The 106,321-nt window shown below is 73.0% G+C and carries 100 protein-coding genes and 1 pseudogene (1 of these 101 running past the window's edge); 37 read left to right on the forward strand and 64 right to left on the reverse strand.

Going from position 1 to position 106,321, the window contains the following annotated elements; genetic code table 11:
• Positions 1 to 564: the 5' portion of an alpha/beta hydrolase-fold protein gene (locus Sco07f_RS19360; RefSeq protein ID WP_108988572.1), read on the reverse strand. 543 nt of this gene lie to the left of the window's left edge; 564 of the gene's 1,107 nt are visible here — the first part of the coding sequence; its start codon is at positions 562 to 564; the stop codon falls past the left edge of the window.
• Between the two features lie 115 nt (positions 565 to 679).
• Here Sco07f_RS19360 and Sco07f_RS19365 point away from each other — a divergent pair, with 115 nt between their 5' ends.
• Positions 680 to 892, forward strand: coding sequence for an MbtH family protein (locus tag Sco07f_RS19365; RefSeq protein ID WP_007389609.1), 213 nt, complete (start codon positions 680 to 682; stop codon positions 890 to 892).
• A gap of 44 nt (positions 893 to 936) precedes the next feature.
• Here Sco07f_RS19365 and Sco07f_RS19370 read toward each other — a convergent pair whose 3' ends face one another.
• A complete protein-coding gene (locus Sco07f_RS19370) occupies positions 937 to 4,242 on the reverse strand; it encodes a family 78 glycoside hydrolase catalytic domain (protein ID WP_167468143.1) in 3,306 nt (1,101 codons plus the stop codon).
• A 439-nt stretch (positions 4,243 to 4,681) separates the two neighbouring features.
• Here Sco07f_RS19370 and Sco07f_RS19375 point away from each other — a divergent pair, with 439 nt between their 5' ends.
• From Sco07f_RS19375 to Sco07f_RS19385, 3 genes are all read left to right on the forward strand, one after another.
• A complete protein-coding gene (locus Sco07f_RS19375) occupies positions 4,682 to 5,884 on the forward strand; it encodes a S1 family peptidase (protein ID WP_054101053.1) in 1,203 nt (400 codons plus the stop codon).
• Between the two features lie 160 nt (positions 5,885 to 6,044).
• Positions 6,045 to 7,055 (forward strand): DISARM anti-phage system protein DrmE domain-containing protein, encoded by a 1,011-nt coding sequence (locus Sco07f_RS19380; RefSeq protein ID WP_108988574.1) that lies wholly within the window; start codon positions 6,045 to 6,047, stop codon positions 7,053 to 7,055.
• A gap of 47 nt (positions 7,056 to 7,102) precedes the next feature.
• Positions 7,103 to 7,633, forward strand: a complete 531-nt coding sequence (locus Sco07f_RS19385) for an ATP-binding protein (protein WP_108988575.1) — start codon at positions 7,103 to 7,105, stop codon at positions 7,631 to 7,633.
• Between the two features lie 41 nt (positions 7,634 to 7,674).
• On the opposite strand, the gene Sco07f_RS19390 is transcribed toward Sco07f_RS19385, so the two are convergent.
• Positions 7,675 to 8,247 (reverse strand): TetR/AcrR family transcriptional regulator, encoded by a 573-nt coding sequence (locus tag Sco07f_RS19390; protein WP_108988576.1) that lies wholly within the window; start codon positions 8,245 to 8,247, stop codon positions 7,675 to 7,677.
• 147 nt (positions 8,248 to 8,394) lie between these two features.
• On the opposite strand from Sco07f_RS19390, the gene Sco07f_RS19395 reads away from it, so the two are divergent.
• Positions 8,395 to 9,537 (forward strand): FAD-dependent oxidoreductase, encoded by a 1,143-nt coding sequence (locus Sco07f_RS19395; RefSeq protein WP_108988577.1) that lies wholly within the window; start codon positions 8,395 to 8,397, stop codon positions 9,535 to 9,537.
• On the opposite strand, the gene Sco07f_RS19400 is transcribed toward Sco07f_RS19395, so the two are convergent.
• Positions 9,527 to 10,279 carry a chitinase gene (locus Sco07f_RS19400; protein ID WP_108988578.1) on the reverse strand — a complete coding sequence of 251 codons (753 nt, stop codon included), beginning with the start codon at positions 10,277 to 10,279 and terminating at the stop codon, positions 9,527 to 9,529. The two genes, Sco07f_RS19395 and Sco07f_RS19400, sit on opposite strands and share 11 nt — an antisense overlap.
• Before the next feature lie 117 nt (positions 10,280 to 10,396).
• Positions 10,397 to 10,915: a lytic polysaccharide monooxygenase auxiliary activity family 9 protein gene (locus Sco07f_RS19405; RefSeq protein ID WP_007389633.1), complete on the reverse strand. Its 519-nt coding sequence runs from the start codon at positions 10,913 to 10,915 to the stop codon at positions 10,397 to 10,399.
• A gap of 305 nt (positions 10,916 to 11,220) precedes the next feature.
• Here Sco07f_RS19405 and Sco07f_RS19410 point away from each other — a divergent pair, with 305 nt between their 5' ends.
• Complete coding sequence (locus Sco07f_RS19410) at positions 11,221 to 12,039, forward strand: inositol monophosphatase family protein (protein WP_108988579.1); 819 nt, start codon at positions 11,221 to 11,223, stop codon at positions 12,037 to 12,039.
• Between the two features lie 195 nt (positions 12,040 to 12,234).
• Entirely contained in the window at positions 12,235 to 13,314 is a 1,080-nt protein-coding gene (locus tag Sco07f_RS19415) for a ferritin-like domain-containing protein (RefSeq protein WP_164139961.1), read from the forward strand.
• Positions 13,315 to 13,349: 35 nt separating this feature from the next.
• On the opposite strand, the gene Sco07f_RS19420 is transcribed toward Sco07f_RS19415, so the two are convergent.
• On the reverse strand, positions 13,350 to 14,855 hold the full coding sequence (locus Sco07f_RS19420; protein ID WP_108988580.1) for a SulP family inorganic anion transporter: 1,506 nt from the start codon (positions 14,853 to 14,855) through the stop codon (positions 13,350 to 13,352).
• Between the two features lie 429 nt (positions 14,856 to 15,284).
• Here Sco07f_RS19420 and Sco07f_RS19425 point away from each other — a divergent pair, with 429 nt between their 5' ends.
• On the forward strand, positions 15,285 to 15,677 hold the full coding sequence (locus tag Sco07f_RS19425) for a MerR family transcriptional regulator (RefSeq protein ID WP_007389645.1): 393 nt from the start codon (positions 15,285 to 15,287) through the stop codon (positions 15,675 to 15,677).
• Positions 15,678 to 15,707: 30 nt separating this feature from the next.
• Here the strand turns inward: Sco07f_RS19425 and Sco07f_RS19430 are convergent, their stop codons facing one another.
• The 4 genes from Sco07f_RS19430 to Sco07f_RS19445 form a co-directional block, all read right to left on the reverse strand.
• Complete coding sequence (locus Sco07f_RS19430) at positions 15,708 to 16,100, reverse strand: VOC family protein (RefSeq protein WP_108988581.1); 393 nt, start codon at positions 16,098 to 16,100, stop codon at positions 15,708 to 15,710.
• Between the two features lie 88 nt (positions 16,101 to 16,188).
• Positions 16,189 to 17,265: a P1 family peptidase gene (locus Sco07f_RS19435; protein ID WP_108988582.1), complete on the reverse strand. Its 1,077-nt coding sequence runs from the start codon at positions 17,263 to 17,265 to the stop codon at positions 16,189 to 16,191.
• A gap of 212 nt (positions 17,266 to 17,477) precedes the next feature.
• Positions 17,478 to 18,392: a helix-turn-helix domain-containing protein gene (locus Sco07f_RS19440; protein ID WP_108988583.1), complete on the reverse strand. Its 915-nt coding sequence runs from the start codon at positions 18,390 to 18,392 to the stop codon at positions 17,478 to 17,480.
• A 9-nt stretch (positions 18,393 to 18,401) separates the two neighbouring features.
• Positions 18,402 to 19,238 (reverse strand): alpha/beta fold hydrolase, encoded by an 837-nt coding sequence (locus tag Sco07f_RS19445; protein ID WP_174855389.1) that lies wholly within the window; start codon positions 19,236 to 19,238, stop codon positions 18,402 to 18,404.
• Between the two features lie 110 nt (positions 19,239 to 19,348).
• Between Sco07f_RS19445 and Sco07f_RS19450 the strand changes: the two genes are divergently transcribed.
• Positions 19,349 to 19,945, forward strand: a complete 597-nt coding sequence (locus Sco07f_RS19450; RefSeq protein ID WP_054101043.1) for a TetR/AcrR family transcriptional regulator — start codon at positions 19,349 to 19,351, stop codon at positions 19,943 to 19,945.
• A gap of 12 nt (positions 19,946 to 19,957) precedes the next feature.
• On the opposite strand, the gene Sco07f_RS19455 is transcribed toward Sco07f_RS19450, so the two are convergent.
• Positions 19,958 to 20,980, reverse strand: a complete 1,023-nt coding sequence (locus tag Sco07f_RS19455; RefSeq protein WP_167468144.1) for an SMP-30/gluconolactonase/LRE family protein — start codon at positions 20,978 to 20,980, stop codon at positions 19,958 to 19,960.
• Positions 20,981 to 21,151: 171 nt separating this feature from the next.
• Here Sco07f_RS19455 and Sco07f_RS19460 point away from each other — a divergent pair, with 171 nt between their 5' ends.
• The gene (locus Sco07f_RS19460; protein WP_108988586.1) at positions 21,152 to 22,960 is read left to right on the forward strand and encodes a flavin-containing monooxygenase; all 1,809 of its coding nucleotides are present in this window, start codon (positions 21,152 to 21,154) and stop codon (positions 22,958 to 22,960) included.
• A 40-nt stretch (positions 22,961 to 23,000) separates the two neighbouring features.
• Here Sco07f_RS19460 and Sco07f_RS19465 read toward each other — a convergent pair whose 3' ends face one another.
• Positions 23,001 to 23,762: an SDR family NAD(P)-dependent oxidoreductase gene (locus Sco07f_RS19465; RefSeq protein ID WP_054101041.1), complete on the reverse strand. Its 762-nt coding sequence runs from the start codon at positions 23,760 to 23,762 to the stop codon at positions 23,001 to 23,003.
• 140 nt (positions 23,763 to 23,902) lie between these two features.
• Between Sco07f_RS19465 and Sco07f_RS19470 the strand changes: the two genes are divergently transcribed.
• Positions 23,903 to 24,529, forward strand: coding sequence for a TetR/AcrR family transcriptional regulator (locus tag Sco07f_RS19470; RefSeq protein WP_054101040.1), 627 nt, complete (start codon positions 23,903 to 23,905; stop codon positions 24,527 to 24,529).
• 82 nt (positions 24,530 to 24,611) lie between these two features.
• Here the strand turns inward: Sco07f_RS19470 and Sco07f_RS19475 are convergent, their stop codons facing one another.
• Positions 24,612 to 25,250 (reverse strand): HD domain-containing protein, encoded by a 639-nt coding sequence (locus tag Sco07f_RS19475; protein WP_087788272.1) that lies wholly within the window; start codon positions 25,248 to 25,250, stop codon positions 24,612 to 24,614.
• 100 nt (positions 25,251 to 25,350) lie between these two features.
• Positions 25,351 to 26,319 (reverse strand): GlxA family transcriptional regulator, encoded by a 969-nt coding sequence (locus tag Sco07f_RS19480; protein WP_087788271.1) that lies wholly within the window; start codon positions 26,317 to 26,319, stop codon positions 25,351 to 25,353.
• Positions 26,320 to 26,468: 149 nt separating this feature from the next.
• Between Sco07f_RS19480 and Sco07f_RS19485 the strand changes: the two genes are divergently transcribed.
• Positions 26,469 to 27,299, forward strand: a complete 831-nt coding sequence (locus Sco07f_RS19485; protein ID WP_087788270.1) for an alpha/beta fold hydrolase — start codon at positions 26,469 to 26,471, stop codon at positions 27,297 to 27,299.
• 11 nt (positions 27,300 to 27,310) lie between these two features.
• On the opposite strand, the gene Sco07f_RS19490 is transcribed toward Sco07f_RS19485, so the two are convergent.
• The gene (locus Sco07f_RS19490) at positions 27,311 to 27,922 is read right to left on the reverse strand and encodes a CGNR zinc finger domain-containing protein (protein WP_087788269.1); all 612 of its coding nucleotides are present in this window, start codon (positions 27,920 to 27,922) and stop codon (positions 27,311 to 27,313) included.
• Between the two features lie 50 nt (positions 27,923 to 27,972).
• Between Sco07f_RS19490 and Sco07f_RS19495 the strand changes: the two genes are divergently transcribed.
• Positions 27,973 to 28,902: a ketopantoate reductase family protein gene (locus tag Sco07f_RS19495; RefSeq protein ID WP_087788268.1), complete on the forward strand. Its 930-nt coding sequence runs from the start codon at positions 27,973 to 27,975 to the stop codon at positions 28,900 to 28,902.
• A 13-nt stretch (positions 28,903 to 28,915) separates the two neighbouring features.
• Here the strand turns inward: Sco07f_RS19495 and Sco07f_RS19500 are convergent, their stop codons facing one another.
• Positions 28,916 to 29,785 (reverse strand): alpha/beta fold hydrolase, encoded by an 870-nt coding sequence (locus tag Sco07f_RS19500; RefSeq protein WP_054101034.1) that lies wholly within the window; start codon positions 29,783 to 29,785, stop codon positions 28,916 to 28,918.
• 140 nt (positions 29,786 to 29,925) lie between these two features.
• On the opposite strand from Sco07f_RS19500, the gene Sco07f_RS19505 reads away from it, so the two are divergent.
• Positions 29,926 to 30,435 (forward strand): CGNR zinc finger domain-containing protein, encoded by a 510-nt coding sequence (locus Sco07f_RS19505; RefSeq protein WP_007389654.1) that lies wholly within the window; start codon positions 29,926 to 29,928, stop codon positions 30,433 to 30,435.
• Positions 30,436 to 30,450: 15 nt separating this feature from the next.
• Here the strand turns inward: Sco07f_RS19505 and Sco07f_RS19510 are convergent, their stop codons facing one another.
• From Sco07f_RS19510 to Sco07f_RS19545, 8 genes are all read right to left on the reverse strand, one after another.
• Complete coding sequence (locus tag Sco07f_RS19510; RefSeq protein ID WP_167468146.1) at positions 30,451 to 31,269, reverse strand: siderophore-interacting protein; 819 nt, start codon at positions 31,267 to 31,269, stop codon at positions 30,451 to 30,453.
• Positions 31,270 to 31,284: 15 nt separating this feature from the next.
• Entirely contained in the window at positions 31,285 to 33,573 is a 2,289-nt protein-coding gene (locus Sco07f_RS19515; protein WP_087788267.1) for a glycoside hydrolase family 3 N-terminal domain-containing protein, read from the reverse strand.
• Positions 33,570 to 35,504, reverse strand: coding sequence for a cellulase family glycosylhydrolase (locus Sco07f_RS19520; RefSeq protein WP_108988587.1), 1,935 nt, complete (start codon positions 35,502 to 35,504; stop codon positions 33,570 to 33,572). Before Sco07f_RS19520 ends, Sco07f_RS19515 begins: the two co-directional genes overlap by 4 nt.
• A gap of 68 nt (positions 35,505 to 35,572) precedes the next feature.
• Positions 35,573 to 36,616: a LacI family DNA-binding transcriptional regulator gene (locus Sco07f_RS19525; protein ID WP_054101029.1), complete on the reverse strand. Its 1,044-nt coding sequence runs from the start codon at positions 36,614 to 36,616 to the stop codon at positions 35,573 to 35,575.
• Positions 36,613 to 37,440 carry a carbohydrate ABC transporter permease gene (locus Sco07f_RS19530; protein ID WP_054101028.1) on the reverse strand — a complete coding sequence of 276 codons (828 nt, stop codon included), beginning with the start codon at positions 37,438 to 37,440 and terminating at the stop codon, positions 36,613 to 36,615. The genes Sco07f_RS19525 and Sco07f_RS19530 overlap by 4 nt, the downstream gene beginning before the upstream one ends.
• Positions 37,441 to 37,454: 14 nt before the next feature.
• Positions 37,455 to 38,396 (reverse strand): carbohydrate ABC transporter permease, encoded by a 942-nt coding sequence (locus Sco07f_RS19535; RefSeq protein ID WP_108988588.1) that lies wholly within the window; start codon positions 38,394 to 38,396, stop codon positions 37,455 to 37,457.
• Between the two features lie 76 nt (positions 38,397 to 38,472).
• Positions 38,473 to 39,762: an ABC transporter substrate-binding protein gene (locus Sco07f_RS19540; RefSeq protein WP_087788263.1), complete on the reverse strand. Its 1,290-nt coding sequence runs from the start codon at positions 39,760 to 39,762 to the stop codon at positions 38,473 to 38,475.
• Positions 39,763 to 39,905: 143 nt separating this feature from the next.
• Positions 39,906 to 40,805, reverse strand: a complete 900-nt coding sequence (locus tag Sco07f_RS19545; RefSeq protein ID WP_007389682.1) for an NAD-dependent protein deacetylase — start codon at positions 40,803 to 40,805, stop codon at positions 39,906 to 39,908.
• A gap of 157 nt (positions 40,806 to 40,962) precedes the next feature.
• Between Sco07f_RS19545 and Sco07f_RS19550 the strand changes: the two genes are divergently transcribed.
• On the forward strand, positions 40,963 to 41,793 hold the full coding sequence (locus Sco07f_RS19550) for a PP2C family protein-serine/threonine phosphatase (RefSeq protein ID WP_007389684.1): 831 nt from the start codon (positions 40,963 to 40,965) through the stop codon (positions 41,791 to 41,793).
• 50 nt (positions 41,794 to 41,843) lie between these two features.
• Positions 41,844 to 42,893, forward strand: a complete 1,050-nt coding sequence (locus tag Sco07f_RS19555) for an MASE1 domain-containing protein (protein WP_087788261.1) — start codon at positions 41,844 to 41,846, stop codon at positions 42,891 to 42,893.
• Here the strand turns inward: Sco07f_RS19555 and rhaS are convergent.
• Entirely contained in the window at positions 42,881 to 43,960 is a 1,080-nt protein-coding gene (rhaS, locus tag Sco07f_RS19560; RefSeq protein WP_087788260.1) for a rhamnose ABC transporter substrate-binding protein, read from the reverse strand. The genes Sco07f_RS19555 and rhaS overlap by 13 nt on opposite strands.
• A gap of 455 nt (positions 43,961 to 44,415) precedes the next feature.
• Between rhaS and Sco07f_RS19565 the strand changes: the two genes are divergently transcribed.
• Together Sco07f_RS19565 and Sco07f_RS19570 are read left to right on the forward strand one after the other, a co-directional pair.
• Positions 44,416 to 45,798, forward strand: a complete 1,383-nt coding sequence (locus Sco07f_RS19565) for an N-acetylmuramoyl-L-alanine amidase (RefSeq protein WP_054101024.1) — start codon at positions 44,416 to 44,418, stop codon at positions 45,796 to 45,798.
• Entirely contained in the window at positions 45,792 to 47,090 is a 1,299-nt protein-coding gene (locus Sco07f_RS19570) for a DUF8814 domain-containing protein (RefSeq protein WP_108988589.1), read from the forward strand. The genes Sco07f_RS19565 and Sco07f_RS19570 overlap by 7 nt, the downstream gene beginning before the upstream one ends.
• On the opposite strand, the gene Sco07f_RS19575 is transcribed toward Sco07f_RS19570, so the two are convergent.
• Complete coding sequence (locus tag Sco07f_RS19575; protein WP_108988590.1) at positions 47,027 to 48,082, reverse strand: helix-turn-helix domain-containing protein; 1,056 nt, start codon at positions 48,080 to 48,082, stop codon at positions 47,027 to 47,029. The two genes, Sco07f_RS19570 and Sco07f_RS19575, sit on opposite strands and share 64 nt — an antisense overlap.
• 153 nt (positions 48,083 to 48,235) lie before the next feature.
• Here Sco07f_RS19575 and Sco07f_RS19580 point away from each other — a divergent pair, with 153 nt between their 5' ends.
• Entirely contained in the window at positions 48,236 to 48,661 is a 426-nt protein-coding gene (locus Sco07f_RS19580) for a ribosomal maturation YjgA family protein (protein WP_244942075.1), read from the forward strand.
• On the opposite strand, the gene Sco07f_RS19585 is transcribed toward Sco07f_RS19580, so the two are convergent.
• The 3 genes and pseudogenes from Sco07f_RS19585 to Sco07f_RS19595 all read right to left on the reverse strand — a co-directional run bounded on the left by Sco07f_RS19585 (position 48,648) and on the right by Sco07f_RS19595 (position 51,087).
• On the reverse strand, positions 48,648 to 49,505 hold the full coding sequence (locus tag Sco07f_RS19585; RefSeq protein WP_087788257.1) for a 5-oxoprolinase subunit C family protein: 858 nt from the start codon (positions 49,503 to 49,505) through the stop codon (positions 48,648 to 48,650). The two genes, Sco07f_RS19580 and Sco07f_RS19585, sit on opposite strands and share 14 nt — an antisense overlap.
• A gap of 191 nt (positions 49,506 to 49,696) precedes the next feature.
• Positions 49,697 to 50,338: pseudogene (locus tag Sco07f_RS19590) on the reverse strand (5-oxoprolinase subunit B family protein); the annotation flags it as partial.
• Complete coding sequence (locus tag Sco07f_RS19595; protein ID WP_108988592.1) at positions 50,335 to 51,087, reverse strand: LamB/YcsF family protein; 753 nt, start codon at positions 51,085 to 51,087, stop codon at positions 50,335 to 50,337. The pseudogene Sco07f_RS19590 and the gene Sco07f_RS19595, both read right to left, overlap by 4 nt.
• 218 nt (positions 51,088 to 51,305) lie before the next feature.
• Here Sco07f_RS19595 and Sco07f_RS19600 point away from each other — a divergent pair, with 218 nt between their 5' ends.
• The 5 genes from Sco07f_RS19600 to Sco07f_RS19620 all read left to right on the forward strand — a co-directional run bounded on the left by Sco07f_RS19600 (position 51,306) and on the right by Sco07f_RS19620 (position 56,183).
• Positions 51,306 to 52,025 (forward strand): DUF969 domain-containing protein, encoded by a 720-nt coding sequence (locus Sco07f_RS19600; RefSeq protein WP_007389689.1) that lies wholly within the window; start codon positions 51,306 to 51,308, stop codon positions 52,023 to 52,025.
• Positions 52,022 to 52,996 carry a DUF979 domain-containing protein gene (locus tag Sco07f_RS19605; protein ID WP_007389690.1) on the forward strand — a complete coding sequence of 325 codons (975 nt, stop codon included), beginning with the start codon at positions 52,022 to 52,024 and terminating at the stop codon, positions 52,994 to 52,996. Before Sco07f_RS19600 ends, Sco07f_RS19605 begins: the two co-directional genes overlap by 4 nt.
• Before the next feature lie 35 nt (positions 52,997 to 53,031).
• The gene (gene pcp, locus Sco07f_RS19610) at positions 53,032 to 53,682 is read left to right on the forward strand and encodes a pyroglutamyl-peptidase I (protein ID WP_108988593.1); all 651 of its coding nucleotides are present in this window, start codon (positions 53,032 to 53,034) and stop codon (positions 53,680 to 53,682) included.
• A complete protein-coding gene (locus Sco07f_RS19615; protein ID WP_108988594.1) occupies positions 53,682 to 54,695 on the forward strand; it encodes a DUF2891 domain-containing protein in 1,014 nt (337 codons plus the stop codon). Before pcp ends, Sco07f_RS19615 begins: the two co-directional genes overlap by 1 nt.
• A 159-nt stretch (positions 54,696 to 54,854) precedes the next feature.
• Positions 54,855 to 56,183: an SGNH/GDSL hydrolase family protein gene (locus Sco07f_RS19620; RefSeq protein ID WP_108988595.1), complete on the forward strand. Its 1,329-nt coding sequence runs from the start codon at positions 54,855 to 54,857 to the stop codon at positions 56,181 to 56,183.
• Positions 56,184 to 56,197: 14 nt separating this feature from the next.
• Here the strand turns inward: Sco07f_RS19620 and Sco07f_RS19625 are convergent, their stop codons facing one another.
• A complete protein-coding gene (locus Sco07f_RS19625; protein ID WP_108988596.1) occupies positions 56,198 to 56,824 on the reverse strand; it encodes a TetR/AcrR family transcriptional regulator in 627 nt (208 codons plus the stop codon).
• Between the two features lie 84 nt (positions 56,825 to 56,908).
• On the opposite strand from Sco07f_RS19625, the gene Sco07f_RS19630 reads away from it, so the two are divergent.
• Positions 56,909 to 57,856 (forward strand): aldo/keto reductase, encoded by a 948-nt coding sequence (locus Sco07f_RS19630; protein ID WP_108988597.1) that lies wholly within the window; start codon positions 56,909 to 56,911, stop codon positions 57,854 to 57,856.
• 31 nt (positions 57,857 to 57,887) lie between these two features.
• Here the strand turns inward: Sco07f_RS19630 and Sco07f_RS19635 are convergent, their stop codons facing one another.
• From Sco07f_RS19635 to Sco07f_RS19645, 3 genes are all read right to left on the reverse strand, one after another.
• On the reverse strand, positions 57,888 to 58,421 hold the full coding sequence (locus tag Sco07f_RS19635) for a TetR/AcrR family transcriptional regulator (protein WP_007389698.1): 534 nt from the start codon (positions 58,419 to 58,421) through the stop codon (positions 57,888 to 57,890).
• A 22-nt stretch (positions 58,422 to 58,443) separates the two neighbouring features.
• Positions 58,444 to 59,280: an alpha/beta fold hydrolase gene (locus Sco07f_RS19640; protein WP_108988598.1), complete on the reverse strand. Its 837-nt coding sequence runs from the start codon at positions 59,278 to 59,280 to the stop codon at positions 58,444 to 58,446.
• 82 nt (positions 59,281 to 59,362) lie between these two features.
• Positions 59,363 to 59,593 (reverse strand): hypothetical protein, encoded by a 231-nt coding sequence (locus tag Sco07f_RS19645; RefSeq protein ID WP_007389700.1) that lies wholly within the window; start codon positions 59,591 to 59,593, stop codon positions 59,363 to 59,365.
• A gap of 228 nt (positions 59,594 to 59,821) precedes the next feature.
• On the opposite strand from Sco07f_RS19645, the gene Sco07f_RS19650 reads away from it, so the two are divergent.
• From Sco07f_RS19650 to Sco07f_RS19660, 3 genes are all read left to right on the forward strand, one after another.
• On the forward strand, positions 59,822 to 60,781 hold the full coding sequence (locus tag Sco07f_RS19650; protein WP_108988599.1) for a DUF6807 domain-containing protein: 960 nt from the start codon (positions 59,822 to 59,824) through the stop codon (positions 60,779 to 60,781).
• Positions 60,775 to 61,503, forward strand: a complete 729-nt coding sequence (locus Sco07f_RS19655) for a cupin domain-containing protein (RefSeq protein ID WP_108988600.1) — start codon at positions 60,775 to 60,777, stop codon at positions 61,501 to 61,503. Before Sco07f_RS19650 ends, Sco07f_RS19655 begins: the two co-directional genes overlap by 7 nt.
• A gap of 64 nt (positions 61,504 to 61,567) precedes the next feature.
• The gene (locus tag Sco07f_RS19660; RefSeq protein WP_108988601.1) at positions 61,568 to 62,602 is read left to right on the forward strand and encodes a homoserine dehydrogenase; all 1,035 of its coding nucleotides are present in this window, start codon (positions 61,568 to 61,570) and stop codon (positions 62,600 to 62,602) included.
• 33 nt (positions 62,603 to 62,635) lie between these two features.
• Here the strand turns inward: Sco07f_RS19660 and Sco07f_RS19665 are convergent, their stop codons facing one another.
• Positions 62,636 to 63,625: an NAD(P)-dependent alcohol dehydrogenase gene (locus tag Sco07f_RS19665; protein ID WP_108988602.1), complete on the reverse strand. Its 990-nt coding sequence runs from the start codon at positions 63,623 to 63,625 to the stop codon at positions 62,636 to 62,638.
• 108 nt (positions 63,626 to 63,733) lie between these two features.
• Positions 63,734 to 64,363 (reverse strand): dihydrofolate reductase family protein, encoded by a 630-nt coding sequence (locus tag Sco07f_RS19670; RefSeq protein ID WP_167468147.1) that lies wholly within the window; start codon positions 64,361 to 64,363, stop codon positions 63,734 to 63,736.
• A gap of 167 nt (positions 64,364 to 64,530) precedes the next feature.
• Here Sco07f_RS19670 and Sco07f_RS19675 point away from each other — a divergent pair, with 167 nt between their 5' ends.
• The 3 genes from Sco07f_RS19675 to Sco07f_RS19685 all read left to right on the forward strand — a co-directional run bounded on the left by Sco07f_RS19675 (position 64,531) and on the right by Sco07f_RS19685 (position 68,287).
• The gene (locus Sco07f_RS19675; RefSeq protein ID WP_108988604.1) at positions 64,531 to 66,753 is read left to right on the forward strand and encodes a bifunctional glycosyltransferase/CDP-glycerol:glycerophosphate glycerophosphotransferase; all 2,223 of its coding nucleotides are present in this window, start codon (positions 64,531 to 64,533) and stop codon (positions 66,751 to 66,753) included.
• A 104-nt stretch (positions 66,754 to 66,857) separates the two neighbouring features.
• Positions 66,858 to 67,604, forward strand: a complete 747-nt coding sequence (locus Sco07f_RS19680; protein WP_108988605.1) for a DUF1838 domain-containing protein — start codon at positions 66,858 to 66,860, stop codon at positions 67,602 to 67,604.
• Between the two features lie 92 nt (positions 67,605 to 67,696).
• Complete coding sequence (locus Sco07f_RS19685) at positions 67,697 to 68,287, forward strand: DUF998 domain-containing protein (protein ID WP_108988606.1); 591 nt, start codon at positions 67,697 to 67,699, stop codon at positions 68,285 to 68,287.
• Between the two features lie 21 nt (positions 68,288 to 68,308).
• On the opposite strand, the gene Sco07f_RS19690 is transcribed toward Sco07f_RS19685, so the two are convergent.
• Positions 68,309 to 68,671, reverse strand: a complete 363-nt coding sequence (locus Sco07f_RS19690) for a hypothetical protein (protein WP_108988607.1) — start codon at positions 68,669 to 68,671, stop codon at positions 68,309 to 68,311.
• A gap of 101 nt (positions 68,672 to 68,772) precedes the next feature.
• Between Sco07f_RS19690 and sigJ the strand changes: the two genes are divergently transcribed.
• Together sigJ and Sco07f_RS19700 are read left to right on the forward strand one after the other, a co-directional pair.
• Positions 68,773 to 69,669 (forward strand): RNA polymerase sigma factor SigJ, encoded by an 897-nt coding sequence (gene sigJ, locus Sco07f_RS19695; RefSeq protein ID WP_108988608.1) that lies wholly within the window; start codon positions 68,773 to 68,775, stop codon positions 69,667 to 69,669.
• A gap of 53 nt (positions 69,670 to 69,722) precedes the next feature.
• Positions 69,723 to 70,337: a GPP34 family phosphoprotein gene (locus Sco07f_RS19700; protein WP_087788239.1), complete on the forward strand. Its 615-nt coding sequence runs from the start codon at positions 69,723 to 69,725 to the stop codon at positions 70,335 to 70,337.
• 12 nt (positions 70,338 to 70,349) lie between these two features.
• Here the strand turns inward: Sco07f_RS19700 and Sco07f_RS19705 are convergent, their stop codons facing one another.
• Together Sco07f_RS19705 and Sco07f_RS19710 are read right to left on the reverse strand one after the other, a co-directional pair.
• Positions 70,350 to 70,733, reverse strand: coding sequence for a hypothetical protein (locus Sco07f_RS19705; RefSeq protein ID WP_007389721.1), 384 nt, complete (start codon positions 70,731 to 70,733; stop codon positions 70,350 to 70,352).
• Positions 70,733 to 70,972: a hypothetical protein gene (locus tag Sco07f_RS19710; RefSeq protein WP_164139148.1), complete on the reverse strand. Its 240-nt coding sequence runs from the start codon at positions 70,970 to 70,972 to the stop codon at positions 70,733 to 70,735. The genes Sco07f_RS19705 and Sco07f_RS19710 overlap by 1 nt, the downstream gene beginning before the upstream one ends.
• Before the next feature lie 149 nt (positions 70,973 to 71,121).
• On the opposite strand from Sco07f_RS19710, the gene Sco07f_RS19715 reads away from it, so the two are divergent.
• Entirely contained in the window at positions 71,122 to 72,210 is a 1,089-nt protein-coding gene (locus tag Sco07f_RS19715; RefSeq protein ID WP_108988609.1) for an NAD(+)/NADH kinase, read from the forward strand.
• Between the two features lie 114 nt (positions 72,211 to 72,324).
• On the forward strand, positions 72,325 to 72,789 hold the full coding sequence (locus tag Sco07f_RS19720; protein WP_087792720.1) for a spore-associated protein A: 465 nt from the start codon (positions 72,325 to 72,327) through the stop codon (positions 72,787 to 72,789).
• Between the two features lie 70 nt (positions 72,790 to 72,859).
• Here Sco07f_RS19720 and Sco07f_RS19725 read toward each other — a convergent pair whose 3' ends face one another.
• The 3 genes from Sco07f_RS19725 to Sco07f_RS19735 are packed head-to-tail and all read right to left on the reverse strand — an operon-like array spanning position 72,860 to position 75,343.
• Positions 72,860 to 73,606, reverse strand: a complete 747-nt coding sequence (locus Sco07f_RS19725) for a class I SAM-dependent DNA methyltransferase (protein ID WP_007389723.1) — start codon at positions 73,604 to 73,606, stop codon at positions 72,860 to 72,862.
• Between the two features lie 57 nt (positions 73,607 to 73,663).
• A complete protein-coding gene (locus Sco07f_RS19730; protein WP_108988610.1) occupies positions 73,664 to 74,668 on the reverse strand; it encodes a MerR family transcriptional regulator in 1,005 nt (334 codons plus the stop codon).
• Between the two features lie 3 nt (positions 74,669 to 74,671).
• Positions 74,672 to 75,343, reverse strand: a complete 672-nt coding sequence (locus tag Sco07f_RS19735; RefSeq protein WP_167468148.1) for a HEAT repeat domain-containing protein — start codon at positions 75,341 to 75,343, stop codon at positions 74,672 to 74,674.
• Between the two features lie 97 nt (positions 75,344 to 75,440).
• On the opposite strand from Sco07f_RS19735, the gene Sco07f_RS19740 reads away from it, so the two are divergent.
• Complete coding sequence (locus Sco07f_RS19740) at positions 75,441 to 76,259, forward strand: SAM-dependent methyltransferase (protein ID WP_108988611.1); 819 nt, start codon at positions 75,441 to 75,443, stop codon at positions 76,257 to 76,259.
• An 18-nt stretch (positions 76,260 to 76,277) separates the two neighbouring features.
• Here the strand turns inward: Sco07f_RS19740 and Sco07f_RS19745 are convergent, their stop codons facing one another.
• Positions 76,278 to 76,712, reverse strand: a complete 435-nt coding sequence (locus Sco07f_RS19745) for a VOC family protein (protein WP_108988612.1) — start codon at positions 76,710 to 76,712, stop codon at positions 76,278 to 76,280.
• 233 nt (positions 76,713 to 76,945) lie between these two features.
• On the opposite strand from Sco07f_RS19745, the gene Sco07f_RS19750 reads away from it, so the two are divergent.
• On the forward strand, positions 76,946 to 77,653 hold the full coding sequence (locus Sco07f_RS19750) for a phosphatase PAP2 family protein (RefSeq protein WP_108988613.1): 708 nt from the start codon (positions 76,946 to 76,948) through the stop codon (positions 77,651 to 77,653).
• Positions 77,654 to 77,726: 73 nt separating this feature from the next.
• Here Sco07f_RS19750 and Sco07f_RS19755 read toward each other — a convergent pair whose 3' ends face one another.
• The 22 genes from Sco07f_RS19755 to Sco07f_RS19860 form a co-directional block, all read right to left on the reverse strand.
• The gene (locus tag Sco07f_RS19755; protein WP_108988614.1) at positions 77,727 to 79,052 is read right to left on the reverse strand and encodes a glutamate-1-semialdehyde 2,1-aminomutase; all 1,326 of its coding nucleotides are present in this window, start codon (positions 79,050 to 79,052) and stop codon (positions 77,727 to 77,729) included.
• Between the two features lie 8 nt (positions 79,053 to 79,060).
• Complete coding sequence (rfbC, locus tag Sco07f_RS19760) at positions 79,061 to 79,612, reverse strand: dTDP-4-dehydrorhamnose 3,5-epimerase (protein ID WP_108988615.1); 552 nt, start codon at positions 79,610 to 79,612, stop codon at positions 79,061 to 79,063.
• Positions 79,609 to 80,838 carry a polysaccharide pyruvyl transferase family protein gene (locus tag Sco07f_RS19765; protein WP_007389729.1) on the reverse strand — a complete coding sequence of 410 codons (1,230 nt, stop codon included), beginning with the start codon at positions 80,836 to 80,838 and terminating at the stop codon, positions 79,609 to 79,611. The genes rfbC and Sco07f_RS19765 overlap by 4 nt, the downstream gene beginning before the upstream one ends.
• Entirely contained in the window at positions 80,835 to 81,785 is a 951-nt protein-coding gene (locus Sco07f_RS19770) for a glycosyltransferase family 2 protein (RefSeq protein WP_054101005.1), read from the reverse strand. Before Sco07f_RS19770 ends, Sco07f_RS19765 begins: the two co-directional genes overlap by 4 nt.
• Positions 81,782 to 83,071: an MATE family efflux transporter gene (locus Sco07f_RS19775; protein WP_007387351.1), complete on the reverse strand. Its 1,290-nt coding sequence runs from the start codon at positions 83,069 to 83,071 to the stop codon at positions 81,782 to 81,784. The genes Sco07f_RS19770 and Sco07f_RS19775 overlap by 4 nt, the downstream gene beginning before the upstream one ends.
• A 5-nt stretch (positions 83,072 to 83,076) precedes the next feature.
• Complete coding sequence (locus Sco07f_RS19780) at positions 83,077 to 84,360, reverse strand: DUF4910 domain-containing protein (RefSeq protein WP_164141095.1); 1,284 nt, start codon at positions 84,358 to 84,360, stop codon at positions 83,077 to 83,079.
• On the reverse strand, positions 84,348 to 85,373 hold the full coding sequence (locus Sco07f_RS19785) for an NAD-dependent epimerase/dehydratase family protein (RefSeq protein ID WP_108988616.1): 1,026 nt from the start codon (positions 85,371 to 85,373) through the stop codon (positions 84,348 to 84,350). The genes Sco07f_RS19780 and Sco07f_RS19785 overlap by 13 nt, the downstream gene beginning before the upstream one ends.
• 3 nt (positions 85,374 to 85,376) lie before the next feature.
• Positions 85,377 to 86,024: a PIG-L deacetylase family protein gene (locus Sco07f_RS19790; RefSeq protein WP_108988634.1), complete on the reverse strand. Its 648-nt coding sequence runs from the start codon at positions 86,022 to 86,024 to the stop codon at positions 85,377 to 85,379.
• On the reverse strand, positions 86,021 to 86,830 hold the full coding sequence (locus Sco07f_RS19795) for a glycosyltransferase family protein (protein WP_007387355.1): 810 nt from the start codon (positions 86,828 to 86,830) through the stop codon (positions 86,021 to 86,023). The genes Sco07f_RS19790 and Sco07f_RS19795 overlap by 4 nt, the downstream gene beginning before the upstream one ends.
• A complete protein-coding gene (locus Sco07f_RS19800) occupies positions 86,827 to 88,077 on the reverse strand; it encodes a class I SAM-dependent methyltransferase (protein ID WP_108988617.1) in 1,251 nt (416 codons plus the stop codon). Before Sco07f_RS19800 ends, Sco07f_RS19795 begins: the two co-directional genes overlap by 4 nt.
• Positions 88,074 to 89,315: a glycosyltransferase gene (locus Sco07f_RS19805; RefSeq protein WP_007387357.1), complete on the reverse strand. Its 1,242-nt coding sequence runs from the start codon at positions 89,313 to 89,315 to the stop codon at positions 88,074 to 88,076. Before Sco07f_RS19805 ends, Sco07f_RS19800 begins: the two co-directional genes overlap by 4 nt.
• A 2-nt stretch (positions 89,316 to 89,317) precedes the next feature.
• Positions 89,318 to 90,571: an O-antigen ligase domain-containing protein gene (locus tag Sco07f_RS19810; protein WP_167468149.1), complete on the reverse strand. Its 1,254-nt coding sequence runs from the start codon at positions 90,569 to 90,571 to the stop codon at positions 89,318 to 89,320.
• Positions 90,552 to 92,129 (reverse strand): right-handed parallel beta-helix repeat-containing protein, encoded by a 1,578-nt coding sequence (locus Sco07f_RS19815; protein ID WP_087788229.1) that lies wholly within the window; start codon positions 92,127 to 92,129, stop codon positions 90,552 to 90,554. Before Sco07f_RS19815 ends, Sco07f_RS19810 begins: the two co-directional genes overlap by 20 nt.
• A gap of 31 nt (positions 92,130 to 92,160) precedes the next feature.
• Positions 92,161 to 94,131, reverse strand: coding sequence for a heparinase II/III family protein (locus Sco07f_RS19820; RefSeq protein ID WP_167468150.1), 1,971 nt, complete (start codon positions 94,129 to 94,131; stop codon positions 92,161 to 92,163).
• The gene (locus Sco07f_RS19825) at positions 94,128 to 96,323 is read right to left on the reverse strand and encodes a bi-domain-containing oxidoreductase (protein WP_174855390.1); all 2,196 of its coding nucleotides are present in this window, start codon (positions 96,321 to 96,323) and stop codon (positions 94,128 to 94,130) included. Before Sco07f_RS19825 ends, Sco07f_RS19820 begins: the two co-directional genes overlap by 4 nt.
• Before the next feature lie 100 nt (positions 96,324 to 96,423).
• Positions 96,424 to 98,358, reverse strand: a complete 1,935-nt coding sequence (gene asnB / locus Sco07f_RS19830) for an asparagine synthase (glutamine-hydrolyzing) (RefSeq protein WP_108988618.1) — start codon at positions 98,356 to 98,358, stop codon at positions 96,424 to 96,426.
• A gap of 3 nt (positions 98,359 to 98,361) precedes the next feature.
• Positions 98,362 to 99,924 (reverse strand): Wzz/FepE/Etk N-terminal domain-containing protein, encoded by a 1,563-nt coding sequence (locus tag Sco07f_RS19835; protein ID WP_108988619.1) that lies wholly within the window; start codon positions 99,922 to 99,924, stop codon positions 98,362 to 98,364.
• Positions 99,921 to 101,288, reverse strand: coding sequence for a Wzz/FepE/Etk N-terminal domain-containing protein (locus Sco07f_RS19840; protein ID WP_108988620.1), 1,368 nt, complete (start codon positions 101,286 to 101,288; stop codon positions 99,921 to 99,923). Before Sco07f_RS19840 ends, Sco07f_RS19835 begins: the two co-directional genes overlap by 4 nt.
• Complete coding sequence (locus Sco07f_RS19845) at positions 101,285 to 102,574, reverse strand: glycosyltransferase family 4 protein (RefSeq protein ID WP_164141004.1); 1,290 nt, start codon at positions 102,572 to 102,574, stop codon at positions 101,285 to 101,287. Before Sco07f_RS19845 ends, Sco07f_RS19840 begins: the two co-directional genes overlap by 4 nt.
• Positions 102,564 to 103,880 (reverse strand): nucleotide sugar dehydrogenase, encoded by a 1,317-nt coding sequence (locus Sco07f_RS19850; protein ID WP_087788225.1) that lies wholly within the window; start codon positions 103,878 to 103,880, stop codon positions 102,564 to 102,566. Before Sco07f_RS19850 ends, Sco07f_RS19845 begins: the two co-directional genes overlap by 11 nt.
• 70 nt (positions 103,881 to 103,950) lie before the next feature.
• Positions 103,951 to 105,432 carry a sugar transferase gene (locus tag Sco07f_RS19855; RefSeq protein WP_007387376.1) on the reverse strand — a complete coding sequence of 494 codons (1,482 nt, stop codon included), beginning with the start codon at positions 105,430 to 105,432 and terminating at the stop codon, positions 103,951 to 103,953.
• 431 nt (positions 105,433 to 105,863) lie between these two features.
• Positions 105,864 to 106,321, reverse strand: a 458-nt coding sequence (locus Sco07f_RS19860) for an MmyB family transcriptional regulator (RefSeq protein ID WP_439959692.1), incomplete at its 5' end; no start/stop codon positions are given.

Genomic DNA, 106,321 nt, shown 5'->3' on the forward strand with positions numbered 1-106,321 from the left:
GCCGGCGACGGCCGAGTCGAACGCGGTCATGGCCGGGTGCAGGTACAGCCAGTCGTCCCCGTCGAGCAGCAGCACGACCGGTCCGCCCCCGCCCGCCGCGTGGACCCGCACGGTACGCCGCCCACCGAGCCGCTCGCTCGTCCAGCGCAGCCGGGTCCGGGGGAGGGGCAGGACGGCGTCGGCATCGACCGCGGGCCAGTGCGGCTGGGGCGGCGCGTCCGGCGTCGCGGCGACGGACCGGTCCCCGCCCGCGCCGGCCGGGTTGAGCGGGTCGGCGTACGCCGCGTCGCCCATCAGGAACCGATACGTCACCCGCAGTCGCGCCGGCATGCGCACCTCGGCGTACCAGCAGTCCGTGGCACCCCACCGGCGCAGCGGCACCGGATCCGACCAGCTCTCGAAAACGACGGTCGCCGCCTCGGACCCGCGCCGCAGGAACAGGGTCGCCCAGCCGTCGCCGTCCGGCACCGAAGCGGGCGTGCGCGCGGCGACCCAGAAGGCATCGGTGCCGGGAGCCCCGCTCAGTCCGAACCCGGCGAACGGCTCTTCCCCCGTCAACTGCATGAAGGTCTCCCGGTGAAGGTCCTCTGGTGAAGGTCTCCTTGTGGAGCGCGAAGCCCGAAGGCTAAGCTCGCCAGCATTAGGCGAGCCTAACCTAATTCCCCGGGAGGCTTCGGGCATGAGCACCAACCCGTTCGACGACGCCGACGGCCGTTTCCTCGTCCTCGTGAACCACGAGGGACAGCACTCGCTCTGGCCGTCCTTCGCGCAGGTGCCCGGCGGATGGACCGTCGCCCTCGAGGAGAACACCAGGGACGCCTGCCTGGAGTACGTCGAGACCAACTGGACGGACCTGCGCCCCCGTTCCCTGGCCGAGTCCGCCGACTCCTGACCCGCGCCGCCCGCGCCGACGCCCCTCGACGCGGGCGGCGCACCTCAGGCGGTCCCCGTGAACTCCCAGGTGCCGTGGGCGACCCGGTGGACGTCGAAGCCGGGCACCGACCGCAGGAACTCGGCCCCGCCCGGCGCCTCGGCACGTGACCCCTCGGCCACCGGGACGTGGACCTCGGCCCGCGACCCCACGGGCACCCGCACCGTCAGCCGCAGCCTGCCTCCCACCGCGGACCACGCCACCGACGCCTCCCCGCGCACGGTCCGCACCGAGGTCCGCGCCCAGTCGACGCCCGTGCGCGCGTCCGGGCGCACACTGAACGTGCGGTAGCCCGCGTCGCCCGGCCGCAGTCCGGCCACGTTCTCGTACAGCCACTGGACGACGGTGCCCTGGAAATAGTGGTCGCGCGAGCGGGAGTCCAGCGGCCACATCTCCCACATGGTGTCGGCGCCGTGCTCGTGCCAGTAGCCCCAACTCGGATACGTGCGCTGGGTGGCGACGGCGTGGGCGACGTCCGGGCGGCCGTGCGCGCACAGCACCCGCAGCAGCACGCTGGTGCCCAACGCGCCCGTGTTCAGGTGGTTGCCGCGCTCCTCGATGTCCGCCACCAGGCTGTCGAGGACGGTGCCCCGGGCGCCCGCCGGCACCAGCCCGAACGCCAGCGGTATCGCGTTGGACGTCTGCCGGTAGTCCGGGTCCTTGGCCGTGCGGTAGTGACCGTCCGGCCCGAGGAACGTCTCGTTGAACGCGCTCCGCAGCTCCTCGGCGGCGGCCCGGTAACGCTCCGGGACATCGTTGTCGCCCGGCAGTCCGGACAGCGCCTCACCCAGCTCCGCGGTGTGCAGCAGCGCCCGGTACAGATAGGCCGTCGCGGTCAGCCGGGTGTCCTCCGGCGGGTTGCCGCCGTACCCGGGGGCCAGATAGTCGCCGAGCGCGGTGACGGCCAGCCCGTCCCGCAGCCGGGCGAGTTCCCAGTCCAGGTAGCGGGTCAGGGTCTCCCAGTGCTCCCGGGCCGCCCGCTCGTCCCCGTACACCCGGTACAACTCGCGGACGACGAAGGGGTACACGGTCGTCCACTCCGGGGACGGGCCGAGATCCCCGTACCCCCAGCCCCCGCTGGGCACGATCACCGGCAACTGCCCCTCGCCGGTCTGGCTGTCGGCGAGGTCGCCGAGCCACTTGGACAGGAAGCGCTGCATCCCGAAGGCGTGGGTCATGACCGGCGTGCCGAGCTGGGCGTCCCCGGTCCAGCCGTTCTTCTCGTACATCGGCGTGTCGGTGGGGATGCCGTGCAGGTTGTTCAGCACCGTGCGCCGCATCGCCCGGTCCAGCCACTCGTAGAACGGCACCGAGCAGGAGAAGGAGCCGACCTCGTCCACGCGCGAGTGCACCAGCCGGCCCAGCACGTCCCCCGGCTCCGGCCGCGCGGGCAGCCCGTGGACCTCGACGTACCGGAAGCCCTTGTACGAGAAGGCGGGCTCCCACACCTCCTCGTCCCGGCCGGCGCACACGTACTCGTCGGTCTGGAAGCGGCCCGGCACGTGCCCCGTCTCGGCCTGCACACTGCCGTCGTCCTCGCGCTTCTCGCCGTGGACGAGCCGGACCACCGTGCCCCCGGCGGCCCCGCGCACGGTCAGCCGGGTCCAGCCGGCCATGGTGCGGCCCATGTCCACGACGTACACGCCGGGGCGCGGCTCCTCGATCGCCTTCGGGCGGACGGTGCCGACGACCTCGATCGGGTCGTGCGGCTGCGCGCGCAGCGTGCCGCCGGGCGCCTCGCGCACCCCGGCCGCCCTCCATCCCGAGTCGTCGAACCCGGGCCGGGACCAGCCGTCGGGCGCCCGTCGGGCGTCGTAGGTCTCCCCGGCGTACAGGGAGTTGGACAGGGTCGGTCCCTCGGTGATGCGCCATTCGCCGTCCGTGGCGACGGTGGTGCGGGTGCCGTCCGGGTGGTCCATCTCCAACTGCGCGAGCAGCCGGGGTTCGCCGTGCCAGGGAGCGCGGTGCCAGTTCCAGACGTTGGGGGTCGTCATGCCGTAGAAGCCGCGCCCGAGGGTGACGCCGATGGCGTTCTCGCCGCGCCGCAGCAGGTCGGTCACGTCGTGGACGGCGTACAGCACCGTCTCGTCGTAGTCGGTGAACCCGGGGTCGAGGACCTGGTCGCCGACGCGGCGGCCGTTGATCTCGGCCTCGTAGTAGGCGAGTCCGCTGATGTACAGGCGGGCGCGTGCGACGTGCCCCCGGACGGCGAAGGAGCGGCGCAGCAGCGGGGCGGGCGCCTCGGGAGCGGCGACCGTCACGCCGTCGCCCCAGGGGCCCTGGCCGTAGGGGGCCAGGACGGCGGCCGGCTGCCAGGCGCCGTCGTCGAACCCGGCCCGCTCCCAGCCCTCCTGCGCCGTTTCGGCGGTGCGCCAGCCCTCGCCGGTGCGGAGTTCGTGGGTGCGCCCGTCCTCGGTCTCGACGACGAGGCGGACGAGGAGGCCGCCGGGGTTCACATCGGCACCGGTCCGGTTGGTGGCGAGGGCGGCGACGACGACGCCGTCACCGGCCGAGCGGGCCGCCTCCGTGACGTCGGCGGTGCGCCCGGTGCGCCAGCCGTCGGTCTGCCGCGGCGCGTGGAGCACCTGCTGCCCGTCGACGAAGAGGGTGAAGTCGTCGTCGGCCGTGGCGCTCACCACGGCCCGCTTCACGACGGAACCCGCCGGCAGGGTGAGCACGGCGCGGAACCGGCGTTCGCCCTCCGGAGCGTCCGAGGAGGTCGCGCCGGGGGACCAGATCCAGGACGCGCCCTCCAGGGACGGCGGCGCGGGCGGCTCCTCGGCGCCGATCCAGCTCGCCCGCCAGCCGTCGGACGGCAGTGACGTCTCCCACCAGCGGGCCTCGCTCCAGCCGGAGCGCCGGCCGGCGGCGTCCCAGACCCGGACCTGCCAGTGGTAGCGGGTACGGGGGAGCAGCGCGGGACCGCCGTAGGGGACGCCGACACTGCGGTCGGAGGTGACCCTGCCCGAGTCCCAGACCGTGTGGGTGCGCCGGCCCCGGCCGACGGAGTCCCTGGTCACCCGGACGTGGTAGGCGCTCTGCCGGGCGCCGTGGCCCGGGGCGGCCAGCTCCCAGGACAGGCGCGGGCGTTCGACGTCCGTGCCCAGCAGGTTTCCGGTGTATTCGACACTGGTCCGGACGACATGGAGCCCGGTGCCCCGCTCCGGCCGGCCGTCGGCCGGAGCCGTACCGCCCGACGCGGCACCGGCCGCGAAGGCCGGTCCGCCGGCGGTCAGCGCCGTGACACCGGCGGCGCCCGCGGTCGCCACGGCGCCGCGAAGGAAGATTCTGCGGTCCCAGCCCTCGGTCATGTGTGTCCGCCTTTGCTCGTCGTGCCGACGCGGCGGGGAGGAACCGTGCGGGTGACTCGCGTCGGCTGCCTGAAACCGTGAATGAAACGATTCAATGAAGCGTCTCACGATCCTAGGCATGTCCTGTGGGGCGCGGCAAGGTGTCCGACGGCGGCCCTCGCCGTGGCGGGTGGTCCGGTCGAGGTGTCGGGAGTGGTTCGGTCCGTGCCGCCCATTCCCGCCCTTTTCCGCTTCCGTGGAATGCGTCTGACGGGGCGTCGGTGAATTGCCGGCGGAAACAGAAGTCCGCAGTTCTGTTAATTTTTGCGCCGCTCACCGATCTTGTCATGAGCGCGTCCGACTAGGAAGGTTCTCCGTGCGGACAGGGAGTTCTTCCCCGCCCCGATTCCGCACTTCCCCCACAAGCCGCCGCATGCGGCTGTCCGGAAATGGAGAAAAGATGCTTCGTCTACGCGCGATCATGGCTTCGGGTGTCGCGGCGGCGGCGCTGGTCGTGTCCTCGGGCGCGGTCTCGGCGCACGGCACCACCGGGGCGGACTCTCCCGCTCCCGGCGGGAGTTACCAGGCCCGGATGGTGCGGGCGCTCGGCGACTCCCTCGGGATCAGCGACGCGGCCGCCGCCCGGCGGCTCGACTCGCAGGCCCGTCAGCAGTCGGTGCTCGGCACCCTGCGTTCCTCCGGTGCCGACCCGCGCGGAGCCTTCTTCGACGAGGACGGCCGCCTGACGGTGAACGTCACCGACGCGAGCACGGCCCGCGTGGTCGAGGCCGCCGGGCTCGAGGCACGCACAGCACGGCACACCGCCGACGAACTGGACGCCGTCAAGGCGGCGCTGGACGAGGCCGCGAAGCGGGAACTGCCCACGGGCGTCCAGGGATGGGGCGTCGACCCGGTGACGAACAAGGTGGTCGTCCGGGTACGCGACACAGCGACGGCGGCCGACCGGGAGTTCCTGGACAAGGCCGCGTCCTACGGGTCCGCGGTCGCCGTGCAGGACAGCGACGGCAAGGCCGTCTCGATGGCCGGCACCGTCTACCCCGGCAGCCGGATGGACTACGGCAACCACTACTGCTCGGTCGGCTACGGCGCCCGGGACGCGTCGGGCCGGCAGGTCCTGGTCACCGCCGGACACTGTGTCGAGAACCTGCCCGACCTGTACTACGACGGCTCGCACTTCGCCAAGGGCACCACCACCCGGTTCCACCACGGGCGGAACAGCGTCGACATGGGCCTCGCCTCCGTCGACGCGGGCTGGACCGTCGCGCCCCTGGTCGGCACGTGGAACAACGGCGGCGACATCGCCGTCGAGGGCAGCCGGCGGGCCCCGGTCGGGTCCGACGTCTGCAAGTCCGGCGCCACCTCCGGCTGGACCTGCGGCTCCATCAAGGCCTACGACTACTCGGTGACGTACACCGACCCCGGGCAGCCGGCCACCCTGGTGACCAACCTCGGGCTGAGCAACGCCTGCGACCTGGGCGGGGACAGCGGCGGTCCCTGGATCTCCGGCAACCAGGGCCAGGGCATGACCTCCGGCGGCCAGACCGACAACCGGTGCAACGGCGTCTACGGCCAGGGCACCTCGTACTTCCAGCCGCTGGACGACACGCTGCGGTACTACGGACTGAGCCTGAACACCGCCTGACCGATCCGCAGGCCGTGCCCGGCGCGACGCTCTCCCCAGGCGCCGCGCCGGGCCGGTGGACCGCCCGTACCCTGTGGTGATCCACGACGGCAGGGCTGCCCCGCCCACCTGCGGCGGGAGCCCTGCCGGCCCCCCTGACAGAACCGTTCGGGAGCCGTCGATGAACCAGCGGGACGACCGGCCGGAGACAGACCCGCCCGAGAGGACGCGGCCCGAGGAGGCGTGGCGCGCGGACGGGGCCACCTTCGGGGAGGCCCTCCACCGGGCGCTGAAGGGGCGCGGACTGTCCTTGCAGCGTCTGCACCACCACCTCGGCGAACGCGGCATCTCGGTGAGTCCGGTGACGCTCAGCCACTGGCAGCGGGGCCGCAGTCAGCCCGAGCGCCGGCAGTCCCTGCGGGCGGTGGCGGAGATCGAGGTCATCCTGCACCTGGCGCCGGGAACGCTTCAGACCCTGCTGGCCCACCGGCGCCCGCGCGGCAGGGCGCTCGCCCCGACGAACCGGGTGCCGGAAGCCCTCTCCCGCGTCCTCGGCCCCGGCGCGCCCCTCGAGCGGGCCCTGGGAGCGGACGCCTACCGGTTCAACGAGAACCTCCTCACCCTGTCCGTGTCGGAGACCGTGCACCTCGACGACCACGGGTGCATCGAGCGGTACACGGTCAGCCACGTCGTGCGCGCCACCCGTGACGACGTACGGCACCTGACGGCCCACCACAACCTGGACGATCCCGGCACGCCCTCCGTGCAGGTGACCGTCAACTGCGGTCGCCTGGAGGCGCTGTATTTCCGGCAGGAAGTCAGTTCCGCGGTATTCGACATCGGATTCGGGCGCGCCCTCCGGCGCGGGGAAACCGCGATCATCGACTACACGCTCGACATCGGCCCGCGGTGGAAACCCTCCAACCACCACGAGCGCACCCTGCCCGTCCCGGTCCGGCAGTATCTCCTGCACATCTTCTTCCATCCCCGGCACCTTCCGTCCGCCGTGCACGGGTACTACCGCCACAACTCGGAAGCGGAGCGGGAGGAGATCCGCCCGCTCGGCCCGGACGCTTCCCACAGCGTCCACATACTGCCCGCGAAATGCCAGGCCGGCATTTACGGAATCGCCTGGGGCCGGCAGGAGGACCCCGGACCCCGCGAGCGGCCACCGCAGCACTCAGCCGACTGACGCACGCCGCCGACGACGACGGTGCGCGTCCCCGCCAGGAGACGACGATGCTTCGATCCCGCTTCACCGTGGAAGCCACCCCCGCCACCGTCCGCGCCGCGCGCAGGAGGATCGCCGCCACCGTGCGGTCGTGGGGCGCCCCGCTCTCCGAGGAACAGCGCGTACGTCTCGAACTGGTGGCCTCGGAACTGCTCACCAACGGGCTGCTGCACGCGGGGGGCCGGCTGGCCGTGGACATCGTCCTGGACGAGCACCTCGTCGTCGTCGAGGTGTCCGACGGGAACCCGTCCCTGCCCCGGCGGCGCCGTGCGGGCCCCGACGCCGAAGGGGGACGCGGGCTCACCGTTCTCGACGGACTCTGCCTGCTGCGGGGCGCGGAGGCCACCGAGACCGGGAAGCGCTGCTTCGCGGTGCTCGACCTGAACGCCCCCGTCCGGCACGGGGAGGAGGCGCCGCCGGGTGCCCTCGTCGCCGAGGACGCCGGTCACGAGCGGTGGTCGCTCACGCCGGCCGGGGGACGGCTGCTGGGTGCGCTGCTCCCGGCGCCGGAGCCGCCGGCCCGGTCGTGGACGTCGTAGGGCGGGGTCCGCCGGCCGCGCGGGCGTCGTGCTCGCGCGGCCTACCGCCACCCGTTCAGGAGCAGATCGAACACCGTCTCCACCGTCGCCCGCGGATCGTGCCGCCCCGCGGTCAGGGCGGGCACCTCGAGGACGAACCGGGCCAGGGCCGCACAGGCCGGGTCGTCCGGCTCCCGGCCGAGTTCCTCCGCGATCACCGTGCCCAGCGCGTCGGCGTGCCGCATCCACATGCGCTCCCCGTACTCCCGCAGCGCCGGAGTGCCGTTGACCAGTGCGGTGAAGCTCTCCCGGCGCGGATCGGTCACGATCGGCACCCAGGACTTCAGGGCGTGCGCACGGAGCGCCTCCACCACGCCCTGTCCCTCGGGCCGTTCACGGACGGCGGCGGCCAGCGCGGCGTCGACCTCCTCCTCACGGTCGAAGACCAGCGCCTCCTTGCTCGGGAAGTGCGCGAAGAGGGTCGTCGTCGAGACATCGGCCCGCTCGGCGACGTCGCGGACGCTGACGCGGTCGAAACCGTGCTCGAGGAAGAGCTCAAGGGCCGCGTCGGCGATGGCCTGCCTGGTCGCGGCCTTCTTGCGCTCGCGCCGGCCTGGGGTCGGAGAGTCGGGCATGGGATCACTCTACCGCACGACTGGAACGACACAGAAAGTGTTCATGGGCAGGGAACGGACTGAGTCACTAACTGGAACAGTTGCAGTTTCTTACTCGTTTCTGCTTTGGTGGTCGCACGGGGGACCCACCGACGGAAGGAACCCGCCATGAACTCTCCGGCACCCGCGAGCGCGCGGATCAGCATCATCGGCGCCGGCCCGGGAGGGCTCACCTGCGCACGTGTCCTGCGGCGGCACGGCATCGCGGCGACGGTGTACGACCGGGACCCGGACGCCGGCTCCCGTGATCAGGGAGGCTCGCTCGACCTGCACGAGGAGGACGGCCAGCTCGCACTCCGTGAGGCGGGCCTGCTCGAGGAGTTCTTCGCGCTCGCCAGGTGCGAGAGCCAGGAAGAGCGCCGCATCGACACCGCGGGGCGCCTCCTCGGCCACCGGCTGCCGACCGAGGGCGAGACGGCCCGCCCGGAGATCGACCGCGGTCAGCTGCGGGACCTCCTCCTGCGGTCGCTCGATGCCGGGACAGTGCGATGGGGGCACGCGCTGGAGTCGGTGGGCGGTCCGGCCGGCGGGCCGCGGGTCCTGACCTTCACCGACGGGAGCACCGTGGAGACGGACCTGGTCGTCGGAGCGGACGGTGCCTTCTCCCGCGTCCGCGCGGCGGTGTCCGGCGCCGTGCCGCGCTACACCGGGGTCGGCTTCCTCGAGGCCTGGTTCGACGAGGTGGACTCCGCGCACCCGGAGGCGGCCGCACTGGTCGGCCGGGGCAGCGCCCACGTGGCCGACGGGGAACGGGGGCTCTTCGCGCAGCGCGGCAGCGGCGGCCACATGCGCGTCTACCTCATGCGCCGGGTCCCCCTGGACTGGATGGCGGCGGCCGGCCTCCGTCCGGAGGACACCGAGGGCATCCGCGCGCGGCTCCTCGCCGAGTACGCGGGCTGGTCACCGCGGATACTCCGGTTGATCACCGACAACGACGGCGCCTACGTCGACCGCCCGCTCTTCGCCCTGCCGGTGCCGCACACCTGGCGGCCCACGCCCGGCGTGACCCTGCTGGGGGACGCCGCGCACCTGATGCCCCCGCTCGGGGTCGGCGTCAACCTCGCCATGCTCGACGCCGCCGAACTCGCCCTCGCCCTCGCCAACTCGGCCACCGTCGACGACGCCGTGCGCGCCTACGAGAAGACGATGCTCCCGCGCTCGGCCGAGATCGCCGGGATGCTGGAGGGAGGCGCCGGGTTCCTGCTGGAGGAACCCGACGCCGAGGAGCTCGCACGGCTCGCTAGCAGCTGAGGTTGCCGCCCGGCTCCACGCCGAGGAGCTGGGTGAAGCGCTCGTAGTTGTCGATGCGGCTCTGGACCTGCCCGGGATTGCCCCCGTCGCACTCCAGGCTGCCGTTGATGGCGCGGATGGTCTCCCCGAACCCGGCACCGTCGACCATGGCGTCGTGCGGGGTCATGGTGCCGGGCCCGGACTGGGTGTTCCAGTACCACAGGCCCGTCTTCCAGGCCACGGCCGAGTCGTTCTGGACCAGGTCCGGATTGTTGAGCAGATCGATGCCGAGGGCGTCCCCGGCGGCCTTGTAGTTGAAGTTCCAGCTCAGCTGGACGGGCCCGCGCCCGTAGTACTCGTCGTTGCCGGCCGGGCAGCCGTAGGGCTGGGAGGCGTCGCAGTAGTGGGGGTAGTTGGCGGTGTTCTGCTCGACGATGTGCACGAGGCCGCCGGTCTCGTGGCCGACGTTGGCGAGGAAGGCGGCGGCCTCCTGCTTCTTGACCGTGTCGCTGCCCGTGTTGGCGAAGCCCGGGTAGGCGCTGAGCGCGGCGGTGAGGCCGCTGTAGCTGTAGAAGGAGTTCCGGTTCGGGAACATCTGGTCGAACTGGCTCTCGCTGACCACGAATTCGGCGGCAGCGGTCCGGGCGGCGGGCTTCCCGGCCTCCTCCGCCTTCTCGGCGACGGCCGACGGGGCCATGGTCAGGGTGCACAGGGCGGCCGCCGCGCCGGTGGCGGCCAGCAGTGCGAGCTTGCGGTGCTGCACGGTATCGACTCCTGCTCGATGGCTCGATGGGAGGGACGGCGGGGGAGGACGGGGTGGGGGGAGCGGCGGCGGCCCCGGGAGGGACGCGGTCGCTCCCGGGGCCCCCGTCCGGCCCCGTCAGCCGCCGACGTTGACGTCGATGCAGGCGTAGAACGCGTTGTCGGTGTCGGCGACGTTCCACACGGCGAGCACCTTCTGCTGCCCGCTGAGTCCGCCGAAGTCGACCTGGTGGTTCACCACGGCGCCCGGCTTCGCGCCACCGTCGTCGAACAGCGCGATCCGCTGACCGCCGACGTAGTACTCCCAGGTGCTGGTGGCGTGCTGTGCGGTGAGCTGCCACGAGAACGTCGTGGTCTTCGACACCGGGGTGACCTGCCACCCCTTGCTGTCGTCGTCCAGCTCCGCGAACCGGCTGTTGCCGCCGCTGCAACTGGTCAGGCCCTTGGGGCCCTCGACGCTCTGCGGCTCGTACTTGATGTCGCCGCAGGACACCGTGCCCGCCGCGCACTGGGCCTGGCGGCTGGGCGGGTCGGAGATGTAGCCGTGGGCGCTCGCCGAGGAGGCGGGCAGACTCACGGCGACGACGGGGGCGAGAACCGCGCCGATCAGGGCAGCGGTCTTCCGGCGTGCGTGCATGGGGAACTCCTTCACATCCGGCCGTCCCGGGCCACGCGCGGTCATGTGTGGGGGTGACCGCGCGCACCGGGGTACGGCCTCTCGTGGGTGGGGCCAGGAGGCGCGAAGGTGCGCGTACTCGCCGTCCTCGCGGGGGAGTGGGACCCCGGCAAGGCTCAACTCCGCAAACGGAGCGGCGAGTTCTGTTGGACTAGACCATACAAGCGGCCGACATGACCGTGTCAAGGGTGTGTACGGCGAACCACGGCCCGGAGAGGCGCGGTTGGCCGGGGGCCGCGCCCGCTCCGGCCGTTACCCTGCCCGTCATGAGCAGCTCACTGGCGCGTCACGACGACACCGAGGTGGCCGTCGCCGCAGCCCTGGCCGGCGCGACGGCCGTCCGGACCCGGTACGGGCAGCGGCTGACCCGGATCGACAAGGGCGACGGGGACTTCGCCACCGACGCCGACGTGGCGGCGGAGGAGGCGATCCTCGACGTCCTGCGCTCCGCCCGGCCCTCGGACGCGATGCGCGGTGAGGAGGGCGGGCGGCGGGGCGCGGCCGACGCGGCGCGCGAGTGGCTGGTCGACCCCCTGTGCGGCACGCTCAACTACGCCGTCGGCACCGCGCTGGTGGCCGTCAACGTGGCGCTGCGCGACGGCCCCGCGGCGGTGGCGGACCCGTTCGGAGGCGAGGTCTTCCACACCGACGGCGAGACCGCCCGGGTCCGGCGCGACGGGCGGGACACACCACTGGCGCCCACCGCGTCCTCCCGGCTGGTCGAGGTGAACCTCGATCCGCCCTTCCCGGGCGCACCCGCGTTCCGAGCGGTGGACCTGCTCGCGCACCCCGGGTTCGGGCGGGTGTTCCGGCCCCGGGTCGTGTCGACGACGCTGGCACTGGCCTGGGTGGCCGCCGGGAAACGCGCCGCCTACGTCACCGACGGCACCGCCCTCACCGAGAGCGTGCACTTCGCCGCCGGCATCGCGCTGTGCCGGGCGGCCGGCTGCGTCGTCACCGGAGTCGACGGCGCCCCGGTCGGTCCGGCGGGACGGGGGCTGGTGGCGGCGGCCGACGCCGAGACCCATGGGCAGTTGCTGTCGCTGCTGCGTGAGCCACTCGGTTCCGGCACCGGCCGCCGGTAGGGCCGACCGGGTAGAGCATGCCCCGTTCCGTGCCGCCCGCCCGGGAAACGGCCTTGTCGCTGCTAGTTTCGCCAGCCGTCGGAGAAACGCGGACGTCTCGGTCGGAGACGGGCATCGCTTGCGGAGGGAGTACGGGTGACTGGTGTGCGCGAGGAGCCGTCGGGGACGGGCGCCCCGTTCGGGCGAAGGACCTTCATGGCGTCGGCCGTCCTGACGGCCGCGGCCGCTCCCGTCCAGGCCGCCGCACCCGCACGGGCGGCCGGGCGGCCGGAAGGTGCCGTGTCCGGCTGCCGGTCGGTGGCGCGGCTGCTCGCCGTCCCCCACGGCGGACGCGGTGTCGGCTGGCTGCGGGAGGCCCTTCAGGTCGCCGTGGCACTCGAACTCGCCACGATCCCGCCCTACCTGTGCGGCTGGTGGTCGGTGGGGGACCGCACCAGCCACGTCGCGCGCCTCGTCCGGCGCATCATCGGCGACGAGATGTACCACATGGGCGTCGTCTGCAACCTGCTGGTGGCGGTGGGCGGCCGGCCCCGGATCACGGACGCGGCCGTCGCCTACCCCGGTCCCCTCCCGGGCGGAGTGCGCGACGGCGTGAACGTCTACCTGTCGGGCCTCAACAGGCCCTTCGTGCACGACGTGATGATGGCGATCGAGGCGCCGGAAGAGCCCCTGGACCGCGGCGTCAGCAGCTCGCCCAGCATCGGCCATTTCTACGACGACCTCGTGCGCGCCTTCCGGACCACGGCGCCCGAACTGTCGGCCCACGGGCAGCTGTCCGAGCACATCGGCTCCGACGTCCTGGAACCCGTGACCGACCTCGACGGCGTCGAGCGGGCGATCGAGATCATCAAGGAACAGGGCGAGGGCACCGCCGGCTCCCCCGAGGACGCGTTCGGGGACGACCACCCGGCCCACTACTACGCCTTCGGCGAGATCTACCACGGACGGCAACTGCGCCGGGAGCAGGACGGCTGGCGGTTCACCGGCGCCCCCGTGCCCTTCCCCGACGCCCGCCCCATGGCCCGCGTTCCGGCCGGCGGATGGCCCGACCCGCCCCAGCGGGTCCAGGACCTCCTCGACCGCTTCGACACCGCCTACGCCAAGGTACTGAGCACCCTCGAGGCGGCCTGGGCCGACGGCGACGCGCGCACCCTGCGCTCGGCCGTCCGCACCATGGGCGCCCTGGAGTCCCCCGCGCTCGAGCTGATGGAGACCGCCGTCCCCGGCGCTCACGGCAGCACCTACGGACCCCAGTTCCGCCCGCCGGGCGCGTGAGCGGGCCGGCCCGCGCGTGACGGCGGCCGGGAGGGTCAGTGACCGCCGGTGAGGGCGCCGCCGATCCTTTCGCGCATCACGGTGCTGTGCTCGTTGAGCCCGACGATCTCGACCCGCTTGCCGCGCTGTGCGTACTTGGTCTCGATCGCGTCCAGCGCGGCGACGGACGAGGCGTCCCAGATGTGGGTGGCGGACAGGTCGATGACGACCTGGTCGGGGTCACCGGCGTAGTCGAAGCGCGAGACCAGGTCGTTGCTGGAGGCGAAGAACAGCTCGCCGGTGACGGAGTACACGACCTGGCCGCCGTCGGGGTCGGTCACCGAGGTGACGTCGGCCAGGTGGGCCACCCGCCTGGCGAAGATCACCATCGCGGTGACGGAGCCGACCACGACGCCGATGGCGAGGTTGGAGGTGGCGACGACGACGGCGACGGTGGCCACCATGACGAGGATCTCGCCGGCCGGCATCCGCTTGAGCGTCCTCGGCGTGACGGAGTGCCAGTCGAAGGTCGTGAACGACACCATCACCATCACCGCGACCAGGGCCGCCATCGGGATGTCGGACACGACCGGGCCGAAGACGATGCACAGCACCATCAGGAACGAGCCCGCCAGGAACGTGGACATGCGGGTACGTGCCCCGGACACCTTCACGTTGATCATCGTCTGGCCGATCATGGCGCACCCGCCCATGCCGCCGAAGAAGCCGGTGACGATGTTGGCGATGCCCTGACCGATCGACTCACGGGTCTTGTTGGAACGGGTGTCCGTGATGTCGTCCACGAGCTTCGCGGTCATCAGCGACTCCATGAGCCCGACCAGTGCCATGGCGAGTGCGTACGGGGCCACGGTCGTCAGCGTGTCCAGGGTGAACGGCACGTCGGGCAGCCCCGGCACCGGCAGCGCGTGGGGCAGCTCCCCCTTGTCACCGACGGTCGGCACGGCGATGCCGGCCGCCACGGTGATCACGGTCAGGACGACGATGGAGACCAGCGGCGCCGGGACCACCCGGGTGACCCGGGGGAAGAGCACCATCAGCACGAGCCCGCCGCCGACCAGCGGATAGACCGGCCAGGGCACGTCGGTCAGCTCCGGCACCTGGGCCATGAAGATGAGGATGGCCAGCGCGTTGACGAAACCGACCATCACCGAGCGCGGCACGAACCGCATCAGCCTGGCCACCCCGAGCGCGCCGAGGACCACCTGGAAGACACCGGCGAGGATGACCGCCGCGACCAGGTAACCGAGGCCGTGCTCACGGTTCAACGGCGCGATCACCAGGGCGACGGCACCGGTCGCCGCGGAGATCATCGCGCGGCGGCCGCCCACGATCGAGATGGTGACGGCCATGGTGAACGCCGCGAACAGACCGACCTCCGGGTCGACCCCGGCGATGATCGAGAACGAGATCGCCTCCGGGATCAGCGCCAGGGCGACGACGAGCCCGCCGAGGACCTCGGTGCGCCACACCTTCGGATCGGAGATCCAGTCGGGCTTGAGGGCGCGCAGGCGTGCGGCGGGGGAGAGCACGGGAGCAGACAAGAGAGACGTACCTGTCGTGGTCGGGCACGCCCGGCAGAGGGGGACGTGCGGAGGAGCGCGAGGGCCGGGCCGGTCCTGCGCGGGGACCGCGCGGTGGCGGACCGAAGACGGGAGGAGACGGTGTCCCGACGGGGACGGCCGCCGCTCAGGGGCGAGGCGTCACGGCGGACAGACGGCGGCGCGGGGCATCATGGACATGCGCTCGCTCTCCTGCCGGCGTCGGTCTTCGCCGGGGGCTTCCTCGGCCCCGGCAATGGCATGGTGGACCGGGTCTCCCGCACCGTGTCGGGTCTCCCGCACCATAGAGTGCCGAACGGCACAGCGGCCCGGCACCCGGGCAACTCTACCCTAACGTTACGGTAGAGATCCAAGCCGTCGCGATGGCGGCGGGACGGACGACGAGGAAGGCGCGGCGTGAGCGGCGGGCACATGCAGATCGGCGAGGTGGCGGCCAGGACCGAGTTGTCGCTGCGCACGATCCGGCACTACGAGGAGACCGGCCTGGTCGTCCCGTCCGCCCGCTCCCAGGGCGGCTTCCGCCTGTACACGGAGGCCGACGTCGCCCGCCTCATGGTCGTGCGCCGCATGAAGCCGCTCGGCTTCACCCTCGACGAGATGCGCGATCTCCTGGAGGCCACCGACCGCCTGGACCACGGCGACGGCCGGCTGCCGGCCGACGAGCGCGAGCGGCTTCTCGAGCGCGTACGCGTCTTCGAGCGGGCGGCCCGGCAGCGGGTCGCCGACCTGCGGACCCAGCTGGCGCGCGCGGAGGAGTTCGCCGCGACCCTGGCCGACCGCATCGAGAGCGCGACGGCTCCCTAGAGCGGGGCGCGCCGCCGGAGGCCCCCGCGGCTACTGGCCCTGCATGATCTGGATCAGGTTGCCGCAGGTGTCGTCCAGGACCGCCGTGGTGACCGGTCCCATCTCCGCAGGCTCCTGGGTGAAGCGCACCCCGAGTCCGCGCAGCCGCTCGTACTCCGCCCGCACGTCGTCGACGGCGAAGGAGGCGGCCGGGATGCCGTCCTGGGCCAGCGCCGCCCGGTACGGCCCCACCGCGGGGTGACCGGAGGGCTCGAGCAGCAGCTCGGTCCCGTCGGGCGCGTCCGGCGAGACCACGGTCAGCCACCGGTCCCCTCCCGCTCCCACGGGCACGTCGTGCTTCGTCACGAAGCCCAGCGTCTCGGTGTAGAAGCGCAGGGCATGGGCCTGGTCGTCGACGAAGACGCTGGTGAGGTTGATCTTCATGGCACTCTTCTCCGGTGTGTGGGGTTCCGGGCCGTCGGGTCGCGCGGTGCTCGGGCGGGCCGAAACCCTCCGGGACAACACCTGCCTATCAAGCGCCCGCGGGTCCGGCAACGGCCCGGACCCCGGCCAGGGCGTCCGCCGGGAGCGCGGGTACGGTACGGCCACCGAAGCCGGTCGTGGTGCTCGCCGCGAGCAGGGAGTTGAGCACCGCTTCCTCGACCCCGTCCAGCACGGCCTCGAACAACGGGCCGAGGTCGGCGTCGGCCACCGGGCGAGCGGCGTCCGGCCGGGTGCCGAAGGCGACGGCGTAGTCACCACTGCCGTGGCCGTAGGCCGCGCCGGTGCGGGCCAGCGCGAACACGGCACGCCGTGCGACCCGGGTGAGCTGCCGGGCGTCGACCGGCGCGTCGGTGGCCACCACGATCATGCAGGAACCGACCTCCGCGTCCGGCCCCGGGCCGCCCGGCCCCGTGCCCGGGGACCGCGGGACGAGGGTCCGGCCGAGCACCCGCAGCGTGCCGCCGAAGTTCGCCTGGACCAGCACGCCCACCGTGAAGCGCCGGCCGCCCACGTCCGGGGTGCGGGAGGCGGTGCCGATACCGGCCTTGAAGCCCAGCGCGACGGTGCCGGTCCCCGCGCCGACGCACCCTTCGGCCACCGGACCGTCCGAGGCCGTGTCGAGGGCCGCCCACACGTGCTCCTCGTGGACGGGCCGGGCCCGGATGTCGGACAGGTGGCCGTCGTTGCACTCGCCCACCACCGGGTTGAGACTCCGCACCTCCTCGCACCCGGGCTGCCGCAGCACCCAGCCGACCAGGGCGTCGGCCGCCCGGAACGCCGACAGGGTGGAGGTGAGCAGTACGGGGGTCTCCAGCGTGCCGAGCTCGGCGAGTTGGGTGGTGCCGACGAGCTTGCCGTAGCCGTTGCCGGTGAACACCCCGGCGGGGAGCGGCGTGCGGGGCCCGACGAGGTCGGGTACGACGGCGGTGACCCCGGTGTGCACGTCCGGCGGCCGGCGCACGGTGGTGTGCCCGACGCGGACGCCCGGCACGTCGGTGATCGCGTTCAGGGGCCCGGTGCCGCAGGACCCGATGACGACACCGAGGTCACGGGCCCGGCGCCGGGAGGCGCGGGGCGGGGAGTCGGGATGCTCCAGTGGTTCCATGCGCCGGACGTTACGCGCCCGCCCCGGAGACCGGACCCGGTACCGCGGACAGCGGCACCGGTCGGGCGCCCCCAGGACCGGGGCCGCCGGTCGTGTGTGGCGGCGTGCGTGCGGCGTGCCTTGTTCTTGCGGCACCGCTTCGAGGGCATGTGACGCCCTCTTCGGAAGGCGGCTGCTCAGTGCGTGTCCGTGCGGGCGGCCCACCCACGACTTCACGCACCCGTGGGCGGTGCCATTCGATGCGGTGCGGGCCGCCCCGCTCTCCCGGACGTGACCTGCGCGGGTGACGAGCCCGGCCATGCGACGTGGTCGACGGCGAGCCACGGTGCGCCGGCCACCGCCGTGGGAGTGAGCCCGGTGAACGCCTTCACCTCCCGGTGGAGGTGCGACTGGTCGGCGTAGCCGCTCTCGGAGGCGACGGTGGCCGGCGCGAGGCCGGCCGCGAGCAGGTGGGCGGCGTGGTCGAACCGCACCAGCCGGGCGGCCCGCTTGGGCGTGATGCCGAGCTGGGCGCGGAACCGGGCCGACAGCCGCTTGCGGCTCCAGCCGACCTCGTCGGCCAGACCGTCGACCCGCAAGCGCCCCCGGCTGCCGCACGTCGCCCGCCAGGTGTGCGCCACCTCCGGATCGACCGGTGGCCGGTCCGTCGCGCGGTGGCGGAGGAGGCGCGCCGCGACCGCGAACCGCTCGTCCCACGACCCGGCGGCGTGCAGCTCGTCCCGGACCCGCCCCGCACCGCGGCCCCAGACGTCCTCGAAGGACTCCACCCTGCCGCCGAGCCCGGCCGACGGGCCGAACACCGCGGCCGCCACGACCGGTTGCAGGCGGATCTGCAGGCACTCGCCCACCCGGCCCGCCGCCCTGAGGCATTCCGGCGCGAGCCCGACGACGAAGCTGCCGTACCCGTGCCGGTCCCGGGCGTCGTACAGGAGGCCGTCGCCCTCGCTCAGATCGATGAGCAGGGTGACGGAGGGATGCGCGACCATGGCCATGTCCACGAACGCGGGTGCCCGCCAGCTGAACCCGGCCATGCTGACGCCGGGCAGCCCGGCCGAGGGGCGCGGGACGGCGACACGCACGCGCGACCAGTCGGGCGGCGTCCCGTTCGGTGCCCCGGTGGACGACACGTCACCAGTCTAGGTCTCGGGGCCGGCGGCCGGGACGTCAACGCCCTTTGCGTCAAGGCCCAGGAGCAGACCGGCGGTCGCTTCCGGCGCCTCCAGCGGGGGCAGGTGACCGACCCCCGGCAGTATCTCGAGCCGTGCGTGCGGCACCGCTTCGTACCGGTGCGCGGACGACGGCTCCCAGCGCGGGTCCGAGGCACCGAAGACCACCAGCACCGGGACGGCGAGCGCGGCGAGACGCTCCGGCACGCCGCGCTCGGCGAGGTAGGCCGTGTTCCCGCGCAGCACCGTCCGGAAGGAGCGGTACGAGATGCCCCGCACGTCCTCGATCATGTCGGCCGGGACGTCCACGGGGCGGGCGGCCGTCGCGTCGATCCCCTTGCGGAGCATCGCGTCCGTACGCCGCGGCCACAGGAGCGGGCCGAACGGCGGGGCCAGCAGGAGCCGGAGGATCATCGGCTGCGGCAGCAGCGCGTCCAGCGCGGGGCCCGTGCTGACCAGCGCGATCGTACCCACGAGGTCGGGACGCCGCTCCGCGAGCGCCGTGGCGACGTACCCGCCGCTGGAGTGGCCGACCACGGTCACGGAACGGAGCCCGAGATCGTCCAGGAGCGCCGCCAGCCGCGCCGCCTGCCGCGGCACGTCGTACGACTCGGTGGCCGGGGACCTGCCGCAGCCCGGCAGGTCGACGCGCAGGACGTGCCGGTGCTCGGCCAGTGCCGGGACCACCGGCCCCCAGGATGCTCCCGAGGCGCCGGAGCCGTGGATGAGCAGGATGGGCGGCGCCTGTGGCGGGCCGTCGTGGACCACGTGCATGCCGTGCGAGAGATCGGTGTCGTACTGACTCATACCGGGAGGGTGCACCGGGGCAGGGCGGCGGGTCTTGTACAAAAGTCGCCCGAGGACCGGCTCGCCCGCGCGCCACGTCGGCCGCCCGACCCTCCGGGTACCCTCTCGGGATGACGCAGCACCGTCTTCCCGGGGAGCAGCGGCCCGCGAACGAGGGGCGGAGGGCCGCCGCCCGCAACCGGGCCGCCCTGGTCGCCGCCGCGCGGGAGATCTACTCGGAGCACGGCCTGGACGCCCCGCTGTCCGCGATCGCGCGTCGCGCCGGGGTCGGCCAGGGAGTCCTGTACCGGCACTTTCCCGACCGGGAGGCCGTGGCGAGCGCGGTGCTGGAGGAGAACGTCCTGGAGGTCGAGCAGGCGGCGGCGGCCGAGGAGGCGAACCTGTCCCGAGTACTCGGGGTCCTGACCTGGCACCTGACGGAGTCGGCGGCGTTCATCGGCATCCTGCACGCCGACGGCGCGGGCCGTCGTCCCGGCGGACCGCCCTCCTACGCCCACGCCCTGTCCGAGCGGGTCGAGCGTGCCCTGCGGGCGCATCTGCCGGACGGGCACCGGCTGGCCGCGGCGGACGACGACCTCATGATCGCCGTGGCCATGGTCTCCGGTGCCGTCACCGGGCACACCCGCGAGCAGCGGGAGCACCGGTCCCGTGCGGCGTGGCGGCTCCTCGGCGTCGAGGTGGGACCGGTGCGCGCCTTTCCCCGGTGAACGCGGCGGGTGTCAGCCGCCGTTGGACTGGCGGATACCCTCCGCCAGTGCCTCGAAGGCGAACAGGTAGCCTCCTCCGGGTCCGCTCACCGTCATGTACGCCCTGGTCCCGCCGGGCGTGATGGCCACGTTGGTCGCCGACTCGAGTCCTCGGGCGGCGCGGGCCGGCACCTCCACGGTCGCCAGGCGCTCGCCGTACTTGTCGTACACCGCCATGGCGGGGCGGCCGTGCAGCCCCTGGTACAGGTTGCCGTCCGCGTCCACGGCGATCGAGTCCGTCCGGGCGACACCGCCGTCGACCCGGACGGCGGTGTGCCGGGAGGCCGCTTCGCCCCCGCCGTCGAGGAGCAGGTACGAGATGCGGTTCCGGGTCAGCTCGCTGAACCACAGCCCGCGGTAGTCCGCGTCGAAGGAGATGCCGTTCGGCGACGCCAGCCCGTCCGCCAGGACGGTGGCCTTCTTCCCCGCACGGTCGATCCGCACCACGCGACCCCTCGACTCGCCCTCGGACATGCCGCGTGAGTCGCTGAGATACAGGTTGCCCTCCCGGTCGAAGGCGAGGTCGTCGGGGTTCATCCGGGATCCGTCGACCTCGCCGGAGAAGAAGGTCCGCGGATCGCCTCCGTCCGGGGCCAGGCTCACGATGTCGCCGTGGGAGAAGTCGGTCAGGTAGATCCGTCCGTCGTACGGGCTGAACTGGGCCGAGGTGTAGGTGCCCCGAGCGTCGGTGTGGAGCTGCTCCGACGTCTTCTTCCGGACATTCACGCGCAGTACCTTCGCCTCCCCGGCCGGGGCGGTGACGTCGACGACGAGCAGCCGGCCGTCCTCGTCGAAGACCGGGCCCTCCAGCAGGGTCATGCCCGTCTCCTCGTGCACCTGCGTCAGCCGCATGACCTGCCGCGCGCGGATGGTCCGGTCGTCACCGGAACCGCCGGGTCCCACCGGCGCGCCGGCCGTCTGCGTACCGCACCCGGAAAGGGCCAGCACGCCGATCGTGACGGCCGCGGCCAGGGACCGGATCGGGATTCCTCGCATGTGCATCACTCTTCCTGTCCGAAAGTATGCGGAAGCAACTCAGAGGCAACCGGACAGCGTTGTCCGGTTGTTGTTACCGTAGTGCACGGCTGCTCAAGCCCCGTGATTTCTCGCCCTGTTCATGGAAGGGCGACTCCCCGGCAGTGAAGCGGAAGGAACGAGGCCCCCCACATGGCACATGCACAGGAGTTGTCCCCCGAGGAGATCGCCGGGCTCAGGGCGCGTTACCGGGCCGAGCGGGAGCGCCGCGTGCGCCCCGACGGGACCCGGCAGTACCACGGCGCCGACGCCGAGTTCGGCTACTACGCGGCCGATCCGTACGCGCCGCGGACCACCGGGCGGGAGCCGGTGCGGGACCGGGTCGACGTCGCGGTCGTCGGCGGCGGGTTCGGCGGCATCCTCGCGGGGGCGCGGCTGCGCGAGCGGGGCATCGAGCGCGTCCGTGTGGTCGAGAAGGGGGGTGACTTCGGGGGGACCTGGTACTGGAACCGGTATCCGGGCATCCACTGCGACATCGAGTCGCACGTCTACCTGCCGCTGCTCGACGAGACCGGGTACGTGCCGGAGTGGAAGTACGCGCCCGGCGAGGAGATCCGCCGGCACGCGGTGCGCATCGCCGAGAAGTTCGGCCTCCGCGCGGACTCCCTGTTCTCCACCGAGGTCACCTCGCTGACGTGGGACGACACCGGCGAGACCTGGATCGTCACGACCGATCGGGGCGACCGGTTCCGGGCCACCCACGTCGTCACGGCCACCGGGACGCTCACCGAGCTCAAGCTCCCCGGCATCCCGGGCATCGAGACGTTCCGGGGCCACACCTTCCACACCTCGCGCTGGGACTACGGCTACACGGGCGGCACCCCGGACGGCGGGCTGACCGGGCTGGCGGACAAGCGCGTCGGTGTCGTGGGCACGGGCGCCACCGGGGTCCAGGTCGTCCCGAAGCTGGCCGAGGACGCGGGCCACCTCTACGTCTTCCAGCGCACCCCCTCCAGCGTGGACGTGCGCGCGAACCGCCGTACCTCCGCCCAGGACGTCGGCGCCGACCGCACGGGCTGGGCGCGTGAGCGCCGCGACAACTTCCTGCGCATCGTCTCCGGGGAGAGTGCCGAAGACGACCTCGTCGCCGACCGGTGGACGTCGTCGGCGGGGCTCCTCGAGAAGCTTCTGCCGAGCTTCCGCCGTCCGGCCGGCAGTGCCGGCTTCGAAGCGGCCTACGAGGTGGCGGACGCCGCCAAGATGAACGAGATCCGCGCCCGCGTCGAACGGGTCGTCACCGATCCGACGACGGCGGAGCGGCTCAAGCCCTGGTACCGGTACGCCTGCAAGCGCCCCACGTTCTCCGACACGTACCTCCAGGCGTTCAACCGCGACAACGTCACCCTGGTCGACACCGCGGACACCCACGGGATCGAGCGCGTGACCGAGCGCGGTGTCGTGGTGGGCGGTACCGAGTACGCGCTCGACTGCCTGGTCTTCGCCACCGGGTTCTCCGTCGGAGTCTCCGGCGTCCACTCCGGCCGGCTGCCCGTCCACGGCCGGGACGGCGTGCCCCTGTCGCGGGTGAGGGCGGAGCGGGGCCCGCGGTCCCTGCACGGATTCACCAGCAACGGCTTCCCGAACCTGATCCAGTTGGGCGCCTCGCAGAGCGCCGCCAGCGTCAACTTCACGCACGTGCTGGACGAGCACGCCGTTCACGCCGCCGCCCTCGTCGCGGCCGCCGAAGCCGCCAGCGCCCTCGTCGAACCGTCCCCGGACGCGGAGGACGCCTGGGTCGCCGCCCTCGGCGAAGGCGCCCCCGACCACGCCTGGTTCCACGCCGAGTGCACCCCCGGCTACTACAACGGCGAGGGACGCGGCCGGCCGAACGGCCCCACCGCCTACCCCCACGGCGCCTTCGCGTTCCACAACCTCTTGAGGAGGTGGCGCGAGGAGTCCATGGACGAGGTCCTGCGGCCCAGGGCGACCGCACGGGCGTAGGTGCCCGCCGCGGGACGCGCCCCGGGCGGCCGGCGCCGGTTCAGACCGCGGACCAGCCGTCGTCGACGGGCAGAATCGCACCGTTGATGTTGCTCGCGGCGTCCGAGGCGAGGAAGAGGATCGCCGCGGCCTGTTCCTCCGGCCGGGACACCCGGCCCAGGTTGGCGAAGTGCGGCCCGAGGGCCGCCGGACCGTGCGCCGTCCGGTCCGCGTCCACCACGATGGCGGTCGCGGTGCCGCCCGGGCAGACGGCGTTGGAACGAATGCCGTTCTTGCGGTACATCACCGCCAGCGACTTCGTCAGTCCCACCACGCCGTGCTTGGACGCCGTGTAGGCGGCCCCCGCCGCACTGCCGCGCAGGGCTGCCTCGGAGGCGGTGTTCACGATGACCCCGCGCCCCGCGGTCAGCATGTGCGGCAGTACGGCGCGGGCGAGGAGGAAGGGCGCGGTGAGATTGACCCTGAGGACCCGCTCCCACTCGGCGTCGCTGACATCGGCCAGTGCCGACATGCTGTCCATGATCCCGGCATTGTTCACTAGGACGTCCACCCCGCCGAACCGCTCCGCCGCCGTCGCGGTCACCAGGTCCACCACGGACTGTTCGCCGAGGTCGCCCGTGACGGCCACCGCGGTGCCGCCGGCCCGTTCTATCTCCTGGACGACGGTCCCGGCCCCCGCGACGTCGAGGTCCGCGACCAGGACCCGGTCGCCCTGAGCGGCGAACGCGAGCGCGGCAGCGCGTCCGATGCCCGATCCCGCTCCGGTGACGATCACACTGCGCCCGCGCAGATCCTCGGTCATCCCCTGCTCCGTTCCCTCGAGTACCGGTGCGGAGGACTGCCGCCGCACCGTGCTGCGATCCAGGACTTTGTGTCTCTGAGTGACATAAAGTCGTGGTGCAGAATATCCGGGACAGGGTTCGCCGCCGCCGGAGGGGCCAGATGACCGCAGTCCGCGGGCGGACGGGACGACCGCCGCTGACCGACGAACGCAAGGCCGCCGTCCGGCTGGAGATCGCTCGCGCCGCGGTGGACCTGTTCGTCGCCCAGGGCGTCGCCGCGACCACGGGGGAGCAGATCGGCCGGGCGGTCGGCGTCTCGGCGAGGACGGTCTGGCGCTACTTCCCGACCAAGGAGAGCTGCGTACGGCCGCTGTTCTCGACCGGTATCGACGCCGTCGCCGCCGCGCTCCGCCAGTGGCGCCCCGGCCGGCCCCTCCAGGAGGCCTTCGACGACGTGTGGATCGCCGACGAGGAGCCGGCCGGACCGGACGTGGGCGCCTTGCTGCGGCTGACCCGCACCGAACCGGGCCTGCGCGCGGTCTGGCTGCAGGCCCACGACGAGGCGGAGCCCGCCTTCGCCCGTGCTCTGGCCGAGCGCGCCGGCCTGCCCGACGACGACGTACGGCCGGCCGTCTGGGCCGCCATGCTCAACGCCGCCCTGCGTGCGGCCGTGGAGCAGCACGCCCACCGCCCGGTCGAGCCGGGTTCCGGCCCGGCGGCCCCGCGGGCCGGCCTCGCGGCCGCACTGCGGACCGCCGCGGGTCTCGTCGCGGCCGGACTCACCTGACCCGGGCGCCGGCCGCAGCCCCGCGGCACGCCGGCGCGGGCCGGGCGGCGCGTGGTCCGTGGCCGGCCCGCCGGGGGCGGGGTCACTCGGGCCAGGCGGAGTTCTGGATCACCTCGACGAAGTCCGTCCGCCGGAAACCGGGCACGAAGTGTGCGAGGACGTCCGCGTTCACCGTGCCGAAGGTGGTGTCCGGACGGTGCCTGAAGCCGTCCGTGAACGCCCGGAGGATCTCCTTCTTGAAGTCCGGACGCGGGTGCGCGGCCGTGACCGCGTCGATCTGTGCCCGGGTCAGGGCCGTGAGGTGGAGTCCGAGCACGTCCGTCTCGACGCCGGCGGTGGTCGCCGCGATCTCCGGCGCCAGCTTGTACGGGATTTCCGGGGTGGTGTGCAGTGCCACGGCCGTCCACACGGTGTCCGCGGCGGCCTCGGACGCGCCGTGGGCCAGCACGAACGCCCGTGCCTGGTCCGCGCCGTCCATCTCGAATCGCTGGTCCTCACCGCGGTAGGGCGGCACCAGTCCGGTGTCGTGGAAGAGCGCGGCGACGTACAGGAGTTCCGGGTCCGGCCGAAGGCCCCGGGCGGCGGCCTGGAGGCTGCCGAAGAGGTAGACGCGGCGTGAGTGGTGGAAGATCAGCGGCGGTGTGGTGTCGCGGACGAGTTCCGTCGCCTCGCGCGCGAGCGCGCTGTCGGGGATGCCGATGCCGGCGATGGTCTCTGTCATGGCGGTTCTCCCGGGGTGGTGCCTGCGGTGTCGGTCCCACCTTGCGCCGGACCGCCGGGCCGCGTCCGCTGCCGGATGGCCAGGAACCCCTCGGAACCGGTCATGAGTCCCGCGTGGTGGTGGCGAAGCGGTGCTGGTAGCGGATGGGGGACAGCCCCAGGCGGCGGGTGAAGGCCCGCCGCAGGCTCTCGTAGCTGGGAAAGCCCGACAGGGCGGCGGCCTCGGTGGCGTTGTGCCCGGCGTCGAGCAGGGCCTTGGCCATGTCGAAACGGATCAGCTCCACGTACTTCATCGGCGTCGTGTCCAGTTCGTCCCGGAACATGCGTGTCAGATGCCGCGGACTGACCCGCACCCGTGCGGCGAGGGCCGCCAGCCCGTGGTCCGCCGTCGGATCGCCCTGCACCGCCTCCTGGACCATACGCAGCACCGGGGTCCGGGGAGGCGGGCCCTGGAGCGAGGCGGAGAACTGCGACTGGCCGCCGGCCCGCTGCATGTACACCACCAGCGAGCGGGCGACCTGCCGGGCCAGGCCGGGGCCGTGGTCCTCCTCCAGCAGGGAGAGCGCGAGGTCGATGCCCGCGGTCACGCCGGCGGACGTGTAGGTGCTGCCGTCCTTCACGAACAGCGCGTCGGCCTCGACCCGTGTCGTGGGGCAGCGGCGGGCCAGCGCGGCGGTGTGCTGCCAGTGCGTCGTCGCGCGCCTGCCGTCCAGGAGGCCCGCCGCACCCAGGACGAAGGCGCCGGTGCACACCGACGCGACGCGCCCCGCACGCTCCGCCATGATCCTCGCGGCCGCGCGGAGGTCCGGAGCCACCGGGCCCTGCGGCAGAGCGTCGCCGCCGACCACGACGACCGTGTCGTAGGCCGTGGCGGTACGCGCGTCGGTGTCCGCCGGCACGCGCATGCCGATCGACGAGCGCACCGGCGACCCGCTCACCGAGACGATGCTCAGCCGGTAGTCGGCACCGAACCGGTTGGCCTCGCTGAAGACCTCCGCCGGTCCGGACAGGTCGAGCAGCTTCATCCCGTCGAAGACGAGCACGCCCACGCGGTGCGTTCCCGCTGTCATCGCTTCCTCCGCCGTCCGGTCCCACCGGGTCGTCGCTCGAGTGTCGGCCGGGTCATGGTAATTCAGTCATACGGGCGAAAAGTGAGGTATGTCGGTTCCCGGCGTAAGGTGGCTGGCGCGGGTCAGTCACCTACGCGGAAGGATCAGTCATGGGCACGGTCACCACCTCCGACGGCACGGACATCTTCTACAAGGACTGGGGTCCGCATGACGGCCGGCCGATCGTCTTCCATCACGGCTGGCCGCTCAGTGCCGACGACTGGGACAACCAGATGCTGTTCTTCCTCTCCCACGGCTACCGCGTCATCGCCCACGACCGTCGCGGCCACGGACGCTCGGGCCAGCCGTCCGGCGGTCACGACATGGACACCTACGCGGCCGACGTCGCGGCGCTGACCGACGCGCTCGACCTGCGGGACGCGGTGCACATCGGGCACTCCACCGGCGGTGGCGAGGTCGCGCGCTATGTGGCGCGCGCCGAGCCGGGCCGGGTCGCCAAGGCCGTACTCGTCAGCGCCGTCCCGCCGGTGATGGTGAAGTCCGAGACCAATCCCGGCGGTCTGCCGATGGAGGTCTTCGACGAGTTCCGCGCGGCGCTGGCCGCCAATCGCGCGCAGTTCTACATCGACGTGCCGTCCGGCCCCTTCTACGGCTTCAACCGGGAGGGCGCGACGGTTTCCCAGGGGCTGATCGACCGCTGGTGGCTCCAGGGGATGACGGGCGCGGCCAACGCCCACTACGAGTGCATCGCGGCGTTCTCCGAGACCGACTTCACCGACGACCTCAAGCGGATCGACGTGCCCGTCCTCGTCGCGCACGGCACGGACGACCAGGTCGTGCCCTACGAGGGCGCCGCACCGCGGTCGGTGGAACTCCTGCCGAACGGCACCCTGAAGTCGTACGAAGGACTTCCGCACGGCATGCTCTCGACCCATCCGGAAGTCCTCAACCCCGATCTCCTGGCCTTCGTGAAGTCGTAGTCCGGGCGACCTCAGGGGGCCGATTCCCGCAGACGGCGACCCGCCGCCTTGGCCTGGTTGCCGCAGCGGCGCATGGAGCACCACTTGCGCGGCCGGCCGCCGCCGGAGTCGAGGCAGAGCATCCGGCACGTCTCGGAGGCGCAGGCGGTCAGCCGGGACCGGCGCGCGTCGTCGGTCACGAGATCGATGAGGTCCCGTGCCACCAGCGACAGCAGGGCCTCCTCGGACAGCCTCCGGCTCCCCTTCGCCACCCACCCGCCGTCGGCGGTGAACTCCAGCCGCGGGGACGGAGGTTCGGCCTCGGCCAGGGAGTTGACCAAGTCCACCGACCGCTGCCGCGGCCGGTGGCCGTCGACGGCACCGGAGGCGATGTCGTGAGCGGCGTCGCGCAGTGCGTGCAGCGACCGCAGGACGTCATGGGGGTCGTACCCGGGCTCCAGTGACACCCCCACCCCCCGGCACCAGGCTTCGAGGCGTTCGGCGTCGCCCATGCGCTCGACGGGCGCCTCGGGCCTGCGGCCCACGGTGGCCACCAGGTCCAGGCACAGGGTCCCGGCGTCGAAACGCAGCTCCCGCAGCCGGGCGGTGACTCTCCTGCGCGGCCCGTGCTGCTCGGTGTCCATGGTTTTATAGTAACCGTTCAGATGGTTACCTAGGGAGTGGGGGCGGAGCCATGCGTATCGCGGTGATCGGGGCGGGCGGCGTCGGGGGCTACTTCGGGGCCCGGTTGGCCGCGGCGGGCAACGAGGTCACCTTCGTGGCCCGCGGCGGGCACCTCGAGGCCATGCGCCGGTCCGGACTGGTCGTCCACAGTCCCCTGGGCGAGCTGCGCACCCCGCCCGAATCCGTCGTGGGGAGCATCTCGGAGCTGGGCCCCACCGACCTGGTCCTGGTCGCCGTCAAACTGTGGGACACCGAGGCGGTGGCCGACCAACTGCGGTCCTCGGCGGCGCGCAACGCCCCGGTGCTGTCGCTGCAGAACGGCGTGCACAAGGACGCCGTCCTGCGCGACCGGCTGACCGAGGAGCAGGTTCTGGGCGGCGTCTGCTTCATCTCCGCCTTCATCGAGGAACCCGGAGTGGTCAGGCACAACAGCCCTTTGCAGAAGGTCGTGCTCGGCTCCTACGGGCCCGGTCCGACGGAGACCGGCCGCGCCGTGCTGGCCGCGTTCCGCGACGCCGGGATCGACGCGGAGGCCAGTGACGACATCGAGAGGGCGATCTGGGAGAAGTTCGTGTTCCTCGTGGGTCTGTCGGCGACCACGGCGACGGTCCGTCAGTCGATCGGCGTCGTCCGCGCCCACGAGCGGAGCCGAGCGCTCCTGTACGACGTCATGGCCGAGGCCGTGGCCGTGGCGCGGGCGTCGGGAGTGCGGCTGGACGGCGACTTCGCCCGGGACCGGCTCGACTTCTGCGACACGCTCCCCGCGGCCATGACCTCTTCCATGCACAACGACCTGGACAAGGGCAACCGACTCGAACTGCCCTGGCTCAGCGGGGGAGTGGTGGAACTCGCCGGCCGGCTGGACGTTCCCGTACCGCGCAACCGGACGGTGGCCGACATCCTCGCGCCGCACGTGCTCGGCCGGCCGGCCGGATCGTGACCGCCGAGGTGCCCTACTTCCCGACCCGGGCGAGGAAGTCCCGCATGTGACCGGTGATCTCCTCCAGGTGGGTCTCCAGGGCGAAGTGCCCGGTGTCCAGGAGGTGGATCTCGGCGTCCGGCAGGTCGCGCCGGAACGCGTGGGCGCCCTCGGGGCCGAAGATCTCGTCGTTGGCGCCCCACACGGCCAGCAGCGGAACCTGCGTGTCGCGGAAGTACTGGTGGAGCCGGGGGTAGAGGTCGACGTTGCTCGGGTAGTCGCGGAACAGCGTGAGCTGGACGGCGTCGTTGCCGGGCCGGTCCAGCAGGGCCTGGTCGAGGGCCCAGGTGTCGGGGCTGACCAGGCTCCGGTCGCGGACCCCGTTCAGGTACTGCCAGCGGATCATCTCCGGGGACAGCGCCGCCCGGGCGGGAGCCTCGGTCTCGGGGGTCGGGTCGTCGGTGTAGGTGAAGAGCCCGTCCCAGAACTCCTTGACGAAGCCGTCGGTGTAGCCGTTGCCGTTCTGCGTGACGATCGCGGTGACGCGGTGCGGGGTCCGGGTGGCGATCCGCCAGGCCACGGGCGCGCCGTAGTCCTGTACGTACACCGCGAAGCGCTCCGCGCCGAGCTGGTCCAGGAGGCCGACGGTCACGTCGGTGAGGGAGTCGAAACCGTAGTCGAACGCGTCGGTCGTGGGCATCGCCGAGTGCCCGAAACCGATCATGTCGGGTGCGATCACGTGGTACGTGTCCGCGAGCCCCGGGATCAGGCCGCGGAACATGTGGCTGCTCGTCGGGAATCCGTGCAGCAGCACGACGGTCGGCGCCTGCGGGTCACCGGCCTCCCGGTAGAAGACGTCCAGGCCGTCGACGGTGGCGGTCCTGTGGTGCACGGCGACGTTCATGGCAAACCCCTTCAATCGCGTTTAGTGGTTAGGTTGAGTCCAGCACTCCATGGTTAACCTGTCAAGTGAGGTTTAGGGGTTAGGTGAGGTGATACTGTTGTAACCTGCCAATGTCAGCGAAACGGTTAGGGGTGGGAGTGGTGACCGACAGGGCCGCGGAAGACGTCCTCCTGGAGCTGCTCAACACGACTCCCGTCGTGCAGGGCTCGGTGAGCGATGCCCTGGGCACGCCCGGCCGGGGCCGTGCATGGGCCCGCGGCCACGGAGGCGGCGGGTCGGACGCGGAGGTCGCCCTGCTGGTCGCCGTGCGCGACGCACTCCAGGAGGTCGTCCGGGGGCGCCGGGACCCCGCGTGCCTGGGCGAGTTCCTCCAGGGCGTCAGCAGGGTGCCGGTCATCGAGGGCGGTGGGCTGCGATGGGTGCTCGAGGTGCCCGAGGCGCACCGCCTGGCCGTCGAACTGGTGCTGACCTGGGCGCACGTCGAGGAGACCAGGCCCGGACGGCTCAAGCCGTGCGGCAACCCGGAGTGCCGGCGCTTCCTGCTGGACCGGAGCAAGCCCAACAGCGCCCGGTGGTGCTCCATGGCCGAGTGCGGGAACCGCATGAAGGCCCGGCGGCACTACCAGCGGGTCAAGGGCGCCCAGGCGTAAGGGGGCCGCCCGGCGTCAGGCCGCCGCCATCGCCTCGTGCTTCCAGAACCCCGAGAAGGTGATGCGCTCCTTCGGCAGGCCCAGGCGGTGCAGGTGCCTGCGTCCCTCGGTGGCCAGGGTCGACTCGCCCACGACGAAGGCGTACCCCGACGCGTCGGCGCGGGTCAGCCGGCGCAGCTCGTGCAGCGCGGCGGCGCCGGGGACCGAGGCGCCGTCCCGCCGGACGACCCAGGAGACGGTCACGCCGGCCGGGGCGTCCAGCTCGCGGCGGTCGCCGTCGGTGGGGATCTCCTGGATGAGCCGCCCCACGGTGCCCTCGGGCAGTGAGCGCATGATGCTCGCCGTGGCGGGCAGTCCGGTCTCGTCGGCCACCACCGTGACCTCGGAGGCGTCGTGCGGGCAGTCGAAGAGGACGCCCTGGTCGAGCAGGGCGAGGGTGTCCCCGGGGCCGGCGGCGCAGGCCCAGATCGCGGCCCGGCCCTCGATCTCCCCGGTGGGGCCGCGGTGGACGACGAAGTCGATGTCGAGCTCGGCGCTCTCCCTGCGGTAGTCGGCCACGGAGTAGTTGGCGCAGTGCGGCCGCTCCTCCTCCGGGATCGCGAGATACGGCTGCCACCACTGGGAGCCGGAGAACTCCGGGAGACGCAGGGCGCGTTGGTGGGGGAGCGGGAAGAACAGCCGGAACCAGTGGTCGTAACCCAGCCACGGGAAGCCGCCCAGCCCCGGCCCGGTGACCGTGACACGCTGCATGGAGGGGGTAACCCGCTCGGTCCGCACGACGCGGGCGCGGAACATCTCCGGGTGCTGGGGCGTGAGCCGCCGAACCTTCGCCATGAAGGGAAGGCTAGCCTAAGTTGCGTTCGATTCCGAGTCGGTGATCTCCAGTCGGACGCCCCGAGTCCGGTCGGACGCCGGCCCCGTCTCCAGCTCGACCACCCCCGGCTCCACGGCGAGGCGGAGGTCGCGCCCCACCGACGCCAGCGTGTCCGCGCCCACCTCGAAGACCGCCTCGGCCTCGGCGCCGGGCGCGATGCTCAGCCGGGCGAAACCGCGCAGCTCGCGCACGCGCGGCCAGGAACTGCCCCCGGACAGGCGGCGCACATAGAGCTGGACCGTCTCCTCGGCCTGCCGGGACCCCGTGTTGCGCACGGCGACCCGGCAGGTCAGACGCGGTGCGTCCGCGCCGACCCGGGAATGCGACAGCCGTGGCGCCCCGTACTCGACGCTCGCGTACGACAGACCGTGCCCGAAGGCGTGGCGCGGCCCGGCACTCTGGTCGACGTACCCCCGGTAGCGGTGGTCCTTGCCGTTGTAACAGACGGGCAGTTGGGCGGCCGACCGGGGCACCGAGACCGGCAGCCGGCCGCGCGGCTCGGCGTCCCCGAACAGCACCTCGGCCACGGCACGCCCGCCGCGCGGCCCCGGATACCAGGCGCTGAGCACCGCCGCCGCGGGCGTGTCCGTCCCGGGCAGGGCGTGGGGGCGCCCCTGGACCAGCACCACCACGACCGGGGTCCCGGTCGCCGACACCGCCGCCAGCAGGGCCCGCTGTCCGGGCGGCAGCGCCAGCTCCGCCAGGTCGACACCCTCGCCGCAGGTCATGCCGGACGGCGTTCCGGTACCGGTGACGGCCGCACCGTTCGCGTCGAAGACCGTGTCCGGGGAACGGGCGCTGGAGCCGCCCAGCACCAGCACGGCCACGTCCGAGCCGGCCGCCAGCGCCACGGCCGCCGGCACGTCCGACACGTCGTCACCCACCAGGCCGCACCCCCGGCCGTGCACCACCTCGGTCCCGGGCCGGACCGCCGCGCGGACGCCCTCCAGGACGGTGACGCCGGCGCCCGGCCGCTGCGGTGCCGTGTAGTCGCCGATCTGCTGCGCCAGGGAGTCCGCGTTCGGGCCGAGAACCGCGATCCGCCGCACCGCACGGGACAGGGGAAGCACCCCGCCCTCGTGGGAGAGCAGTGTCACCGAGGCGCGGGCGATGCGTTCGCCCAGCTCGGCGGGGTCCGGAAGGCCAACGGCCTTCGGTCCGGCCGGAGGCAGCGGCTCCTCGAACAGGCCCAGCCGGAACTTCAGCGTGAGGACCCGGGCCACCGCGGTGTCCAGCGCCGGCTCGGACACCAGACCGCGTTCCACCGCCTCGCCCAGCCGCGTGAAGGAGTCGTCCCACAGGCTCAGATCACACCCGGCGTCCAGGGCCAGCGCCCCGGCCGCCACCGGATCGCCGGTCAGCCGCACCAGCCGGTCCACCGCCGTGCCGTCCGCCATGACGACACCCTCGAAACCCCACTCCGCACGGAGCAGGTCGGTCAGCAGGTACCGGTTGGCGACGCAGGGCAGGCCGTCGAACTCGTTGTAGGCGGCCATCACCCCGGCAGCGCCCGCGGCCACCCCGGCGCGGGCCGCCGCCAGGTGCACCTCGTGCAGTTCACGCACGCCCAGTTCCGTCGCCGCGCTGTTGCGGCCGCCGATGGTGGCGCCCTGACCGGCGAAGTGCTTGAGGACCACGGCCACGCCCGCCCGCTGCGCGCCCTCGACCAGCGCCTCGGTCATCCGCGCGGCGAGGTAGGGATCCTCGGCGAAGCACTCCTCGCTGCGCCCCCAGCGCGGATCGCGCACCAGATCGAGGGCCGACACCAACGCGATGTGCGCCCCGCGCGCCCGCAGTTCGGCGGCCGCCCCGGCCACCGCGTCGGCGTACAGGTCCGGGTCCCAGGTGGCGCCGACCGCGAGGTTCACCGGGAGCACCGTCCCGTCCAGCGCCTGGTGGCCGTGCGGCATCTCCTCCACCAGCAGCGCGGGGATGCCGAGCCGGGTGCGGTCCACGAGGTACCGCTGCACGGCCGCCGCCGTCCGCGCCCCGTCCGTCGCGTCGAGACCGTCCGCGAAGCCGACACCGGACCAGGCGTCGGCCCGCTGCAACCCGTACAGCGCCCCCATGCCGTCGAAGGCGGCCACCTCCGAGCGGAAGGCTTCCGTGAGGCGGTGACCGTCCCCGGCGCGCTCGTAGGCGTCCCAGCCGTACATGCGCTGGTTGAGCTGACCGACCTTCTCCGCGAGGGTCATACGGCCCAGCAGGTCACGGACGCGGTCCGGCACCGGCGCGGCCGGATCGCGGTAGCGCGGGACGGTCATCGCAGCTCCAGCACCGCGACGCCGTACGCGTCGAGCGGCACGTCCTCGACCGGTGTGCCGTCGGCGAGGCCGTGCAGCTTGCCCTCGGTGGCGGGACGGACGACGAGCGGCTCGGGGCTCTGGCTGACCAGCCACACGAAACGGCGGCCGTCGGTGTGGTCGAGGACGTCCGCCGAGACGTGCGGATCGGCGACCGTGACGGGCCGCCGCACGCCCGCCACCTGGGCCAGCGCGGCGTAGAGACGGTGCGTGGCCTCGGGGTTGACGCGTGCCGTGCGGGCCGCCATGTGCTCCAGCGGATACGTGGCCAGCACCGTCCGGCCCGCCCCGGTGTCGTTCACGATCAGGGCCGGCCGTCCGTGGGCGTCCACCGCGACGACCCGGCCCGCGCGCGGTACGACCGGAAGGTAGGCCCGGCTGTCCTCGTTCCCGGCGACCGGGAAGCGCAGCACCTCCCCGGCGCGCAGGTCGCCGAGGTCCTCGGTGAACGTCATCTCCAGCACGGCGTCCCCGATCGGCTCGGCGACGCCGTAGGACAGCTGCGACTCGACGCCGAAGAGCCCGTCGAGGTCGTCGAACCAGGGGCCGCGCGTGGCCGGGTGCTCGCCGGAGCAGAACGACAGGTACACGGTGGCGCCCTCGGCGGCCCGGCGGGCCAGCTCCCTGCGGGTACGGGTGGTGAGCTGCCGGGTGGCGGGGAGCAGGTAGAGCGACGCCTCGCCCGGTAGCCCGTCCGCCTCGCGGGTGAGGGCCACCGGCAGGTCGGCGGCGCGCGCGGTGACGTAACCCTGGTGCAGGGACGTGAAGATGAGCGGCCGGTCGGCGGGGCGGCTGTAGGGGTAGCCCCGTTCGAGGAAGGCGGGGACGACCAGTGCGGCGTCGGCGTCCGAGCGGCCGCAGCGCGGGAAGTCCACCGCCTTCAGCACCCCGGCGAAGGCGGCCAGTTCCCGCAGCGGCTCCTTGGGCGCCCCGGTGGCGTCGGTGATGCCGAAGTGCATCTCGAAGGGGTGGTGGTCGTAGGGGGACTGGTCCCACAGGTCGTCGTAGTCGGTGTTGTTCCAGGCGAGCCAGCCGGTAGCGCCGCCCAGCAGCGAGTTGTGCAGGGTCTGCCGGTAGTACACGCCCGCGTTGGCGGCCGAGACGGTGTCCGTGGACAGCCCGAACTCCTCCAGCACGACGGGCTGTCCGGTCACCGAGGCCAGCTCGCACTCGAAGGCGGCCCGGTAGTGCTGGCGCGGCCGGTCGGTGTCCGAGCGGTACACGTGCGGTCCCACGAAGTCGACGTACTCGGCCGTCTCCCGCAGCGAGAAGCCGTTGTCGCGGCCGGTGACCTCGATGCCCCACGCGCCGTCGCCCAGCGACACCGGCTGCGTCGCGCCCGTCGCCCGCACCGCGTTGCACATGGCCTGGGCCCACGCGGTCACCACGTCCGAGGACGGCGGGTCGACCTGGTAGATGCGCCCGTACCCGGGCATCTCGTTGGTGATCAGCCAGCCCGTCACCGCCGGGTGGTCCTTGAAGCGCCGCGCCATGCGCGACACGAACCACGCCTGGCGGCCCACCATCCACACGTCCTCGTACAGGTCGCGGCCGCCGCGCCAGACGGGGTCCCAGTTCTCGCCGGACATGTGGCCGACGATGAACGTCGGTATGGTCCCCATGCCCGTCTCCACGTGGGCGTCGAGGAAGTCCTCGAACCGCGCGCACAGTTCGTCGTCGATCCGGTCGGGCTCCGGGTGGAAGTCCGGCCAGTAGAAGAAAGAACGGGTCGTGTTCAGGCCGTGGCCGGCGAGCACACGCAGTTCGTCACGGACGATCGCCGGGTCGTAGTTCCGCCACATCAGCGGGCCGCCGGTGCGGGACCAGAAGTTGGCGCCGAGCCAGGGCAGGACGTCGGGCTGGTGGGTGAGCTGGGCGCTGTGGCGTCGCATGGTCCTTCTCGGGTGGTGGGGGTGCGGATGGTGCGTGGCCGCGGCGGCGTGCCGCGGCCGGGTGGTGGTCAGGCGGGAGCGGGCCCCGTCGACTCGCGTACGACCAGGCGCGGCCGTTCGGCGAGGGCGGCGTCCTCGACCTCCTCGCCGCACAGGGCGAGCAGCATGCGGGCGGCGGCCGCGCCCACCCGCTGCACCTGCTGGTCGACCGTGGTCAGCCGGGGGTGGAGCCAGCTGCCGAGCGGCAGGTTGTCGTAGCCGACGACGGACACGTCCCGGGGCACGGTCAGTCCGGCGCGCTGCGCGGTGCCGATGCCGCAGACCGCCATCGAGTCGTTGGCGTACACGATCGCGGTGGGCCGGTCGGCCGAGCCGAGGAGCGCCTCGGTGGCTCCCACGGCGCGCCGCTCGCTGAAGTCGGTGGGCAGCACCGCGAACGGGCGCAGCCCCGCCTCGCGCAGGGCCCCCTCGAAGGCCGCCCTGCGCACACGGGTGTGCTGGAGCTCGGGCGGCCCGCTGACGTAGGCGACGCGCCGGTGGCCGAGGCTCAGCAGGTGCGCGACGGCCTCCGCGATTCCCGCGCCCTGGTCGCGCAGTCCGACGCGCGGCACGACGGCCGTGCCGTCGGGCGAACCGAGCAGCACCGCGGGAAGCCCGAGCCGGGCGAGCAGCGCGGGCCGGGCGTCGTCGTCACGGGCGTCGGTGAGCACGGCGCCGTCCACCCGGCCCTCGGCCGCGAGCCGCTCGTACAGCGCGTTCTCCTCGCGGTGACCGCTCACCAGGTGCAGCAGCAGGCCGTAGCCGCGCGGCGCCAACTCGCCCTCTATGCCGGTGATCAGCTCACTGAAGTGCGGGTCGGAGCCCAGCACGTCCGTGGGCCGCCGCACCACCAGGGCGAGGCTGCGGGTGCGGGCGTTGCGCAGCGCCGCGGCGGAGGCGCTCGGCGACCAGCCCAGCTCCAGCGCGGTGTCGAGGATCCGGCGGCGCGTCGCCTCGGACAGCCGGCCCTTGTTGTTGAAGGCCTGGGACACGGCGGCCGTCGACACCCCGGCCGCCGCCGCGACCGCCTTGATCGTGGGCCTGCGTCCGGCCCGCTCGGTGGAGACGCTCACATCTTCACCGCCCCGCTGACCAGGGCCTGCTGCATGCGCTTCTGGAGCAGGGTGTAGACGACCCACACCGGTACCAGCGTCAGCACCGTGCCCGCCGTCAGCACGCCGTAGTCCGTGCCGGTGATCGACTTCAGCGTGGGCAGGGCCACCTGGACCGTGCGCTGCGCCGGGTCGGGGCCGATGATGACCAGCGAGTACAGGTACTCGTTCCAGAAGGTCAGGAAGTTCAGCAGCAGCACGGTGGCGATGCCCGGCAGGCACATCGGCGTGTACACGTGCCGCAGCACCGCGAAGGTGGACGCCCCGTCCAGCCGGGCGGCCTCCTCCATCTCCGGCGGGATGGTGCGCATGAACTGCACCAGGATCACCACCGACAGCGGCAGCGCCGTCGCCGGCAGGAACAACACCATGAAGATCCGGGTGTGGAACAGCCCGGTGGCCGCCGCGAGCAGGAAGGTGGGGAAGAGTGCCGCGAACGTCGGGATCAGGAAGCCGAGCGAGAAGACCTTCTCGACGACACCCGCCAGCCGCCCGGTCGAACGCGCCAGCGCGAACGAGGCGGGGATCGCCAGCAGCAGGGTCAGCGCCAGCGAGAACACCGTCACCAGCGCCGAGTTAACGACCGCGAGCCCGAGGTCGGCGCTCTCGAAGGCCGTACGGAAGTTGCCGAACCCCAGGGAGGACGGCGGGGCGAAGGGGTGCGCGAAGATCTCGTCGTTCGACTTGAACGCCGAGGCGAGGAAGTAGTACAGCGGGACGACGAGCAGCACCGCGTACGTCCACACCAGGATGTGGGCCGGGAGCCAGCGCTTGCCGAGCTTCATCAGTGCTGCTCCGATCAGTAGTTCTGGCGGAAGACGCGGCGGATCGTCAGCAGCCCGACGAGTCCGGCGAGGAAGAGGAGGACGCCGACGGTCTGGCTGTAGCCGAGGTCGGCGGCGATGAACGCCTTCTGGTAGACGAGGAACGACAGCGTCGTCGACGACGTTCCGGGCCCGCCCTGCGTGAGCAGCAGTACGTGCTGCGCGGAGCCGAACAGCGTCCACAGGAACTGGAGCATCGTCACCACGCCCACGTAGTCGCGGATGACGGGGAAGTGGACCGACCACATCGTCCGCCAGTGCCCCGCCCCGTCCAGCTGCGCGGCCTCGCCCAGCTCGTCCGGCACACTGCCCAGCCGGGCGGCGAACAGTACGGCGGTGAACCCGATGCCGGCCCAGATGTCCAGGGCGATCAGACATGCCAGCGCCGTCGACGGCGAGGCCAGCCAGGCGTCGGCCAGGGAGCCGAGACCGATGCCCTCCAGCCCGCCGTTGACCAGGCCGTCCGGGGACAGGGCCGCGTAGAAGACCATCGCCTTCGCGGGCGTCGAGATCAGCCCCGGGATGAAGAGCAGATACCGGATGACCCGGTGGCCGGGCGGCCGCTGGGCGACGTAGTACCCCAGCATGAACGCGCAGACGATCATCACCGGGACGGCGACGGCCAGTTGCACGGCGGTGTTGCGGACCGCGTCCCAGAACACCGGGTCGTCCAGCACCACCCGGACGTTGTCCAGGCCGGCGAAGGACACCGGCTGGAGCATGCCCGGCCAGTGCAGGGCCGCGATCACGAAGATCGCGAGCAGCGGCCCGACCATGAAGACCAGGTACCACACCAGCGCGGGCACCGCGAGGACGGTGCCGCCCTGCCGGGGCCGGCGCGCGGCCGGGGCGGGGGAGGATGGCGGGGCGGAGCTCGGGGCCGCGCTCCCGCCCGGCGTCGTCGTGAGCGTCGTCATGCGGTGACTCCCGGAGAACGGGTGGGACGGGGGAGGGGGACGGAGGGGACAGCCGTACCGGAGGCGGACGGGCGGCTCATACGGACCGGTACGCGGACTCGAGGGCGGCGCGCACCCGGGCCGGGCTGGTGCCGCGGGTGAACGACGTGCTGGTCGCGGTGATCAGCGGTTGCGCGGCGGCGGGCGGCACGTACACGTCGGGCAGCAGCACCTGGCTCACCTCGGAGCCGAGCCGCTGGGCCGCCCCGACCAGCGGGAAGCCGGTGGAGACGGCGTCCGTGCGCAGGGCCATGTCCCGGCCGCTCTCGGTGACGAACCGGGCCACGACGTCCTCGCGGTACATGAACCGCAGGAACTTCTCGACCTGCTCGATCTTCCGGACGCCGTTGGGGCTGATCCAGAAGCCGATGAGGGTGTAGGCGCGGATGACGGTCGGACCGTCGTGCGCCGCCCCGTCCGCGAGTGGCCAGCCGCCGACCTCCGTGTGCCGGGCCACCTTCTCGGGCACCTTGGCCAGCGCGGAGGACATCGCCGACTGCACGGCCGCCTCCTCGGTGTTGAACTGCGTGGTCATCGAGTCGGAGGTGAGGCCCTGGGCCTTGTCCGCGAACACACCGGCGTCGCGCAGGTGCGTGAAGTACTCGATGCCCCGGCGTGCGCCGCGACCGCCGAAGTCCCCCGTGGAGTAGACGTGCCGGGCCTCGTCCTGGGACAGGAACGTCTGGATGATCTGCGCCAGCAGCTTCTGGCCGGTCCAGTCGTTGCCGCCCACGGTCACCGGGGCGATGCCCTTGGCGCGCAGCCTGCGGGCCGCGGCGATCAGCTCGTCCCCCGTGGTGGGGATGTCGCCGACCCCGGCCCGGTCCAGCAGGGCGCGGTTGAAGGCGACGGGCCAGTTGGTGGCGAAGTAGGGGAAGGCCCGGACGCGGCCCTCGTCGTCCGTCCAGTCGGCCAGCGCGGCGGGCAGGACGCGCCCGCGCAGCCCCCAGTCGTCGAGGTAGGGCTTGACGTCCACGGTCGCGCCGACGTCCGTCCAGGCCAGCGTCTTGTCGTACAGGTTGACCATCACGACGTCGGCCTCCTTGCGGGCCAGCCGTGAGGTCTCGTAGACCTGCGCGAGGTCGTCGCCGTTGATCAGGTTCTTGACCTTCACCCCCGGGTTCTCCTCGCGGAAGCGGTCCACGGCCGCGAGGTACGTGGGGGAGCCCGGCGCGGTGGTGCCGAGCTGGGTGTGGACGACGAGGGTGTCCGGGTCGGAGTCCGCCGACGCCAGCGACGAGCAGCCGGACAGAGCGGGCAGGGCAGCGGCCGCGGCCAGACCGGAACCAGCGGCGAGCAGGTCGCGCCGTGTCAGCGATGAGCGCACAGGGGTGGTCTCCAACCAAGCGGTTAACGATTGGTTAATCGATGTACCTCGTAAGGTGCGAGGACTGTATGGAGTGTCGGGACCACGGTCAAGGGGGTGGCGCGGGGAGATTTCCGACCCGTGCCCGCACGCGGACCGCCTGGTCAGGCCGTCGCCGCGTCCTCGACGGTCACGCCCAGTCCCTCGGCCACCCTCGTCAGGGCCGGCCCCAGCGGGAGCGCGATCCGGGTGACGGCCAGCCGGTCCCCGCGGGTGGCGTCCCGGTTGACGATCAGCACCGGCTTGCCCGCCCCGGCCGCCTGGCGGACGAAGCGGAGCCCGGACATCACCGTCAGCGAGGAGCCGAGGACCAGCAGCGAGGACGCTTCGCGCACCAGCTCGCGGCAGTGCTCGACGCGGCCCGGCGGCACGTTCTCGCCGAAGAACACCACGTCCGGCTTGAGGATGCCGCCGCAGACCGTGCAGGGCAGCACCCGGAAGTCCCCGACCTGCGCGTCGGTGAGGTCGGCGTCGCCGTCCGGATTGATGCCGGCGGCCACCGGCGAGAAGCCCGGGTTGGCCTCCTCCAGCCGCCGGGCGAGTTCGCGGCGCGCGCTGAGGACACCGCACGACAGACAGACGACCCGGTCCAGGCTGCCGTGGAGCTCCACGACGTCCTCGCTGCCCGCGGCCTGGTGCAGACCGTCGACGTTCTGCGTGATCACACCGGTGAGCAGGCCGTGCCGCGCGAACGCCGCGACCGACCGGTGCCCCGCGTTGGGCCGGGCGCGGCCGAAGGTGCGCCAGCCGAGGTGACTGCGCGCCCAGTACCGGCGGCGGGCCTCGGGGGAGCCGGTGAAGTCCTGGTAGGTCATCGGCGTGTGCCGGCTCAGGCTCCCGCCCTCGCCCCGGTAGTCGGGGATGCCCGACTCCGTGGATATGCCCGCCCCGCTCAGCACCAGGACGCCGCCCGTCCGCAGCGCGTCCGCGACCGGCTCCGGGTCCGTGGTGCCCGGCGGCAGGTCGGTTCCCGGGGTCCAGGTCAGAGTGGGCCGCATGCGCATGCGGCAAGGGTACGGAACGCGCCGCCGTCCCGGGCCCGGCGGGCTGCGGAACCCGGACGGCTCCGCATGACCTTTTCCGCCCCGGGTGACAGACTTGCACTGTCCAGGGGGCCGAGAGGCGTCTGCCGGGAGAGGCGGCCTGGCGGGGAGTGGTCCGATGTTCCGCAAGCGTCCCGCACCCGACGGTGAAGAGTTGCTCGACCGGCTGGCCTCGCTGACCACACAGGCGAGGGAGCTGGCCGAGCTGCGGCGGTCACAGGTGGAGCTGGCGATCGCCCTCCAGCGCGACATGCTCCCCGCGGACCTGCCCTCCGTACCCGGTATCCACCTGGCCGCCTGCTACTCGCCCGCGTACGCCGGACTCAACGTGGGCGGCGACTGGTACGACGCCTTCACCCTCCCCGACGGCCGTATCGGCCTCTCCGTCGGAGACGTGCAGGGGCACGCCATCGACGCGGCCGCCTTCATGGGCCAGGTGAGGGTCGGCCTGCGGGCGCTCGCCTCGGTCACCAGTGAACCCGGCGACCTCCTCGCCTGCACGAACGAACTGGTCCTCTCCCTCAACAAGGACCTGTTCGCCACCTGCACCTTCATGCGCTACGACCCGGCGACCGGCCTCCTGGAGAGCGCCCGGGCCGGCCACATCCCGTGCGTCCGGGCCACCGCGGACGGCAGGGCGGAGGTCTGCCGGGACGAGGGCGGACCGCCGCTGGGCGTCCTGGAGGGCGCCGACTATCCGGTGACCCGGTACCGGCTGGGCACGGGCGGGGTCTTCGTCCTGGTCACGGACGGCGTGGTGGAGGGCCCGTCACTCAGCGTCGACGAAGGTCTGGAACGGGTGGTGCGGCTGGCGAGCCTCGCCGCCGCCGTCGGCATGGAGGCACACGCGCTGGCCGCCGCCGTGCTCAAGAACGCCGCGCTGATCGGGCACGAGGACGACGCGGCCGTGCTCGTCGTCGGCCACGACGGGCGCTCCGTTACGCCGTAGGGCGGGACGGCCCGCCTCCCACCTCGCCGACCCGGCGGCGCCGGTGTCTGATGACTGCTGTGGTGGGTATCCGTGCATGGCCGCGACCGGTCCTCCTCGCCTGTGCGACGCTGCTGGTCGCCGGCTGCTACTACGCGGCCGGGCGGCTCGGACTGTCCCAGCAGCTGACCGCCGACGGGTCCGTCGTCACGCCCATCTGGCCGCCCACCGGCCTCGCGGTCGCCTGCCTGCTCCTGTTCGGGCCGTGGTGCGTGCCGGGCATCGCCCTGGGCGCGCTGCTGGTCATCCTCTCCCTGGGCGCTCCCGGGCCCGAGGCCGCCGGCATCGTGGCCGGCAACACCGCCGGCCCCGTCTGTGCCTGGCTGATGCTGCGCGCGGTGGGGTTCCGCGTGAGTCTGAGCCGCCTGCGGGACGGGCTGGCGCTCGTCTTCCTGGGGGCGCTGACCGCCATGCTGATCAGCTCCTGGGCGGGCGTCGGCATGCTCCTGCTGTCGGACGAGCTCCCCACCGACCATCTCGGGATCGTCTGGCTGGCCTGGTGGGTCGGAGACGCCATGGGGGTCGTCCTCGTCACCCCGCTGCTGCTCCTGCTGTACCGCGCCCGCCTGCCGCCCCCATCGGTGCGCTGGACCGAGGCCGTCGGGCTCACCGTCGTCGTGTGCGTCCTGATACCGCTGATCATGTACAGCTCGGTCAGCGTGCTGTTCCTGACGTATCCGATCCTCATCTGGTCGGCGCTGCGCTTCCAGCTGGCGGGCGGCATCCCGTGCGCCCTCTTCGCCTCCGTCCTGGCCACCGTCGTGGCCCGGCAGGAGGCCGGCTCGTTCGGCAAGCTGACCGAGATCGAGACGATGATGAAACTCCAGGCGTTCAACGGCACCCTCGGACTGACCGCTCTCCTGCTCTCCGCGGTGATCAGCGAACAGCTGAACACCAGACGGTCGGTGGAACGGGCCTGCCACGAACTGGTCGAGGCGCTTCAGCACCTGAACGCCGGCGGCCCGGGCGGCGGCTCCGGCAGCCCCGGGCCGCCCGGAGGAGACGGCGGTGACTCCGGCGGCGGGGGCACCGCCGCCGGAGGCGGACGTCAGAAGTCGTAGTCGTCGATGTTCCCGGCGTCGAAGACCGTCGGATCGCCGAGGGTGATGACGCCGTTCCCGCCGAGCTTGAACCAGCCCATGTCCCCGGCCAGGAACATCTGCCCCTCCCGGCCGGTGATCTGCCCGGAGGCGAGGGCCACCGCGGCGTGGCCGGCCAGCTCCCCGAGCTTGGCCGGGTCCCACAGCAGGAACGCCTCCACCGTGCCGTCCTCGATGTACGGACGCATGTCATTGGGTGCGCCGAGCCCGGTGAGCTTCACCTCGCCCTTGTGCGACGACTGGGAGAGGTACTTCGCGGCCGCCTTGATCCCGTTGGTGCTGGGAGAGATGATCCCCTTCAGGTTCCCGTGCTTCCGGAGCAGCTCCTCGGTCTTCCGGTACGACTTCTCCGCCTCGTCGTCTCCGTAGGCGACGTCGACCAGCCGCATGTCCTTGTACCGCGGGTCGTCCAGCTCCTTCCTGATGCTGCTGATCCAGGCGTTCTGGTTCGTCGCCGTCCGGGCGGCGGACAGGATCGCCACGTCACCCCGGTAGCCGATCTGCTCACCCAGCAGTTCCAGCTGGCGAACGGCGATGTCCTCGGCACTCGCGGGGGCGACGAAGGCGTAGCGGCACTCGGGCTTCGTGTCGGAGTCGTAGGTGACGACCTTGACGCCCTTGTCCATGGCCTGCTTCAGGGAGTCGCACAGCGCGTCGGGGTCCAGTGCCGAGACGGCGATCGCGTCGACCTCCTGTGCGGTGAGGTCGTTGATGTGGGAGACCTGCCCGGAGGCGTCGGCGCCCTGGTCCGTGCCCACTTCCCTGAAGGTCGAGCCCAGTGACTCGACGGCGCGCTCCCCGCCCTTGTCGGCGACCGAGAAGTAGGGCGTGTTGACCTGCTTGGGAAGGAAACCGACGGTCAGGCCCGTCCTGGTGGGCGCGTTGGGAGAGGCCTCGGCGTTCTTGGCGTTCGTCGCCGTGTCGCCGTCCGCCGGACCGTCGCCGTCGCCGCACGCGGCGGTGAGAAGACTGAGGGAGGACACGGCGGCGACGAGTACGGAGGCACGGCGTGCGGGGATCCTGTGCATGCGCTTCTTTCGCGTGGGGCCGCCCGAGCGTGGGGGCTGGGGCGCTGAAAGGATTCAATGAAGCTTGACCGGGACGTTAGGCAGAAAGCCCGTTGTGGTCAATGCGCGTGCGGGAAGCAGTTGTTGGGTCCGTCGTCCCTCGGGGCTGCCCCTGCGGGGGTTGCCCGGGCCGGTGCCCGTGTGCCCGCCCCTGCCGCCCGGCCGAGTGTGCGGTCGAAGAGGGTCGGCGCAAGCAGTGCGACTTCACCTGCGCCTGTCGCGAGGTCATTCGTTCAGGCTGCAATGACTTGCTCACGTCAAGCCGGGCGATCCATGATGCGACGACCGGCGTGCAGAACAACTCCCGTTGCTCACGGGCGGGTTCGGTCCACGCAGCCGGCCGGCCGCGCCCCCCGGTGCCCGTGCGGCCGCCACCCCACACCCCCATGGGCACCGGAGAGAGCGGAGCACCCCACATGTCCTCCGGACTCCCCGCAAGACGTGCGCGCACCGCGCTGTGCGCCGCGGCCGTCGCGGCGGCTCTGGCCCTGACCGGCCAGCCGTCCCCGGCCGCCGCGGCACCCGCGCCGCCCGCCCCGGCCGACGCCCCCGTCAACGCGGCGTTCGCCCGCGCTGCCGTAGCCCACGACGTCCCCCGGGACCTCCTGGTCGCCGTCGGCTACGGCGAGACCCGCCTCGACGGCCACGCCGGACAGCCCAGCCAGGACAACGGCTACGGCATGATGCACCTGGTCAGCAACCCCGAACGGCACACCCTGGAACGGGCCGCGCGGCTCACCGGCGCGAGCCTCGCCGACCTCAGGACGGACCCCGGCGCCAACATCGACGGCGCCGCCGCCGTGCTGCGCGCCCTGGCCGACGAGGCCGGTCTCGACGCCGCCGACCGCGACCGGCTCGGCGCCTGGTACCCCGTCACCGCCCGCTACGGCGCCCCCGGCGGCGAGGCCGCGGCCCGCCTGTACGCCGACGCCGTCTACGAGATCCTCGGCGAGGGCGTACGGACCCGTGCCGACGGTGGCGAACAGGTCGCCGTCGCCCCGCGCACCGTGCGGCCCGAACGCGGACCGTACGCGCAGACCGATGCCGACGCGGCGCTCGCGGCCGCCGCCGAATACCCCTCGGCGCTCTGGAACCCGGCCTACTCCGGCAACTACGCCGCGGGCCGCAGTTCGGCGATCACGACCGTCGTCGTGCACGTCACGCAGGGCTCGTACGCCGGGTCCATCAGCTGGTTCCAGAATCCGTCCGCCCAGGTCAGCGCCCACTACGTGGTGCGGTCCTCCGACGGGCAGATCACCCAGACCGTCCGCGAGGGCGACACCGCCTGGCACGCGCGCTCGGCGAACCCCTACTCCGTCGGCGTGGAGCACGAGGGCTACGTCGACGACCCCGCCTGGTTCACCGACGCGATGTACCGCTCGTCCGCGGCACTGACCCGCTACCTCGCCGACAAGTACGGCATCCCCAAGGACCGCGCGCACATCGTCGGACACAGCGAGGTCCCCGGCAACGACCACACCGACCCCGGCCCGAACTGGGACTGGGCCTACTACATGAGCCTGGTCCAGGGCGACGACGACGGCTCCACCGGCACCCCCTTCCCCACCTGGGGGACCGACGTGAGCATCCGTCAGCAGCCGACGACCGACTCCGCACGGGTGGCGAGTCTGCCCGGACCGACGTCCGTCCGCGTGGCCTGCCAGGTCCACGGCGGCCTCGTCGAGTACGACGGCTACAGCAACGACGCCTGGTCCTACCTGCCCGACCACGGCGGCTACGTCTCCAACATCTTCATCGACGTCGACGACGCCTGGCTCCCAGGAGTGCCCACATGCTGACACCTCCCCTCCGGCGCCGCGGCTGCGCCCCGCGCCGCAGACCCCGCGCCCGACGGGCCCTGAGCGGCACGGTGTGCCTGCTCGCCCTCGCCGGTACGGCCCTCGCCGCCGCGCCCGCCCCGGCCGCCGACGCCGCCGTACCGCCCGCCCCGGTGTCCTGGCGCGCGGACCTGACCCGGCCCGGCACCGACGACGTCAACGTCCGGTACGGCTCCGGCGCCCTGCGGGTGCGCGACGGCTCCGTCAGCCCCGCGTCCCTCGGCCGGGACCGCGGCTACGCCTCCGCCGTACTGGACACGCACCACGTGGACCGGCCCGTGAACCGGGTCGCCGTGGACCTCGACGCGACGGTGCCGGGCGCGGCGGGCGTCGAGGTCGACGTGCGCGGCCGCGCGGCCGACGGCACCTGGACCGAGTGGCGGCGGGCGGCGGCCGGCGCCCCGGCCGAGCTGCCCCGGTACGTCGTCGACGTCCAGGCCCGGCTCACCCTGTGGAACGCCAAGGGCGAACCCACCGCGGCCGTACGGGCGGTGACCCTGACGGCGGACGACGCGGGCACCGCCCCCGCCGAGCCCGCACCGGCGACCAGGGCCGCCGCGTTCTCCGCCCGGGTCTACGCCACCCGCGAGGGCCTCGTCGGGCACACCACCGCCAACGGGCACGTCATCCAGGCGAACGACCACTTCGTGGCGCTGCCCTCCCGCCGCGCCCTGTCTCCCAAGGGCAGCGGCCAGTACTCGGTGCAGGTGTGCGGGCCCGCCCGCTGCGAGACGGCGCCCGTGTGGGACGTCGGCCCGTGGAACACCCACGACGACCACTGGAACCCCTCGTCGGTGCGTGAGCAGTGGAAGGACCTCCCGCAGGGCCTGCCCGAGGCGCAGGCCGCGTACGAGGACGGCTACAACGGCGGACGCGACGAGTTCGGCCGCCAGGTCGCCAACCCGGCCGGCATCGACCTCGCCGACGGCACCTTCTACAACGTCGGCCTGAACGACAACGGCTGGGTGACCGTCACCTACCTGTGGACCGAGGGCGGCGGCGACACCACGTCCTTCCCGACCTGGGGCACCGACGTGAGCGTCCGGCAGCAGGCGACGACCGCGTCCACGCGCGTGGCGAGCCTGCCCGGGCCCACGACCGTGCGGGTGCGGTGCCAGGTCCACGGCCAGCTCGTGAACTACGACGGCTACAGCAACGACGCCTGGTCCTACCTGCCCGACTACGGCGGTTACGTCTCCAACATCTTCATCGACGTGGCCGACGCCTGGCTCCCGGGCGTGCCCACCTGCTGAGCCTCCAGGAGGGCGGACCCGAGCGCCGTGCGGCGGTGCAGCACCCGGTTGCCCTCGCGCCGGGTGCTCACCAGCCCCGCCTCGCGCAGCACGGCGGCGTGCCGGCTCGCCGTGGAGGGCGCCAGGCACAGCGCGGCGGCCAGGGCCGTCGTCGTCATCGGCGCCTCCAGGGACTCCAGCATCCACGCCCGGGAGGCGCCGATCAGTTGCGCGACGGACGGCCTGTCCACCCCGGCCCGCAGCCGCGGGAGCCAGCCGGGCTCCGGGTCCAGCGGGTGGACCAGTACGTGCGGCAGCGACTCGTCCACCAGGGCCAGCGGCGTGCGTACGCAGAAGAAGGCGGGCACCAGCGTCAGCGGGCGCCCGCCCAGCCGCAGCAGTCTGGGTTCGGGGTAGGGGGCGGCGAGCCGGGTGCCGTCGGGCCGCCGCCAGCCCGGCAGTTCCGCGTAGCCGGCCAGCAGCGCCTCCGCCCCGCCGGTGAGCGCCGCCTCGGCCCGGCGGGCACGGTCCTGGCCGGCCCGGGCGCGGATCACGGACAGGTACGGCGCCACCGCCACGGCGTGGTACCGCCGCAACGTGCCGCCGAGCCAGCGCAGTGCGGTCGACTCCCCGGTGGCGACCCACCGCACGCTGCGCGGCACCGGACCGTGCGACCGGGCGCACAACCGGGCCAGTTCGGCGACGAGCCGGCGCCGGGGCGTCGACTGCACCCGGTCCACGGCCTCCTCCAGCGCGAGGTCCCCGAGACCGGGCGTCAGGAAGTCCGGGAAGTAACCCTCGGCCGGGCACAGCGACATCAAGGCCCTGACGTCGTCGGCCAGCCCGGCCCGGTGCAGTGCCCGGCGCACCTCGCGCCGCCAGGGATCGTAGGTCAGGGGCTCCCGGCCGTCTTGGAGCAACTGGAGGCTCAGCACCGTCTCCCACAGGGCGTCGCTGCCGGGCGCCACCCGTAACCGGGCCAACGCGCCCCGGTCGAACTCGACTTCAAGCACTGACCCCACTCCACTCGCGTCCCGGCGGATTGCGGAAACTGACCAACGCAGTCGTGCGGTGCGAGACGATGGTGCCCGAGGTCTACGCGCGTCCGCCACAGCCCGCGGAGAATCGCGGCGAATCGGCGGCGGAACCGGCCGCACAATGGCCGTATGACTTCCCCCTCCACCCGGTTCGCCGTGCGGGACGACGACGCGACGCGCAGGCGCACACCCGCACCCACCCGTACGCGCCTCGCGGCCGCGGTGGCCGCGGTGGTGATCGTCGGCGCCGGACTGGCGCTCAGGGCCGTGGCGGTGGGCGAGGTGGCCAAGTACGGCGGAGACGCGCTGTACACCCTGCTGCTGTTCGCGCTCGTCCTGGTGGCGGCGCCGCGGACGGCGCCGGGGAGGGCCGCCGTGCTCGCCCTGGCGCTGAGTTGGGCGGTGGAGTTCCTCCAGCTCACCGACGGGCCGGCGTACCTCGCCGGGCAGAGCACGGTGGCCCGTCTGGTCCTCGGCTCCACCTTCAACGCACCGGACCTCTTCTGGTACGCGGTCGGGGCGGCGGCCGGTTGGCTGGCCGTCAGGCGGGCGTGAACCGCAGCGGTGTTCCGGCCGCGGCCTGGGCCGCCGCCGCGAGAGCCGGCTCCGGGACGACCGCGACGACGGGGTAGCCCCCGGTCGTCGGGTGGTCGTGCAGGAAGATCACCGGGCGTCCGTCCGGCGGGACCTGTACGGCGCCCAGGACCATGCCCTCACTGGGCAGTTCACCCGTCGACGCCCGCTCGAGCGGCGGCCCCTCGGTGCGCAGGCCGATGCGGTTGCTGTGCGGGGAGACGCGGTAGGCGGCCGAGGTGAGCGTGCGCAGCGCGGCCGGGGAGAACCAGTCGGTGCGCGGGCCCGGGCGCACCGGCAGGACCAGTTCGGCCGGCGGGCCGGGCCAGGGGGCGGCGACGGGCGGCGGCACCGGCCGCGGGGGAGGACCCACCGCCACGACGTCCCCGTCCCGCAGCGGGGCCGGGCCCAGCCCCGAGAGCAGATCCGTCGAGCGGCTGCCGAGGACGGGCTCGACGGCGACACCGCCCGCGACGGCCACGTACGAGCGGACCCCGGCGGTCACCGCCCCCACGTCCAGGACCGAGCCCGCCGGCACCCGCACCGGGGCGCCCCAGGCGACCGGCCCGGCGTCGACCGTCACCGGGCAGGGCGCCCCGCCGACCACGACGGTGACGTCCCGGTCCGGCCGCAGGGCGCAGCCCGTCAGGGTCGTCTCCAGGACGGCGGCGCCCGGGTCGTTGCCGAGGAGGCGGTTGGCGAGCCGCATCGCGGGCGCGTCCAGCGCACCGGACCGGGGGACGCCCAGATGGGCGTGGCCGGGCCGGCCCGCGTCCTGCACCGTCGTGAGCGCACCGGAACGCACCGTGGTCAGCTTGGCCGTCATGCCCCGGCCTCCGGGTGCACGCCGGCCGTGGTGGTGCGGCCGGTCCCGGCGTCTGTCGCCCTCGCGCCGCCCGCCGTGACACGACCGGGCCCGTTGGCCGCCGTCCCGGCGCCGGGCGCCGGGACACGACCGGCCGCCGTCCGCGCGGTGGCCGTCCCCGCGCCGGCCGCCGGGCTCGCGGTGGCCGTCCCCGCGCCGTCCGCTGTGACGAACCGCACCCGTGTCCCCGGCGTGAGCAGCGCCGCCCGCTCCCGCTCCGGGTCCCACAGCGGGCGCGGGTCGGGCATGGTGCCGATCAGCTGCCAGCCGCCCGGGGTGGCACGGGGGTAGACCGCGCTGTAGGGACCGGCGAGGGCGACCGCGCCGGCCGGCACCCGGGTCCTGGGCGTGGACCGCCGGGGGACGTGCAGCCGGGGCGGCAGCCCGGTGAGATAGCCGAAGCCGGGCGCGAAGCCGCAGAATGCGACCCGGTAGGTGTGCGCGCCGTGGAGGGCGCCGACCTCGTCCGGTGCGACCCCCCACAGGGCCGCCACGTCGGCCAGGTCCGGCCCGTCGTAGCGCACCGGGATCTCCACCGCGTCGCCCGTGTCGTCCGCGACCGGCGGCACCTCCCAGCCGACGACCCGGCGGGCCAGCGCCCCGGGGTCCGGCACCCCGTCCAGCAGGACGGTCCGCGCCCCCGGCACCACCTCGGTGACCGGCGGCAGCGTCCCGGCGGCGCGCCTGCGCAGCACCTCGGCGTGGAAGGCCGCGGTGCGCTCGGCGTCGGGCAACTCCACGAGGAGGGCGTGGCGACCGGCCGGACGCACACTGAGGGAGGGACCGCCGGTCATGCGAACGCCCCGATCCCGACCCCGGCCGTCTCCAGCGCCGTACGCACCCGGGCGGCGATCCGGGCGGCGTTCGGGGTGTCGCCGTGCACGCACAGCGAGCGGGCGGCGACCGCGACGGCCGTACCGTCCACGGCCTCGACGGAGCCCTCCACGGCGAACGCCACCGCACGGCGTACCACCGCGTCCCCGTCGGTCACCACCGCGTCCGGCTCGCGGCGGGGGACCAGGGTGCCCCGCGCGGTGTAGGCGCGGTCCGCGAAGGCCTCCGGGACGCCGGTGAGCCCCGCGTCGGCCGCGGCCGTGAGCAGTCGCGAGCCGGGCAGGCCGAGCACGGGCAGGGCGCCGCCCGCCAGACGTACCCCGGCCACGACGGCACGGGCCTGCCCGTCGTCGTGGACGGTGCGGTTGTAGAGCGCGCCGTGCGGCTTGACGTAGGCGACCACGGCCCCGGCGGCCTCGGCGAAGACCCGGAGCGCGCCGATCTGGTACGCCACCTCGGCCGCCAGCTCGTCGGCGGGCACGTCCATGGCACGCCGCCCGAAGCCCGCCAGGTCGCGGTAGGACACCTGCGCCCCGATCCGCACCCCGCGCTCGGCGGCGAGGTCGCAGACGCGGCGCATCACCGAGGGGTCGCCGGCGTGGAAGCCGCAGGCGACGTTGGCGCTGGTGACGACGGAGAGCAGGGCGTCGTCGTCGGTGAGGGTCCAGCGGCCGAAGCCTTCACCGAGATCTGCGTTGAGGTCGATCACACCCTGAACGTAGACGATTGTTGAACGATCCGACAAGAGGGTCGAGGTGTGTGCCCTCTCTGCGGGGATGAGGATTCACCTCTTGTTAGATCGTTGAACGATCGCTAGTGTCCGTGCATCTGCCACGCATCTGGAGCTATGGTCCCCGGGACCCATGAGTCACGTTCCGAAGCTCCGGATCCGTGCCCTGCCCCCTCATGCCTGAAGAAGGCCACCGAATGATCGTTCTCCTCGGTGTGGTCGTGGTGATCCTCGGATTCGTCACGCGCCGCAACCCCGTCCTCGTGGTGGGCGTCGCCGGTATCGTCACCGGACTGCTCGGCAGGATGAACCCGCTGGAGGTCCTCGCGGCCTTCGGCCGGTCCTTCGCCGACAGCCGCTCGGTCACCGTCTACGCCATCGTGCTCCCCGTGATCGGGCTGCTCGAGCGCTACGGCCTGCGCGAGCAGGCCCGCAATCTCATCGGCCGCCTGGGCAAGCTCAGTGCCGGCCGGTTCCTCACCGTCTACCTGCTGGTCCGGCAGGTCACCGCGGCCTTCGGCCTCAACAGCATCGGCGGTCCGGCACAGACCGTGCGGCCGCTGGTGGCCCCCATGGCCGAGGCCGCGGCCGAACGCTCCACCGGGGCCAGACTGCCGGACAAGCTGCGCGAGAAGGTCCGTTCCTACTCGGCCTCGGCCGACACCGTGGGCGTCTTCTTCGGCGAGGACTGCTTCATCGCGATCGGCTCCATCCTGCTGATCACCGGCTTCGTGAACTCGACGTACCACCAGGACATCGAGCCGACCCAGCTCGCCCTGTGGGCCATCCCGCTCGCCGTCTGCGCCTTCCTCATCCACGGCGCCCGGCTGCTGCTCATGGACAAGCAGCTCGAACGCGAGATGGCGCAGGCCGCCGCCGAACACGAGCTGCCGCTTCCCGAGGGGGCCGACAAGTGATCAAGGTCGAATGGCTGTACTGGCTGATAGGCCTCGTCTTCGTCGTCATGGCCGTGCAGATGGCCATGGACCGCAGCAACCCCAAGCGATGGACGTCCGCCGCGTTCTGGGGCCTGCTCGGGCTCACCTTCCCCTACGGCACCGGCGTCGCCAACGCCACCGCGGGCAACGGCGGCTGGACCCTGCCCGCCGAACCGCTCGGCGTCGCCGTCCTCGCCCTGATCGTGCTCGCCGGCTTCAACTTCCTCGGCAAGGGCGTCCCGGTCACCACCACCGGCGAGCAGCGCGAGGCCGCCGCCGCCCGGCTCGGCAGCAAGATCTTCATCCCCGCGCTGACCATCCCGCTCGTGGCCATCGTCTGCGCCTCCGTCCTCGACGAGTCCGGACTCTTCGAGTCGGGCAAGGCCACCCTGCTCGGGCTCGGCGTCGGCTGCATCGCCGCGCTCGTCGTCGGCATGCTCGTCACCGGCGAGAAGAAGGTCTCCGTCCCGATCCACTCCGGCCGCTCCATGCTGGAGGCGATGGGCGCCGCCCTGCTGCTGCCCCAGCTCCTGGCGGTGCTCGGCTCGATCTTCGCCGCCGCCGGGGTCGGCGACCAGGTCGGCGACATCATGAACAAGGTCCTGCCCGACGACTCGAAGTACTTCGCCGTCGTCGCCTACTGCGTGGGCATGTTCCTGTTCACCGTCATCATGGGCAACGCCTTCGCCGCCTTCCCGGTGATGACGGCGGCGATCGGCTGGCCGGTGCTCATCCAGCAGATGCACGGCAACGAGCCCGCCGTCCTCGCGATCGGCATGCTGGCCGGCTTCGCCGGCACCCTGTGCACCCCGATGGCCGCCAACTTCAACATCGTCCCGGCCACCCTGCTCGAACTGAAGGACCAGTACGGGCCCATCAAGGCCCAGCTCCCGACGGGCATCGCCCTGCTCGGCTGCTGCACCGTGATCATGGCGCTCTTCGCCTTCTGACCCCCACCACTCCACCCGCACGGCAAGGAGCGCCCATGACCCGTGTCCTCATCACCGGCTTCGCCCCCTTCGGCGGGGAGCGCGTGAACCCGTCCTGGCAGGCGGCCTCCCTGGTGGCCGCCGAACCGCCCGCCGGACTCACGGTCACCGCTGCCGAACTGCCCTGCGTCTTCGGCGAGGCCCTCGACGCCCTGCGCGACGCCATCCGGGCCGAGGCCCCCGACCTGGTGCTCTGCCTGGGCCAGGCGGGCGGCCGCCCGGGCGTCACCGTCGAACGCGTCGGCATCAACGTCGACGACGCGCGCATCCCCGACAACGCCGGTGGACAGCCCATCGACGAACCGGTGGTCCCGGACGGTCCCGCCGCCTACTTCTCCACCCTCCCCGTCAAGGCGTGCGTCGCCGCGATGCGTGAGGCAGGCGTCCCGGCCGCCGTCTCCAACACGGCCGGCACCTTCGTCTGCAACCACGTGGCGTACGGCCTCGGCCACCTCATCGCCACCGAGTTCCCGCACCTGCGCGGCGGGTTCGCGCACGTGCCCTGGGCGCCGGAGCAGGTGCCCGCCGGCACCGCGCCCGCCCTCCCGCCCGCCACCGTCGCCCACGGCCTGCGCGCCCTGCTGGCCGCCGCCGCCCGCACCCCCGCCGAGCAGGACCTGAAGGTCACCGAAGGAGCCACCCACTGATGCCGCTCAGCGCCCACGCGGCCACCTTCGCCCAGCTCGCCCTGGCGAACATCACCCGCGAGTACCCCAACTTCCCCGCCCACCTGATCACCTCCGCCGACGAGCGCCCCGAACCCCGCTCCCTGCACCCGGCCTTCTACGGCGCCTACGACTGGCACTCCTCGGTGCACATGCACTGGCTGCTCGTCCGGCTGCTCCGACGCCACGGCGGCACCCCCGCCTTGCCGGACACCGAGGCGGCCGTCGCCGTGCTCGACCGCCACCTCACCCCCGACCACCTCGCCACCGAGGCCGCCTACCTGCGCGACCGCCCGTCCTTCGAACGCCCCTACGGCTGGGCGTGGCTGCTCGCGCTCGCCGCCGAGTGCCGGGCGCACGGGGGCGCGGAGGGGGAGCGCTGGGCGCGGGCGCTGGGCCCGGCCGTGGACGCCGTCGACGGACTGCTGGCCGAGTGGCTGCCCAAGGCCACCTATCCCGTACGCCACGGCAACCACCCCAACAGCGCCTTCGCGCTGAGCCTCGCACTCGACTCGGGCGAGCTGTCGGCCGGCACCGAACGGGCCGTGCGGGAGCGCCTGCTGAGCTGGTTCGCCGACGACCACGACGCGCCCGCGCACTGGGAACCGTCGGGGCAGGATTTCCTGTCCCCGGCGCTCACCGAGGCCGACGCGATGCGCAGGGTCCTCGCGCCCGAGCGGCTCGCGGCGTGGCTCGACCGCTTCCTGCCCGGCCTCGCGACGGGTGCCCCCTGCGCGCTGCTGGAGGTGCCGGTGGTCTCCGACCACGCGGACCCGCAGATCGGCCACCTGCTCGGCCTGACCCTCAGCAGGGCGGCCGCGCTGCGTTCGCTCGCCGACGCCCTGCCCGAGGGTTCGGTCCGGGCCCGCCTGGACGAGGCGGCCGGGGCGCATCTCGCGGCGGGCCTGCCGGCGGTGGAGCGCGGCGACTTCACCACCGACCACTGGCTGGCGACCTTCGCCGCACTGGCGCTCGATCCGGTGGCTCCGCGCTGACACCGGGGCGCGCCGGGGGAGTGGGCCCCCGGCGCAGTGCCTCCGGACCCTGGGGAGCGATCTCGAGGCAACGTTGTCAGAAAGATGGCGTGAGCCGGGGGCCGGCCGGGGAGGATCCAGCCCTGCACGCGTCACGTCCCGTCGGAAAGGCAGGCACCGATGCACCGTCTCCTCGCCCGAACGCTCTCCTCCGCCCGGGCGCCCCTGGCCCGAGGCGTCGCGACCGCCCTCGCCCTCACCCTGGCGTCCTCCGTCCTCGCCGCGTCCACGAGCACCGCCGCGGCCCCCGACGGCACCGGGCCGGACCGTCGTCCCGGAGGGAACGCCTGGTTCACCTCCTGGGCCGCCTCGCAGCAGCGCCTCGCTCCCACCCCGCTGCGCGACCAGTCGATGCGCATGATCACCCACCTGAGCCAGGGCGGTGACGCGGTCCGGATACGCGTCCAGAACACCTTCGGCGAGACACCGCTCACCGTCGACGCGGCGACGGTGGCACACAGCGACGGCAAGGACGCCGCGACGGAGGGACGCCCGCGCCCCGTCACGTTCGACGGCCGGCGCCGGGTGGTCGTCCCACCCGGGGGCGAGGTGTGGAGCGACACCACCAGACTCCGCACCGCCGCCCAGGACGACGTCGCGGTGTCGCTCTCCGTCACCGGCACGGTGGCTCCGGGGCAGCACGACAGCGCCTTCCGCACCAACTACCTGACCCCGCCCGGCTCGGGCGACCACACCGCCGACCCGGCCGGCACCGCGTTCACCGAGACGACCGGCTCCACCCTCCTGGTCAGCGCGGTCGACGTGCGCAACCCCCGCCTGCGGGGAAGCCTCGTCGCCTACGGCAGCTCGGTCGTCGACGGAACCGGGTCGACGAACTGCGGGCCGGGCTGCAGCCGCCCGGGAGCCGACCTGCGGTGGACCGACGACCTCGCCCGGCGGATCACCTCCGAACTGCCTCCCGCCCGGCAGTTCGCCGTCGCCAACGCGGGCATCGGCGGCACCACCAGCGCCGCGACCTGCCCGGGCATCGGTGCGGGCGTCCGCGGCCTCGACGCCGCCGCCCGTCTGGAACGCGACGTCCTGGCCCTGCACGGGGTCACAGGGGTCCTCTACTACTACGGCACCAACGACCTCCCGGCCGGCTGCGACGCCGCGCAGATCGAGGCGAGCTACCGCGAGGTGTTCCAGCGACTGCGGGCCGCGGGCATCAAGGTGTACGTCACGCCCATCACCCCTCGCCCGGGCTACACCGACCAGCACAACCGCGACCGGCACGCCGTCGGCACCTTCGTCTCGAAGTGGAACAGCTGCGGCGGCACCTGTGACGGCATCCTCCCCTTCGACCAGGTGCTAGAGGACCCGGTGCGGCCGAACAGCATCTACCCGCCGTACGACACCGGCGACGGAGTCCACGCGAACATCGCCGGCCAGCAGGCCCTCGCCGACATCGTCTCGCTCCCGATGCTGGCGTCGTCGGCCCGCAGGTGACCCACCGGCCCGGGTCATGAACCCCTGGGCGCGCGAAGGGCGTCGACGACGAGGTCGAGCAGACGGTGCGTGCGCTCCGGCTCGTCGTCGGCGGCCGTCGAGAGGAACACGCCGAGCAGCATCGCCGTGACGTCGTCGGGCGCCACGTCCGCGCGGAGCGAGCCCGTCCTCGCCCCCTCCGTGAGTATCACGCCGATCGCGGCCGTGATGCGCTCGCGGGTGGCGGGCGTCGCGAGGCGCCCCGAGGCCCAGGCGCTGTGCAGGGTGTTGAGCATGGAGCGCTTCGTCGCGACGAACTCCGCGTAGCGCTCCATCCACGCGCGCAGGGCCCGCTCGGGCGGCAACCGGTCGAGCAGTGCGGATGCGCCGTCCGTCACGTCGTCCAGTTCGGCGGCGTAGACGGCCTCGACCAGGGCCTCGCGGGTGGGGAAATGGCGGTAGAGCGTGCCGATGCCGACCCCCGCCTCACGGGCGATGCCCTCCAGGGGGACGGTGTCGTCCGCGGCCGTGAACGCGGCCCGCGCGGCGGCGACGAGCTTCTCGCGGTTGCGTCGCGCGTGCGCGCGCAAGGGGCGGTCGGGGTGGGCCGGCGGCTCTGGCCGAGCGGCGGCGGCTGGGCTCGGTTCCTGGTCCGGACTCAAAGCGGAGGGTCCTCCGGTAGTGCTAAAGTCGTAGAAGCGGAGGGTCCTCCGCTTCTGTCATCTTCTCACGAGGACGGGCTTCCCATGACGTCAACCGGTACCTCCTCCTCTTCCCGTGCCGCCGATGCCGGCGCCCCGCGCCCCGGCGGGACCGGACCGCTCGCCGGCCGCACCGTCTCGCGGATCGGCTACGGCGCGATGCAGCTCGAGCGCCTGCGCTCCGACCGTGCCGCCGCCGTCGGACTGGTGCGCCGTGCGCTGGACCGCGGTGTGGACCACCTCGACACCGCCCAGTTCTACGGCGACGGATTCGTCAACGAGGTCATCCGCGAGGCGCTCCGCCCCACGGACGACATCGTCGTCGTGAGCAAGGTCGGGGCCGATCCCGACCCCGGCGGCCCCGTTCCGCTGCGTCCCGCACAGCGACCGGAGGAACTGCGGGCGAGTGTCGAGGACAACCTCAGGAGCCTCGGCACCGACCGGATCGCGGTCGTGAACCTGCGCCGCCTCGACACCGGCCCCGGCCTGCGCGCCGAGGGCGACCAGGTGGTGGACCTCGACGACCAGCTCGCCGTGCTGACCCGGATGCGCGACGAGGGCAAGATCGGCGCGATCGGTCTGAGCAGCGTGACCGAGGACGGACTGCGCCGGGCCCTCCCGGCGGACATCGTCTGCGTCCAGAACGCCTACAGCGTCGTGAGCCGCGACGACGAGGACATGCTCGGGCTGTGCCTCGCCGAGGGCATCGCCTGGGTGCCGTACTTCCCGCTCGGCGGCGCGTTCCCGGCCATGCCCAAGGTCGTGGACGAGCCCGCGGTGCACACCGTCGCACAGGCCCTCGGTGTCACACCGGTCCAGGTGGGCCTCGCCTGGCTGCTCCACCACGCCCCGAACGTGCTCCTCATCCCCGGCACCGCCGACCCCGATCATCTGGACGCCAACCTCGCCGTGGGCGCGATCACCCTGGACGAGTCGTCCCTCGCCGTGCTCGACGCCGTGGAAAGCCGCTCCGCGGACGTGCGCCTCGGCTGACGGTGTGCCGAAGGTGTGCGCGGCCCGCGAGTCACAGGGCGCGCAGGCCCCGGTCCGCGAAGGCGATGAGCCACTCGAAGCTCTCCTCGACGTCGGTGCTCCACTGGAAGCCGTCCGACGCCTGGAGTGTGGCGAAGCCGTGGAAGAGGCTGCGCAGCAGGCGCAGGGCGTGGTTCACGTCGCGGTCGTCGATGTCGTAGCCGCGCAGCACCGCGGTGAACGCGCCGAGCAGCCGCTGGCCCGCACCGGCCAGCGGGTCCTCGGGTCCGGACGGTTCCTGGCCGATCGTCGCGGCGTACCGGCCGGGGTGCTCCAGGACGAAGGCGCGGAAGGCCCGCGCCGCGGCGGCCAGGGCGTCGCGGCCCGCGTACCCCTGCACGGCGCCACCGACGGCGTCGGCCGCCTCCTCCAGGGCGAGCACCGCGATCCGCCGGTTGAGGTCGTCCTGGCCGCTCACGTGTTTGTACAGGGAGGGGGTGCGTACGCCGACGCGCCCGGCCAGCAGACCCATCGTCAGGTTGGCGAAGCCCACTTCGTCGGCCAGGGCGGCACCGGCCGCGACCACGGCCGCCGGATCCAGGCCCGCCCTAGGCACGGGCGGCGTCCGAGCGGAGGAAGGCGAGCACGAGCGAGACCACCTGGTCGGGGAACTGGTGGTGCGGGTAGTGACCGGCTCCCTCGATCATCTCCAGGCGGCCGAGGCCGGACGGCAGCGCGTCGACGACGGCCGCACCCTCCGCGTGCGGGTCCGCCCAGTCCGGATCGAGCGTGCCCATCACGACCAGCACCGGGCAGCGCACCTTGCCGAGCTGCGCGCCGGCGTCGGTCGGTGCGCTGCGGCCCATGTTCTGCATGGCCTTCATCCGGCCCGGCTCGCGCAGCAGGGACTCGATGCGGCCGAGCCGTTCGGCCCAGTCGGCGGGTTTCGCGCCCGGGTACGCCACGTCGAGGTACGAGCGCCACAGCCGCAGGCTGCCGAACAGGCCCGCGCCGAGCAGGCGCAGCATGCCCCGCCGGAACCGCCGCACCCGCAGGTCCCCGAGGCGCACCGACTGCTTGCGGGTGAACGGCGCCAGCTCGACGACCGACGTGACCAGCGAGGGCTCCCGTGCCGCGGCGATGGTGGCGGCACCGCCCGAGACCGAGTGCCCGACCAGTACGGCAGGGCCGCCCAGGTGACGGATCAGGGCGAGCAGATCGCCCGCGATGGCGGTGCGGCTCCACTCCGGCCAGTCGACGCCGGACTCGCCGCAGCCGCGCAGGTCCACCGCGGCGACCCGGTGACCTGCGGCCACCAGCTGCGGGACCACGGCACGGTACGCGGCGCGGCTGTCGCCCATGCCGTGCGCGAGCACGATCAGCGGCCCCGACCCCGTCACCTCGTACGCGATCGTGCCGCCGTCGACGGCAAGGTACTCGGTCATGTCCCACTCCCCAGTCGTGGCTAATGGCATTAACCAAAAGCTATTGCCATTAGCCACGACTGTCAAGGTGCGCGAGACGCGCTCAGTCGAGGGAGGTATGTCGTCCTGCCGCGCGCTGCACGGCCGACTCCACCTCGCGGTGCGGAACGCCGGTCTCGTCGGCGTAGGCGGCGATGCCCCGGGCGAGGGCGGCGGTGGCGTCGGACCAGACCGCCAGGGCGACCGTGGCGTTCTCGCCCCGGTTGCTGCGGTAGCGGTTGTCCGCGGCCTCGACGGCATGCCTGAGTTCGATGAGTCGTCTCGGGATTTCCATGGTCAAAAAGCCTAGGGCGGCACGGTGCGCGTGCCGGTGTCTCGCCGAGCGAGGCTGTCCTCGGCAAGGGCAATCGTCCTTGCCCCCGCCGGTGCCCCTGCGGCCCGGCGGTGCCGCGGGTCCGGCGCCGGGCCTTGGCCGGCGAGGGCTTGACCGTGCGGGCGCGTGCCGGTTAGAACGTGGGAACGTCAGGATAGTAAGCGGTTGCTACGAGGAAGAGGACCACGTATGACGCTCTCACTCACCCACGTCCCGGGCGACCGCGTCACCGTGACCCACGGGACGGCCGGAACCGAGCTGTTCTCCTACGTGTACCGGCCCGAAGCCGACTGGGAGGCGCCCAAGCCGTACCTCCACCCGGTCCGCACCCTGTCCGGCGCGCTCGTGACGGACTACCGGCCCAACGACCACCGCTGGCACAAGGGCCTCCAGCTGACCGCCTCCCACCTGTCCGGACAGAACCTGTGGGGCGGCAACACCTACGTCCACGGCGAGGGCTACCTCGCGCTGCCGGACAGGGTCGGGTCGATGGCCCACGTGGCCTTCACGGAGACGGCCGCCGAGGCGGACCGCGCCGTCATCGCCGAGCAGCTGACCTGGCACCCGCACGGTGGCGAACTGTGGGCCGAGGAGGAGCGCCGCATCGAGGTCCGCGACGTCGACCCGGACACCGGCAGCTGGTCGCTGACCTGGACGTCGGCGGTGACCAACCGGCGTACCGAACCACTGCGGTTCGGCAGCCCGACCACCCACGGGCGCCCCGCCGCCGGATACACCGGCCTGTTCTGGCGCGGCCCGCGCGCCTTCCGCGGCGGCCGCGTCCTCACCGCGGAAACCGACGGGTCCGCCGAGTCCGCCGAGTCCTCGGTGTCCCCCGACGGCGACCCCATGGGCTCCCAGTCCCCCTGGCTGGCCTACGTCGGCGAGCACGACGGACGGGACGGCCACGCCACACTCGTCTTCGAACACGCCCCCTCCAACGACCACTCGGGCGAGAAGGGCACCCACCCCGCGCACTGGTTCGTGCGCACCGACCCCTTCGCCGCCGTCGCACCGTCCTGGGCCTTCCACGAGGAACTGGTCCTGCCGCCCGGCGAGACCCTCGCCCGGACCTACCGCGTGGTCGTGGCCGACGGCGCCTGGGACCGTGCGCGGGTCGCCGCGCACCTGGAGGGACTGGCGTGGTGAGTCCGGCGTACCACGGATTCCCGGGCGCGGTGGGCGTGTCCCGGCTGACCGTGTACGACTGGCCGACGGTCGACGGACTGCCCGGCGGCGGCACACCCCACCTGCACCTCACGTGCAGCGAGGGGTACGTCGTCACGGCGGGCCGGGGCGCGGTGCAGACCCTCACCGCCTCGGGCTTCGAGGAGACGCCCCTGGAGCCGGGAACGGTCGCCTGGTTCAGACCCGGCACGATCCACCGCCTCGTCAACGACCGGGGCCTGGAGATCACCGTCGTGATGCAGAACAGCGGCCTGCCGGAGGCGGGCGACGCCGTCCTCACCCTGCCCCGGGACCTGCTCGACGACCCCGGCGCGTACGCCGACGCGGTCCGCCTGCCCGCCGGCGTGTCCGAGGCCCGGCAGGAAGAGGCCGCGCGCGTCCGCCGTGACCTGGCGACCGGGCGCTTCCTCGAGCTCCGCGAGGCCACCGAGAACGGCGATCCGGCACCGCTGGCGGCGTTCCTGCGGGCGGCGGCCGCTCTGGTGCGGCCCCGGCTGGACGCGTGGGAGCGGCGATGGCGCGAGGGCGCGTACGCCGCCACGGAGTCGACCCGGGCCGGACTCGAGGCACTGCGCGGCGGGGACGACGCACACCTGAGCGCCGCCGGGGTCTCCTCGACCGGGCCCGCGGCACGCGGACGCTTCGGCATGTGCGGCAGGCTGGACGTCTACCCGGGCATCTGACCAACGGCCCGTGGTCCACCAACGCCCTGGCCGGGGACGTCCGATGTGAGAGGATCCCGGGTCCATGGACGAAGCGACTGAAGCGACTGAAGCGGCCGAAGCGACTCGGCCCCCCGTGGTCCTCGCCGGGTACGGCCCGGTCGGGCAGGCGTTCGTCGACCGGTTGGGCCGGGACGGAGCGGCGCTCGCACGCCGTCACGGCGTACGGCCGCGGGTGGCCGCCGTACGCGCGAGCGCGGCCCAGTGCCGGCCGGGCGCCGACGGGGCGGTGCCGCCGCGCTCGGAGTGGGGCCCCGCGGAGCCGCTGGACGAGACGTTCGACCGCACCGGCGCGCGCGTCTTCGTCCAGGCCGTCCCCTCCTCGCCCGGACTGCGGCAGCGTGCGGCGGAGGAGGCCGTGACCGCGCTGCGCCGGGGAATCCACGTGGTGACGGCCACCAAGAGCCATCTGCTGACGCACTGGCGGGCGCTGGACGAGGCCGCCGGTGCGGGCGGCGGCATGATCAGGATCTCCGGGGCCACCGGTGCGGCGCTCCCGGCGGGGGACCTGGCGCGCGCCTCCCTGCGCGGCCTGGACTGCCGGACGATCCGAGCCTGCCCGAACGGCACCGCCACCTTCGTGCTCGACCGCCTCGCCGACGGCGGCACTCTGGACGACGCCATCCGTGCCGCCCGGCTCCGGGGCATCGCCGAGGCCGATCCCTCGGCCGACCTGTCGGGCGAGGACGCCGCCACCAAGGTGCGGCTGCTGGCCGCGCTGGCCTGGGGCTGGGACCCGTCGGAGGTACGCGTGCGGGCGGAGCCGGTCGACGAGGCCACCGCCGGCCGGGCACGGGACGCGGCCTCCCGGTCCCGCCGGCTGCGGGCGGTCGCCGGTGCGTCGGCGGACGAGCCCGGCGTCGTGCGCGTACGGCTCGAGGAGACGGAGCCGGGGGACCCGCTGCACGCGCTGACCGGGCCCGAGAAGGCCGTGGTCTTCGGCTGCCCCGACGCGGGCGACGTGACCGTGAGCGGCGGACGCTCGAGCCCGGTGGGAGCGGCACTGGCCCTGGTGAAGGACACCGTCGAGGTCACGGCCCCGCGCACGGGCTTTCGCTGAGGCGCGGATCCGCCGGCCCCGGGTCCGGGACGCTCAGGCCACGGTGATCACGGTCTTGCCGCGGGCGTGGCCCTCCTCGACGTGGCGTACCGCCTCCGCGGCGCCGGCCAGGGTGAAGGTGCGGCCGACCACGGGCCTGATCTGCCCGGCCCCGACGAGTGCGGTGACGGCGAGCAGGTCCTCGTGGGCCGGCCCGGCCGGGACCGCCGGGAGGATCGGACGAAGCCGGTGCCGCGTGACCGCGTTGACCGCCGCCACCTTCACCATGGCACCGGCCGCCCCGAACACGCGGCCCGGCGAGCCGCCGCCGTTGGCCACCAGGACACCGGCCGGGCCGAGCGCCCGGCGCAGCCGCCCCAGCGGGTGGTTGCCCACGTTGTCCAGGATGACGTCGTAGCGCTCGCGTCCGTCGGTGAAGTCCTCCCGGGCGTAGTCGAGGACGTGGGCGGCGCCCAGTGAACGCACCAGGCCGGTGTTGCGGGCACTGCACACGCCGGTGACCTCCGCGTCCAGCGCCGCCGCGATCTGCACGGCGAACGTGCCCACTCCGCCGCCCGCCCCGTTGACCAGCACCCGCTGCCCGGACCGCACCCGGCCCACGGTCCGGATGCCGCGCAGGGCGGTCACCGCGGCCACCGGCACCGCCGCGGCCTGCTCGAAGGTCAGGCCCGCGGGCCCGGGCACCAGCAGCCGTGCGTCGGTGCACGCGTACTCGGCGAAGGCGCCCGGGCAGAAACCCAGTACCGGATCGCCGGGAGTGAACCCCCGCACGTCCGGGCCGGCACACTCCACCACACCGGCCGCGTCGATCCCGGCCACCCGGTGCCTGGGCCGGACGAGCCCCATGCCCCCTGACAGCCGTGCCACGTACGGGTCCCCGCGCAGCATGTGCCAGTCGTAGGGATTCACCGCGGCGGCGCGCACGCGCACCAGCACCTGACCGGCACCGGCGCGGGGCCGGTCGACGTCGCACAGCCGCAGGCTGTCCGGCGGGCCGAACCTCTCCTGGACCACAGCCTTCATCCGGCCTGCCACCATCCCCCCGGGGCACCGGGACCCGTCGCGGGCCGCGCGGTGAGGGCACCGTAGGAGCACGGCCCCGTCCCGTCAATGGCCGAACCGGGGCACACCTCACCCGCTCGCGCCTCGGCCGACCTCGTATTCCAGATGCGTGGCGTTCGGCGTCGGCTTCGCGCTCCGGCGGACCAGTGCGCGCGGTGTCCCGCCGGTGAACAGCGGTGTCCCGGAGCCCAGTACGACCGGCGCGAGGTGCAGCGACAGCAGGTCCAGCAGCCCGGCGTCGAGCGCCGAACCGACCAGGGTGCCACCGCCCATCAGGACGACGTCGAGGTCCCTGCCGCGGTCCGCCGACGCCGCCTCGGCCCGCTCGCGCGCGACCGTGACGGCGTCGGCCAGGCCGGTCGTGACGAACGTCCAGTCGAGGCCGGTGAGCCGGACCGACTCCGGCTCCGCGCCCGTCACGACGACGAACGGGGGTTTGCCGACCTCCGCGGCGCCGTAACCGACGGTGTCGTCCCAGCCGCCCGGCCCGTCCACGATGTCGAAGAGCCGGCGACCGAGGACGACGGCCCCCGAGCGGGCGGTCGCCTCCCGCACGATCCGGCGCTCCTCGGGGTCGTCGGAGAACGCCCAGACGTGCAGGGCCTCGCCACCGGTGCCCAGACCGTTGCCCGGGCCGGGGTCGGGTCCGGTGACGTAGCCGTCCAGGGAGATCGAGATGTCCGCGACGATGTGGGTCATACAGGTTCGACCCGGCTTGCCGCCCGAACTCATCGCTCCGAGGCGTGACAGGTGCCGCCGGTTCCCGGCCGATCCAGACATTCACAGTTCACGTACAACGTTTCACAGGCATCGCGAGTCTCCCTGTTCAGCCACGCTCAATCCACGCTTCACCTGGAGTTGTCCGCATGCCTCGGTTCAGCATTGTCGTCCCCGTGTTCAAGGTGCAGGGGTACCTTCGCGAGTGTCTGGACTCGGTTCTGGGACAGTCCTGCCGGGACATCGAGGTGATCGCCGTGGACGACTGCTCACCGGACTCCTGCGGCGCGATCATCGACGAGTACGCCGCACGCGACTCCCGCGTCCAGGCCGTGCACCTGCCGGAGAACGTCGGCCTCGGGCGGGCGCGCAACGCCGGGCTCCAGCGAGCGCGGGGCGACTACGTCCTCTTCCTCGACAGCGACGACACCTACACCCCCGGCCTGCTGGAGGCACTGGCCGACCGGCTCGACGCCGTGGGGGACCTGGACATCCTCGTCTTCGACCACGTGCGTACCCACTGGTGGGGCACGGGCGGCCGCAGCCAGACCGCGGGCCTGTTCGAGAAGGCGGGCACGGACGTCTTCCGCCTCAAGGACCGGCCCGAGTACGTGGAGCTGTTCCTGGTGGCCTGGAACAAGGCGTTCCGCCGCGAGTTCTTCCTCGAGCACGGCTTCCAGTACGCACCCGGTCTGTACGAGGACGCGCCGGTCACCCACATGGCGATGGTCACGGCCGAGCGCATCGGCTGCCTGAACAGGGTCGGTGTCGAGTACCGCCAGCGCCGCCAGGGCGCGATCACGAAGACGCCGGGGCGCAAGCACTTCGACATCTTCGCGCAGTACGAGGGGCTGTTCGCCTTTCTCGCCGAGCGCCCCGAACTGGCCTGGGCCACGCCCATGCTGTTCGAACGGGCCGTGTTCCACATGCTGTTCGCGCTCAAGCGCCCCGAACGGGTGCGGGTCGCCGACCGCAAGGAGTTCTTCGACCGCACCGCGGACTTCTACGCGGCGCACGTCCCGGACGGCTTCACGATGCCCGACGGGCCGACCGGGGTCTACATGCGGGCCGTGGCCAAGCGTCTCTACCGCGCCTACCAGGCCACCCAGTTCGCGGCCCGGGCCAGGACGGCGGGGCCGAACAGGGTCCTCAAGGCCAAGAACAAGGTCGGCAGGCGCGCGTACGCGGGCCTCTACACCCTCCAGCGCAGGCGCTCCCCGGACCCCCGCCTCGCCGTCTACACCTCGTACTGGGACCGGCTGCCGTCCTGCAACCCGCTCGCCGTCCACGACAAGGCCAAGGAACTCGCCCCCGACGTGCACGGCGTCTGGGTGGTGCGCAAGGAACTGGCCGGCCGGGTCCCCGACGGCATCGACTACGTCGTGCGCGACTCGCGCCGCTACTGGGAGGTGATGGCCCGCGCACGCTACTTCGTCAACAACGTCAACTTCCCCGACCACATAGTCAAGCGCCCCGGACAGATCCACCTCCAGACCCACCACGGCACCCCGCTCAAGCGCATGGGCATGGACCAGCGGGCCTATCCCGCGGCCGCCAGGGGCATGGACTTCGAGCGCCTCCTCGACCGCGTGGACCGCTGGGACCTCAGCGTCTCCTCCAACCAGCACTCCACCAAGCAGTGGGAGCGCGCCTACCCCGGCTCCTACGAGTCCCTCGACGCGGGCTACCCGCGCAACGACCGCTACTACCGCGCCGGCGCCGCGGACGTCGCCGCCGTCCGCGCCCGGCTCGGCATAGCCCCGGGCAAGACCGCCCTGCTGTACGCGCCGACCCACCGCGACTACCGGACGGGCTGGACCCCCTCCTTCGACCTGGCCCGCCTGGCCAGGTCCCTGGGCGACGACTTCGTCCTGCTGGTCCGCACCCACTACTTCTACGACCTGAACCGGGGACTGAGCGACCTCGCCGCGCAGGGCGCCGTCATCGACGTGTCCCGCCACCCCTCCGTCGAGGACCTCTGCCTCGCGGCGGACGCGCTCGTCGCCGACTACTCGTCCATCACCTTCGACTACGCCAACCTCGACCGGCCCATCGTCATATACGCCGACGACTGGGAGATCTACTCCCAGGTCCGCGGCGTCACCTTCGACCTCCTCTCCGGCCGCCCCGGCGACACACCGGGAGCCGTCGCCACCACCGAGGACGAGCTCATCGACACCTTCCGCAGCGGCCGTTGGCGCGGCAGCGAGGCAGCCGGCCTGCGCGCGGCCTTCCGCGAACGCTTCTGCCAGTACGACGACGGACACGCCGCGGAACGCGTGGTGCGCCACTTCTTCCTCGGCCAGGAGGCCGGGCCGGAGATAGTCCCGCTCGCACAGCGCACCCCGGCTCCCTCACCGGCCCTGGTCTGACCGGGAACGCCTCCCATCCCCGGAACGGCTGCTTCCGGCCGTTTCCGGGGCGGGGCGCGGCGTTTCCCGCCCGGCGCGGGCGACCGCCGCGCAGAGTAGTGCCCATGACGACACCCGAGCAGTCGCTGCGCGCCCTCGCCCGCACCCGGGCCTCCCTCGACGGCGAGGAAGTCACGTACTGGTGGTCCGGAAGCGTGTACTCCTGGGCCCCCGACGAACCCTACGAGCGGCTCTTCGGCTTCGAGGGCGTCAACGTCGCCCGCCTGGTCCAGGACCCGGACGACGGGCCGGACGGCTACCGGCTGCTCAGCCGCGAGGCCGCCTTCTACCTCGACCCCGTCACCGGCGAGATCCTCAGGACCTGGCGGGACCTGCCGGTGGTGCACGTCTGGAACGATCCGGCGAACCAGCGATGGCGCCCCTTCCCCGTACCGACGACCGACCTCGACGGTCAGGTCTGCTTCAGTCTGGAGATCCCGCTCGCCTATCCCTCGCCCCTGCCGGTGGCCCAGTACCCCCGGCACTCGGCCGGTGACACCTACCGGGCACTGGAGCTCTTCCAGTTCTTCGCCCACCGGGCGGACCTGGCCGGCCCGGCCCCCAGTGTGCCCGCCACCATGTCGTGGACCCGGATGTCCCCGTGGGTCCCGTGGATGGCCCGCGGCCAGATGCCGGGCGGCCTCACCTACCACTGCCGGGGCCGCAAGCTCGGCGCGTACACCGAGGTCCCCGAGCGCACCCGTGCCCACATCGCCGACCACCATCCGGAGTTCGCCCGCGCCCCGGAGAAGTGGAGCGAGCCGAACGAGACGAGCTGGACGTACTTCCGCAGACTCGAGCCGCCCGCATGAGTCCTCCCGTCCGCCGGAGACGGACCGGGTGAGTGGCACGCGGGCGAGCTCCGCCGCCAGCGGCAGCCGGGCGGGCGCTTTATGGTGGTCCGATGCGATGTGTCCCCAGGTGGGTCCTGGTCTCGTCGGGATGCGCGCCGGTCCTGCTGATCGCGGGCTGGGCCGGCGCGGCGCGGTTCGAAGGGTCTTCCTACGACCCCGTCACCCAGACGATCAGCACGCTGGGATCCTACGGAGCCGCCGGGTTCTGGGTGATGACGGGCGGGTTCCTGGCCCTGGGCGTCTGTCACCTGCTGACCGCGTGGGGACTGCGGGCGGCCGCCACCGCCGGACGCGTCGCGCTGGGCGGAGGCGGACTCGCCGCGCTCGTCCTGGTGGCGCTTCCCGCGCCCGACAGCGGGGGCTCCCTGCGCCACGGCGCCGTGGTGGTGGTCGGCTTCACGCTCCTGGCACTGTGGCCGGTGCTGGCCGTCAACGGCGGACCGGCCGCTCCCTGGGCGCTGCGCATGGCACCCTCGCTCCTCGTGACGGCCCTGATGGCCGCCGGCGGCGTGTGGTTCCTGATCGAGATGCGGCGGCACGGCGACGCGGGCGTCGCCGAACGCGTCGTGACGACCTTCCAGTCGCTGTGGCCCTTCGTGGTGGCCGCCTCCTGCCTCCGCCACGCCCGGCAACGGGGCTGAGGGCCGTGTCGACGGGAACCCTCAGCGCCGCGCCAGCGCCAGCACGCTCAGCCCGAACATCAGGACGCCCAGCGGAAGATGGACCGACGGCACGTGCGCGATGCCCAGCACCACCTGGGCCGAGGCGAGGACGAGGAAGCCCGAGGCGTGCCACACGGGCGTGAGCGGGCCGCCACCCGGCTTCCACGCCAGCACCGCCGCGATCAGGTACAGCATCGACGCCCCGTACATCACCCGCGCCCCGGCACTGTGCAGCGTCTCCCCGTACGACGCGGTCAGCAGCAGTCCGACGGAGACCGCCTGGAGGAAGATGGTCAGTGTCTGCAGGGCTATCGCGATCCGCAGGAACGAGAATCGGCGCTGCGCCGTTGCCTGTACCGCCATGCCACGGTCCCCTTTTCCGCCCCCACGGGCAGTAGATCGATAGGCTCTCACCAGCCCGACGACGCGGGCCGGCGAAAGGTAAGGCGAGGGGGCGGTCGGGCATGGGCACGGCTGGGACGAGCACCGACGAGACGGTCGGCGAACGCCGCCGGCTGATCAACGTCGCCTACCGGCTGCTCGGTTCGCTGGCCGAGGCCGAGGACGCCGTGCAGGAGGCCTACGCGCGCTGGTACGCGCTGCCCCGGAGCCGGCAGGACGAGATCGTGTCCCCGGGCGCCTGGCTGACGACCGTGACCGGCCGTGTCTGCCTGGACGTGCTCGGCTCGGCGCGTGCCCGGCGCGAACGCTATGTCGGCGCGTGGCTGCCCGACCCGCTCCCCGACCGCGCCGAGTGGGGCCACGTCCCCGGCACCGATCCCGCCGACCAGCTGGTCCTGGACGAATCGGTGTCCATGGCCTTCCTCGTCGTCCTGGAGTCCATGACGCCCGCCGAGCGGGTCGCCTTCGTCCTGCACGACGTATTCCGCTACCCGTTCGCCGAGATCGCCGGCATCCTCCGGCGGACCCCCGCGGCCTGCAAGCAGCTCGCCGCATCGGCCCGGCGCCGGGTGCGGGCCGCGCGGGCTCCGGCGACGGCGGCGGCCGTGCGGGCCGACGTGGTGCGGCAGGTGAAGGAGGCGTGGGAGGCGAAGGACATCGCGGCCCTGGTCGACCTCCTCGACCCGGCCGCCGTCATGACCGCCGACGGCGGCGGCAACGCCGGCGCCGCTCCGCGCCCGGTCGAGGGCGGCGCGCGCATCGCCCAGTACATGGCCGCCATCGCCGGGAAGGCCCCGGGGCTCGAGCTCCTGGAGCGGTCGGTCAACGGAGCGCCGGGTCTCGTGGCCCGACACTGCGGCGCCGTGCTGACCGTGGCCGCGTTCGAGGTCGCCGAAGGCCGCGTCACCCGTATCTGGGCCGTCCGCAATCCAGAGAAACTGCGGCCGTGGATAGGCTGACCGGCACCGCGGTCGGCGTACCGCGGCAGCCGCGACAGATGTGGAGCCCCGCCATGACCACAGCGCACGATCTGACCATCGTCTCCCTCGACGTTCCCGCCGGCCACCCGGTCGAGCGTGGCGACCTGTCGCTGGCCCTGGCCGGAGCCGAACTGCTCGACCTCCTGGAAGCGGGGACGGTCGCGCTCGACGACGGTCTCCTGCTGCGGCCCGGGTCGCCGAGGCCGTCGGGGGACACGCTCCTCGACGCGGCGGCGTCCCTGGCCGTCCAGGAGCCGGCCGTGTCCGTGGCGGACTGGCTGTGGCGCCGGGGAGACGGCCTGGCGGCGCGGTACCTGGCCGCGGCGGGCGCGGACGACGGCGACGCCCGACGGCGCCCGCGATGGAACGTACGGCGTACCGCCGACCGGCCGGCCCCGGTCCCGGCCGACGCGCCGGAGCACCGGCGTGCCGCCGAACGCTGGTCCGGCGGCGATCCCGTGCTGGTGGCTCTCGCGGCCGCGGTGGGCATCCGGCACGAGGCGGCCGATCAGGTGGCGGACCCGGAGGACGACGGGGTCGCCGCCGTGCTCGCCGCCGTGAACGACGCCGTGGTGGAGCTCGCCGCCATCCGGCAGCGCCGCAGCATCGAGGAGGCGGCGTTCGACAACATCTGGCGCGGGATGTGACGGCCGCGTGGGTCAGATGCGCCAGGAGCGGAGGGCCTCGGCGACGTCGTAGATGCTCAGCCGGGTCTCACGGACCTTCCTGATCAGGTCGGACAGCGCCCCGTAGGGTGGGTCGATCCCCTCACCGGACTGATCCATGTACTGACCGGTCACGAAGGCCGCGAAGAGGCTGTTGCGGTGCGGCAGCGGCTCGAGACGCACGACGGTGTGCAGGAGGGCCGCCGCCCGCCAGGCGCTGTCCGGGTTGGACGCGGCCAGGGTCGGCATGCGGGTCTTGTGGCGGGCCACCGCCGCGACGAGGGCCGAGTAGTCCGTGACCGACACGTCCTCGTTGTCGAGGGCGGCGTCCTGGACGTCCAGGAGCCACGGGACGTCGACGTACAGGGGTTCGCTCATCAGGCGGCGTTGACTCCCTCGCCGCGCTGGGACGGCGGGATCTCGTCCGGGAACGCCTCGTCGAACTCGGCACGCAGCCGGTCCGCCCACGAGGCCGCGCCCGACACGAAGCGCTTGCGCTGCATCTCGCGGACACCGAGGTCGTGCATGTACTGCTTGAGGCTCTTGCCCTCCGCCGCGGCGGCGGCACGCACGCCTTCCATTTCTTCCTCGGTGAAGGTCACGTTGAGTGATGGCATACCGGCATGGTACCTACTCGGTACCTGATGCGCGACTCACCGGACGGCAGCGGCCGCCCGGCATGTCGGCGCCCGCACCGCCCCCACGGTCGGCGAGTATTTCGCCGATCGCGGTCCCCGGCGCGCGCCCCGGGAGCAGGGAGGCAGTGGTGACGATCGAACGGGTCGGACTCGTGGTCCACGGCGGTCGCGAAGGCGCCGCGCGAGCGGCACACCAAGTCCGGGAGTGGTGCGACGAGAACGCCGTGGTCTGCACGGACATCGACGTGTGGAGCGGTCAGGAGCGGCGCAGCGCCCGCGAGGAGGTGGACGCGGCGGGCGACCCGGACCTCGTCGTCACCCTGGGCGGTGACGGCACCTTCCTGCGCGGCGCACGGCTGGCGGCGGAGAACGACGCGCTGATCCTTGGGGTGGACCTGGGACGCGTCGGATTCCTGACCGAGGTCCCCGCGCCGGCGGTGCGCTCCGCCCTCGACGCCGTCCAGGGCGGTCACCTGGAACCGGAGAGCCGCATGCTGCTCACTCTGCGTGCCTCACGGCTGCTGGAGATCCCGGCGGAGATGGAGGAGCTCCTCCAGTACGGGCGCGGACCGCTGCTGCCGCCCCCGCGGGTGCGCACCGACTGCGAGCGCGGTGACGAATGGGGCGTCGCGCTGAACGTCACGGCCCTGAACGACGTGGTCCTCGAGAAGCTCTCCAGGGACCGGCAGATCTCGGTGGGCGCCTACATCGCCGGCCGGCTGCTCGCCTCGTACTCCGCCGACGCGCTGCTCGTGGCCACACCGACCGGCTCCACCGCCTACAGCTTCGCCGCGGGCGGCCCGGTCGTCTCGCCCCGCGCGGAGGCCCTCGTCCTCACGGCCGTGGCCCCGCACATGACGTTCGACCGCTCCGTGGTCACCGCACCGGACGAGCCGGTCGGACTGCGGATCCTCGAACGGTCGGGCCGGGCGGCCGTGAGCATCGACGGGCAACTGCGGGGCGTCCTCGATCCGGGCGACTGGCTCGGCGTCTACGCCGCTCCCCGCCGGCTGCGGGCGGTACGGCTGGGGCCCATGGACTTCTACGGCCGGCTGCGCGAACGCATGCGGCTGACGGACGCCCCCGCCGCGGTCGCCGACGGCACGCCCGCCCCGCTGTGGCCCGTCAGCACGCCCCCTCCGGGAGACCTCGCGCACCTGGCGATGCCGGCCCCGGCCGAAGGGGACCGAGGCGATCTTCTTCGCGAACGGCCGTAAACATCCGTCAACGGCGTACAACCCCCGAAGGGGCGCAAAGGTCTCACCCAGTGGCTTCAGCAAGACCATGGGGAGGCCAGTCCGTTCACGGATCGAGGTGCCATGAAGCGTTCCATGCAAGCGGTAGGGGCGACGTTGACCGCCGTCGGGGCCATCGGGGCGGGGCTGCTGGTGACGGCTCCCACCGCCGGCGCGGCGACCGCCGGCGCGACCGCGTCGTACAACGGGGTCTGCGGCTCCGGCTACAAGGTGGTGAACTCCATGCCGATCGGTGCCACCGGCACGGTGTACCTCACCTACAACTCGTCCACGGGCAAGAACTGCACCGTGACCATCCGCAACACGACGGGCTCACCGACGTACATGGTGGCCTACGTGCGCAACATCGACAGTGGCGAGGACCAGTACGACGAGGGCGACTACCGCTCGTACGCCGGGCCGGTGTACGTGTCCGCGCGCGGCGCCTGTGTGGAGTGGGGCGGCGTCATCGGCAACCTCCAGGCGTGGAACTACGGCTCCAACTGCGGCGCACTGGCGGCCGGGGCCCCGCAGAAGGACTGGTTCGCCGGCGAGCGGTGACGCGGCACCGGAGACCGGCCGGGGCCCCGCCGTGCGGCGGGGCCCCCTTGCGCCGTTCGGGCCGGGTCCCTCAGGCCGGCTTGCGCCACACGGAGACGTGCTTCGCGGAGTCCTCCGTGAACGGGCGGCCGTCCCAGTCCCCGACGCGGCGTTCCCGCTCGAGCCCGGCGATGCGTGCCATCAGGTCCAGCTCCGCGGGCCAGGCGTACCGGTGCCGGGAGTTGTCGCGGCGGTAGGTGCCGTCGTCGGGGTCGCGGGTGAAGTGGTTCGAGACGAGGACCTGTTCGACCAGGTCGAAGGTGTCGAAGCCCAGATGCCGCTCGGAGACGTCGAACGGCACCGCGACCTGTCCGGGCGGCAGGAACCGCAGCGGTGGCACCCCCAGCTCGACGACGAACCGGCCGCCCGGGCTCAGATGGCGTGCCGCGTTGCGGAAGCACTCGACCTGCTCGTCCTGGGTGAGCAGGTTCGAGATGGTGTTGTAGACGAGGTAGACCAGGGTGAACTCGCCGGGGACGACCGTCGTGGCCATGTCCCCGAGAGTCACCGGCAGCGTCTCCTCGTCGGTCTTGCGCCGCAGGACCGACGCCATGTGTTCGGACAGCTCGATGCCCACCACCGGCACGCCGCGTTCCCGCAGCGGGACGCCCACGCGCCCGGTTCCGATGGCGAACTCCAGCGCCCGGCCGTCCCCGGCGAGCTCGGCGAGGAAATCGAGGGTCGGTCCGAGTACGGCGGCGGAGGCCATCCCGGTCTCTGCCTCCTCGGCGTCGTAGCGGTCGGCGGTCTCGCGGGTCCACAGTTCGCTGCTCGTCACGGTCGGCGATTGTGCCCGGCGCCGGCGGGCGCTGTCGAAGCGTTTTCGGACGGGGCGTCACCGCCCGTCGCGCAGCCGCAGCAGATAGGTCGCGGTCAGCGCGACGGCGGGATCCCCGTCCCCGGACAGCTCCATCAGGGCACCGGACGCCCGTGCGCCGGGAATGCCCGCCAGTGCCTGGGTCAGCCGGCCCCGCGCGGGTGCGCCGGCCGCGTCGTGGGCGAGACGGCCGACGATCCCGGCCGCGATCCCGTCCGCCGTCGCGGTGTCGACCGCCAGCACGCTGAGCGCGTCGGCCGCGTCGGTGTCGTTGCGCCCCTCCACGACCATGTCGATGAGCGTCGGGACCGCGTCGCCCACGCCACGCGTCCCGAGCGCCAGCGCCGCGTGTCCGCGCACCACGGCGTCCGGGCTCTCCAGAGCCTGCCGCAGCCGCCCGGCGGCCTCGGCACCGGGCAGCTCGGCGAGGGCCTGGACGGCACGCCGACGCACCGCGGCCACCGGTGAGCCGAGACCCTCCGCCAGCAGCGCCGTGGAGTCGTCGCCCGCACGCGCGAGCGCCCAGCGAAGGGCTCCGGCGACGTTGGGGTCCGTCTCGCTCAGCGCCGCCTCGACCAGGGCCTCCACCGGCACCGCGGCCTCGTGGACCGAGGAGAGGGCCGCGCGCTGGCGGGCGCCCGCGCTCTCGGAACCCAGCGCCCGCAGGAGCGCGACGGCCTGGAGGACGTCCTCCCAGCCGGCCGGGCCGGTGGCATCGATCCGGCGCAGCCGGGTGAGCAACTCGGTCTCGGCCTCGATGCGTTCGCGGGTCCGCCTGACGAGGTCGTCGACGAGTGCCGAGGGCGCGAAGTCGGGTTCGTCGAGCGCGCGGCCGATCTCCCGCAGCGACAGCCCGAGCGACCGCAGGCTCTCGATGTGGAAGATCCGCCGGATGTCGTCCCGGGAGTACTCCCGGTAGCCGGAACCGGTACGGCCGGAGGGCCGCACCAGGCCGAGCGACTCGTAGTGCCTGAGCATGCGGGCACTTACCCCGGACCGTCGCGCCACCTCACCGATCAACACGTTCTATCGTCCCCCACTCTCCGGCCCGCCGAGGGCCACGACGCGCTTCGCCTCCTCGATCGCCGGTCCGAACCCGGAGTCGGGGTCGCGCAGCAGCTGTCGCGTGGCGAGGGCGTGCGCACGCACGAGTGGGACCGGATCGCTCGCCGCGGCCTCCACCACCGGCACGGCCGCCTCGTCCAGCGCGACCAGGGCCCGGCTGAGACTCAGCTGCGTCTCCCGGTCGCCGCGCCCCAGTTGCCCCGCCAGCGCCGAGGCCAGGGCGGCCTCCTCGCCGTCCGGGACGAGCACGACCGCGGCCCGCCAGGCACTGCGCGCCACCTCGTCGTCCGCGTCGGACAGTACCGCGGGTGTGATCGACGGCCACGCCCGCCGGTCCCCGATCTTGGACAGCGTGTGCAGCGCCTGACTCCGTGCCTGCGACCGCCTCGACCGGACTTCAGCCACCAGCCGGGGGAGCGTCAAGGACACCGGGTGACGGGTGAGCGCCCAGGTCAGCATGTCGCGGACGAAGAACTCCGTTTCGACGGCGGAGCGTTCGACGAGCTTGTCCACATAGCGCGGATCCGGTGCCGTGCCGACCGCCAGGGCCGTCCGCAGCCGCACCGACGCCCGCTCGTCCTCCAGACCCAGAAGTGCTCGCATCGGATCCGTGTCCTGTTCCGCCATGGTCATCCGGACCACCTCCTCGGCAGTCAGTGAAGACCTTGCCACCGTGTCAAGGTCAAGGAAGCGGTGGTCGGGACACCGGACCGCGGGGGAGGATGGGGCCATGACGGGAGAGAGTTCCTCGATCGACAGCACCAGGCCCAGCATCGCCCGCGTCTACGACTACCTGCTCGGTGGCAAGGACAACTACGCGGTGGACCGGGAGATCGGTGACGTGTTCAAACGCGACCTTCCCGGTTCGGTGGCGATCGCCTTCGCCAACCGGGCGGCGTTGACCCGGGCGGTGCGGGAGATCATGGCGACGACCGGGGTACGTCAGTTCATCGACCTGGGCAGCGGCCTCCCCACCGCCGACAACGTGCACCAGGTCGCGCAACGGCGGGCGCCTGAAGCGAGGGTGGTGTACGTCGACACCGACCCCCAGGTGCTGGTCCACGGGCGGGCGCTGCTGGAGGAGAACGACCGGACGCGGGTCGTACCCGTCGACGTACGCGATCCCGAGGGGATCAGGAACCACCCGGACACCCGGGAGCTGATCGACTTCGGCCGCCCCGTCGCCGTCATGTTCAGCGCCATCCTCCACCACGTCAACGACGACGAGGATCCCGCCGGGATCGTGCGCTACTGGCGCGAGCAGGTGCCGTCCGGGAGCCACTTCTTCGTCAGCCACTTCCGGTCCGGGAACAACCCGGAGACGGCCGAGGCCGAGAAGGTCCTCCAGGCGACGTTCGGCCGTGGCCGGTGGCGGACCGACGCGGAGATCGCGGCCCTGCTGGACGGTCTGGAGATCCTCGAACCGGGGATAGTGCCGGCACCCCTGTGGCACGCCGAGGCACCCGGCGAGGCGTGGAACGGCGGCGGGGAGCCGGAGTTGACCGTCTGGGAGCGTCTGATCGCCGCCGGGATGGCCCGGAAACCGTAGCGCCGGCCCGGGTGGTACTCAGTCGAGACAGAACTCGTTGCCCTCGACGTCCTGCATCACGATGCAGGACTCGTTCTCCTCGTCGGCGAGCAGCACCCGCTGCTGCACCGCGCCGAGGGCCACCAGCCGCGCGGATTCGGCCTCGAGCACGGCGAGCCGCTCGTCCCCCACGAGTCCGGTACCGGTCCGCACGTCGAGATGCACCCGGTTCTTGGCGACCTTGCCCTCGGGAACGCGCTGGAAGAACAGGCGCGGACCCACCCCCGAGGGATCACTGCACGCGAACCACGCGTCCCGCTCCTCGGGAGGCAGCGAGAGGTTGGCATCGTCCCAGGTGGCGAATCCGTCCGGCGGCGACGGTGCGACGTAACCCAGCACCTCGCACCAGAAGCGGGCGACGCGCTCGGGTTCCGCGCAGTCGAAGGTGATCTGAACCTGCTTGATCGACGGCATCCGGGCACCCTAACAGGGGAGTTGTGGTGCTCGACGGTCCTCCGAGGCGACTTGTGCCCCCGGGCGTGAGAGGAATTCCGGGACACCGCCGAACAATTCACGGCACCCTTTGCCCAATGGCCCGAATCGGCTGTTATCAGCTCTGCGGGAGCGACTACGGTGTGAGCCGGGCGACGCGGGGGAGTGGACGAGAACGTGGGAGAGTACGGCAGGTCCCCCGGGGCGGTGGGCGTGTGACCGGCCGGCCGGCTTCGGTGGTGCTGCCACCGTCGCTGCGCGTGTGGTTCGGGATGATCGCGGCCCTCGCCGCGCTGGTGGTCGTCGTCTTCGGGGCCGCGTACGCCGACGAGAGCGAGCCGAGCGCGACGGACGTGCGGATCCAGGCGGCCGTAGACGGTGTGGGGGCGCCGTGGTGGCACGTCGCCGTGGTCACGGACTTCCTGGGGGAGCCCGGGGGAGCGGTGCTGCTGGTCGCGGCCCTCGTGACGGGCTGCCTGCTGCTGCGCGACCCCCGCGCGGCGGTGTTCCTCGTGACCGGTGCCGGCCTGACCGTGGGAACGACGACACTGCTCAAGCCCGTGGTGGGACGCACCATCCACGGTGACAACCTGTCCTACCCGAGCGGGCACACCGCCTTCCTCACCGCGATCGCCCTCATGCTGTCGCTGGTCGCGACCGGCCGGCTCGGCCTCGGCAGAGCGGTCGGCGTGTCCTTCGTGTTCACCGCGGGGCTGGTGGCCGGCGCGGTCATGGGCTGGGCGCAGGTCGCCCTGGGCTCGCACTACGCGACCGACACCCTCGGCGGCTGGTGCACCGCGCTGGCGGTGCTGCCGGTGACCGCGTGGCTGGTCGACCGGACGGCCGACCGGCTGGCCCACCGGAGAACCGACGGACCGGCCGGCCCGCCGCCCGAGCGGAGGGTCGGCGCCGGGCGTCAGTAATGCCCCTGACAGCTCGTCAGGGGCCCGCCGTGACTTCCTCGCCGTCCCCCTCCGCCGTTCACCTCGCCTCACCTCACGCCAGGCGGCGGAACACCGGCTTCACCGCTCGCCCGCCCATCCAGGGCGTGGGGTCGGCGGCGTCCAGCGCCTTGCGGTACACCGCGCACGCCTGCGCCACCACGTCGACCGTCTGATCGATGTCGGCGTCGCTGAGCGCACCGCTCACCACGAACGACGGGGCCAGCACCCCGCCCGCGAGGAGCCGGCGCAGGAACAGCGTGCGGTACCGCTGGGACGGTTGCCGGTCCTCGTCGAGGGTGGCGAAGACCAGGTTGCTGGCCCGCCCCCGGACGACCACGTGCTCGCCGACGCCCATACCGGCCGCCGCCTCGCGCACCCCCGCCGCCAGCCGCTCCCCGAGGGCGTGCAGCCGCGCGGTGACGCCCTCCTCGACGTAGGTGGCCTGCACCGCCATCGCGGCCGCCAGCGCGTGCGTTTCCGCGCCGTGCGTGGTGGACAGCAGGAACACCCGCTCGCCCGGGTGACGCAGCCCGCCCCGCTCCATCAGCTCCCGTCGCCCGGCCAGCGCGGCGACGGCGAACCCGTTGCCCAGCGCCTTGCCGAACGTGGAGAGGTCGGGGACGACGCCGTACAGGCTCTGGGCGCCAGCCTCCGACCAGCGGAAACCGGTGATCATCTCGTCGAAGACCAGCACACAGCCGTGCCGGTCGGCCAGTTCGCGCAGCCCGGCGAGGTACCCGGGCGGCGGCTCCGTGTGGGTGGCGGGCTCGAGGATCAGACAGGCGACCTCGTCCCGGTACCGGGTGAGCAGTTCCTCCGTGGCGGCCAGGTCGCCGTAGGGGAACGTCACGGTGAGCTCGTCGGTCGCCGCCGGCACACCGGCGGACATCGGCGTGGTGCCGATGAACCAGTCGTCGACGGAGAAGAACGGATGGCCGGCGCAGACGGCCACCCGGGGCCGCCCGGTGACGGCCCGGGCCAGGCGCACCGCGGCGGTCGTGGCGTCGGAGCCGTTTTTTGCGAACTTCACCATCTCGGCGGTCGGCACCGTCGCCAGAAAGCGCTCCGCGGCCTCGACCTCGACGATCGACGGCCGGACGAAGTTGCTGCCCCGGTCCAGCTCCCGCCGTACGGCCTCCGTCACCCGGGGATGGGCGTGCCCGAGGCTCACCGACCGCAGGCCCGAGCCGTACTCGATGTACCGGTTGCCGTCGACGTCCCACACGTGGGCACCACTGCCGCGGCTGATCACCGGGGCCAGGTTCTCCGGATACTGGTCGTCACCCTTGGCATAGGTGTGCGCGCCCCCGGGGACCATGGCGTGCAACCGCTCGTTGGCCTGCCGCGACCGGGGCAGACTCGGCTCTTCCGCGTTCACTTCGGGTCTCACCCTTCCCTGTGCTTGAGGACCTCGGCGAGGCTCGCTGCCCGCCGGTCCCGTTCGGACATCGAGGTGACCGGCAGCGGCCAGTCGATGGCGAGGTCCGGGTCGTCGAAGGCGATCGTCACGTCCTCGGCGGGATCGTGCGGGCGGTCGATGCGGTACGACACGTCGGAGGTGTCCGTCAGCGACTGGAAGCCGTGCGCGCACCCCGCCGGGACGTACAGGGTCGCCTGCGTCTCGCCGGACAGCTCGAAGGAGGCCCGGCCGAGATAGGTCGGCGAGTGGGGCCGCAGGTCCACGACGACGTCGAAGATCCTGCCGTACGAGCACCGCACCAGCTTGGCCTCGCCCGCGCCGGAGCGCAGGTGCATGCCGCGCAGCACGCCCCGGACCGAGCGGGAGACGCTGTCCTGGACGAAGGCGGCCGGGTCGAGGCCCACCGAACGGACCACGTCGGCGTCGAAGGTGCGGCAGAAGAAGCCGCGTTCGTCGCCGTACGGCGTCGGCTCGAACAGGTACGCGCCGGCTATCCCGGGAACTTCGGTGGCCTTCATGGTGCCTCCCGCAGGGCGTGGTGGGGACCGGACGCCGGTAACAGCACCGCGGTCAGGTCGGTGAACTGCTGCTCGACGCGCCGGGCGACGGCCAGGTTCCGCTCGACGAGGGTCCGCCGCAGCGTGGCCGCATTCCGCTCCAGCTCGCGGAACTGTTCGAGCAGCCGGTCGGCGTCGGCCTCGCGGGCCGGGTGGCAGTAGGCGCCCATGCCCATCTCGGCCATGAGCACGTCGCTCTTCGTCGAGTAGCTGAGGGCGAGCGTCGGAGTGCCGACCTTCAGCGCGCAGACGATGTTGTGGTACCGGGTCGCCACCACGCTGTCGGCACACGCCGTCTCCTTCATCAGGTCGGCCAGCGAGGCCGCCTCGGCGACGGTGACCAGCGGCGAGCCCACGGCGTCGACGATCGCGGCGGCCACCGGCCGGTCCAGCTCGTCGCCGGTGAGCAGCCGGACCGGCCTGCCCTCCTCGACCAGCGCACGGACGAACCGCGTCGTCCCGTCGAGATAGCGGCGGTGGATCTCCTCGGCCCGGTCGCGTTCGTCGTTGTTCCCGTGGAAGTCCATGACGCCGACGCAGACCGGGCCGGGCATGCCCGCGGACTCGTTCGCCGCAGGCGCCGGCAGGGCGAACACGAGGTCCGCGTAGACCTCGTCCCGCGCGGTGTCCACCCCCATCGCCCGCATCGCCTCGCGCGACGCGGCGTCCCGGTACGAGCGGTACGCCGCCAGCCGCGTCGACCAGCGGGTCAGTACCCGGGTCGGCCGGTTGCCGATCGGTCCCGCGCCGACGCTGACCAGTGCGACGCGGGTGCCGAAGAGCCGGCCCATCGCGCAGAGCAGGAACAGCGAGTACGGGAAGCCCCACGGCCGCAGCGGCAGCGTGGTCTCCAGGACGCCCGTGCCCGGCACGATCACCGCGTCGTGCCGGCGCACCCAGGCCGCGGTGCGGACGACATCGACGAGTTTGCCCAGACCCTTGGCCGCGATCGAACCCACCCGTGACGCGGTCCGGTACTCACCGCGGTACCAGTTCAGCCGCGTCGCGGGGATCCCGTACCGGGTCGCGACGGTTTCGGGGCCGCCGCACATCGCGTCCACGACCGCGCCGGGACGCCTGGCGCGGAGCTGGTCGAGCACGGCCTCCAGCGATCCGTCGTTGCCGCTGTTGCCGGAACCGAGCAGACCGAACAGGCCGATGCGCACCGGCGTTTCGTCGACAGTCATGCCTGCCTCTTCTCGCGGCCGGCGACGAGGGCGTCGACGGAGACGGTGAGCCGGCCCGGCCCGACGGGGGCGCGGTCCTCGACCCGCTCGCCGGCGCCGGGCCGGACCCGGCTGGTCATCCACGCGGCCAGGTGGCGGTGGCACGCGCGCCGGTCGGCCGAGGACAGCGGCGCCCGCCCGATCGCCGAGACGAAGCCCCAGACGTACTCGGCGAGCAGACGGGGCGTCGGGTGCAGCGGACCCGCCCGGCGCGGGTCGAGGTTGACGCACCGGGCTCGCTTGGAGGGGTTCGCCCGTTCGGCGCGGGTGGGGTGGTCGCGGCGGAAGTACAGCAGCTCCGGCACCTGGTGGAAGCGCCCGTGCAGGGTGATCTCGGCGACGAACGTCCGGTCCGCGTGGTGGTAGCTGTCGTGCGGCTTCACCCGGCGCAGCACGTCGGCCCGCATCACCCCGTAGAAGTCGTCGCCGCCGGGCTCGAACAGCAGGCTGCGGAAGCGCTCCGGGGCGCGCGGCGAGTCGGTGGCGAGCCCGTACTCGTAGGGCACCTTCACCTTGCCGTCGCCGTCGATGACCGCCTGGCCGCTGTGTGCCAGGACCACGTCCGGCCGCTCGTCCAGCACTTCCACGCAACTGCGCAGCAGGTCCCGGGCGTAGAGGTCGTCGTGCGAGGCCCACTTGAACAGTTCGCCGCGGCACTCGGTGAACACGTAGTTGTGGTTCGGGGCGGCGCCGATGTTCCGCGGCAGCCGGATGTACCGGATGCGGGAGTCCCGGGCGGCGTACCGGCGGCAGATGTCCCGGGTGCCGTCGGTCGACGCGTTGTCGGTGATCACCAGTTCGAAGTCCTCGTAGGTCTGCCCGAGGAGGGCGTCCAGCGACTCGGCCAGATACTCCTCGCCGTTGTAGACGGGGAGGCCGATGCTCAGCCGGGGGTGGGGGGTGGTCATGTGGTCCTCACTTCGGGAAGGGGTTGGTGGTCGCGCTCGCGCAGGGCGGCCCGCAGTTGCAGCCACCACACGACCGAACCGCAGACGGACGCCGCGGCGGCGCCCCAGGCCGAGCCGACCGTGCCGCCCGCGACCGCACCGCCGAGCCCGCCGGCGACGTAGCAGGCGGAGGCGAACAACTGGCAGCGCAGACTGCGCCGGGCGGCGGCGAGCGCCCGCAGCCCGGCCGCCGCGCCGGTGCCGAGCCCCGCGCCCGCGACGCTGAGGGTGACCGGCACGATGAGTTCCGAGGCGCCGCTCCAGACGTCGCCGAGGACGATTTCGCCGAGCCGGTCCGGTACCAGCAGCAGTGCCGCGCCCCACAGCAGGGCTGCGACGGTCTGCCCGCCGCCCAGCAGGAAGCAGAACTTCCCGAGCCGCTCCGGGGCCTGCCGCAGCACCCGCGCCGACTCCGCCACGGTGACCAGCGACAGCCCCATCAGCACCGCGAGGAACGGGCCGAGCAGCAGCTCCGCGCCCCGGATCACGCCCACCGCGCCGACCCCGACGATCGCGCCGAGCCCGTACGCACGAATCTGACCCGCACCGCTCACCCCGACGTTCTCGACCAGGTACCGGTAGCCGAGGTCGCGGTGGTCGCGGTGCCACTCGCGCGCCCCGGCCGGCCGGGGCCGGACACGGGACTGGAAGCAGCCGTACACCGCGGCCACCGCGGCGGACCCGCCCCAGGCGAGCAGGAAGGCCGTCACGCTGCCGACGTAGGCCGCCACCACCATCGCCGGGGCGAGCGCGACGGCCCACACGACGTCGTTGACGAACGCCTTCCGTCCGATGCCGGCGGCGAAGAAGGAGTACCGCCAGGCGTCCTGGAGCAGCAGCCCCGGCAGCACCACGCCGAGGGCGGCGAACGCGGCACCCACCTGACCGCCGATGCTCAGCCCGGCGACCAGACTCACCGTGCCGATGCCGGTGCCGACGAGGAGAGCGGTGCCCGACGACCGGGCCACCGCCCCGCGCCAGGACGACTCCGGCACGCCGCTGAAGCGGACCACGAGGGGGTCGGTGGCGAGCCCGCGGGAGACGTTGAGCACCACGCCGTAGGTCACCCAGGCCAGGCTGAACACGCCGAACGCGGTCAGCCCGAGCGAGCGCGCCACATAGATGCCCACCACGAAGTTGGACAGGCTGGAGGCCGCCTGGTCGGCCAGCCCCCAGGACAGCCTGCCGACGACGCCCCGCCGCGCGGGCCCCGCCGGTTTCGTGGACTTCTCCCCCTCGACGGTCATCGGCTTCACGCCTTGATCAGCCCGGCGCCGTGCAGGGCGTCGGCCGCCGCGGCGACGGTGTCGAACGGCAGCCCGGAGCGCTCGGCGACGTCCAGCAGACCGTGCTCGCCGTCGGAGAGGCTGAGCACCCACAGCATGGCCATCTGGGCCTGCTGCGCGTCGCTGCGGCCACCCAGCGAGTCGTACAGGCCGCGCCGCCCCAGCTGAGGCTCCCCGTACGGACTGAGGTTGACGTAGCGCCGGTTGCGGTCCAGGACGTCGAACGCCTCGCGGCACACAGCGAGCGTGTCCGCCATCGCCGCCGGGGAGACGAAGTCCAGGTTGTCCGCCGACGTGTGGTACTCGGGGTAGCCCGCGTACGGGGTCCGGGTGAGCGAGCCCACGCCGAGGTTGAACCCGGGCGAGCAGTACTGCCGCTCGTCGTAGCCGTACGGAGTGAACCCGGTGACTCGGTGCGGCCGTTCGGATGCGGTCAGCACGTGCCGCAGCACCCGGTCGATCTCCGCGTCGCCGCGCCTGCTCCGCTTGTACGTCAGGTGCCCCGGGTCGCCCGCGCAGGCCAGTACCAGGCCGTGCTTGACCCGCTCCACCCGCTCCCTGTTGCGGGCCAGCCAGGTGATCGCCCCGATGGTGCCCGGCGCGAAGACGAACCGGTACGTGTAGTACGGCTGCCGCCGGGCCAGTTCCCTGGCCAGGAACACCGCCACCGCGATGCCGGCCAGGTTGTCGTTGGCCAGCGACGGGTGGCAGACGTGGCAGGAGACGATCACCTCGTCGGGCACCTGCCCGGGCACCACGTGCTCGGCGTAGGTGAGATGCCCGTCCGCCAGCGTGGAGTCGACGCGGACCTCGTAGTCCCCCTCCGGCAGCGCGTCCAGCGTCTCCTGGGCCAGGCAGAAGCCCCACTCCGCCTTGTAGTAGCTCGTGCGGTACGGCACCAGGGACGGCTGGTCCGGCAGGGTGTGCAGGTGCGCGCGCAGCTCGGACAGCGGCATGGTCGCCGACACCGGCACGCTGTAGCCGAGCACATGGAGGCTGGAGGCTGCGAAGTCGACGACCCGGCGGCCGGTGGCGTCGGCGACGTACGCGTCCCGGATGTTCCACTCCTGCGGCACCGTCCAGTCCAGCACCTGCGTCCCGGTCGGTACCTCGTGCACGTGCAGAGGGATGTACTCGTCGACGATCCGCAGGGTCGCGCGCACACCGTCGCCCGTGATGCTCCGGCACAGCGGGTACAGCCGCTCCACCAGCGCGTACATCTCCTCCCCGGACTCGGTCATCGGCGCCACCGCAGGGTGTCGTCCACGGCGCCGGTCTCGGCGGCCCCGCGCAGGACGGCCAGACGGGTGAAGCGCCGCTCGAAGTCCTCCCGGGTCAGCCCGTGCCCGCGGTAGGCGTCGGCGAGTTCGAGCGCGCCCTGCTTCACCGTCCACTCGCAGTCGAAGCCGGGGACCGCGGCCCGGAAACGGGAGAAGTCCACCCGGTACGAGCGCGGATCGGCGCCCGTCTCGCCGGTGATCACCACCTTGGACCCGGAGACCGCCGCGGCGACCTCCTCGGCGATCTCGGCGACCGTGACGTTGTTGACCTCGCTGCCGATGTTGAACGCCCGGTCGTGCACCGCCTCCCGCGGCGCCTCCAGGGCCGCGGTGAAGGCCCGGGCGATGTCGGCGGCGTGCACCAGCGGGCGCCACGGGGTGCCGTCGGAGAGCACCAGCACCTCGCCGGACAGCAGGGCGTGACCCACCAGGTTGTTCAGCACGATGTCGGCGCGCAGCCGGGGCGAGTAGCCGAAGGCGGTGGCGTTGCGCATGTACACCGGGCTGAAGTCGCCGTCGGACAGCGCGTGCAGGTCGTCCTCCACCCGCACCTTGGACTCCGCGTACGGCGTCACCGGGCGCAGCGGCGCCTCCTCGGTCACCAGGTCGCCACCGCCCGCGGCGCCGTAGACCGAGCACGTGGACGCGTACAGGAAGCGCTGCACCCCGGCGTCCCGGGCAAGCCGGGCCAGCCGCACGGACGCGTGGTGGTTGATGTCGTAGGTCAGCTCGGGCGCCAGCGAGCCCAGCGGGTCGTTGGACAGCGCCGCCAGGTGGATCACCGCGTCCACCCCGGCCACGTGCTCGGCCGTGATGTCGCGCAGGTCCACCCGTCGGCCGGGCGGGTCGTCGGGCACCGGGCCCAGGACGCAGTCGGCGAACAGGCCGGCGTCGAGGCCGACGACCTCGTGTCCGGCGGCCGTGAGGACCGGTGCCATCACGGTGCCCAGGTACCCCTGGTGTCCGGTGAGCAGTACGCGCAAGGTTCAACCCCCCAGGTTGAGAGTGAGTTTGGCGACGTCGAACGCCTCGGCGTAGCGGGCGTGGCACTCGATGCCGCGGATCCGGGCGAGCCCGAGGAAGGCCTCCCGGTCGTACCAGGGCCGGTGCCGCTGCGAGGGATAGTGCTCCTGCAGCAGCCGCACCTTCCGTTCGGCGATCTCCGGCGTCAGCGGCTGGTACGCCGACGGCCGGCCCAGATCGCCGTCCCACTTGACGATCTCGTAGCGCAGCACGAGATGGTCGCGGAACGCGGTGGTCATCAGCTTCGCCAGGCCGCGGTGGTCCTGGTGCGCGTCGTCGGTGCGCGGCGCCAGCACCAGATCCGGCTCCGTGCGCGAGCGCAGCTCCTCGACCGCCGCCTTGGCCTCCTCCCAGTGCGCCGGCACGCGGCCGTCCGGCAGCTTGAGCACGGTCGGCCGCAGGTCGGCGCCCGGGCAGAACGCGGCGAGCGCGGCCCGTTCCTCCTGCTCCCGTTCGCCGCCGCCGCCCGACAGCACCAGCGCGTCGACGCGCACCCCCGGCCTCGCCAGGCACAGCGTCAGCAGGGTGCCGCCGGCGCCGATGGCGATGTCGTCGCAGTGCGCGCCCACCGCGACGACCCGGTCCGGACGCCCGGCGCCGAGCGCGATCACGCGGACCCCGCCCCGGCGTACGGTGCGGCGCCGTCCCGCTCCCACACCGCCCACGGACGTTCGCCCCGGGTGTAGGCGGCGTCGAGCGCCGCCCGCTCCTTGACGGTGTCGGTCGGCTTCCAGAAGCCGCGGTGCTGGTGCGCCACCAGCCGTCCCCGCTTGGCCAGTTGGGTGCAGCCGTCGGCGACCAGGTCCCCGTTCTCCGGTATGTGGTCGAAGACCTCCTGGCGGAGCACGAAGTAGCCGCCGTTCTCCCACAGCGGCAGGTCGCTCACCGCGGTGATGCCGCCCACCAGACCGTCCTCGCCGAGGTCCACGCAGTGGAAGGAGGACTGCGGCGGCACCACCATCATCGACGCACCGGCGTCCCGCCGGGCGAAGGAGTCGATCATCTGCGGCAGCGGCGCGTCGGTGAGCACGTCGGCGTAGTTGGCGAGGAACATCTCGTCGCCGTCCAGATGGTGCCGCACCCGGCGCAGGCGCTCCCCGATGGGGGACTCGATGCCGGTCTGCGCGAACGTGATCGTCCAGTCGGCTATGTCCGTGGACAGCAGCTCGGTCCGCCCGCCCCGCAGCACGAAGTCGTTGGACGTCGTCTCCTCGTAGTTCAGGAAGAAGTCCTTGATGTGGTGGGCGCCGTAGCCGAGGCACAGGATGAACTCCTTGTGCCCGAAGTGCGCGTAGTAGCGCATCACGTGCCAGATCAGCGGCCGCGGACCGACCATCGCCATCGGCTTGGGCACGTCGTCGGAGGCGCCCTCGCGCATCCGCATCCCGTAACCGCCGCAGAACAGTACGACCTTCATGCTGTGACCTCTCGCGACGCGGCCTCGACGATGCTCAGTTCCGGGATGGGGAAGACCAGCCGGCCGCCCCACTCGTGCACGAAGGAGAGCTGCTCGACCAGCTCGGCCCGCAGGTTCCACGGCAGGACCAGGACGTAGTCCGGCCGGTCGGCGGCTATCCGCTCGGGCGGCAGGATCGGAATGCGGGTGCCCGGGGTGAATCTGCCGTGCTTGTAGGGATTGCGGTCGACCGTGTACGCGAGCAGGTCGGGCCGGACGCCGCAGTGGTTGAGCAGCGTGTTGCCCTTGCCCGGGGCGCCGTACCCCACCACCGTCTCGCCGCGCTCGGCCGCCTCGATCAGGAACCGCAGCAGGTCCCGGCGCACCTTGGCCACCCGGGCGGAGAATTCCGTGTAGCCGGACAGCTCCTGGAGCCCGGCGGCCTTCTCCCGGTCCAGTACCTCGGCCACCCGTCCGCCCGGCTCACCGGCCACCTCGGACGGCCGGGCCCACAGCCGGATCGACCCCCCGTGCGTGGGTAGCAACTCGACGTCCACCAGGGTGAGTCCGCCACTGGCCAGCGCCCGGATCGCGGACGCGACCGTGTAGTACTGGAAGTGCTCGTGGTAGATCGTGTCGTACTGGTTCTCCTCGATCAGCGTCAGCAGGTGCTGCACCTCGATCGAGACCCACCCGTCGTCGGCCACCAGGGCACGCAGCCCCTTGGTGAAGCCGATGACGTCGGGGATGTGCGCGTACACGTTGTTGGCCACGACCAGGTCCGCCGGGCCGTGCTCGGCACGCACCCCCGCTCCGGTGTCGGGGCTGAGGAACTCCGTGAGCGTGGGCACGCCCGCCTCCCGCGCCGCCGCTCCGACGTTCACCGACGGCTCGATGCCCAGACAGCGGATCCCGCGGTCCACCATGTGCCTCAGCAGGTACCCGTCGTTGCTCGCGACCTCGACCACGAAGGCGTCCGGGCCCAGGCCCAGCCGCTCGACCGCGCCCGCGGTGAACGTCCGCGCGTGCTCCACCCACGAGGTCGAGTAGGAGGAGAAGTACGCGTACTGCGTGAACGTCTCCTCCGGCGTGATCAGCGCCGGAATCTGCGCGAGCCAGCAGTCGGTGCACACCCGCAGGTGCAGCGGGTACGCCGGCTCCGGCCGGTCCAGTTGGTCCGCGGCGAGGAAACTCTCGCACGGCGGTGTCGCTCCCAGGTCGACGACGCTCTCCATCGCCGCCGAGCCGCAGAGTCGGCATCGTGTCATCTACTGCCCCCATCCCCCCTGCCCGCGGGGGTGTCCCCGCCGCGAGCCAGTGCCGACCGCCCCGCGATCGCGGTGCGGTACCCCTCCAGCAGGCGCTCCAGCCCGACGGCCGGGCTGAAGCCCTGTTCGTACCGGTGCCGGGCGGCCCGGCCCATCTGCCGGTTCAGGTCCGGCCCGGCCGTGACCCGGCGCAGGCACGCGGCGAGCGAGGCGGCCTCGCCCGGCCGGTGCAGCAGACCCGTCACCCCGTCCTCGACGAGCTCGACGAAGGCGCCGTGACCGGCGGCCACGGTCGGCACCCCGGCCGCCATCGCCTCCACGACCACCAGGCCGAACGCCTCCAGCCACGTCGAGGGAGCCACCACGGCCACCGACCGGGCGATCGCCCGACGGCACTGCTCCGGGTCGTACAGGCCGACGCAGCGCACATCGTCCCGGCCCGCGGCCCAGGCGGTCACCTCGCGCTCCAGCGGCCCTGTCCCGGCGATCACCAGCGGCACCCCGACACCGCCGTCCGCGGCGAGCCCGTCCCACGCGGCCATCAGCAACCGCACCCCCTTGGCCTCCGCGAGCCGGCCGAGATACAGCACGTGCTCGCCGGCGTCCGTACGGCGGGCCTCCGGGTCGGGCACGAAGTTGTGCTTCACCGCCAGCCGCTCGGCCGGCATGCCCGCGGCCACCAGGACGTCGCGCTGCGCCGCCGAGATGCAGAAGAACCGCTCCACGCCGGACCACCAGCGCCGCCGGTTGGCCGCCAGACCGACCGCGAGCGGCACGGTCGCCAGCCGCGAGTTCCGGTAACAGCCGTGCCGCACGGCCGGCAGCGGCGTCGCCCCGACGCACTCGGTGCACGGCCGGCCGTCCCGCCGCAGTGTGCCGGGCGGGCAGATCTGCGTGTAGTTGTGCAGCGTGGCGACGGCGGGCACCCCCGCGTCGGCACAGGCGGCCAGTACCGCGGGCGATAGGAGCGGGAAGACGTTGTGCACGTGCACCACGTCCGGCCGTTCGGCCCGCAGCCGGGCGGCGAGCTCCCTGCGCACCGCCGGGTTCCACGGCACCAGAAGCGGCACCGCGACCTTGCCGGGCAGGGACCGGCCGGCGATGTCGTCGCTGCGCCGCTCGAACACCCCGACCCGGTGACCGGCCGAGCGCAGCAGCGCCACCTCCTGGTCGACGACGTTGTTCTCGCCGCTCGGCTGGGCCGAGTTGTAGCGGTTGTGCACCACGAGGACGTGCATGCTCAGGCCACCTCCGAGGTGCGGGCCCAGCGCGGGACACGGCGCCGGGGCGGTTCGGGCGTCGACAGGGGCGTGGCCGGGGCCGGCGAGGCCAGCAGGGACGCGGCCACGGCCAGGTGCAGCAGATACGGCGAGGCGTCGCCGAGACCCGCCTCGGTGTACGACGCGAGGGCGCAGTAACCGATCAGGAAGATCGCACAGGCCCGCGCCGGCGACGGCGGCCGCAGCAGCGCGACCCCGCCCAGCACGACGAAGACCGCCGCCACCAGAGCGACGCCGACCAGACCCTGCTCGTGGTAGACCGCCAGCCAGCTGTTGTCGATCGGCAGCCCGTCGAAGGACTTGTCGCCCAGGCCCATGCCGAACACCTTCTCCCCGGTCGTGCGGGGCGCCGCCAGCAGCGCGTCCCAGACCTTGGCCCGGCCGGTGAGATTGCTGAAGTTCTCCTCGCTCTGCCCCCGCAGGAACCACGCCTGGAGCGCGGAGGCGAACACCACCGCGGCCACCGCCGCGGTGAGCACGGCCCAGGAGAAGAACCGGCGGGCGGCGGCGCTGGTCAGGGTGAGCGAGCCGATCGCCAGTGCCAGACCGACGAGCAGACCGAGCGTGGCCGTACGGGTGTGGGTCAGCAGCAGCAGGACGAGCGAGGGCACGATCACGAGGGCCGCGCTGCGCCGGTCGGTCCGGCCGCTGAGCAGGAGCAGCACGGAGAGCCCGATGATCACCGCCGCGTACTGCCCGATCTGCGGCGGGGTGAGCGGCCACAACGCGCCGACCAGCCGCCCGCCGTAGAGGTCGGGCAGGGCCGCGCCCGGCGAGACCAGCGCACCGGCGGCCACCGAGCACAGCACGAAGAAGTACATCCTGATGTGGTGCCGCACGAACGTCGTGCCGCCGTCCCACCAGCGGCTGAGCAGCCACAGCGTGCCGACGAACAGGGCGAACCGGGCGCACCGGAACAGCGCGCCGACCCCGGACTCCAGGTCCGCGCTCGACAGCACGCTCGGCACCAGCAGCAGGGTGAGCAGGAGCAGGTAGGCACTGGCGCGCACACGCAGGCGGAGATTGAGCGCGAGCGCCAGCACGAAGGCGACGGCCAGCGCGCCCATCGTGACCATCTGGATGAGCGAGCGGGGCAGCGGGACGATGGTCTCCGCGCCCGTGGAGCCGAGCGTGTTGAGGACCAGCAGCCCCCAGGCCGTCCCCACCAGCTTCGGCGTGTGGTCCGTGGCCGTCTCAACCACCTCCCCGTGCACGGAAGGTGCTGCCCTCGTCCTGCCGGTACGGTGCCGCCCGCCACGCCTCGAAGCCGAGGACCCGGCTCGGATCCTGGGCGACGAACCGCCACGGTCCGACATAGACGTTGTCGTGCCAGCGGTTGTCCTGCTGGTGGGTGACGGCCTTCGCGACCCGCTCGCCCTGGTAGGGGGACCAGTCGGGATAGGTGCCGTAGTTGGCCAGCAGCGCCATGCGGTCGCAGTTCTCCGTGCACTCGAGGACGGTCTTGTCCAGGAGGAAGCGGTTGTCGTGGATGTCCACCCGCTGGGTCTTCCACCGGCAGTCGGCGTACAGCGGCGCCTTGGCGATCCCCGGGCGTGCGCAACGGTCGGTGTCCTCCACCAGCAAGGTGCAATCGCCGGAGGAGGTGTTGGCCGGGCTGTTGCAGAACCGGTCGGCGTTCTCCCACAGGGTGATGCCGGACCAGTTGTCCTCGAGCACGTTCCCGTAGATCTCGATCTTGTCCGTGCGGGCCTCGACCCGCGGCTCGCCGCCGGACTCCGAGATGTAGACGGTCGCGTACGGGAAGTTGTCCCCGCCGTCGGTGTTCTCGCGGCCCTCGACCCAGTTGTTGCGCCGGATCGTGTTGTTCCGGACCACCGCGTTGTAGCTGGTCTCGTAGATCAGCGCGGCACCGTCGTTGGACTCCAGCACGTTGTTCTCGATGAGGAAGTCGTTGTTGTTGGTGTCCGCCCACAGGCCGGTCCCGCGATTGTCGTGCACCCAGTTGCCGCGCACGTCGGCGCCCTGCACGGCCCAGAACTTGACGCCTCCCGTGCAGCCGCAGCCCGGCCGCTTGCGCTCCCAGTCGCCGGTGTTGTTGCCCGTGATCTCGTTGCCCTCGACCACCAGGTCGGTGATGACGCCGTTGCCCTTGTACGCGTTCATGCCGTACTGGCCGTTGTCGCGCAGACAACTGGCGCGGACCTCCTGGCGGTCGCCGGCCATCAGCCCGGCGCCCGAGTTGCGCTGGATCGTGGCGTGCTCGATCACCCACCCGTCGGCCGAGTCGTGGTTGACCACACCCTCGTCGTGCGGCGCGGCGAAACCCTGCACCGTCAGATGGCTGATGCGGACGTCGGGTGCGCCGCCGCCGAACGCGTACTGGTTGGTCCTGCCGCCGTCGAGCACCGCTCCGGGCGCGCCGATGTACCGGTTCCCCTCCTTGGGGACGACCTGGGAGTAGCGGTCGGACTCGAGCCGGTGCTTGCCCGGCCGGAGCCAGAAGGTGGTGTGCGCGGGGCTGTTGCGGGTCTTGGCGGCCAGGTCGCCCACGACGTCCGGGTCGACGGTCACCGCTGACTCGGGCGCCCTCGCCGGCCCGGCCGCGGGCTTCGCGCACACCCGGGCCGCGGGCTTCGCACCGGACGAGGAGGACGTCTCGGACGGCGCGGACGGCACACCGGACGACGCGGACGGCTTCGGCGCCGGGTCGTCCGGTGTGCCGTCGCAGCCGGTCGCCAGCAGTGCCAGCGTCAGCGCCACGGCCGCCGGCGTCGCGGCCGGCCATGTCCGGCCCCGCCACGTGAACCCCATGTGTCCTCCCCCTTCCTGTTCCTGGTTCCTGCTACCGGCCGCGAAACCCGAGCACGGTCGTGAACTCCCGCGCGCCGTCGGTGAAACCGGTGCCGACCAGCGTGGTGGCGGGCTCCTTGCGTCCGAAACCGGGGGAGTACCAGCCCAGCGGCGGGTTCGTCTCCCCGCGGTGCGCCCGCCAGGACAGCTCGCCGGGCAAGTCGAGCACCGCTGAACGCTCCTCGCCGTCCCGGGTCCAGGTGAGCACGGCACGGTCGTCCACCAGGTCCGCGGCGACCGCCGGGCCCAGGTGGTACGACAGGCGCACGGCCCGGCGCGGGCCCCGCACCTCGTCCACCACCCTCACCTCGCGGCTCGCGGCCGTCAGCTCCACCCGGCGGCGGTGCACGGAGGGCCCGTACCCGTCGTGCTCGGCGCACCAGCGGGACACGCCCTCGTCGGACACGTCCACGCTCAGCACCCGGCTGCGGGCGTGCCGGGTCCACAGGAACGGGCCGCCCGAGACGGACTGGTCGGCGCCGTCCAGCTCCAGGGTGTTGTGGCCGAGGGTCGACCGGAAGTACCGCCGCCACGCGGGCTGCCCGTGGTAGCAGAACGTCCCCGGGTCGGCGAGCACGTCGACCCCGTCGTGCCGCACCTCCACCGACAGCGCGTCCGCGTGGGCGTGCGCGGCGATGGACAGGAAGCCGTGCGGGCCGCCGTCGCAGCGGCACCAGATGCCCGCCGGACCGCGCAGGACGGTGAGCCCCGCGTCGGAGAAGTGGGCCGGGCGGCTCGCCGGGCGGGACACGGCCTGGCCGGTGCCCTCCTTCGCGTACGGCCGGATCAGTGCGGCCAGCAGCGGGGTGCGCACATCGGTGCCGGTCACCGCGGGCCACCAGGGCAGCGACCCGAACACGGCGTCCCCGGTGGCCAGCAGCGAGGCCCAGCGGTCGGTACCCGCGCCGTCCACGACCAGGCCGTGCCCGTCGTCCGCGTCCCCCTGGCGCGGCGGGCGCAGCCGGTCGTCCACGACGGCGGCCAGTGCGTCGGTCATCCGCAGCAGCACCAGCCGGACCGTCGGGGGAACCGCGACACCGGCGGCGTCCGCCTCCGCCACCGCGGCCAGGCCGAGTTCCAGCACGAGCCCGTGGTACTCCGTGGCCAGCTCGCGGTTGAGACCCGACAGGAACGTGTTGGCGCGCAGCTGCCGCTCCAGCGACCGCAGCGCGTCGTCCCGCCAGCGCGCCGAGGAGGGAAACCATCCGAAGGCGCAGGCGGCCGCGAACTGCCCGGCGGTCTCGGCGACGACATGGTTGTTCGCCGACGAGCCCCGGCTGGGAAAGGCGGCCAGCCAGCGCTGGTGGTGCCAGATCTGCTTCAGCGCCACCGGGTTGTCCTCGAACAGCGCGGCCGCCCCGGGCCAGCCGTCGAGCAGCCGGCGGACCCACACCCAGGACAGCAGCCGGATCCCCAGCTCGATGCCGCTGACCCAGTGCACCCCGCGCAGCGGCGGGTTGGACGCCCACCACGACCGCAGGTGCCCGGCCACCCGCTCGGCGTACCGCTCGTCCCCGGTGACCGCGTAGGCGGCGGCGAGCACGGTGAGGTACTGGTGCCGGGAGGGTTCCCAGATCTGCTTGATGTCCCCGGTCACGTCCTCGTCGCGGTACGGCACGTCGAAGGCGTAACCCTCCGGAGCCCGGCGCCCGGTCTTCGGGTCGTGCCACCAGTCCGGGTCGGCCAGGTCGTCGCGGAGCACGCCGAAGAACTCGGCCCGCCCGGCCATCAGCCGGTCCGCCTCGGCGACGAGACGCTTCGCGGCGTCCGGCGGCACCGCGGCGACGGCACCGGCGGGCAGCACGGCCGTGAACCGGGCGCCGGTCACGCCCGGCGCGACCGGCCGCGTCGACCGCCACCGCCGCCTGCGCACCGCGTCGCCCACCCGTCCGCCCACCTCGCGCGGCCCCATCCGGGACAGCCGCCGCAGGTACCAGCCCGCACTCCCCGAGTTCACGGTCATCGCGCCTCCGCCAGGGTCACCGGAGCGCCGCCGGCCAGCGAGGCCCGCACGGCGAGGGTGGCCGCCGTGGTGGCGACCAGCGACTCGAGCGGCACCGGCATCGGGCCGCCGGTGCGCACCGCCCTGACGAACGCGGCCAGCTCCGCGGACTGGCCCTTGTCCCGGGCCTTGGGAAGCCGCGAACTGACCCACCGCTTGCGGCCGTCGTAGACGGACGTGCGGACGAAATCGTCGAGTTGCAGCACCTTGCCGTCCGCGACCAGGTCCAGCGTCTCCTTGGGGAAGCCGGCCGCCCCGGTGGTGACGTAGCCGATGGTGGCGGTGGACCCGTCCGGGTAGCCCAGTACGACCTGGAGGTCCTCGTTGCCGGACGCGGCGACCGCGTACACCGACACCGGGTCGGCGCCCAGCAGCCGGCTCGCCGTGTCGATGAAGTGCCCGCCCTCACCGGCGAACCGCGACCCCTCCGTGTCCTGCCGCAGGTACCAGCTGCCCTGGTCGAGGCGGCCCGCGTTGACCAGGTAGCGCAGGCTCGCCGGCCCGGTGCGGGGACCGAACCGCTGCTCGGCCTGGCGCAGCAGCGGCGCGAACCGGCGGTTGAAGCCCACCTGCAACCGGTCGTTGCCGGACTCCTCCACCGCCGCGAGCACACCGGTCAGCTCCTCCCCGGTGAGCGCCAGCGGCTTCTCCACGAACACGGCCTTCCCGGCCAGCAGCGCCTTCCGGGTCAGGTCGGCGTGCGAGCTGTGACGGGTGACGACGAACACCGCGTCGACCGAGTCGTCGCCGAGTACGGCGTCGAGGTCGGTGGTCGCCTCGGCGAAGCCGAACTTCCGCTGCGCGTTGGCCGCCGACAGCGCAGTGGTGGTGACGACCGTCGCCAGCTCGACGCCGTCGCGGCGCGCCAGGTGCGGCAGCAGCATCGAGCTCGCGTAGTTCCCCGCGCCGACGAACGCGAGGCGCACCGGCGTCCGCGCGGCCCGGGCCGGGGCGGACACCCTGCCGCCGCGCCGCACCGCGGGTACGGCGACCGTCGGGGCCGCGGCCGGAGCGCCTGCCTCGTCGGCCTGTTCGGGGTAGCGGAACAGCACGGCCACGGCCTTCAGCTCGCCGTCCTCGAGGCGCCGGTACGTCTCGACGGCGTCGTCGAAGGCGGCCGTGTGGGAGATCAGGGGCCCGACGTCCACCCGGCCGCGGGCGACGAGATCGAGGAAGCACGCCAGGTTGCGGCGCTCGGTCCAGCGCACGTAGCCGATCGGGTAGTCCCGCCCCTCCAGCTCGTACTCCGGGTCGTAGCGCCCGGGACCGTAGGAGCGGGAGAACCGGACGTCGAGCTCCTTCTCGTAGTACGCGTTCCACGGCAGGTCCAGACGGCACTTGCCGATGTCGACGACCCGGCCGCGGTCCCGGCACAGCCGCGCCGCCAGCTCGACGGGCTGGTTGCTGCCGCCGCCGGCGGCCAGGTACACCTGGTCCACGCCGTGGCCGTCGGTGAGTTCGGCGACGGCACTCTCCACGGCCGGGGAGGCCGGGTCGCCGCAGGCCGCCGCGCCCAGCCGCTCGGCCAGCTCGCAGCGCGCCGGGTCGGGGTCGGCCCCGACGACCCGGACACCCGAGGCGGTGAGCAGTTGCGCCACCAGCTGCCCGATCAGCCCGAGCCCGATGACCAGCGCCACCTCGCCGAGCCGCGACTCGCCCTGGCGCACACCCTGCATCGCGATGGACCCGACGGTGCCGAACGCCGCGTCCCGCGGCGCGAGACCGTCCGGCACCGGGGCGTAGAGGTTCTTCGGCACCCAGTTCAGCTCGGCGTGCAGCGCGTGCTCGTTGCCGGCACAGGCCACGAGGTCGCCCACCTTGACGTCGTCGACGCCGGCGCCGACCTGCTCGACCACCCCGCACAGCGAGTAGCCCAGCGGCGTGTAGGAGTCCAGCTTGCCCATCACCTTGCGGTAGGTGGCGGGCACCCCGTTGGTGGCCACGCTCTGCACCACCTTGGCCACCTGGTCCGGCCGGGAACGGGCCTTGCCCAGCATCGACATGCCGGCCTCGGACACCTTCATCAGCTCGGTGCCGGTGGAGATCAGCGAGTAGGCGGTCCGCACCAGCACACCGCCCGGCTTGCAGCCCGGCACCGGCACGTCGAGCAGCGCCAGCTCGCCGCTCTTGTAGTTCTGCACGACCTGTTTCACCCGAAGTCCTCTTGTCTGTGTGCCGGTTGTCTGTGCCGGTTGTCTGTGCCGGTGTCCGTGCCGGTCGTCCCTGTGCCGGTCTCTGTGCCGGGGGGGGGGCCTACACCGTCGATGAAGTGTTGTGGCCTGCCCCGGAGGTCGCGCCGCGATACCAGTACTCGAGGGTCAGTACGTGCCACAGGTGCTTGGAGAAGTCCCGCTGCCCGGCGGCGTCCTCGGCGACCAGCCGCCGCAGCGCGTCCCGGCGCAGGAACCCGGACCGGACGAGTTCGCCGTCGTTGACCACCTCGCGGACCAGCGGTGCCAGGTCCCGGCTCATCCAGGCCCGCAGCGGGGCGCTGAACAGGCCCTTGGGCCGGTACACGATCTCCCGGGGCAGGACGGAGACGGCCGCCTCCTTCAGGGCGGCCTTCCCCTGCCGGCCGACGATCTTGCGGTCGCCGGGCACCGCGAACGCCGCCCGCACCACCTCGACGTCCACGAACGGCACCCGCACCTCGGTCGACGCGGCCATGCTGGAGCGGTCCGTGTAGGCGAGGTTCAGACCCGGCAGGAACATCCGGGCGTCGCCCAGGCACATGCGGTTCACGAAGTCGTCGAGCTCGTTGTCCTCGTAGACGTCCGCGTGCTCGGTCAGCACGTCCTCGACCGTGCCCGCCAGGTCCGGGTCGATCAGGCCGAGCAGCTCCTGACGGTCGTACATGGTGTAGCTGCGCCGGAACGCGGTCTCCTCCGGCAGATCGGCGAAGGAGAGGAACCGCTTCGCGAACCGCACCGACCGCAGTCCCCGGCGGCTCGTCGCGACCGGCAGCCGGTCCACCGCCGCGGACACCCCGCGCCGCAGCGGCCGCGGGACGCGCTGGTAGCGCAGCGCCAGCAGGTTGGCCAGGTGCTTGCGGTACCCGGCGAACAGCTCGTCGGCGCCCATTCCGGAGAGCATCACCTTGACCCCGGCCTCCCGGGCGGCCGAGCAGATCAGGAAGGTGTTGATCGCGGCGGGGTCGCCGATCGGCTCGTCCAGGTGGTACGTCATCCGCGGCAGCAGGTCGAGCACGTCCGGCGCGATCTCGATCTCGTGCAGGTCCACGCCGAACCGCGCGGCCACCTGCCGGGCGTAGCGCAGGTCGTCCGGCATCGCCTCGAACCGGGCGTCCTCGGCGCGGAACCCGATCGTGTAGGCGGAGATCCCCGGCCGGTGCCGGGCCGCCAGCGCGGTCAGATAGCTGGAGTCGAGCCCGCCGGACAGGAAGGTCGCCACGGGCACGTCGGAGAGCAGGTGACTGCGGGTCGACGCCTCGACCACGGCGGCCAGGTCCGGCAGCTCGCCGCTGCGGGCCCGCTCCTGGCCCTCGGCGGCGACGTCCTTCAGGTTCCAGTACCGGCCGTGCTCCACCCGCCCGTCGGGCCGGCACCGCAGCCAGCTGCCCGGCGGCAGCTTCTCCGCCTCGCGGAACGCGCACCGCGAGTCCGGCACCCAGTAGTACAGCAGCGACGCCACCATCGCCGCGTGGTCCACCTCCAGCTTCCCGCCGGTCACCGCGGCTAGCGCCTTCAGCTCGGAGGCGAACACCAGGCCCTCGCCGCGCCGGAGCAGGAACAGGGGCTTGATGCCGAGCTGGTCGCGGGCGAGGACCAGTTCACCCGTGCGCTCGTCGAAGACCGCGAAGGCGAACATGCCGCGCAGCCTCGGCAGGCAGTCCGTGCCCCAGCGGCGCCAGGCCTCCAGGACCACCTCCGTGTCGGAGGTGCCGCGGAAGCTCGCCCCCGCGGACTCCAGCTCGCGGCGCAGTTCGGGCGCGTTGTACAGCTCGCCGTTGTACGTCAGGGCGAGGCCGCCCGACACCATGGGCTGGGCGCCGGTCCCGGACAGGTCGAGGATGGCCAGCCGGCGGTGCCCGAGGTGCACCTCGCCGGCGCCGGCCGGATGGCTGTACCGGCCCGCTCCGTCGGGACCTCGGTGGGCGAGGACTTCGCTGAGCCGGTCGGTCACGGCCTTCCCGTCCGGCCAGTGGTACGTGCCTGCGATGCCACACATGTGCTACCGCGCCTCCTGGTCGCTGTCCGGGACCCGCGCGGCGGGCATCGACGGCCGTTCCGTCCTGGGCCGCCCTTCCCCCACCGCCTGGACGGCGTGGGAGGTACCGCCACCGTTGTGCCGCGTCGGCCGTTCGTCGTGGCCGCGCGACGCGACGCGCGCAACGTCCCACAGGGTGCCGTCGGTGCGGTCACGCGGATCGGGGTCGATCAGCACCACACCGGTCACCGCGATCCGCTGGTCCGCGAGCTGCCGCGCCACGGTGTGCAGCCACGCGGCACTGCCGTGCCCCGCGCGTACGACGAGCACCGTCCGGGTGCCGAGGTACCGCAGGTCCGTCCACGCCGTCCCCGGCCCGACCGAGCCGACGCCGAGCCGGCGGCCCTGGGGCGCCTCGGCCGCGGCACCCTCACCGCTGAGCACGGTCGGGCCCGCGGACCCCCGCCGGCTGTCGGCGAGCTCGGTGCCGGGCAGGCCGTCCACGACCACCACGGGCCCGTCGGCCTCCAGCGCTCCGGCGAGGTCCAGGGCGATCACGGCGGTGCCGCGGGCACAGCCCAGTTCCAGGAGCGACAGCGGTTCCGCGGAGCGCCGCGCGGTGCGGGCCAGGGTGGTGGTCAGCCGTTCGCGTGCCGCCCGGGTCCGACGGCGCTGCCACCGCCCGGCCGGCCGGCGGGGCCCGCGGCGCAGCTCGGCGAGGACCGAGGCACCCAGGTTCGCCGCGATGTCCCGGCGCAGCACGGGGCGGTCCGCCACCACCGCGCCGACCGCGGCCAGCGAGAGTCCGAGGACGAGTCCGAGGGCGAGCCCGATGGCGGCGTCGATGCCCACGGCCTTGGGCAGTGAGTGCTCGACGGCGTGCGGGGCGTCCACGATCCGGGTGCCGGCGACGACCTCGGGCGTGCCGGTGCGCGCCTCCGCGGCCCGCTGGTCGAACTCGGCGATCCGCGAGTCGAGTTCGGCCCGGCGGGCGTAGAGGGACTCGATGCTCGCCGACGCCCCCGGATCGTCGTCCGGCGCCCGGTCCCCGATCGCCTTGTTGACCTCGGCCAGCTCCTTGCGCATGCGGTCGCGCTGGTCGAGCAGGGAATCGGCCTCGGCCTTGGCCGACTCCCGCATCCGCCGCACGTGGTCCGCGACGAACGCGTCGGCCAGCGCCTTGGCCCGGGCCACCGCCTCCGCGTCGCTGTCGCCCGTCACATCGATCCGGAACAGGTTGTTGGTGAGGCCGGTGCCCCGGTAGTCCCGCATGAAGTCTTCCGGGTTCTCCCCGGAGTCGAGGGAGCGCAGGGCCTGTTCGGCGATCCGCGTGGTGGACAGCAGCTCGACGTCGGTGCGGATCAGTGTGCCGGTGTCGTTGGGCTGGTCGTCCTTGTGCGCGACCAGCACCTTGGCCACCGCGGCGGGCCGGGGCGGCAGCAGGACCGCGACGGCCGCGCCGGCCAGCAGCCCCAGCAGGGCCAGGGCGCCCCACACACGGCGCCGCCTGCGCACCGCCACCACCAGTGCCTGCAGGTCGAGGAGCGGAGCGGAGGCCGACGACTGCGCGGCCGTACTCGTGGTCATGCGGATCCCCCCGTCGCGTGGTCGTGCACCCCGGCCGCCGTGACGTGAGGTTCGGGGGACCGGCGGGCCGGCCCCGGAGGACGGGCCCGCACGGCGCCGGCGACGACCACGCCGACGACCTCGTGCCCACCGTCCGCACACGCCTCCGCGACACCGGTGAGCTCCTCGGCGGTCCAGGCCCCGGCGCTGAGTACGACCACGGCGCCGGACTCGCCTTCGCGGTCCGGCACCAACGGCCGGGACACCGGAACCTCCACCACCCGCAGCCGCGGGTCCCCCTCGGCCTCTTCGGCGAGCTGCCCGGCCGCCCGGCGGGCGACCTCGTCACCGTCCGGTACGACGACCAGCAGCCGCCGGGCGCCCGGCCGGCGCTCCCGCAGACGGGCGCACACCCGCCGGTAGCGGATCCGCCGCCCTGCCTCGTCGCCGGACGACTGCGGAACCGGCAGGTCCCACCGCGTGTCGACACCCAGCAGCCGCCGGAGCCGGGCCCGCACACCGCGCGCCTTCGGCCGGTGCGCGCGCCGCTCCCCGGGTACGTCGACGGTTCCCAGCAGCGCCGAGCCCAGCGCCGCGGCGATCTCCGGTTCGGAGCGCAGCCGCCGGTTCACCCGCGCGGCGGCGAGATGGCCGACGACCGCGAGCACGAAGAACAGCAGCGCCCCGCCGCCGACGAGCTGCCACCGGGTCGGGGGAGCCTCGCCGGCCGGCCGGGGCGCCGGGCCCATGACGACCAGGCCGGCCCTGCTGCTCGCCGGGTCCGCCTCGTCGAGCTTCTGCATGGCGTCCTGCAGCGCGGTGCGCAGCTTCTCGAGCTCGGTGCGGGCCTGCACGCTCTCCACCGTCTGCCCGGGGTCGGCCGCGTTGGCCAGGTCGGTGATGCGCTGGTTGGTCCGCTTCACCTGCTGCCGCAGCGCCTCGGGCCCCGTCGCCCCGTCGGGATCGGTGGTGCCGCTCGCGATGCGCGCGGCGTACGTCACGAACTGCTGGGCCACTTCGTCGGAGAGCCGCTGCGCGCGCTCCGGGGAGTCGGCCGTCCCGGAGATCTTGATGATGTTGCCGTCGGCGATCTTCGCACTCACCCGGTCCCGCAGCTCCTTGTCGCTGACGCCGCTCCAGCGGAGCGAGTCCGCCGCCTTGCCGACGACCTCCGAACTGGTCGCGATCTCCACCTGGGTGAGCAGTTCGCGCTCCTCCCACGGCCCCGGCAGCAGGACCGAGGCCGACGCCGTGTAGCGCGGCGGGAACAGCACCGAGACGCCGTAGCCGACGAGCGCGCCCACCACGACGAGGACGGCGAGCAGCCGCCGGCGCCGACGGAGAATCCGTCCGACCGTGACCAGGCGTATCGTGTCGTCACTCAACGGCGCTGCCTTCTCCCCGCGTTGATCCCCAAACGGCAGGCGGCGGCGTATGCGGCGAGCAGCGAAGCCTGCGAGTTCCGCCAGGAGAGCTGCCCGTTGATCCGCTCCTCGCCGATCTTGCCCATCCGGGACCGGGCCTCCGGATCGTCCATCAGCTGCGCGACGAGTCGGGCGAACGCGGCCTCGTCGTTGGCGGGTGCGTAGACGGCGGCGTCACCGGCGGAGACCCGCGCCTCCCGGAGGTCGAAGGAGACGATCGGCCGGCCCATCGCCATGTACTCCAGGACCTTGTTCATGGTCGACACGTCGTTCAGCGGATTGCGCGGGTCGGGGGAGAGGCACACGTCCGCGGTGGACAGGTAGCGCACCAGGTCGGAGTCCGGGACCCGACCGGTGAACTGCACCTGATCGGTGAGCCCCAGCGACCCGGACAACTCCACCATCGCGTCGAAGGCGTCACCGGAGCCGACGAAGACCGCGTGCCAGTCGGTCCGCCCGAGTTCGTCGCGCAGCCTCGCCAGCGCCCGCAGGGCGTAGTCGACGCCGTCCTGGGGGCCCATGACGCCGAGATAGCACAGCAGATGGGGCTTGCCGCGCTTCAACTCCGGTTCGGGCGGCACCGGCCGGAACCGGTCGGTCGCGGGTGCGCTGCGCACCACGAAGACGTCGTCCGGGCGCCGGCCGCCCCGGCGTATCGCGACGTCCTTGTAGCTCTCGTTCGTGGCGAGCACGATGTCCGCGGCCCGGTAGGTCGCCCTTTCCAGGGCGCACACGCCGCGGTACAGCAGGTCCTTGCCGCGGCCGAACCGGGAGAGGTACAGCTCGGGTATCAGGTCGTGCTGGTCGAACACGAACCGCGCACCGCGCCGCTTGAGCCACAGGGCCGGCAGGAACAGCAGGTCGGGAGGGTTGCAGGCGTGGACCACGTGTACGGGGCCTACCCTGCGGGCCAGCCGGGCCGTGTGCCAGAGCGCCGCTCCGTACTCCCGCAGGTAGCCGGCCGGTCCTCCGGTGGCGGCGCGCAGCGGGTAGCGATGGATGCGCACCCCGTCGATCTCCGTCTCCGCCTCCGTGTCCCGCTTGGTACCCCGGGGGCAGATGACGTGCACCTCCCAGCCCGCGTCGCGCAGGGTCGTGCACTCCTGCCACACCCGCCGGTCGAAGGGCACGGACAGGTTCTCCACCAGGATCAGCGCGCGCCGTCCCGGCCGGTCGCCGACGGGCGGCGTGTCACCGGAGGTCGCGTTCCCGGGCGTCGTGTCACCGGACGTCGTGTCACCAAGCAAGGCCCATGTACCCCGGTTCGGCCCGGCGCACGTCGGCGTCGGGAAGGTGGATGAGGTCGATCAGCAGCGGGTCGCCGCCGTGCGGGAGCGCCGACAGGACCGCCGGGTCCCGGGTCCCCACCAGGCACACCTCGGCGTGTTCGAGGACCTCGTCGACGGAGTCCGCGAGCAGCTGCGCGAGATGCGGCAGCCGGGTCTCGACGTACTCGCGGTTCGCGCCCAGCAGCCGGGACAGGCTCACGTGGGCGTCGTGGATCTTCAGGTCGTAGCCCTTGCCGAAGAGCCGCTCGGCCAGCTCGACCAGCGGGCTCTCGCGCAGGTCGTCGGTGCCCGGTTTGAAGGACAGCCCGAACAGCCCCACCCGGCGCTTCCCGGCGCGTTCCACCAGCTCCACCGCCCGCTCCAGGTGCGCCGCGTTGGACGGCAGCACGTGGGAGAGGATGGGCACCGATACGTCGGCCCGCCGCGCCGCGTGCACCAGGCTGCGCAGGTCCTTGGGCAGGCAGGAACCGCCGAAGGCGAAGCCGGGCCGCAGATAGGCGGGGCTGATGTTCAGCTTGCGGTCGGCCAGGAAGACGTCCATCACCTGGTGCGAGTCCACCCCGAGGGCCTGGCACACCGCGCCCAGCTCGTTCGCGAAGCCGATCTTGAGGCCGTGGAAGGCGTTGTCCGCGTACTTGATCGCCTCGGCCGTCGCCACCGGCACCCGGAACACCTCGCCGGGCAGCCCCTCGTACAGCGCCAGCACCGCGTCGCCGCTGGCCGGGTCGAGTTCGCCGACGACGGTCTTGGGCGGGTCGAAGAAGTCCCGCACGCTCGTGCCCTCGCGCAGGAACTCCGGGTTGACCGCGACCCCGAAGTCGACTCCGGCGGTGCCGCCGACGTACTTCTCCAGGATGGGTATCAGCAGGTTCGTGCAGGTGCCGGGGAGCATGGTGCTGCGGAACACCACGGTGTGCCGTCCGCCCCGCTCGGCGAGCGCGGCACCGATCTCCTCGGTGACCCGTTCCAAGTAGGTGGTGCACAGGCTGCCGTTGGGCTCCGACGGCGTGCCCACGCAGATCAGGGACATCTCGCTCTCCATGATCGCCTCGCGGACGTCGCGGGTGGCGCGCAACGCCCCGCTGCCCACGACCTCGGCGATCAGTTCGCCGATCCGCTCCTCGACCACCGGGGCCTTGCCGTCGTTGACCAGGTCGACCTTCACCTGGTTCACGTCGACCCCGATGACCTCGTGCCCCTTGCCGGCCAGGCACGCGGCCGACACGCAGCCCACATAGCCGAGGCCGAAAACACTGACCCTCATGACCCGTTCCTCCCCCCAGGCAGACCTTGACGGCCTGCGCTCCGCGCGCCGGTCCGACGACCACCGCGCATCAATAGGCCCCCTGCCCGTGCACCACCGCACGCAGCGTCTTCCACAAGATCACCGTGTCCAGGGCGAGCGACCAGTCCTCCACGTACCGCAGGTCCAGCCGTACCGCTTCCTCCCACGGCAGGTCGCTGCGCCCGCTGATCTGCCACAGACCGGTGAGGCCGGGCTTGACCAGCAGCCGTCTTCGGATGTCCGGGCCGTACGCCGCGGACTCCTCCGGCAGCGGCGGCCGCGGACCGACGAGCGACATCGAACCGGTGAGCACGTTGAAGAGCTGCGGGAGCTCGTCGACCGAGTACCGGCGCAGCACCGCGCCCACCCGCGTCACCCGCGGATCCCGGCGGAGCTTGAACAGCAGGCCCGCGCCCTCGTTGCGGTCTGCCAGCGCGGCCCGCGCCCGGTCAGCCCCGGCGACCATGGTGCGGAACTTGACGATGGTGAACTCGCGGCCGTCCTTGCCGACCCTGCGCTGGCGGTAGAACACGCCGCCCCGGCTGTCCACCAGGACCAGCAGCGCGACGAACACCATCAGCGGCGCGAACAGCGTCAGCAGGACCGCCGCGCCCATCCGGTCCACGACCGCCTTGACCGCCCGGCGGCCTCCGGTGAAGGTCGGCATGCTGACCCGCAGCAGGGGTATCCCGAGCACCGCGTCGACGTGCAGCCGGGGGCCCGCCACCTCCATGAGCACGGGGGCCACGACCATCTCGGCGTCGCTGCCCTCCAGGTTCCAGGCCAGCCGCTGCAACCGGTGCGGCGACCAGTGCGGGTCGGGGGTGACGGCGACGACCCGGTAGCCGTCGCGGTGGACGTGGTCGGCGACGTCCGACAGCGGGCCGACCACCGGCACTCCGTCCAGTTGGCCACCGTCCTCGAGCTCCGGACCGTCCGTGGTGCACACCGCGTCCACCCGCCAGCCGAGGTGGGGGAAACGCCGGGTCCGGGTGATCAGGTCGCGCACCGTGGCCGGGCTGCCGGCGGCGAGCACCGGCCTCAGACACCGCCCCTCCTTGCGCTGCCGGTGCAGCCACAGCCGCAGCAGATACCGCGCGACCATGGTGACGACGGCGATCGCCGGTACGGCGACGAAGATCCACAATTTGATGTTGCGCGAGGTGAGGGCGATTCCGCCGAGCGCCAGAACGACGGTCGCCATGAACAGTGAGCGTCCGAGCCGGCGGAATTCCTCGGCTCCCTGGCCGAGTACGGCCGGGGACCAGGAGCGGCTGACCGCGAGCGCTCCCAGTACCAGCAGTTCCGTGCCGAACGCGAGAATTCCCCATTTCTCGTGCCAGTTGGCCGCGTCACGAACTCCGAAGAAATTCCCGATGCCCGCCACCACGACGGCCGTGGCCACGGTATCGCTGGTGATCACGGTACGGCGGTACCGCTGCTCCCAGTCGACCGCGGGCCGGCCGATGGCCCCCTCCGCCAGCTGCCCGCGTGCAGACGGAAACGCGCTGACCAATCCCCCTTGCCGCACAGAACCCCCCAGGTTCCCAGTGGTTCGACGTGTTCGCCTAGCACTGTTCCTCCCCCTCGGGAGGCCCCCGCCTCCCGCGCCGCGCCGTTCCTCCCCACGGGCGGCCCCCGCCTGCCCGCGCACAACGTCGCGGCCGTGCCACAGAAACGTGAACAACTCACAGTGGTAGCAGCAGACCCCCCTGCCCCCGACCTAAAGATCATTATCGGTCGCCTCGTGCCTGAACAGCCGAAGCACGGTCAATCTAGACCATCGGGGCCACCGTGTAGAGAGGATGTGTGCAATTCATGGTCAAGCTTCGGGAGTTGATCAATGATCCTGTGAAACCCCACAGATGCCTTTGCGCCACTGGTGTTCCGGCGTGCCGCGTGCGGACCCCCCCATTCCCCGCTTTCCGCGGGCACGCACTGTCGGATCAAGCCACCGCGGCCTCACGCCACATGCGGCCCGAATTCGCGGTTCCCGGCGTCGCGGACAGCGTCACCACCGAGTGCGCCCAGCAGACGCAGCCCGTCGTGCGTGGGGCTCCCGGGCTCGGCGGACAGCACCAGCAGCTCCATGCCGGACTCGTCCGGCAGCGCGAAGTTCTCCTGGTGCAGTTCCAGCAGCCCGACCAGCGGGTGCCGGTACGCCTTGCGGCCGTGGGTACGGGCACGAACGTCCGCGCGGGCCCAGAGGCGGCGGAAGCGCTCGCTGCCCATGGCCAGTTCACCGATGAGCGAGGCCAGCCGCGGGTCGTCGGGGTACTTCCCCGCGGCCAGCCGCAGATGCCCGACCACGTCCAGGGTGCAGGTCTCCCAGTCGGCGTACAGGCCGCGCTCGGCCTCCTCGAGGAAGATGTGCCGGGCGGTGTTCAGGCCGCGCGGCTGCCGGCCGTAGAGGAGCCCGG

This window comes from Streptomyces coelicoflavus (genome assembly GCF_003112555.1).
GTDB lineage: Bacteria > Actinomycetota > Actinomycetes > Streptomycetales > Streptomycetaceae > Streptomyces > Streptomyces coelicoflavus.

Bases quoted from the DNA above. Each gene is read 5' to 3' on its own strand.
- Sco07f_RS19365 (WP_007389609.1), top strand. From the start codon at position 680: ATGAGCACCAACCCGTTCGACGACGCCGACGGCCGTTTCCTCGTCCTC.
- Sco07f_RS19370 (WP_167468143.1), bottom strand. From the start codon at position 4,242: ATGACCGAGGGCTGGGACCGCAGAATCTTCCTTCGCGGCGCCGTGGCG.
- Sco07f_RS19375 (WP_054101053.1), top strand. From the start codon at position 4,682: ATGCTTCGTCTACGCGCGATCATGGCTTCGGGTGTCGCGGCGGCGGCG.
- Sco07f_RS19380 (WP_108988574.1), top strand. From the start codon at position 6,045: ATGAACCAGCGGGACGACCGGCCGGAGACAGACCCGCCCGAGAGGACG.
- Sco07f_RS19385 (WP_108988575.1), top strand. From the start codon at position 7,103: ATGCTTCGATCCCGCTTCACCGTGGAAGCCACCCCCGCCACCGTCCGC.
- Sco07f_RS19390 (WP_108988576.1), bottom strand. From the start codon at position 8,247: ATGCCCGACTCTCCGACCCCAGGCCGGCGCGAGCGCAAGAAGGCCGCG.
- Sco07f_RS19395 (WP_108988577.1), top strand. From the start codon at position 8,395: ATGAACTCTCCGGCACCCGCGAGCGCGCGGATCAGCATCATCGGCGCC.
- Sco07f_RS19405 (WP_007389633.1), bottom strand. From the start codon at position 10,915: ATGCACGCACGCCGGAAGACCGCTGCCCTGATCGGCGCGGTTCTCGCC.
- Sco07f_RS19410 (WP_108988579.1), top strand. From the start codon at position 11,221: ATGAGCAGCTCACTGGCGCGTCACGACGACACCGAGGTGGCCGTCGCC.
- Sco07f_RS19415 (WP_164139961.1), top strand. From the start codon at position 12,235: ATGGCGTCGGCCGTCCTGACGGCCGCGGCCGCTCCCGTCCAGGCCGCC.
- Sco07f_RS19425 (WP_007389645.1), top strand. From the start codon at position 15,285: ATGCAGATCGGCGAGGTGGCGGCCAGGACCGAGTTGTCGCTGCGCACG.
- Sco07f_RS19430 (WP_108988581.1), bottom strand. From the start codon at position 16,100: ATGAAGATCAACCTCACCAGCGTCTTCGTCGACGACCAGGCCCATGCC.
- Sco07f_RS19435 (WP_108988582.1), bottom strand. From the start codon at position 17,265: ATGGAACCACTGGAGCATCCCGACTCCCCGCCCCGCGCCTCCCGGCGC.
- Sco07f_RS19445 (WP_174855389.1), bottom strand. From the start codon at position 19,238: ATGAGTCAGTACGACACCGATCTCTCGCACGGCATGCACGTGGTCCAC.
- Sco07f_RS19450 (WP_054101043.1), top strand. From the start codon at position 19,349: ATGACGCAGCACCGTCTTCCCGGGGAGCAGCGGCCCGCGAACGAGGGG.
- Sco07f_RS19455 (WP_167468144.1), bottom strand. From the start codon at position 20,980: ATGCGAGGAATCCCGATCCGGTCCCTGGCCGCGGCCGTCACGATCGGC.
- Sco07f_RS19460 (WP_108988586.1), top strand. From the start codon at position 21,152: ATGGCACATGCACAGGAGTTGTCCCCCGAGGAGATCGCCGGGCTCAGG.
- Sco07f_RS19465 (WP_054101041.1), bottom strand. From the start codon at position 23,762: ATGACCGAGGATCTGCGCGGGCGCAGTGTGATCGTCACCGGAGCGGGA.
- Sco07f_RS19470 (WP_054101040.1), top strand. From the start codon at position 23,903: ATGACCGCAGTCCGCGGGCGGACGGGACGACCGCCGCTGACCGACGAA.
- Sco07f_RS19475 (WP_087788272.1), bottom strand. From the start codon at position 25,250: ATGACAGAGACCATCGCCGGCATCGGCATCCCCGACAGCGCGCTCGCG.
- Sco07f_RS19480 (WP_087788271.1), bottom strand. From the start codon at position 26,319: ATGACAGCGGGAACGCACCGCGTGGGCGTGCTCGTCTTCGACGGGATG.
- Sco07f_RS19485 (WP_087788270.1), top strand. From the start codon at position 26,469: ATGGGCACGGTCACCACCTCCGACGGCACGGACATCTTCTACAAGGAC.
- Sco07f_RS19490 (WP_087788269.1), bottom strand. From the start codon at position 27,922: ATGGACACCGAGCAGCACGGGCCGCGCAGGAGAGTCACCGCCCGGCTG.
- Sco07f_RS19495 (WP_087788268.1), top strand. From the start codon at position 27,973: ATGCGTATCGCGGTGATCGGGGCGGGCGGCGTCGGGGGCTACTTCGGG.
- Sco07f_RS19500 (WP_054101034.1), bottom strand. From the start codon at position 29,785: ATGAACGTCGCCGTGCACCACAGGACCGCCACCGTCGACGGCCTGGAC.
- Sco07f_RS19510 (WP_167468146.1), bottom strand. From the start codon at position 31,269: ATGGCGAAGGTTCGGCGGCTCACGCCCCAGCACCCGGAGATGTTCCGC.
- Sco07f_RS19515 (WP_087788267.1), bottom strand. From the start codon at position 33,573: ATGACCGTCCCGCGCTACCGCGATCCGGCCGCGCCGGTGCCGGACCGC.
- Sco07f_RS19520 (WP_108988587.1), bottom strand. From the start codon at position 35,504: ATGCGACGCCACAGCGCCCAGCTCACCCACCAGCCCGACGTCCTGCCC.
- Sco07f_RS19530 (WP_054101028.1), bottom strand. From the start codon at position 37,440: ATGAAGCTCGGCAAGCGCTGGCTCCCGGCCCACATCCTGGTGTGGACG.
- Sco07f_RS19535 (WP_108988588.1), bottom strand. From the start codon at position 38,396: ATGACGACGCTCACGACGACGCCGGGCGGGAGCGCGGCCCCGAGCTCC.
- Sco07f_RS19545 (WP_007389682.1), bottom strand. From the start codon at position 40,805: ATGCGCATGCGGCCCACTCTGACCTGGACCCCGGGAACCGACCTGCCG.
- Sco07f_RS19550 (WP_007389684.1), top strand. From the start codon at position 40,963: ATGTTCCGCAAGCGTCCCGCACCCGACGGTGAAGAGTTGCTCGACCGG.
- Sco07f_RS19555 (WP_087788261.1), top strand. From the start codon at position 41,844: ATGACTGCTGTGGTGGGTATCCGTGCATGGCCGCGACCGGTCCTCCTC.
- rhaS (WP_087788260.1), bottom strand. From the start codon at position 43,960: ATGCACAGGATCCCCGCACGCCGTGCCTCCGTACTCGTCGCCGCCGTG.
- Sco07f_RS19565 (WP_054101024.1), top strand. From the start codon at position 44,416: ATGTCCTCCGGACTCCCCGCAAGACGTGCGCGCACCGCGCTGTGCGCC.
- Sco07f_RS19570 (WP_108988589.1), top strand. From the start codon at position 45,792: ATGCTGACACCTCCCCTCCGGCGCCGCGGCTGCGCCCCGCGCCGCAGA.
- Sco07f_RS19580 (WP_244942075.1), top strand. From the start codon at position 48,236: ATGACTTCCCCCTCCACCCGGTTCGCCGTGCGGGACGACGACGCGACG.
- Sco07f_RS19585 (WP_087788257.1), bottom strand. From the start codon at position 49,505: ATGACGGCCAAGCTGACCACGGTGCGTTCCGGTGCGCTCACGACGGTG.
- Sco07f_RS19600 (WP_007389689.1), top strand. From the start codon at position 51,306: ATGATCGTTCTCCTCGGTGTGGTCGTGGTGATCCTCGGATTCGTCACG.
- pcp (WP_108988593.1), top strand. From the start codon at position 53,032: ATGACCCGTGTCCTCATCACCGGCTTCGCCCCCTTCGGCGGGGAGCGC.
- Sco07f_RS19615 (WP_108988594.1), top strand. From the start codon at position 53,682: ATGCCGCTCAGCGCCCACGCGGCCACCTTCGCCCAGCTCGCCCTGGCG.
- Sco07f_RS19620 (WP_108988595.1), top strand. From the start codon at position 54,855: ATGCACCGTCTCCTCGCCCGAACGCTCTCCTCCGCCCGGGCGCCCCTG.
- Sco07f_RS19630 (WP_108988597.1), top strand. From the start codon at position 56,909: ATGACGTCAACCGGTACCTCCTCCTCTTCCCGTGCCGCCGATGCCGGC.
- Sco07f_RS19640 (WP_108988598.1), bottom strand. From the start codon at position 59,280: ATGACCGAGTACCTTGCCGTCGACGGCGGCACGATCGCGTACGAGGTG.
- Sco07f_RS19645 (WP_007389700.1), bottom strand. From the start codon at position 59,593: ATGGAAATCCCGAGACGACTCATCGAACTCAGGCATGCCGTCGAGGCC.
- Sco07f_RS19650 (WP_108988599.1), top strand. From the start codon at position 59,822: ATGACGCTCTCACTCACCCACGTCCCGGGCGACCGCGTCACCGTGACC.
- Sco07f_RS19660 (WP_108988601.1), top strand. From the start codon at position 61,568: ATGGACGAAGCGACTGAAGCGACTGAAGCGGCCGAAGCGACTCGGCCC.
- Sco07f_RS19665 (WP_108988602.1), bottom strand. From the start codon at position 63,625: ATGAAGGCTGTGGTCCAGGAGAGGTTCGGCCCGCCGGACAGCCTGCGG.
- Sco07f_RS19670 (WP_167468147.1), bottom strand. From the start codon at position 64,363: ATGACCCACATCGTCGCGGACATCTCGATCTCCCTGGACGGCTACGTC.
- Sco07f_RS19675 (WP_108988604.1), top strand. From the start codon at position 64,531: ATGCCTCGGTTCAGCATTGTCGTCCCCGTGTTCAAGGTGCAGGGGTAC.
- Sco07f_RS19680 (WP_108988605.1), top strand. From the start codon at position 66,858: ATGACGACACCCGAGCAGTCGCTGCGCGCCCTCGCCCGCACCCGGGCC.
- Sco07f_RS19685 (WP_108988606.1), top strand. From the start codon at position 67,697: ATGCGATGTGTCCCCAGGTGGGTCCTGGTCTCGTCGGGATGCGCGCCG.
- Sco07f_RS19690 (WP_108988607.1), bottom strand. From the start codon at position 68,671: ATGGCGGTACAGGCAACGGCGCAGCGCCGATTCTCGTTCCTGCGGATC.
- sigJ (WP_108988608.1), top strand. From the start codon at position 68,773: ATGGGCACGGCTGGGACGAGCACCGACGAGACGGTCGGCGAACGCCGC.
- Sco07f_RS19700 (WP_087788239.1), top strand. From the start codon at position 69,723: ATGACCACAGCGCACGATCTGACCATCGTCTCCCTCGACGTTCCCGCC.
- Sco07f_RS19705 (WP_007389721.1), bottom strand. From the start codon at position 70,733: ATGAGCGAACCCCTGTACGTCGACGTCCCGTGGCTCCTGGACGTCCAG.
- Sco07f_RS19710 (WP_164139148.1), bottom strand. From the start codon at position 70,972: ATGCCATCACTCAACGTGACCTTCACCGAGGAAGAAATGGAAGGCGTG.
- Sco07f_RS19720 (WP_087792720.1), top strand. From the start codon at position 72,325: ATGCAAGCGGTAGGGGCGACGTTGACCGCCGTCGGGGCCATCGGGGCG.
- Sco07f_RS19735 (WP_167468148.1), bottom strand. From the start codon at position 75,343: ATGACCATGGCGGAACAGGACACGGATCCGATGCGAGCACTTCTGGGT.
- Sco07f_RS19740 (WP_108988611.1), top strand. From the start codon at position 75,441: ATGACGGGAGAGAGTTCCTCGATCGACAGCACCAGGCCCAGCATCGCC.
- Sco07f_RS19745 (WP_108988612.1), bottom strand. From the start codon at position 76,712: ATGCCGTCGATCAAGCAGGTTCAGATCACCTTCGACTGCGCGGAACCC.
- rfbC (WP_108988615.1), bottom strand. From the start codon at position 79,612: ATGAAGGCCACCGAAGTTCCCGGGATAGCCGGCGCGTACCTGTTCGAG.
- Sco07f_RS19765 (WP_007389729.1), bottom strand. From the start codon at position 80,838: ATGACTGTCGACGAAACGCCGGTGCGCATCGGCCTGTTCGGTCTGCTC.
- Sco07f_RS19770 (WP_054101005.1), bottom strand. From the start codon at position 81,785: ATGACCACCCCCCACCCCCGGCTGAGCATCGGCCTCCCCGTCTACAAC.
- Sco07f_RS19775 (WP_007387351.1), bottom strand. From the start codon at position 83,071: ATGACCGTCGAGGGGGAGAAGTCCACGAAACCGGCGGGGCCCGCGCGG.
- Sco07f_RS19795 (WP_007387355.1), bottom strand. From the start codon at position 86,830: ATGAAGGTCGTACTGTTCTGCGGCGGTTACGGGATGCGGATGCGCGAG.
- Sco07f_RS19800 (WP_108988617.1), bottom strand. From the start codon at position 88,077: ATGACACGATGCCGACTCTGCGGCTCGGCGGCGATGGAGAGCGTCGTC.
- Sco07f_RS19805 (WP_007387357.1), bottom strand. From the start codon at position 89,315: ATGCACGTCCTCGTGGTGCACAACCGCTACAACTCGGCCCAGCCGAGC.
- Sco07f_RS19815 (WP_087788229.1), bottom strand. From the start codon at position 92,129: ATGGGGTTCACGTGGCGGGGCCGGACATGGCCGGCCGCGACGCCGGCG.
- Sco07f_RS19820 (WP_167468150.1), bottom strand. From the start codon at position 94,131: ATGACCGTGAACTCGGGGAGTGCGGGCTGGTACCTGCGGCGGCTGTCC.
- asnB (WP_108988618.1), bottom strand. From the start codon at position 98,358: ATGTGTGGCATCGCAGGCACGTACCACTGGCCGGACGGGAAGGCCGTG.
- Sco07f_RS19835 (WP_108988619.1), bottom strand. From the start codon at position 99,924: ATGACCACGAGTACGGCCGCGCAGTCGTCGGCCTCCGCTCCGCTCCTC.
- Sco07f_RS19850 (WP_087788225.1), bottom strand. From the start codon at position 103,880: ATGAGGGTCAGTGTTTTCGGCCTCGGCTATGTGGGCTGCGTGTCGGCC.